This is a genomic window from Flavobacterium pectinovorum (assembly GCF_900142715.1).
Lineage (GTDB): Bacteria > Bacteroidota > Bacteroidia > Flavobacteriales > Flavobacteriaceae > Flavobacterium > Flavobacterium pectinovorum.
On record NZ_FRBX01000001.1, the window covers coordinates 1,268,774 to 1,384,116 of the forward strand.

Below are 115,343 nucleotides of genomic sequence, written 5' to 3' on the forward strand. Positions count from 1 at the left end.
AATACATTTTCTGACAACAGCCAAATTGGAACAGTATCTACTTTCTCTGATCTTGTACATACCGATTTCAAGGGAGAAATGAATGCGCTGTGCTGGTACAGAAATTTGGGTGGTGATTTTAAAGAGATTATTGCCCAGTTATCTTTAAAAGAAAATATAGCAGAAAATATAACCGAAGTTTATCCTGAAGATCTAATCGCACTCCAACTATCAGAAAAGGGTAATATAGCAAGAGAAATAATCTTAAATGATTTACAATTATTAACTGATTTTGGCGCTTCACCCGCTCTTAACTTACTGAAGTGTTACGAACGTGATGATGAATTTGATTTCATATCGACAGATGTATATTCGTTTCACGTTGATCGTTCGCCCATTGCAACAGATACTTTTTTATGCACCTATCACGGAGCGGCAAGTGATATTGTTTCGAATTCGCAGGCTGAACAAAAAATCCTGATTCCGGAAATTCGAACAAAGCTAAAAGAACTACACGACGGACCAACGGAAGAATTCGAAGACTTTTTGATGGAAAATTATTTTGATTTGCATTATCAGGTACATGCCAATGTAGAACCTATTAATTTAGGTTTAGGACATCTTTGGAGACTGGCTGTAGATCATCCAAAACAACAAGTGTTGCCTTGTATTCATAGAGCACCAATAGAAAAGGATGGGGAATATCGGTTGTTGTTGATTTGTTGAGGGGATTGTTGGACAGTTGCATTGCTGTGCGAAGTCTCTCGACTTCGTGCCCGTTCCAACATTCTATAATGTGATACTATTATTTTTATATATTTCTCTTTGTTGATTCTCTATGCGGGTGCAAAGTCAGGAGACTTCGCACAGCTTTTCATAAGAACTCTTCGGGGAGCGGGGAAATTGAAAACAATTGGAGATTTGGAAGATAAACGTGATTTCTTAGATTTTTACAATAACAAGGTATCTACAGTAGAAGCTACCAAATCTTACAGTTTATCATCGTTTTATAATAGTACGAGTAGAAGTTATTAAAGATAAAAATCCCGCTCAATAAGCGGGATTTTTTGTTCATTGACGTTCTTACTTTAGTTTCAAAATGATTTACATGCAACTAAAATAACGCTACTTTGATAAGGCTTTTTTAGCTTTGTTGTCTAAACTAAGTTTAATGAAATTGACAGGTGGCAACAATACTGGTTTCATACCCGCTTTTAAAGATGTTCCTGCAATATGCTCTCTAATAAAAGGATACATAATGGCAGGGCCATTTGCCTCAACAAATTTTTCAACAGGTAAAATATCCTCATTCCCAATTTCAAAGACTCCAAGGTATTTTGTTGTAAATCTAAATAATTTTTTCCTTTTATATTTTCCGATTAAATCAACTTGTAAAGTTATTATAACATCGTTTGCTATTAAAGTATGTTGAATATCGATATCTATTTCATTCTCTATCTCAATAGAAAAATCAATTTCTGCTTCTCTTCTAAAATTACTTTCAATTAAAGATAAACTTTTAAGTTTATAAGTTTTATTATTGTCACTCATATTAAGCTGCTAAGAGATAATCATTGTCAATTGAATCACAATCATAATCTAATTTTACTGTTTCCAATGTTGTATCAGCTATAGTATAAACTTCTGGGTTTTGAATTTTTTCAAAACTAGTATTTGGCCAATCAACAATATAATCTTTGAATAAAGCAGAAATAATATCTTCTAAATCGAATTTTTTATTTGTTTCCTTACTTCTAAATTTTGATTTAATTAGTATAGGACATTCTAAAACTATTCCATCATCTTCACTAATAAAAGTTAGAATGTCAAAAGGAAAAAGATTTATAAATTCTAATCTTATTTCTTTCTCTAATGCTATATATTTTTTGTTACTCTCAAATTCATTTATCGGTGATACTTCGACAAAATGAGAATCGCAAGATTGATCATATTCGTATCTAATTGTTAATTGAGGAATAGCATTGGCTAACTCATTAATCTTTGTTAGTACGTAAGTATTTGATTTCATAAGGCAAAATGTTTAATTAATTCATCATTAATTCTCTTTGATAAATCTAATGAGTTTGTTGCTGTTTTCATGTCAATTGCATTTTCTTTGTAATCAGCGGTATGTCTCTGATGTTTCAAGATCCCTATTTTAGAATCAAATAAGCGACCAAAAACCTCATTTGTAGTTGTTATATTTTCTTTTATAAATGATATCGTTAAATTATGAGAATCCTCTTTAGGATTCTTCTTATTATTTAATGACTCAGCATATTTTTTTTCCTGAAAAGAATTCCACTCACTGTTTAATTTATATTTTAGTATGTATAATATTAGTTGATAGGTACTATAATACACACAATGTATACTCGATGAATATTTTCCATTTTCAAATAAAAGTTCCGCCGATTCAAAATTATTTAAAGACTTCTTAATGTATTCACTCATAAATAATATATAGAAGAATGCAATAGTAATACATATTCTTGTAACTTATACTATAAAGTTAAGTTTTTATTTTTTATTATCAATATTAAATCAGAGATTATAATTATCTCTAAATCAATAGAATGAAAAATGGGTAATAGTTAGAAATTTATGTCACATATTTATATATGTCACATAAATTACCAAATTATTATTCTATTCGATTGACACAAAATTAGAAAATGTAATGCTTTCGCACTCATAAAATTTTAATAAAAGATTACATAATAACAACGCATCAACCTTACTAACAAAGATCAAAAGTTAATAACCATTATAATTACAATACAAATCTATGATCATTTTTTGATTTACCACTAGGTATAATTACCCGTTTATTCTAAATCTGATTTTTTGATTTGTCAATTTTACACCAATACTATGAAGTAAGAAATATTACTGATCTTTGATACAAAACCGTCCCTATTCAGACGGTTTTTCTTTTTCTACAGATTCCTCCACAGTAACAACTTCATCTTTGTTGTCATTTAGATTCTCTATAACTGTTTGTTGTTCTTCTTTGATTGGTGTGAAGCTTTCCAGAATGTGTTTTGAAAGTGTTTTCATGATATCATTTTTAGTATTGTATTGATATATGTATAATTAAACAATAATTGGCTGTTACAATTCACTATATTTGATAAACTAAAACGCTAAAAAAACATGAAAGGATTTATCAAAATAACAGACGTAAATCAATATGATTATTATTTAAACATCAACCACATACTTAGATTTGCGCCATTAAATGAAGATTATGATGGAAATACAATAATCTATTTAGCTGGAGGCGAAAAAGTGGTTTCAATACAAACTTTCGCTAAAGTTGAAGAAATAGTAGACATTATTGCGTTAGCTAATTAACAATACTCTCACAAAGTCTTAGATTAATTAGAAAGTTGAAATATTGTCAATTTTCATATCTTAAGTAAAGCTGTTTTATATGGAAGTTAAGATTGAATTATTAGAAAAGTTGCTCAAAATTCTTGCTCAAGTCCCTAACAAGTCATACAATTTAGAAGAATTAACAATGGATGTAACTCCGAATGACCTCTTAAATCACGATATTTCGTCTGAAAGAGAATATCAAGCTCAAGTTTTAAATGCACTTCTTAGTTTAGAAAATGATGGTATGATAGAATTAAATTCAGATACTGATGAAAGCTCTATTACGTTGAAAGGACTTCGAAGAGTAGGAATTGATAATTTTGTAAGTTAAAACTTTAAATTTGATTTATTTTTCATATCTTTGATATTGTGTTATTTGCATTAAGAAATAAGACAAGAATCATCCTAACATTATAAGCCTGTGCAAACTAATACAGAATAATCTTTAAAATTAAACAGTATATCGGGCTACGATTTTAGTTGATTTTAAAGAGAATACTAAAAGAGCAAATATTTCTATTTGCTCTTTTGTTTTGGTATGCATATTCTTTAATTAACGAAATATATCTTTTGTTAGAATTTTTAAATGGTACACAGGGTATATTATTATCATAATTATTTATCAAATAATCTCTCAAGCCTCAGCATCATTTCATCTTTCTCCTTCAACATACGCTCATACAAAGAAATTTTTTCTTCGTGAAGTTTTAGTACCTGCTCAACAGGATTGAAAATAGGATTGTCATTTTTTTGATACCCAATGCTATTATCGCCAAACGTATTAGAAATAATATTCACCGCCTGTTCCTCATCAAAATTCTGAAAAGCTTCAACAGGAATTTTTAAGGCATTTGAGATTTGATCCAAAATATCATTTTCAATTACATCTTTTTGCTCCAGCATAGAAATTTTCTTTTGGTTCCAGTCATTTCCCAGATCAAAAGCCAATGCTTCTTGTTTGATGCCAAGCATTTCTCTGAAGCGTTTTACGTTTCTTCCCTGATGTATTTTCTGTTCCATAATGAATATCAATTTTTCTAGAGGCTCAAAGATAAAGCCATTTGGATTAAAAATCCTGAATTTCAAAGATAAAAAAATATCTCAGAAAACATCACTTTTGTCAGATATTATATCCGCCTTTTCGAATAGATTATCCTTTGCAAAGAATGGACTTTCGCCGGAAAATTTTATACTTCCGTACTATGAAAAAGAATAAAGTATCCTTAGAAACTAACTTTTGGGCAGGGTTTGTGGCAGGAAATCCCTTTAAGGCAATTGATGCCTTTTTTGCCTTTGCGCGTCTTGATTATTATAAACAAAATTTAACCGAAATGGTAATTTACAGCTATAAAACAAAAGTTTACAAAGAGGACAATCCCTCTGATGTTTTTGTGTTTTATACGGCTATCTTTTCTTTTCTCAAAGTTTGTTACTGCCTGCAAGAGAAAAGCAAAAAATGGAAAGTAAAAAAGTCTTTGTGCTCTGAAACAGTTTTTTCTCTTACTTATTTAACAAAGGAAGAATACGATAATCCTTTTATTGTATTTCAAAAAGCATTTGAAGAAAAAACGCTTAAAGAATTTGAATTCTTTTTATGTCTAATCGTAGAGCTTTCATTGTCTCCCTATGCCGAAGATCCTGAAACTGACCTAACGACGCCTTATATTCATTTAATCAAAATGCTTGATGCCGTGGAACTAATGAGAGAAAGGGGAGTTGAGAAAATCAAGAAAAAGTATCAGATTCCTGTAACGGAATAAAATATTCTTATCCCAATTTTGAAATACACGGTTCTATAAGCAGATTAGGGGTAAACTCCCTTTTGGCTATTAGGTTTTTTTCTCAGTCATTTTGGTTTTCAATTCTTTTGTTACCTGTTTTACAAATTTGTCTTTGTCTTTTTTGGCTTCTTTGATTGTCGCTTTTAACTCGGCTGGCATTTCGTAATATTTGTCAGACCAAATGTAAATTTCCATAATTATGGGCAATAAATCAATTCCTTTTGGTGTGAGTTTGTACAAATTTTTTGCTTTACTGTCGGGGTGTGCTGATTTTTCAATTACGCCATTTTCTTCAAGTCCTTTGAGTCTTGATGCTAAAATATTGGTTGCAATGCCTTCTTCCGATTTTAAAAAATCGTTATAGGTACATTTATTTCCGAACATTAAATCCCTGATAATGAGTAATGACCACTTGTCGCCAAATACGTCAAGTGAGCAGCTCAATGGGCAGTCTGATCTTTTTTTTTCTGTTTTCATAAAATATTTTAAAAAACAACTTGCATTTTGAAAGTTGTTTATATATTTGCACTTGCAATTTGCAAGCAAATTTACAAATTAAATTTTAAATCAAGTAATCATGAATAAAACGATTTTAGTAACAGGGGCTTCATCAGGGTTTGGCCTGTTAATAGCAAACAAGCTTCACAAAAGCGGATATAATGTAATTGGTACCAGCCGCAACCCCGAAAAGTACGCATCAGAGTTGCCTTTTAAAATGATAGCATTAGACCTTGATTCAGAACAATCCATAAATACTTTTTCAGAAAGAATTTTCAAGGAAATAGGACAGTTAGATATTCTTATCAATAATGCAGGCTTTTTAGTTTCTGGTATTGCAGAAGAAACTCCTATTGAGCTGGGAAGACAGCAATTGGAAACTAACTTTTGGGGAACCATCAAGGTAACGAATGCCGTATTGCCTTATTTTAGAAAACAAAAATTCGGCAAAATAATAACGGTGGGTTCAATTGTAGGGCTTGTTTCGTTTCCCAATGCGGCATATTATGCAGCTTCCAAACACGCATTGGAAGGATATTTCAAAGCATTACGTTATGAATTGAATGAGTTTAACATTAGTGTTGCTATGATTGAACCTGCTGCTTTTAAAACAAGTATTTTAGATAACTCATCGTCAACTTTAAATAAAATTGAAGATTACAATATACTGAGAGGTAAGATTGAAAAATTCACAAACACTTTGGTAGAACAAGCCGAAGATCCTGCAATGGTTGCAGAAAAAGTGCTTAAAGTTGTACAGACGGCTAAACCTAAATTTAGAAATATTGTGGGTAAAGGCACTTCTGTTCTGATAAACCTTCAACATTTTGCTTATGGAATTTTGGAAAAAAATGTTCTTAAACAATTACATAAATCCTAAAATAAAATTCATATTTGTAAATGATAGATTACGGCAAAAAAACGGGGCAAAAGAAGATTTTTATCTTTTGTCCCAGTGACCTCGACTGGATTGCAATTTATTACTAATGGTAAGCATTATGTAATATATAATCGTATTAATCACGAAATCCCTTAATAATTCTATCTAATTTTTCTTTGCTTTCGTAATCTCCATTGATACTATCTATTTCTCTTTGCGATTTGAACCATTCGAGGTTGTTAGTTTTAGTGGTATGGTTCCATATCATTTCATAATCATTCATGTATTTATATCTAATATAAATCACTCCGTTTTTTACAATATATTCTTGATGTTCTCTTTCCAAAACCCACTTTATGTTTTTATAAAAATTTGGCGGAATTTCGTTTGGTTTTGCGATTTTAAATAATTGATTATGAAATGTTTCTGAAAAAAATATTGGTCTATGTAAAACCTCATTTACAAGTACAGGGCGAAGTTCTACATACCTGTTTTGCCAATGATAATAAACTGAGAATAAAATAATTAGAATTGCTAAACCTATGTATGTTTTTCCTTGTTTATTCCAAAAAGGATCTCCAAATAATCTTTTGTAATCTGAAGGATCTAAATTAGTTTTTGTTTTAAAAAAATCTTCATTCATAATTTTGCATTGCTAGGTAATTATTTAGTTATCTCTCAAATTTGAGATATGTAAATAATTATCAAAGCCAGAATAAGGTTTAAAAACATCGCTAAAAGTTTAAATAAATATTTATGTTTAAATTTTGGTCCGGCGCAGATTATTAACTAATCGAATTAGACTTTTTTTGATATTAATTACAATATTCTTTTTTAAGAAACCGATTGTTTTTTTAACTGCATTTTGCTTTTTTGACTTATTTCCATATAGGATAAATTGCAAATGTTATCTTTTTAACTTGTTTTAGTAGTTTTTAACTTATGTTTTAGATGTTTTTAATAAAATTTACTCTTTTTTTTAATATTTGTATTTTTTGTATTAAATAGGTCAGTTGGCTATTAAATTATTATTTTTTATTTTAAATTTATTTCAAGATTAAATTATTTGTATTTTTTTAGGTTAATAAATATTTTTAATGTTTTTATTTTGACTATTTTTTGTTTATTGTTTAAGTAAAATACAAAGCAACCGATTGTTTTATTAATTGTTTTTTTATATTTGTTACTAATATAATTACCTCATACTGATTCACATTGAGTCAATCTTTTTTTAAATCAAAATAATAACTGAATAAATAATACCACTATGAACTAATCAATTAGAATACAAAAACCATTAACTATTTAAACCAAATAAAAAAAAAACTATTAATATGAATTTAAAACTCAAAATTGCACTAATCGGACTGCTGATCGTGGGCAGTCATAGTATAATGGCACAATCAAAGACCATTAATGGAGTGATTACTGACCCTTCGGGATTTCCTTTACCGGGTGCCAGTATTAATGTAGAAGGAACGCAGAATAGCGCATCAACAGATTTTGATGGTAAATACTCTCTAAAAGGAGTTAATCCAACCGATAAAATAACTTATTCCTATGTTGGCTTAATCTCACAGACAATCACAGTGGGTGAAAGAAGTTCAATTAATGTTACTCTTGTTCAATCGACACAAAATTTAAATGAAGTAGTTATAGCTTATGGTACTCAAAAAAGAACCAAGATTACAGGAGCAATTTCGACTGTAAGTTCAAAAGATATTGCTGCGGTACCGATTACTAACGCTGAATCTGCACTACAAGGACGCGCTGCAGGGGTTACAGTTGTAAATGGTGCACCTGGTTCCAATCCCACCGTTAGTATTCGTGGTCTTGCTACTATGGGAAACAGTGCTCCCTTATATGTAATTGACGGGGTTTTAACGGGTAATCTTTCTGGATTAAGCCCGAATGACATTGAGAGTATATCTGTTTTAAAGGATGCTTCTACGACTGCTTTATATGGTTCTAAAGCCTTTAACGGTGTTATAGTGGTTACTACTAAAAAAGGAAAAAAAGGTCCGGGACAGCTAACCTTTAGCACTTACGTTGGCGGACAGGAAGTGACAAAGAGATATAATGTTTTAAATACCCAGCAGTATCTTCAATACGCTAAAGATTTAGGGAGTGATTTAACAGCAAGAGCGGCCGAATTTGGAAATATAAATACAAACTGGCAGGACCAGATTTTTCAAACGGGAATCATGCAGGATTACAATTTGAGTTTTTCAAATGGTACTGAGAATTCTACAAGCCGTTATTCTGCTGAATATTTAAAACAGGAAGGAGCTGTTATTAATACAGGTTTCGAACGTTATTCTTTTAGAGCAAATAATACACAGGATATTGGTAAATTAAGAATAGGAAGTAACATTGGCGTTTCTTTTAGTACTATTAACCCTGAGCGTTCTGCAGGGGGAAGAACGTTATTAGAGCATGCAATTAAAATGGCGCCTTATTTTCCAATTTACAATGAAAATAGTTTAGGCGGTTATCAAGGACCTAGCGCTATAGATGGTAATGACGCAGAAAATCCTGTTCGTGTGGCTAATTTAGGATATCAGAAAATAAATAACTTATCCATTATTGGAAATATTTTTGCTGAATTAGAAATTTACAAAGGATTGAAATTCAGATCACAAGTTTCTTTAGATTATTATACAGGTAAGGATCACACTTTCGTTCCGAGCTTTCAGGATGGTTCTTATCACAAACAGGCATTTTCTACAACAAACGAAACAAATTCTCAAGGCCAGACTATCGTTTTTGACAATAGTTTAACTTATAAAACAACTATCGCAAACAAACACAATCTTGAAGTGTTGGGAGTTATTACTAAAATTGATGGAAAATCACAAAGTGTAGCAGCCGGAAGCCGCTATTATATTTCAGATGAAATTGATCAGCTGCGCTACAATGAGGGAAGTTTAGGATCTGCCAATTACGAGGAAAAAAACATCGGTTATATTGCCCGTATCAATTATGACTATGATGAAAAATATATCCTGGCTGTTTCAGGACGTAGAGATGCATCTTCACGTTTTGGGGCCAATAATCGCTGGGGTAATTTCTATTCTGTTGCTGTAGGATGGAATATAGCTAAAGAAAGTTTTATGCAAAATTCTGTTTTTAGTACATTAAAACTTAGAGCCAGTACAGGAACGACAGGAAACGACAGGATAGACAATTATCAATATAGTGCTACTTTATTGGCAAATTATAATTATCCAATTGGAGGCGGGAATGCGCCGGGTGTTTCTTTGGGAGTTGCGGCTAATCCAAACTTAAAATGGGAGTCAAAACTAGACAGGAATATCGGTTTAGATTTTGGTTTTTTTGATGAAAAAATAACGGGTTCATTTGAATATTTCAATAATAAGAGTAGTGATATTCTTTTTGCAGTGCCTCTTGCAGCTTCTGTTGGATCTGCGGGCGGCGGAACTCAAATTCAAAATATTGCAGACGTAAAAGTAAGCGGTTATGAATTGTCAATTGGTTTTAATGACAGAAAAGGTGATTTTACATGGTCGGCTTTGGCTAATTTGGGAACAAGCAAAAATGAGGTAGCGAGTTTGGCGCCAGGAGTTACAAGTGTATTAGGAGGTCCTTCTGCCAGAGCAGGTTTAGAAAATTTCTCCAGATTAGAAGTCGGACAGCCATTATTTTATTTTTACGGATATCAAACCAATGGAATTTATCAAAATCAAGCAGAAGTTGATGCTGTTTTTGGACCTGGGCAGACTACTATTAAACCGGGTGATATTAAAATAATTGACAGAGACGGTAATAAAATCATAAATGCAGATGATAAAACAAACATAGGTAATCCTTATCCTGATTTTACTTACGGTTTGAACCTGAGCGCAGCCTATAAAAACTTTGATTTCAATTGTTTTATAACCGGGGTTGCAGGTAACGATATTTATAATGCAAACACTTTTGATCTAAAAGGAATGAACCGCTTGTTTAACTCCAGCACAGATGTTTTAGACAGGGCAAATGTTGTAAATGGCGTTGTTACAAATCCTTCGGCTACATTACCAAGAGCACAAGGAGCAGATATCAACTGGTCTTCAGCAAACCAGCGTTATATAGAAGATGGTTCTTATACCAGATTAAAAAACATCGCTATTGGATATACATTATCAGGAGATTCTTTTAAAAGCTATTTTTCAAAAGCAAGATTTTATGTAAGCGGACAAAACCTTATAACAATTACAGATTACTCAGGTTTAGATCCTGAAATTGCCCGTGCTGATGCAAATGCAAATTCAGCAGGTATTGATTTAGGAAGATACCCACAGCCGAAATCGGTGATTTTTGGAATTGATGTTACATTTTAATATTTAGAGACGATGAAAAAAATTAAATATATACTTATAGTGCTGTCCGGAGTTTTAAGCATAACTTCATGTGACACGAGCGAATTAGAATTAGCTAATCCTAATACTTTATCGCCTGAAACTTTCTTTAAAACCGAAACACAGGTGCAGTCTGCCGTAAATGCTTCCTATGCAAATCTTCAGACAAGAGGACTCTATGGCAGAAATCTTTTTTTCGCCATGGATCTTATGGGGCATGATGCTTTAGGAAACCCGCAGTTAGAGGGTAACAAGAAACCTTTTCAGGATTTTTCTTTTAACGGAGGAAATGATATCATTCAATATTACTGGGAATCTTGTTATACAGGAATCTCCAGAGCTAATTTTGTATTGGATAACGAGCCGAAAATCAATGCTCTTCCAGATAATGTTTTATCTCAGGAAAAAAAGAATAAATATTTAGCAGAAGCTCATTTTTTAAGAGCGTACTATTATTTTCTATTAGTAAGACGTTTTGGTGATTTACCAATTTATAAAACAGGCACTATAATCGGGAACGCCAGAAGCCCAAAAGCAGAGGTATATGCTTTGATTGAAGAAGATCTTGTATTTGCAACGCAAAATCTTTTGCCAAAAGCTTCAGAATCGGCAGGGAGAGCTAATAGAGAAGCGGCTTATGCGCATTTGGGCAAGGTGTTGTTATATCAAAAGAAATATAATGAAGCTTTAACAGCTTTTAATAATGTTACAGGTTACAGCCTTGAAGACAAAGGTAATTTTTACAACAACTTTATGGAAGAAACAGAACATGGTAAAGAATCTATTTTTGAAATTGAGTTTGACGAGAAAAACGGAACTGGTGATCAATGGGGGGCTGTTGGTGATAGCGGCGGAACGGGTTTTGAGGAGTCAACACTTAGAGGTCAGGAATACGGAAATCTTAGCTGGTACAATGTTTATCCGTCAGATGATATTTTAGATTCGTATGAAGCAGGGGATAACCGTTTTGGAGATACTTTTTATGTGCCAGGATCATCTTATTTAAAAGGAACCAAGGTAATGGTAGCAAGTAATTTTACTACCTCTGCAGGTATTAGAAGAGCGGGCTGGAAAAAATATCAAAACTATTACACAAGAGAAGATGAAGCAACGAGATCAAGCATCAACTTTAAAGTAATGCGCTATGCAGATGTATTGCTTATGAAAGCCGAATGCGAAAACCAAAGAGATGGCGGTTCGCAGACAGCAGCTATAGCATACATTAAAGAAGTCCGAGACAGAGCAAACCTGACAACTACTATTGCACCAACCAAAGACGCAGTTTTTGCTGCAATTGTTCACGAACGTCAGGTAGAGTTTGCCGGAGAACAGTCTCGTTTTGATGATCTTATAAGATGGGGTATCGCAAGTACTGTATTACAAGGAACAGGTTTTACTACTGGTAAAAGTGAATTATGGCCAATACCAAACAGGGAAACATCTTCTAATCCTAAAATAAAACCAACAGATAATAATCCTGGTTATTAAGATAATTTAAATTTTGGTTAGTTTAAGTTAAGTTGGATAAACAGCGCATTTCACTGCGCTGTTTATTTGTTTACAGAAATGCAATTGAAGAAAAACGAATTGCATTTTCAAATTATTTAATTAAGTCAAAAAATGAAAAATACAGATAAAAAAAATCAAAGCTTGAGTTTAATTAAAATTTCAGCTTTGGTAATGATTTTTATATTGACTGCTCCCGGTTTAATTATAGGACAGAATAATAAGAAAACGGATAAATCAGAATTCAAAAGACCCCAATACCGGAATCTTTTTAAAGAAGCAGGGTACAGCCAGATTGAAATAGATAAGAAATTAGCCAAAGCCTATTACGATGTTTTTGAAGGACCGGATAAAGTTTATTTTGAAGAAGGTGATTCATTAGGATACGTCTCGGATGTTAAAAATAAAGATGCCCGTACCGAAGGAATGTCATACGGAATGATGGTTGCCGTTCAGCTCAATAAAAAAGATGTTTTTGATCGTCTCTGGAGATGGTCTGTAAAATACATGCAGCATCAGGAAGGACCAAGAGAAGGGTATTTTGCGTGGAGTGTAAATCCTGAGACCAAAAAACAAAACTCTCCCGGTTCTGCTTCAGATGGGGAATTGTATTATATAACAAGCCTGCTTTTTGCTTCTAATAAATGGGGTAATGATACAGGAATAAACTACTACAAAGAGGCAAGAAGAATCCTAGATGCCATGTGGAAAAAAGACGGAACCGGCAACGTGCATAATATTATAAATACAGAACACAAACAGATTTCATTTGTGCCGGAAGGAGGTGGTTACAATTGGACAGACCCTTCTTATCATGTTCCTGCATTTTACGAAATATGGGCATTGTATGCCAAAGACGGTCATGAGAAGTTTTATAAAGAATGCGCCGATGTTTCGCGTAATTTTTTACATAAAGCCTGCCATCCTGTGACGGGGCTAAATTCAGATTATAGCGAGTTTAATGGTGAACCGCACCCAACACCCTGGATGCCTGCGGGATTTCGTTATGATTCCTGGCGTGTTCCTATGAACATCGCAATGGATTATACCTGGTACGGAAAAGATAAAGAATGGCAGGAAGACTATGCCAAACGATTTCAAAATTTCCTTAGATCAAAAGGATTAAATACATTTAAAGATCAGTTTAATCTGGATGGTTCTACTCCAGAGTTTATTCTTCAGGCTGGTCCGGTGAAAAAACTAAGACACTCGATTGGATTAGTAGGAACTGCAGCAACAGCATCATTAGTAAATAAAGATAAGGCAAGTATAGATTTTGTTCATGCTGTTTGGAATGCAAAACTTGAACCTTATGAAGATGGATACTTTGATCCTTATTATGATGGATTAATGTATCTCTTCAGTTTAATGCATCTTAGCGGAAACTACCAAATTATAGAACCAAAGGGTTAAGTGAAATTAATAACCATGTGCAGAATATACTTATAATCTACATTTTAAAACACAAAACCTTCTTTTTTGAAAATATTCATAAAAAGAAGGTTTTGTATTTTTTTGCACTTTCTATAATAAATACAATTACTCGTTATCTTTGTTTAAATCATTTTTCCTTTCATCATTAGTAATTGAATCATTTTTATTTATGATCTGTTCCTGATCTGTTTTTTCTGATTTGATTTTAAATTCGTCCTGATATTGATATGGATCTTCATCTCTGGCATAATTATCATTATCAACCAGCGTATTTTGGTCTATGTAATCAGGGTCACTCTCTCCAAATTCTGGTATATCTTCTTTTTGAATGACTTGGTGTAATTGATCTTCGTTTAGGATGTTATTACCATCAACCAAAGTATTTTGATCAATAAAATCGGGATCTGTCTGACCATATTCGGGGTTGTTTTGCTTTTCCATAACGTTATTTTTTATAATTACTTACTTTTAGTTTGCTGCCTTTAAAAATTTGCATTTTACAAATTTAACCATAGGCTACATTCAATTTCTTATAGAAAAATAAATTATAGTTGCATAATTATTAGCTTTGTACAGGTGAAAATTAATCTTTACCAACTCACTTTTGTTTTAACGCTATCTTCAGCATTATCTAAATAAAAAATGATTCTGGAATTATTGACAAAAAATAAAGTCTGCTCACACCACAGCGCGAGCAGACTTTATTTTTGCTGTTATTTTAAATAAAAAGAGCTACTTAGTGATTAACCATCTTCATTGCTTCTTCACTGTATCGCTCTCCAATTATAGGGTATCTATTAATTAATTCATTAATAACTGTAAGATCAGCGCTTGACAATTTAACTTCAATTGCACCAACATTCTCTTCCAGATAATTTCTTTTCTTGGTTCCCGGAATAGGAATTATATCTTCACCCTGCGCTAACACCCAAGCCAAAGCTAGTTGTGCGGGTGTACAACTTTTAGAGGCTGCAAATGCTGCGAAATTTTCTATAAGCTTATTGTTGTTGTCAATATTTTCACTTTGATAGCGCGGAAGCGTTCTTCTGAAATCATCAATGGCAAGTGTATCCACATTAAGTTTATTGGTAACCAGACCCCGCGCCAAAGGAGAATAAGGGACAAGAGAGATACCAAGCTCACGAGTAGTTTTTAATATTCCGTTTTCTACATCTCTTGTGAGAAGTGAGTACTCACTTTGAACAGCAGAGATTGGATGTACAGCATGTGCTTTTCTTAAAGAATTGGCAGAGACTTCACTAAGTCCGAGATAGCGAACTTTGCCTTCTTTTACTAAATCTGCCATTGCCCCAACAGTTTCCTCAATCGGGACATTTGGGTCAACCCGATGCGCATAATAAAGATCAATTGTGTCAATTTTCAAACGCTTTAGACTCTGTTCAACTGCAACTTTCATCCAGGCAGGAGAGCCGTCAAAGTAGGTTCCTGAAGCACTGCTTGGCCCCGCAATTCCATCTTTAAAACGAAATCCGAATTTTGTTGCAATAAATATCTTATCGCGGTTAGGGACAAGGACTTTAGAGATGAGTTCTTCATTGGCACCGTTGCCGTACATATCGGCTGTATCCCAAAAGTTAACCCCCAAATCAAGTGCTTTCTCCAGCGTAGCCAGACTTTCTTTATCGTCTGCCGGACCATAAGCAAAGCTCATGCCCATACAGCCTAAACCAAGTGCGGATAGTTCCTCACCGGTAGTTCCGAGTTTTCTGTATTCCATTTTTATCTAATTTTGTTTCTACAAATGTAAACCTGAAAACACAGTCGGGACTTATAGCGATCAAACAGTTAATTATAATATTCAAACAGTTATTCTCAGCTGAGTTGGTGCCAAACCGGTGTGCTTTTTAAAAAAGAGTGTAAAATAAGAAGGATATTCAAAACCAAGGCTGTAGCCAATATCGGCAATATTCCAATCTGTGTGCTGCAATAAGGTTTTAGCTTCTTTAATAATACGCTCTGCAATATGAGTTGATGTAGTTTTTCCTGTAATTTCCTTTACCGAACGATTAAGATGATTGATGTGTATGGATAAAGAATTGGCATAATCTGCCGGATTTTTTAATTTTAATGTGAGTGAAGGAGAGTCAATTGGAAATTGTCTTTCGAGCAATTCAAGAAACAAAGCTGATACCCGGGAAGAGGCATTTGTATAGGTATGAAAATTTGTGGCAGCATTATTTTTCATGGCCTCATGAATTATCAGATGCAGATAGCTGCGCAGAATATCGTACTTATGCGGATAAGTAGAGAGCATTTCGGCTTGCATCTTCATATATATGGACGAAAGTTCCTTTAATTGAGTATCATCGGGAAAAAATATCGGATTACATCCAATTTTGAATAAAGGAGAATCCAGTAAGCTATTCATGCGTTCGCTATGCTGTATAAAATCTTCGGTAAACAGGCAGTACCAACCGGACTGATCCTCAGATTCTGCTTCCCACGAATAAGGCACCACAGGATTAGAAAAGAGTAGGGCAGGTTTGTCAATCTGTATCCATTTGTCGGCATAATAAATCTTGCCCTTGCCGATGATTAGAGAAATCTTGTAAAAATCCCGTCGGCTGTAAGGACTTACTTCGGCACATGATTCTCTGGTAAAAACATTAATATGGCCGATCCCGGCATTATTAAGTGGCACATTTACAGGTGCATGGTTTGGCAGTCGTTTATAAAATTCGCTAACGGTTTCTGCTTGTTTCATTTCGTAAATTTATAAAAATAAAACAAACCTTAAAATAGGGAATTATAATTTAACAAAGCAGTTGCTTGTGATTTTTTATCAAGATGCGTATTTATTTTCATCTTCTGTTGCTGGCAGGTTACTTCCGGTGGAGCAACCAGTTCTCCATTAAAAAAATCAAAAAAACGTTTTACGTAAGCCTGTTCCAATAACGCATTGGTAACTTACGTAGGTTTATCGAACCTTACCATATAATTTGATTTTGTATAAAAAAACTGCTGAACTTATCGGGTTCAGCAGTTGCATGTTGTAATTGATTCTACAAAAACTATTGATTGTTTTTTAACCACTCCAAACGTCTTTGATCCGGAAGATGCGTAATTTTAAAATCTTCGAAAGTAGCCGTAAAGCCTTTTCCATCAGGACTTGCAGCCATCATGCCCACTTGTACCGTTTTAAATTCCGGAAAATAAACGGTATTAGTCATTGTATAATTAATCCCATCAATAGAATAAAAAATCTCCAGTGCATCTAGTCGGCGTACGGCCTTCATCCATACATTTTTAGGTTTTTCTTTTAAGCCAAGAACACTCCAGGAACTTTTATCGATAGTATGAACAGTACTAATATTATAAACTCCGTCTACATATTCGACACCAGTTTTTACGTAATTGTTTTCATCAATTCGAAGCATAAGGCAAACCTGATCGAATCTGGTCTTATAAACACCGCTCATTTTTACAACAACTTCAAACTCGCCACTTCTCTCCGTATAGAGAAAAGGTCCATCGTATACAGTAAAACCGTAGTGGCTTTTGTTCCAATAATCAGATTGTGGTGTAACCTGCATAGTAAGTTTATTGTCCTTTATTTCCCAGTCAGCCGGTTCATTGAGCCAGTTCATTGAAGTTAGTTTTTGAGCGTTTCCTTTTACAGCCATAATGCATATACATATTAAAACTAAGTGAATTCTCTTCATGATTTCTTAAATTTGGATTTTATTAATAATTTACAAAGAATGTAATTTGAGTTTTTTACAGCAATAGTTAAATATAACCATTTTTAAAATCACTCTAATCTCCTTTCTTATAACTTAGTACAGTAATAACGAATTATAGTTATGAATCCTATCTCGAACTTAGAAGACAAATTTTCTTTTGAATCAATAGACAGCCCTGAAAAGCGTAAAGAAGCATTAAATGAGGCTATAGTAATGATGGAGGCCTACGTGAAATTAGATAATTCAGTAGCTGTACTCTCAGATTTAGCGAGTAATAAGAGCTATATATTTGCGGGTAATTTTGGCCGTTTTTTTGATATTCATACATCCGGCTTTACAACAATTGATTCTATTTGGGAAGAGGACATTTATAACCGCATTCATCCTGATGATCTTTTTCAAAGGCATCTTTTGGAACTGGAGTTTTTTAATTTCTTAAAGACAATATCTTCTGAGGAAAGATTAAATTATGCTACAAAATGCAGAATTAGAACCTTAAATACTAAAAAGGAATACCAGTATATTTTGCATCGCAGTTTTTATATGAAAAACAGTTCAGAAGGCGGATTGTGGCTTGCTGTGTGTCTATATAATTATTTATTAGAAAAAACAGCTGGTGCAAATGGTATAGAGGGAAAAATTATCAATACTAAAACAGGAGAAATCTTTTATGTAGATACCTATGAAAATTGTGTTGATCTTTTGACTTTGCGTGAAAAAGAAATTTTAGTTTTAATTAGTAAAGGTATCATTAGTAAAGAAATTGCTGCGAAACTCAATATCAGTATTAATACTGTAAACAGGCACAGACAAAATATTTTGGAAAAACTAAATGTAAATAATTCTATTGAAGCAGTTCGAACAGCAGGAGCTTTAAATTTGTTGTAAATTATTGGATAACTGCGAAGCCGGCAGACTTCGCAGTGCAAAAGGTATTTTAAATTAATTTCCCATTCTGAAATCAGTAACACTATTTTGAACTAAGCTTAAATCTTCAAAGTAGCTTAATGAACCTTTGTCAACTGGACATTGGTTACTAATTCCTACCCAAATTTCAGATGGATAATTGTTTTTGTATAAGCGTACCATGTGCCAGTCTTTTTTATCATAAGAGTAGTAACTAGCAATTGTTTGTGTATCTGAAGAGATTTTCATGTAAATAGATGGAGTAGTTACGATATCATGATTATTATCGTCAGATGTACCTATGGTTCTAACACTTACTACACGGTGTTTTCCACGTTCATCTTGTTCAAAACATAGTTTTTGCCAAAAATTATCATTCACATAAATATACAATACACCGGCATTGTACAAACCTTCTTTTGTAAATTCAGGAGTTACTTTTGAAATTAAAGTGAAAGGTTTTTTATTGTCGATTTTAGATAACAAAATAGGAGCGGTGTTGTTAGATAATTTTTCGTTTGGATCACAAAAATAATCCTTTTTGGCTCCCGCTTTAAATGTTACTTTGCCATTAGCATCTGCTGTAGCAAGTGTATCTGCACCATTAACCGATTTCGTAAAATGGATTCCCGAAATGGTAATATCGCATGTTGTTCCATTTACACGCGCCGAATCTTGGTTTGTGATTTTAGTTTCGTTTACGGTTTCGGCTGTAGATTGACTCGATTTATTCTTGTTTTCGCAATTGGCAAAAAGAGCAATAAGCAACAACGAACTGATACTAGTGATTTTTGTTTTCATAAAAAATATTGTTTTTATAATTAAGGGGGAGGATTTTAATCCACTAAAAAATATTTAGCAATACAAATGTATTGGAACTTTAATCTTGTAACAATAGTCAAAATTAACCATTTATTACTACGATGAGTATTTTGAAAAATAATATTTACAGCACTGACAGTTGCTTTATTAGATCAAATATTATGTAAGTTGTACATCCAACGGTTTACAATTAATCTTTATATTTGAAAGATTAAAATTAATAAAATGAGCGAAAAAACGAAACCGTATGCCTTAATTACTGGCGCCAGCAAAGGCATTGGAAAATCTATTGCTTATGAATTGGCTAAACAGGGTTATCCACTATTGCTTGTTGCAAGAAGTGAAGAGGAGTTAAAAGCACTATCTGATAATCTTCAAGCTAAATACGGCATCAAGGTGGCTGTTTTATCAATTGATCTTTCTATAAATGATGCATCGCAAAAAGTAACCGATTGGATAAAAATGAATAACTATGCAGTTGGCATTTTAGTAAACAATGCGGGTTATGGTGTTTGGGGTGATTTTAGTCAATCTTCGCTAACTGATCAGCTTGGCATGATGCAACTTAACATGAATGTAGTTGTAGAACTTTCACATTTATTAGTACCTATACTTTCACAAGAAAAGCAAGCCTACATTTTAAATATATCGAGTACTGCTGCATACCAGGCTGTACCTACGCTGGCTGTTTATTCGGCTACAAAGGCTTTTGTTTTATCGTTTACCCGTGCCTTACGTTTTGAACTTGCCCAAACTTCAATTTCAGTAACCTGTTTTAGCCCGGGTCCGGTTGATACTGGTTTTGCTTCAAGAGCTGGTTTAGACGCTTTTAGCAAAATGGCTGAAAAGTTTAATATGCAGCCTGATGAAGTTGCAAAAATGGCTGTAAAAGCCATGTTCAACAAAAAATCAGAAGTTATTCCGGGTTTTACAAATATCATTTCGGTTTATGCCAACCGTATACTACCAAAGGCTTTTATCGAAAAAATGGCAGCCGGGATTTATAAAATTTAATTTTTTCAAAAAAAAATAAAAAAAAATTCTTTGCAAATGAGAAATTATATTACATTTGTATAAATGTCTACTAATTCTATAGAGTATATCTAATATGAGAAATGAGTTTAATTTTACTAAAGATCGAATGCACGCCAACACTATGCGAATGTGTTGCTGTTGTTGCTGTTGCTAATCCTTTAGATAAAATTTCAAACACTATTATTTCAATTATTAAATATATTTATCATGGTATCTTCTTATAAAACTTTTACGCTTACTGAGCAATTAACTGCTGAGCAAATCAACTTTTTTAACGAACATGGCTTCATCCATTTCAAAAAATTTATAAATCCGGAAACGGTTTCATCCATCATTGATGCGTCAAAACAAGTGGAGCAAAAATGGATTGACAATGACCTTCAAAAAGTAAATGGTGTTCCGATTAAGTATGGAAAAGATTTAGATGGTTCTCCAATTGTACAGCGTTTTGCTTTTATCAATCAACATCATCAAACCTTAAGCGGTCTTTTACTTGATCCAAGATTTAATAGTTTATTACCATTGGCAGGCGATGGCGCAAGATTAGGTACTGAAGAAAAAGACGGAATGGTTTTTAATCATTACATCAATGGGCCAGAAAGTAAGTTTACTAAAATGGGCTGGCATACAGATGGTTTGCGAGATATTTTTTATGGTGCAAAATTAAACCCGATGCTCAATGTGGGTATTCACTTAAGCACTTTACAACCCGAAAACGGCGGTCTTAAAATCATTCCGGGTACACACAAGCAAAGTATTTATCAAATGCTTTTTCGTAAAAAGTACTTTTTAGATAATAAACCCGATCCACAGGAAGTATCCATCACTCCGGAAGCTGGAGATTTAACCATTCACGATGGCCGTTTGTGGCACAGAGTGGCTGAATCTTCTATCCGTGGCGAAGACAGTAGAAGGAGAGTTATTTATATTCCAATTATAGCAGGAAAATATGCTCCTAAAAACGAGAACAGTCCAACGGTTTTCTATCAACGTTTTGCAGGTATTGTTAAATAATTATGCTGATTGTCCTCGCATTTAGTTATCTGGTTAGATCAGGTAAGCTAAAAAGAACCACCGATTTCTTTAAAAATACGCAAAGAAAAATAAAATTAAAAATTATAAAACTAGAATTGGTATAATACTATCTGGCTTATAAATATTGCGATATTAATGAGAAAAGAAACACAGGTTGAAGATCATAGTGCAATTGTACAAAGAACATTTTCAGACCGTAAGCGAACTAATATTTTAAAAAGGGCTGAACAGTCAACGATTGTATTTTTGCTGCCAAAGGTGCCTAAATTCATTTCGCCAAACCTACTCACTTTAATGGGGACACTGGGCTCTGGATTGGTTTTTTTAGCTTTTGTTTTAGGTATTTATGTAGCAAACTGGTATTTGCTTTTGGGTATTATCGGTTTGGCTATAAATTGGTTAGGCGATTCTTTAGATGGAAGATTGGCTTATTATAGAAATATTCCACGTCGTTGGTATGGTTTTGCACTCGATATTATTGCCGATTGGATTGGTATTGTACTTATAGGCTTTGGCTACTACATTTATGCTAAAAATGGCACACAAATAGTAGCCTTTGCTTTTGTCGCATTGTATGGCTGGTCTATCATCATCAGCCAGTTACGCTACAAAATCACAAATGAATACAGTATAGATTCTGGCGTTGTTGGTCCAACTGAACTTCGATTTATTATTGCCTTAATTTTAATTATAGAAGTTTTATTTAATGGATCAATTACATATCTGGCTGGCTTAATAACTATTATATTGCTTATAATTAATATCGTAGATAGCTTAAAACTTTTAAAGTTGGGCGATTTAAAAGATAAAAACCAAGACTGATATGTTCCCGAAAAAATCTATTTTCACTTTTCTACAAGCACAAGTTGCGGCATTTTTAGGAGGCATTACCGATTATGGCTTAATGATTTTATTAACAGAAGTATTTAAATTGCATTTTACCTTTTCAATTCTAATCTCCGGAACCGTTGGCGCCATTGTCAATTTCAGCATCAATAGATTTTGGGTATTTAAAAACAAATGTGGTTATCGCAGCCGTATCAATAGTCAGCTTTTTAAATTTGCGTTGGTGGTGTTGGGAAGCATTTCCTTAAAATCATTTGGTACGCTTATTTTGCAAAAAGTATTTCAAATCGATTATAGAATCGGAAGATTAATCACGGATAGTTTTGTTTCTTATGGATTTAATTATCCACTCATTAAATATTGGGTTTTTAGGATAAACGAAAAAGAGAATGCAATTGAATCAAATTAGAAAATCCGTTTTTATCAGCGTTTTCGCTTTTGCGAATCAGTAAAATCAGCGTCTAATTTTGACGCGGATAAAACAGATTTACTTCGTAAAAACGCGGATAAAAACGGATTTGATTTGCAATAATTTTATTTTCTAAAAGCTTAACTTAATAACATTGAACCTCGGGATAGATTTTATATATAAAAGAAGAAAACAAAAAAAACTTAGTTTCAACACATAATCCCGAAGCTTCGGGATTTGTTTTAAACAAGTGAAACGTCTTTTTTAAGCGTCCTGAATCTATGTTTCCAGCCTGCACTAAGCGGAGTAGAAGTGTGTTTAAAATATTTGCAACCAATGAAAATTTCGTTTATGAATAAATTACCATTTAAAAATTTTAGAAAATCACTAATTGTTATAACGATCTTAGTAAATATAATTTCTGGTAATCTATTGGCACAAACCAAAAATCCATCACCATTACATTTCCCAACGCCTAAAAATATAGATAATATGCTGTTTTACATTCAGCGTGATCCGAATATAAATACTGCTATTTATGCCATAAACTACCAGGAAAATGGAAAAATAAACAAAAGCAATCCTATAAAAGCGTATTGGATTCGATATGCTGAGAAAGGAGAAAAAAAAGATTTTAGTTATATACAACGTAAATTTGCATACGGAATAGAAAGTAAAGCCTCAAATAATGAGGAGTTTGAGCTTCAATTTGTATCGTATAAAAAATTACCCTTAACCTTGAAAAAGATAGATTCAGATCAAAAATATCATGTTTTTGTAAATTTAAATCAGAAAAGAATACAGGTAGAAAAAATATTTGTGCGCATTGAAGGAGGTTCTTTTTGGTTACCAAATGTTAAGTATGCCGAAGTTACCGGAATTGATGCTTCCTCAAATAAAACAATTACGGAAAGAATGTTATTAAAATAAGATGCCTATAATATTTAGAAAGAAAATTTTTAAAATAAGCTCTAGTTGAATAATTACTTTAGTTAGACTGTCTTATCCTTATGATACTGCAGGAGCCACTGTTCCATTCGTTGGAGGAGTCTTACTTCTTTTGGGTCACCCATTGGGTTTTCAAGTCCGTTTATGGTCCTGCTTATGTTAAATTTTTTATTTTCAAACTTACAGGTAAATTTCGGAAATTCATTATGGGTAATAGTCCAATGATCGTCGGCTGTTTTATTAATTGCAAATTTTTTCATTTCACGGCTGGGCAGTTTGTTGTATTTGAATTATAAACGGTAATGTGTTTTGATTATTATGGTTGAATCAGGTGGCCGTAAATATACGACTTAATTGAGACTGTATCTCTTAGAGTCTTAATTACAATTACTAATGTCGTGTGTACTTCATTTGCTTTAATATTTGAAGTTTTGAGGATGCACACGACAATAATCCTGTTATAGGATAAAAACTGATTTTTATAGGCAATAATAAGCAAGATCACAAAAGCCACTGTGCAATAACTCTCATTTGCGAAAACTAGAATTTATTTCTTTAAGTTTGCTGATGGGCCGCGATTTATCACAAAACATGCGAAATTAATAGGATCGCTTTAAACCTTTCCAGCCTGTTCGAATTAAAAATTGTTCCCAGGAAAGGCTTTGCGGATTAATTTTTTTGCTCCATTGTAAATCGCGATTTTCTGCAAAATAACCATATTCAACAGCATACTCGGCCATTCCAATTATCTCATCCACTAAAGTTTCATTGGAACTGAATTCTGGAAAATGTTTCAGAAAATCGTTTCGCGTATATGCCGAACTGTACACAGCTTTCATGCCTGTAACCTTTATAAAAGTATCAACTATTTCCTGAGGCGATAAAATATCACCAATCACAGGTAATGAGCTGCCTGCATATTTATCTGCGTTAGAGAAAATTTCTAAAACAGCTGGACCTGTAGCAGTAAGAGGGTCAACAAACGGTGCACGAAAGTCTTTTGGTAAGTAAATTGGAAAGACAAGAATATCGTCCTTGACAATCGGGGTATAAAATTCGAGGAAGTTCGTATAAAAAAAGGCCATATAAATGAATGAACTTTTAATTGGCAGTGTTCGTATATACGTCTCAATATTGGCTTTGTGGGTGAAATGTGGCGCAAACTTTTTTCCTGACGTAATTCTATCAACATTTTCCAGGCTGCTAAAAATTAGGTACTCAGCCTTTGCCTCAAGTGCTGCATCTGCAAGTTCCTTTCCCAACGCAAATTCATGCGTTTGCGGAGGTGCAATACCGGGCGTTATCAAAAAAATGCCGTATGAGCCACGGAAAGCCTCGACAAAATCTTTTTTATAACCCAAAGTAAGAGGTATACTAATTAGTTCAACTCCTTGTTCTATCAGACTTACAGCTTCCGGAGAATCGAGTCTTCTGGTAATACCACGTACTTGATATTGTCCGCTCTGTATTAGCGACTGTGCAACACTGTAGCCTTGTTTGCCTAAAACACCAACAATGGTAATGAGCGGTTTGCTACTTTTAATTGATTTGGATGCTTTAAAATCATTTTCCATAAGTTCTATTACTTTGATTAATTTTGGACTATAAAAATTATAGTTGCAAAACTATTCATAGTTAGATAAATTTGCAATAACTATCTATTTGGATAGTTGGTCTAAAAAAGAAGTTTATGAAAATTGAATGTCAAAGTGATTATATAAAACTGGATAGCAAATTGTACCCATGTACTGTTAGTATAGCTATGGATTTAATTGGTGGAAAGTGGAAAGCGGTTATTTTGTATCATTTAAAAGACACTGATAAACGGTATAGCGAACTTAGAAGAGATATTCCGGCTATTACAGAAATGACTTTGAGCCTCCAGTTAAAGCAGCTTGAAAATGACGGTCTTTTATCACGTACTGTTGAAGGGAAAAAACCTCCGATAAAAGTTGTTTACAGTTTAACAGATTTTGGAAAATCCTGCATACCATTACTAAATGCAATAACGGAATGGGGAAATAAGGCTGCCATACATAAAGGTGAATTTGTAAATCACAAAATGCTTTAAAACAATAGATTGTGAATTTTAACAATCGTATAAAAGGCTATAAAGGATATCGCTGGCTGTTAATTTGTAAACGCTTTTAAGATTATTGCCTGGTGGCAATTTTAGTAAGCATTTAAATAGTACTTTTGGAAATTGTAAAACCGTTTTGACATGATAAATTCTGAAAACCCAGTTGGAACTACTAAAGACTTAAAAGAAATCGAGCCAGTAAAAATTATATTGGCTGAGGATGACAAAGATGATCAGGAATTATTTAAGGAAGCTCTTGATGCAACAAAAGTTCCTACTGAAGTTATTACAGTAGACAACGGCGAAGAACTGGTTAATGCCTTAAAGGATGGGTCTGAACCAAAACCTGATATTGTTTTTATCGATATAAATATGCCGATTAAAGGGGGTAAGGAGGCGCTGGAAGAAATAAGGAGCGATCAGGAACTGAAGGAGATTCCTGCGGTTATGCTCTCGACTTCTAATAACCCTAAAGATATTGAAGATACTTTCAATAAGGGAGCAAACCTCTATATACAAAAACCAAATTCTTTTACCAGCTTTATTCTCATTCTGAAAAAAGTATTTATTCTGCACTGGACAAAAGCTTTAATGAATCCGGTTAAAAATATTTTTTTTGTTTCTGAAAAGAATATATCTCCGAAGGATTAAATAGGTTTTAATCGAACCCATTTCCCTTTCAGACTGAAAGTAAATTATAATTACAGCAATCTTTGTGTTTTTAATAAAGAATCGATCACCACTCAGATATTATTAATTGTTTATTGGCAGGTAGACGTTAAATATCGCTCCATTTTCATTGCTTTGTAGGGCATCAATCTCACCATTATGATTCTGGACAATTTTTTTGCACATAGCCAGTCCGATTCCTGTGCCTGCAAATTCACTTTTACCGTGCAGCTTTTGGAATATATTGAAAATTTTCTCAGTATCTTCAGGCTTCATGCCGATGCCATTATCAGTAAATTGAATTTTATAATAAGCCAGCCCTTCTTTTAGATTTACTGACTGGATCTCATCGGGAGAGGCAATACTGCAATGAATATGAATTTTGGGCTGCACACCAGGGCGTATAAATTTTAACGCGTTCCCTATCAGATTAAAAAACAGCTGGGACATCTGCAAGGGAATACCTTTGATAACCGGAAGCGCATTCCATGTGACTTTAGCTCCTGTGCGCGCCATTACTACATCATAATCTTCCAGCGCATTTTTGGCCGTATCCTCAAGGTTTACCGTAACGAAATTGGCATCGTCTTTCGGCAGGGCAGAATAGGCGAGCACATCTCGAATAAGTTTGCCCATACGGCTTGTGGCGTCTTTTATTTTATTTATGTATCCTAGTGATTTTTCGTCAAGATGTTCCGTGATTTTGCCCTCGAGCAACTGCATAAAAGTGCTGATTTTGCGAAGCGGTTCCTGCAGGTCATGCGAAGCTATGTAGGCAAACTGTTCCAATTCCTGATTAGAATGTATCAATTGCACGTTGGTCTGTTCCAATTCTTCATTTGTAGCCCTTAATTCCTCTATAACTGCGCCAATCTCTTCGGTACGCTGCTGTATTTGGTTTTCCAGTTCCATCTGGAGTTCCATCTGGATGGTAATATCCTGAGCAGTTCCGTTCATACGGACAGGTTTGCCCTCGGGATCAAAAACAGTTTTACCCTGCGCATGCAATATTCTTTTCTTTCCGGTAGTGGGATGTATTACCGTGTAGGTCTCATCATACAACCCTCCTGAAGCAGGATTCAGTCCCCATGCCACGGCATTTGCTACTCGTTCGCGATCTTCTTCAAGCAGAATCGGTATAACTTCATTATAGTCCTGGGCGGCAGGATCATATCCAAACCATTCAATAAGACGGTCTGAATAGGTTAAACCGTTTGACTCCACATCAATGCTCCATGTGCCAAGCTGGGCAAGCTCAACTGCGCCTCTCATGTTTTGTTCGGCTTCTTCCAGCTTATTGCGCGCAATTACCTCTTCGGTTACGTCAATAGCCGTACAGATGACACCATGGATTCTGCCTTTTGCATCGTACAATGGCTTGTAAGTGTAATCATAATAACCGTAATATGGCGAACCATTCTTAACAAACATGATGCGGGCGGCGGTTTCGGTATGAATTTTTCCCGTATTTAAAACATTACTATAGGCCTGAAACAGATGCGTCTCTTTGATTTCCGGTACTGTTTCAGTTATAGGCCTGCCGATAATCGAATCTCCTTTGCCAAATATTTCAAGCATTTTCTCATTGGCCTCGCGTAAAACCATTTCAGGTCCGGTGTATACCAATTTCGCTACAGGGGAATTATAAAAAACGGTACGCGCAAATTTTTCGCTTTCTTCCACTTTATGCCTTTGATTGACCTGTACTGTATTGTCCATTACCCAGACAGCCACTTTTTTTACATCTCCGGAAACATCTTTTAAAGGGGCATAAACAAAAGTCACGTAACGAGTCTCTTCCTTTCCGTGTCTGATCAGCACAAGTTCAGCCTCATTGACAGAGTACGGTTTGCCGTGAGAAATAACATCCGCCAATGCACTTTCATAGTAGGAGCGCACTTCAGCGAAAGTATCCCAGTAAAAATGACCAAGGATCTCTTCTCGCGGTTTTCCGGCCACTTCTATAAAGCTGTCGTTTACAATTTCGGCAACCAGCGTTTGGGCATCTAAAACGCAGATGCCGACCGGCGCATTCATAACTAGTAAATAGAGTTCCTGTTGGTTTTCGATATTCATATACTTTAGATTAAATAAGGGCGCAGAAGATTCGAAAGTTCTTTGATACTGCTGGGTTTGTCAGGAAACCGCTGGCTTTGAGCTTATAGCTGTTACAGAATCCGAAGATGTAGAAAGAATAATTACTGGTATATCCTGTAAACCTGCCGTCGCTTTTAACGTATCCTGAAATTCTTTGCAATGCTTCGGACGCATCAGTAAACGAAACCTAGCTAACAATATCTCATTATAGAAAGTTAATAATTATAATGAAAATAAAAAAAAATATTTTATTGAATCCTTAGATTAGACTATTATAATGATACGTCACTTTCCTTATCGATTATGTTTTCCACATTTCTAAATATTAGTTTACAATGTTTTTAATTATCATAATGGTAAAAGTACAAGTAAAAAAAAACTTTAATTTATAATATCGAAAAGGAGGTTTATATAATTATCATTGATTAGTCACAATTAGACCTATAAACTAAACAAAATCCAAACTGTTAGAATTAATTAAATGCAACAGTATTGTATAATTAAAAGTAAAAGCAACGATATATCGTTGGCAGTCAATTTTTAGATATTTTAAATTTAGATAAAGAATTATCAATACCTTCGTTAAGCTGATTAATTCCAAAAAAAATGCTCTTAAAGCACTACAGAATAATTCTGTTTCTCCTTGTATGGTTTACATTTGGAGAAGTAAACGCATTGGCTCTTTCGAAGAGCATAATGGAGATAGGAATTGTAGAAAAAGAACTGTCTAATCTGAGAAATGACCTGGCTCAAGAAGTAGTTTATAACGAACTGCAAGTAAAAAAAGCAGAAGAATTACTAAGTAAATTACCTGAAAGCACAGACAAAATCAAAATTTTATTAAAAGTAAGTGACTGGTATGAAGCTTCTTATAATAATCCTAAAACATTGCAAAAGGCATTTCAATATGCTGAGGAAGCTCTTAGGATAAGTCAGGCCATTCATTCTAATATTTATTCTGGTAAATGTTATCTTCAACTTTCGATGGTCCAGGAGTTGAGAAATAACAATTCGATGATAGAAGTCAACGCCAGAAAAGCAATAGAAGTATTAACCAAAACAAATCAAACAGATGATTTGGGAGAATCATGGGTAATGGTTTGGTCAGCTAAAATGCGTACTAATGCACCAATAGCAGAGAGATTAGATCCAATTTTTAAAGCAGCTTCTCTATTTGAAAAGTCCGGAAATAATAAAAGAAGCGGTGACTGCTACAGAGAAATCAGCGAATTGTATTTTTCAATCTCAGATTTTCACAACGCTCTAAATTCACTCAAAAAAGCTATATTTTTCTATAAAAAAGCCAATCTTAAAGAAAGCGATATTTATCCTATTTCCTCCAGACTCAATATTATCTATGAAACTGAAAAGAAAAGCATGGATATTATCAAACTTAAAAACAAAACACTGTTGCAGCAAAGCAAACTTAAAAACGAAGTGTTTTTACGTAATTCCATGGTCATTTTTGTTTTGCTTTTACTTATAATACTTGGATTACTTTATAAAAGTTTTATGTTTAAGAAGAAAACAAACAAGGTACTCGAAATACAAAAAAATGAAATCAACAAAAAAAATAATACACTGCAAAAGCTGGTCGTTGAAAAAGAATGGCTTTTGCGTGAAATTCATCACAGAGTAAAAAATAACCTGCACATGGTGGTCGGTTTGCTTGCAAGTCAGACTGAATTTTTAAAAAATGAAGAAGCTCTTCAGGCAATTAATAGTAGTCAGAACAGAATTCATGCCATGTCTTTAATCCATCAGAAATTATATCAATCAGAGAATTTATCGATAATTGATATGCCGTCTTATATATTTGAATTAACAGAATATCTAAAAGATTCATTCGAAATCAGAAAATCAATACGGTTTGTATTAGATGTTGACAGCTTTAATCTGCCTTTGTCCCATTCAATACCTATTGGACTGATTTTTAACGAAGCAGTTACAAATGCTATTAAATATGCTTTTCCAGATCATAAAAACGGAATAATTGATATTTCCCTTAAAACAGAAGATCATCAAAATTATATTTTAATAATTCAGGACAATGGTATTGGTCTTCCTGCGGATTTTGACCCTTATAACAATCCTTCATTGGGAATAAAATTGATGCATGGACTTTCTGCTGATATCGATGGAAAGTTTCTAATTACTAATGCAAATGGTACTAAAATAACGCTGAAATTCATTTTTAACGAAAATAGTTCTCATTTATAATTTCGATAAAATGGCAAAACAATTAAAAATACTTATAGTTGAAGATCAGTTTGTTGAGGCAAATCATTTACGACTGATGCTGAAAAAAGCCGGACACTCTGTTATCGGAATGGCAAGGTCAGTTCCTGATGCTAAATATTATATTGCAGAGCAGAGACCGGAATTGGTATTATTAGATATTTTCCTTTCAGGAAAAGAGACCGGTATTGATCTTGCCGAAATACTCAAAAACGAAAATATTCCTTTTATTTATCTCTCTGCCAACTCTAACGAAGAAGTTCTTAGCAAAGCTAAACTGACTCATCCCCAAGGCTTTTTGGTAAAACCTTTTAGAGAAAAAGATTTGTTGGTAACAATTGAAATTGCCGAATATCACCAGCAATATGGAATAGAATCATCAATTAGAAAAGAACTTTTGTTTCAAAAACAATTAAAAACTATAGTAACGAAAAGCGGTACCTGGGATGAAAGGGTTCTCAATATTATTACCGCCCTGCAGTCTCTTATTTCTTTTGATCTTGTAATGGCTGTTTTTTATATGGAAAATAAATTATCCAGCAGAGTTTTGGGCTACGCAAGAACAGGTTTACACGAATACCAACGAATAGGAATTGAGGAGTTGCAAAATATTACCGCCTTAAAAGAATCTGAGATTACTGAATTGCGAAACAAAAGCAAAGTCGAGACAGATGCGACATTCTATAATGGTCAGGATTTTATAAAAATATGCGATAAAACCCCTATCAAAAAATTGATTGCGACCTCAATGAATATGAAATCGAATCTCATGCTACCGGTTCCCTTGACATTGACAGAAAATGGCGGGCTATATCTGTCTTTTTTCAGCAGGCAGACAGACAATTACAATAAAAATCATTTAACGCTGTGTGAAAGACTTCAGGAGCCTTTGATTTTTGCAATTGAAAATTTGATCAGTCATGACAAAAAACGGGATAAAAAAAACACTTCTTCTGAAAATATTGTGTCAGTTAATAATATAAAAGATGCAGGTTTTGAATCGATCATTGGTAAAAGTCCGGCGTTGTTAAAAATATTTGACCATATTTTACAAGTTGCTCCCGCCGATACAACAGTTTTAATTACCGGGGAAAGCGGTACTGGCAAAGAGAGTATCGCCCATAGTATTAAGGAACTTTCAAATAGAAAAAATCAGCCGTTTGTAAAAATTAATTGTTCAGCACTTCCCCAAAGTCTGATAGAATCAGAATTATTCGGACATGAGAAAGGATCTTTTACCGGTGCAGCAGAAAGACGAATTGGTAAATTTGAACAGGCAGATAACGGCACTTTGTTTTTGGATGAAATAGGTGATATGCCCTTAGAAATGCAGGCAAAATTACTGCGGGCAATTCAGGAAAAAGAAATTGAACGTGTTGGAGGAAATGCCTCAATAAAAGTTAATGTGCGAATTATTGCAGCTACAAATTGTAATCTTGAAAAAGAAGTTGCTGACGGCCGTTTTAGACTTGATTTATATTACAGGTTAAATGTGTTTCCAATCCAGCTGCCCCCTTTAAGAGAGCGGAAAGAAGATATTGGACTTCTTGCCCGTCATTTTATTGCTGTCTATAGTTCTAAAACGGGAAAAAATGTGACCGAAATATCAGAAAGTGCTTTAAAAAGTCTTTTATTGTATCAATGGCCTGGGAATATTCGTGAACTCGAAAACCTTATTGAAAGAAGTATTCTTTTGGCAAAAACAAATACCATAGAGCACATTCCGCTTCCGGCTTTTGATGACGCTAAAATAAATACTAAGTCAAATGACTGGTACTTTAAAACGATTCAGGAAAACGAAAGGGAGCACATTATCAATGTGCTTGAAAAATGCAATGGAAGAATAAGAGGTATTGGAGGAGCATCAGAAATCTTAGGATTACCGCCTACAACATTAGCTTCGAGAATGCAAAAATTGGGTATAAAGAGAAGCCACTTTTAAATGATGAATTATGAATTATGAGTTATGAATGAAAAGTAACGCGTAGTTGAAACGTAAAATGTGCTTTTAATTTTTTTTAATATTATTATTTCTATTGTATATTTTTCAAATTGCTTTCTACTTTTACTTCTAACTTATAACTCAAAATTCATCACTCAAAAAACGATATTAAGTTGCTTTATTTTCGTTGTACGACGAAATATAGTCGTTCCAAATTTTAATTTAAATATTTAATTAATTGAAAATCAATTAAGTACAAAATAGGTTCGGTTTTAGTTTCTTCTTTGGCATAACATTAAAAACAATGTATTATGCTGACTGAAAACCCTACTACAATACTTTTTATTACAGGTGCATTTGTAAGCAATAAATGCTGGGATGACTGGAAAGTCTTTTTCGAAAGTAAAGGATTTACAACTCTGGCGCCAGCGTGGCCGTACAAAGACGCTCCGGCTGCTGTTTTACGAGATCGTCATCCAGATCCTCAAATTGCCGGTCTACGCTTGACCGCTTTGATAGATCATTTTGAAAATATCACAAAAAATCTTCCTCAAAAGCCCATAATAATCGGCCATTCTATTGGTGGGCTTATAGCTCAAATACTTTTACAGCGTAATTTAGCCTCGGCCGCAATTGCCATACATTCGGTTCCTCCTCAGGGAATTATGACCTTTAAATTTTCATTTTTAAAAGCCGGCTGGGGACCGCTTGGTTTTTTTACCTCTGCAAAGAAAACTTTCTTAATGACTTTTAGCCAATGGCAATATGCATTTACTAACGGAATGCCAGAAGAATGGCAGGAAAAAGCATATTATGATTCTGTTATTCCCGAATCTAAATTAATCGTGCGAGATACCATAACCTCGGCTGCAAAAGTAGATTTTAACGCTTCTCACAATCCATTATTGTTAATTGCAGGATCTGCAGATCATACTATTCCCAAGTCACTTAACTATTCTAATTACAAAAAATATACGGATAAAAATTCTATTACAGATTTTAAGGTTTTTCCCGAAAGAAATCACTTTGTTTTAAATCAGCCGGGCTGGCAGGAAATTGCAGTCTTTATACAAGATTGGATAGGAAAACTGCCAGCTTAAAAAAATATAATAACCAATTATTCTAATAACCAATTAAAATTTTAAATTATGAAAACGAATTTATTAAACACTACTTTTTTAAACTTTAAAAGTAAAACAGTCCACATTTTAACCTTTTTATTTTTACTAATGGTTTTAATATCCTGTAATAAAAAAACAGAAGAAACTACTGTAACAGAAACCACACCTGCGACATCATCCGAAACAGCTCAGGCAGCACCTGCAAATCCACCTGCAAATTTCAAACATGCCTATGAAGAAGTAAATGGAGTTAAAATTCATTACGTGATTGGCGGAAAAGGAGATCCGCTGGTATTGGTTCATGGTTTTGGACAAAACTGGTACATGTGGAACCGTTTACTTCCGGAACTTTCAAAACATTTTACCGTTATCGCTCCGGATTTAAGAGGTGTTGGGGAATCTGATAAGCCAGAAGGAGGTTATGACAAAAAAAATATGGCAAAAGATATTCATGAACTGGTAAAAAAATTAGGATACAATAATATCAATCTGGCAGGACATGATATCGGACTTATGGTGGCTTATGCTTATGCTGCACAATATGGAAGTGAAGTTAAAAAATTAGCTTTGATGGATGCACTTCTTCCTGGTATCGAACCGGTTTGGTCGCAAGTTTCGGCTTCTGCATGGTGGTTTGGATTTTTTGCCTGGCCAGCTTCGGGAGATATTGTAAAAGGAAAAGAAAAAGAGTTTTTAACCAATTTCTGGCCAATGGTAGGACATGTAAAAGATCCGTTTACAGCTGAGGAAACGGCTGAATTCGTGAGAGCTTACGCTGTTAAAGATGGTGCGAAATCAAGTTTTAAATGGTTTGGAGCATTTCCGCAGGACGGGAAAGACAATTTAATTTTGGCAAAAACAAAACTTAAAATGCCGTTGCTTGCTATGGGCGGGGAATATTTTGCCGCAGCTTTCTTAAAAGAGCACTCTAAATTGGTTGCAGAAAATGTAACCGAATCTAAAATTGCAGGTTCAGGACACTGGCTGGTTCAGGAAAATACAGCTCAGGTACAAAAAGATTTGCTGGCATTTTTCCTTGCGAAATAAAGCTCTAAAATAAACAGACCAATTAAATCTCATAAAATGAAACAAATATTTATCATACTATTATTTTTCTTTGGTCTGTTAATGCAGTCTCAGGAAAAAGCCGATCTGATTATTTACAATGGAAAAATTGCAACCATGCAAAAATCAGACGAATTTGTGCAGGCGTTGGCAATAAAAGACGGGATTATTCTGGAAACAGGAACTTCAAAAAGTATTCTGGAAAGTTATAAAACCTCATCTGCAAAAAGCATCGATGCAAAAGGAAAAACGGTTATTCCGGGTTTAAACGACAGTCATATTCATGTCATTCGCGAAGGCTTAAATTATAATGCAGAATTGCGTTGGGATGGCGTAAAAACCTTGAAAAGAGCTATGGAAATGCTCAAAGAACAGGCCGCCAGAACTCCGCCGGGAGTTTGGATCAAAGTAATTGGAGGCTGGAATGAATTTGGCTTTGAGGAAAAAAGACAGCCAACCATTGAAGAAATAAATGCCGCAGTTCCTGATAAACCTGTGTTTATAACCTATTTATACGGCAAAGCTTTTTTAAACAAAAAAGGAATCGAAGTTTTGGGTTATACCAAAGATACACATTACGAAGGAAGTGTTCTCGAACAAGACAAAAACGGAAACTTAACCGGATTAATGTTTGCAAAAGAAACTCCAAAAGCCATTTATACCACTTTGGGATTAACCACAAAATTAACTCCCGAAGAAAGAATCAACAGTTCACTTCAGTTTAATCGTGAACTCAACCGTTTTGGATTAACCTCTGTAATCGATGCGGCAGGAGGTTCTCAAAACTTTCCTTCGGATTATGCAACTTCGATGGAATTGGCCAAACAGGGAAAACTAAATCTTAGAATCTCGTATTATTTATTTGCACAGCAAAAAGGAAAAGAACTTCAGGACTACGAAAAGTGGGTTGCCGAAACAGTCATTAATAAAAATGATAATCTTTTGACAGCCAATGGTTATACCGAAGAAGGGGCGGGTGAAAACATAGTAGCATCTGCAGCAGATTTTGAAAATTTTCTGGAACCAAGAATTGTTCTTTCTGATGAAATGGAAAAAGATTTGGAACCTATAATTCGCCTGCTTGTTAAAAACAAATGGCCTTTTCGATTGCACGCCACTTACGGCGAATCGATTGACAGAATGCTGAATGTATTTGAAAAAGTAAATAAAGAAATTCCATTTAACGGATTACGTTGGTTTTTTGATCATGCGGAAACGATTACACCTCAGGAATTAGAAAGAGTAAAAGCATTAAATGGGGGAATTGCAGTTCAATTCAGAATGTATTTTCAAGGAGAATTGTACGAGAAAATGTATGGCGCCCCAAAAACACAATTGCCTCCGATTAAAAAAATGCTCGAAATGGGAATACCTGTCGGAATGGGAACTGATGCAACCCGTATTTCAACTTATAATCCCTGGATGGCGCTGCATTGGCTCATTACAGGAAAAACATTAGGAGGCATGCAGTTTTGGCCGAAAGATCAGGTTTTAGATAAGTTTACTGCACTTCAATTATATACTTCAGGCAGCGCTTGGTTTTCAGGTGAAGAAAAAGAGAAAGGAAAACTGGTAAAAGGAATGTATGCCGATTTTTCGATTTTATCAGAGGATTATTTTACAGTTCCAGCCGATAAAGTTCGAAATATAGAATCGGATCTGACTGTTGTTAACGGCAAAATTGTTTATGGAGCAAGAGATTTTAAATCACTCGACGCTGAAATTGCACCGGTAATTCCGGATTGGTCGCCGGTAAAATACTTTGGCGGATATACTAAAAAACTTTAATCATAAATAAAATTCGTTGGGTGTAATTAGTTTTAATATATAAAATGCAGACTTTAAAATAAATGCCACAGATTAAAGTATTAAATAGATTAAAAAAATCTGCTTAATCTGCCAAATCTGCGTGAAAAAACTAGCACATAGATTTATGTGTTTTTAAACCAATTATATCCAATGAATTTAATCAAACAAAATCTATAAAATTCAGATCATGAAAATTCAAAAAATAATTTCGGGATTGGCAATTATTATATTGTGTTTGTTAGCCAATACACAGGCTTACGCACAATTTCCAATGCCTAATCACGTACCCATTTGGGACGCTAACAAAGTGACTTTAAAACTACATAAAATTTCAGAAAATGTTTATGCTATATCTCCAAGTACAACCGAAACCGAAACCACAAAAGGAATTGCACAGGCAACTTCGGCAGGATTTATTGTAGGAGATAAAGGGGTTTTGCTTATTGAAACGATGTTAAGCAAAGGATTATACGATCAGCTTTATAAATTAATACGATCTGTAACGCCAAAACCTATTGTTTATGCTATAAATACAAGCGATCACGGCGATCATTGTTTCGGGAATTATTTACTTCCGAAGGAAACAATTGTCATTCAGAATGAATTCTGCAAAGACAATCTGGCGAAGAATTATGATAATATCAAACAGTTTATGATCATGCTTTTTGGAAAAGGAAGAGGGATTGAAGAGAGCATTTACCGTCCTGCCGACATTACAATAGCCATCAACCAAACCATGAAAATTGATATGGGAAAAGGCAATATCGTTGAGATCATAAATGTGGGAACCGCGCAATCTCCAGCAGATCTATTTGTGTATTTAAAAGCGCCTTCAGGAAATGTGTTGTGGGCAGGAAATCCTTTTATTGCTGAGAGTCCGACAATTCCGTGGTTATTTGACGGCTATTTTTTGGAACCGGTTCAAAACCTGAACAAAATTTACAATATGATTTCTGATAAAGATATTGTAGTTCCGGGACATGGTAGAATTACCAATAAAGCAGGAATTAAATATACAATAGATTATGTTACTGCTTTGCAGTCTAATGTTGAAAATGCCGTAAAAAAAGGTTTAACATTAGAAGAAACAAAAGCGGCTGTAACCATGAAGGAATTTGATAAAGGATATGAACTTTTTAACTGGCTTCATTTCAATTTTAATGTTCCAAATGCTTATAAAGATATTAAGCAAAACGGGGTTAAATAATTAAAAATATTCAGAATTCGCATAACTATGTTTGTTTAAATAAGTGAAACACCTTTTTAAGCTTACAAAATCTATGTTTCTATGTGTTTAAAAATTAAAAATTGAATTATGAAAAACAAAATCCTATTAGTGGTTTTATTGCTTTCATTTTCTGGTTTTGCACAGCGGTACCCTGATTTTAAATCACTTCGGTTTGATGAGAATTATAGTGTTTTGGAAGATGATACAGTAAGCAATGACTGGTATAAAACAGTAAAATTTCTGCCAATTTCTGCTTCTAAAAAAACGTATATCAGTTTTGGGGGCGATATACGTTTTCAGTACTTCTATGCTAAAAATGAAAATTGGGGCGATGGTCCGCAGGATAACGATGGTTATGTTTTAGGAAGATATTTGTTTCATGCCGATTTTCATGCAGGAAAATTTTTCAGAGCTTTTGTTCAGACACAAAGTAGTATGGCAGATGGCAGAATTGATCCGAATCCTGTGGAACAAAACCCACTGGAAGTACATCAGGCTTTTGCTGATTTCAATATTATAAATGAAGGCAGCAAAAGACTTATTTTAAGAGTAGGGAGGCAAGAACTCACATACGGATCGCAGCGTTTGGTTGCCGTTAGGGAAGGACCGAATAACAGGCAGTCGTTTGACGGAATTAAAGCAATTGTATCCAGACAAAATTTTACAACCGATTTGTTTTATACACATTACGTTGTCGCGCACGATGGTATTTTTGACGACGACTCGAATAAAGACCGACAATTATGGGGAAGTTATTTGGTGTTTAACAAAATACCAATTATCAAAAATATTGATGTTTATTATTTAGGTTACGAAAGAGCCAATGCAGCATTTTTTGACGCAACAGGTAAAGAGAAACGACAATCTGTTGGAATAAGAATTTGGGGAAAAACAGAAAACTGGCGTTATGACGCAGAAGCTGTTTACCAATTTGGTGATGTTGCTGACAAAAACATAAGTGCCTGGACAGCTTCAATAAATGCAGGATATCGTTTTAATACCGTCAAATTTCGTCCGGAAATTGGTTTTAAAACCGAAATTATAAGTGGAGACAAAACGGCGGGCGACTCTAATCTGCAAACTTTTAATCCGCTTTTTCCAAGAGGTGCTTATTTTGGATTAGCTTCTGTAATTGGGCCATCGAATTTAATTGATTTTCATCCTTCATTGAGTCTTGAAATTGTTAAAAACGTCGATTGGGTTATTGATTATGATATGTTTTGGAGATACAGCAGCAACGATGGTATTTACGCACCAAATACAGCATTGATTTATCCCGGAGACACAACGACAGAAAAGAAAATCGGAAACCAATTAGAAAGTGAAATCATCTGGGAGCCAAACCAATATTTGTATTTCAGGCTCGAAGCGACTTGGTTTCAGGCCAAAGATTATATAAAAGCATCAGGAACCGGTAAAAATATATTTTTTACGGGAATTACGATGCAGCTCCATTTTTAAGTTTTAAAATTGAATTGCATCAGAAACATTAAAAAATCTCATTATGAAAAAATCTGTTTTTAAATCAAAAATGGAAACAATAATATTAATAACAGCAATGCTATTGATTGGTTTCTCGGCACAGTCACAAGTATATTCTGAAGAAGAAATAAAAACAAAAGAAACCGTAGAGAAGTTTTTTGGTTATATAGGATCTAAAAATCCGGAAGGAATTGCTTCCATGGTTTCAGAAAAAGTAGATTGGTATATTTTCGAATCGAAGTATATGCCATGGACAGGACATCGCTCAAAGCGAGAAGAAATTTCAGTGCTGTTCAAAACACTCTTTAGTTATTTTGTTGACGGAAGTGAAAAGCTGGAGGCGAAATCTTTTTTATTGAGAGGAAATGAAGTGGCTGTCTTTGGCTTTGTTGAAAGAACAGTGAAAAAAAACGGAAAACATTTTAAGATGCCTTTAGCGATTCATATCACGGTTGAAAATAATCTGATCTCCAAATTTTCACTTTATGAAGAAACGCTGATTATTGAAAAAGTACTTAAATAAAATCAAGAGATATGAAAGATAGAAGAACATTTATAAAACAGGCAGGTCTTGCTGGTCTCGCGGGATTCGTTCCGATAAACCCATTGCTGGCAAGTGATTTCAAAGAAGATAAATCAGCTAATAATGAAGTTTCTGATGCCAAATGGCCGGACGGATCACGTTTGGTAGTATCAGTATCTATGCAATTTGAAGCAGGCGGACAGCCCGTAAATGCTGAAAGCCCATTTCCGCAAAACATGCAGAAAGGATTTATAGACCTTCCGGGCGAGTCCTGGTATCAGTATGGATATAAAGAAGGAATTCCCAGAATGCTCGACAATTGGGATAAATTTGGAATCAAAGTTACCTCGCACATGGTTGGTTCGGCAGTATTAAAAAATCCGGAACTTGCCAAAGAAATTGTACAAAGAGGACACGAAGCTGCAGCCCACGGTATGGACTGGGCGACGCAATATTCTATGCCGTATGAAACAGAAAAGAAGTTTATCAAAGACGGTGCAGATGCTATTAAAAAAGTTACTGGTTTTGAACCTGTCGGCTATAATGCAAATTGGTTAAGACGCGGAACAAATACATTGGAAATTCTACAGGAACTGGGCTTTAAATACCATATTGATGATTTAAGCCGTGACGAGCCTTTTTTATTAAAAGTAAAAGGAAATGATTTTGTAGTGGTTCCGTACACCATTCGCTGTAATGATATTGTGTTGGTAGAAGGCAAAAACTTTAGTGCAGATCAATTTGCGCGTCAGGTTATAATGGAATTTGACCAGCTTTATATAGAATCTGAAAAAAAGCGCCGACAAATGTCAATAAGTTTTCATGATCGAATAGGAGGGACACCGCAAATGGTTGCAGCCACGACACAAATTCTTAGTTATATTCAAAAACATAAAGGAGTTAGTTTTAGACGAAAAGACGAGATTGCTCAAATGGCTTATCAGGATAAAAATATCATTAGAGAATGATTCAAAAGCACTTAAAAGACAATTCAACCTTTTAAAATAAACAATTATGAAAAATGAAAGCAAAACGTGGTTTATAACAGGAACTTCTCAGGGAATTGGTCTTGTTTTAGTCAAACAACTATTGGCTCAAGGATTTAATGTTGTTGCTACTGCAAGGAATGTAGAATCGCTTAAAAAAGCGGTCGGCAATTCGTCTGATCAGTTTTTACCATTGCAGGTCAATTTGATCAGTGAAGAAAGCGTAAAGCAAGCTGTTAATTCAGCAATTGAGCAATTTGGCTCTATTGAATATTTGGTCAATAATGCCGGTTATGGTTTAATAGGCGGAATTGAAGAAAGCTCGGATGTTGAAGTTCGTGCCAATTTTGATGTAAATGTTTTTGGTTTGCTAAATGTTACAAGAGCAATTTTGCCTCATATGAGAGCCGCACAATTTGGACACATTATAAATCTTTCCTCTGTTTTTGGCTTAATTGCCGGGGCAGGCTGGGGAATTTATTGTGCTACTAAGTTTGCCGTAGAAGGACTTTCTGAAGCACTTGCGCAAGAGGTTAAGCCATTTGGAATTAATGTAACCATTATAGAACCCGGTTATGTACGTACGAACTTTTTAAATAGTTCATCATTAATTGCTTCGAAAAATCCTATTGAAGAATATACAGCTATACGTGAAGGTGTAAAGGCACATCAGAATGATATTCCGGGCAATCAACCGGGAGATCCTGAAAAAGTTGCCGAATTAATTATAAAAGTAACACAAAAAGCAGAACCGCCACTTCGTTTGCTGACAGGATCTGATGCATATGGATTTGCTACCTATAAAATTGATTCGTTGAAAAATGAAATTGAAGCAAATAAAGAACTTACTTTTTCTACAGATTACAAGTTATAATTCAAATACATAAATAACAATTATAATGTTTTCGTATTGATTCCGTAAAAGATGGTTAAATAGTATCAAGAAGACATAAAAAAATCCCATTTCGTAAGAAATGGGATTTTTTAGTTTGCGCCTATCGATGTCAAGTATAAATATCATTTCCTAATAGAGCGGCGCAGAGGAAAGCCTTGCCATAAATATCTTAGCGGAAGCGATTTATCCTTCGACTGTTCCATTGCGTCATTGACATAGACAAGGAGCATGTGAATTTAAAATTACTTTAAAAATAAAAAACTGGCTCAATTCTTTAAATTAAGCCAGTCTTGATCTTGCAAAAAATACTAATTACTAGTTACAGAATAACTGTTACATGTAAAATTTGCCCCATTTCCGTTTGTCCCATAACAGGATGAGATTTCAAATCCATATTGTATGTCTCCAACAGTGACATTACCAAACCATCCCTTATTTTTTATCCAATTATAGATTGCTTTTGCATCTATTGTGCCGCTGTTGGTTTTTGTCGTGCGTAAAAATGAATAAACATTATTAGATCCATTGTTTCCGCGGAATACGTTCCAGGTGTGACCACCTATGCTTTGGTTTGTGTATACCGGAACAGAAGCACCAGTTGATGAATAATTATAAGAAATTGGTTTTACATTTCCTGAACCGTCCGAATTTCCTGTGTAGTTTAACCACAGCATTATTTCATTGGCTTTATTGCTATCCCAAAGATCATAAGCAGAAACCCATGCTCCACCACTTGGAGTAGTTGCATTAAAGCTGGTACTAAGAGTGTTGATTGTATTTAATGCTTTACCTACATATTTGGTTGAATTTGGGTATGATTTAATACCTGCAGTATTTGGATGGTTTGCCCAAATACCCCAATTACTGTAATTATTTGCCCATATGGATTGGCTTCCTGCACCAGAACCCCATATATTATTATAAACGGTATAACCGCCATTTGACCAACTAGCATATTGATCAGATGATGACCATGCAGCTTTAACTTCTGAGTCATTCTTTACATCGCTTGTTTCGCACCCCATAAACATTAGGCTTAATACTACAAATAAAATTGTTTTTCTCATAAATTTTAATTTTTAAGGTTAAATAATTAGTTATACTAAGGTATTGATAATTAAATATTTATATTAATATTTATTAAAAATATGCGTATTTTTAAACTATAATCATAAATAATGGATCTTAACGCATTAAAATTTAAAAATATTTTTTAGTTATGGTAAAAATGACTATATATAAAATAAAAAACTGAGAATAATATAATTTGTAAATAATAAAACAGACTTATTCTCATTATCGTAAGAATAAGTCTATTTTTTTGTAGCGAAAATAAATTGTTTATCAATGTGTTGTTATGGTTAAATAACAACTTCTAGAAGAGAATTAGTTTACTTTCCTAAATTTGCAACCCATATGTTTCCTGATTTTCCAGCACCCATTTCTACATAAGTATTACTCATCATGGCTTTACAATGGTCTTCGCTGTTTTTCCAGCCTATTACAACTTCGGCAGAAGTACTGTAATTGCGAGCAATCACTTCACCTACATATTTTCCGGTATAACTAACAGCAGCGGCTCTTTGTATAGGACTTGTCCCTTCAGGCGATATATGCGCGAAATAATTACGTGCATTCATATCCTTAGCATAATTGATAGCTGTTTTTGTTAATAATGTATTGCTTACCAATGCAGGTACAGCAGGCATATCATCGGCTCCACATTTACATCCCGTTGCTCTAAGTTTGTTTATTTCAATCAAAACAGAATCAGTGACGTCTGTCTCATCAATGAGAGTATCATCATCATTACTACATGAGATAAATAATAAGGAGGTCAAAAGAATATAAATAACACGCTTTGGAAACATAATAATGGATTATTTATTTATTAAGGAGATATAAAGATATTTGTTTTATTGTTTTAAGATTTTCTAAAATTAAGGTTCTTTGCTTTTATTATTGAAATTTTTTCTCAAAAAGATAAATGACAGTTTAGTTCATCACTTGTAACTCTACGGGGAAACCAAACCTCTGGGTGTTTTATATATTCATACGTATTAAATGGAGGTAAAAGGGCATAAAAAAGCTCCAAATCAACAATTTGGAGCTTTTTATTTGTGACCTTGACTGAACAAATTTCTATAGATTTTATGGAAGATTTGAAGAGATTGGCTTATTTTTATTTAGATATACTTTTTTAATTATCGCAGAACGAACCAATTTGCTTTAAATGCCTTTCGGTCTGGTATTTATTAAAGTTGTCCCATTTCGGAGCAGTACTTGTTTTTTGTCCGTACATGGCATCCAGGCAAATGTTGTTGTCCTTGTATTTGTCATGTAAAACAGCCAAAATTTTAAAGAAAAATTCATCCAGCATGATGATGGCTTCAAATTCTGATTTTAGTGTACTGTAATTAGAATCTGAAGGATTTAATAGTTGCAGTAAATTTAAAAGCTCTTTCTTTTCTTCTTCATTGATTTCAGTGGCATAACCCGTTTTTAAGGTTTTAAAGACCAGATTATTCCAGGCTTTGCTGTCATGTCCCCATTGCACATCAGGCAGGTTTAGGGAATGTTCGCAAATTAGAATAATAGAAAAAAGAACATCATTTAAATACTCCGCCGGGAATTCATCAAAGCTTCTGAATTCGAAACCGCTCTGGTACATTTTTTCCTGATTAAAGTCAAGCCCCACTTCCGAAAGCATTTCATATTCCATGTCGGCTTCAATCTGATCGCGCCACCAGATATTTTCTTCTTTTGTAAATTTCAGTAGTTTTCTAAAATTGTCTACCTTATAGGTTAGGATTTTACCTTTTGGCATTGATTTGTTATAGGTTCCAACACCAATGTAACGGGACATGGCATTTCGCATTGAACCCAAAGTGAATTTTTTATCTAAGCTGTATTTATCACTTATCACGCCCATAATATCAGGGCTTCCGAGCGTGGATATGAAAAAAGGCTCAAACCACTGTAATAAGTAAATGGCGTTAGCATGTGTTTTTTCAAAATCATTATAATCCACAATTCTGCTATCTTCTGTTAATGACGGTAAGGTGATATGAAAATGGTAGGTTCCGTTATTGAACAAAACCAGGTTTTCCTGATTGGTCATAAACATATTAAGGCCGTTGTTGTAATCCGGAAAATTTAATTTTCCGTTTAACACAGACGATTCGTTGATTTTATCCAAAAACAGTTTTTTGGTCGCTTTCAATTCTTTGCAGGAATCAGTAATGGTTCTGTTTTCAAAATATTTGGTTACAAATTCAATAGAATCACCATCAAAATGCACCGATCCCATCGTTTTGTTTCTTTGGGTAATCATACTCTGAATGTTGTATGGCTGATCTTCAAGGAAAAGTTCCATGATCGATTTGCCCAGATATTCCGGATTTTCAATCGGTTCTGCGATTATCTCACCGGCTTCCGTATCGATTACTGTTTTTACTGGCGATAATGTCTTGTGCTGATAATTGATATCGAGCTTTTCCAGCGAATGACTGTTCATCATTCGACTTACTTTATAGTTTTCAGTCAGGTTAAAAGCTTTTTTCAGCATAGGAGCCAGGCTTTCGGGTTTATAGCATTTTCTGTAATCAATACTATATTTCTCAAAGCCAATTTTTTCTTGTATAAATTCACCAGAAACTATTAGGGGTTCTTCAAACTGCATGTAGGTTTCGTTTTCCAATCCTATTCCCCAATAATATTTTTTTGTCTGATTGTCTTTCATTTATACTTACTTTCTTTTTTAAGGTTATTTTAATTTATAAAGTCATTTTTATTCAGGAATACAAATTCAATCTGTTAAAACCAGAGACAAGAAACCTATAACGGATTAAGCATATTGTTGCCTCCATTATAAAAGTTTTCGTTTACTTTTAAAAATATAGGAATTTATATTTTAGATTTTTTGCAATTTTATCGACTGAAACATCAATTTAGAAGTAAAATTTTATAATAAGGTTATAAAATTACTTTCGTTATTAATCACTTTTGTATCAATAATTTAGGCAAGAGAATAGCTAAATCACAATTTTTGCTGTTCTTGTTTTTTCTAAGTTGCAAAAGTAGTTTTTTATTATCGTATTTCCAAGTAGTTAACTCGTTGGTAATCAATATTTTTTTTTGAATATTTAACGATATGGCAAATTGCGTTTTTATTCGTGATAATAAAACACATACGAGGAATACAAATCATCATTCCACCAGTCTTCCCTGATTTCCGCAAAGTAATTATAATTCAGTTTTCCGGCTTGCGATTGTAGCGGATATACTACTATACCATTTTCGCGGTACGCTTTATGCAGCTCAGTTTCGGGAACCACGGGAACAATGTGTCCGGAGAGACCTTTTTCTCTTCTCTTGGCGCAAATTATTCCAATTCCGCCATTGGCATTTACCTTATTCTGAATTTCATCAACAGTAGAAATTCTTTCCCATCCAAAATTTGGTCCCCATTCTAAAAACCAGTCGTGTATGGCACTGGAATAGATGCGGTCTACGGTTTGTTCAAAAACAGCTTCTACATCTTGTCCTTGTATAATTTTTTCAAGGGATTCGGGAGTCCACCAAACGGTTGGAAGATATACTTTAGCAAAATAGCAATAATCATAAGAGTATACATTGCAATAGGTGTCTTCTACAGTTCTTTGATATCTAAGACTGATTTCAACGTCCAGTTTATCAATTATTCGGGCAATACTTTCTTTTTTACTCGCTGTATCTGTCAGGTCCCTGTAAGGAATGGAAGAATCCATTATTGGTTTTTCTTTCATTTCCATAGAATCCAGCCTCGATTGCAGATCTGGTAACAAATTGGCTTTCTTAATTTGAATATTCGATAGTGTATGATCATCTAAAGGTAACGATGCTACTGTTACAGTATGTTTTTTCATCTTGACTGCTTAAAATTAATTGACCTGACGCTGCTAAATTGATTAATTATACAGCGAAATTTGATTAGCCAGCGGGTAAATGTAAGGATTTTAAGTTGCTAAAGAGTTTTAGAAAAAGACAAATTACAGAAAATTGTGTGATTATTTTAATTGTTTTGCCCTTTTAAACACAAAAAAGCATACCATTTAGTATGCCTTTTGCTTTTGAAACTATGATAGATTTCGTTAATCTTTGTCCTTAATCTTTGTCCTTTTTACTTCCTCTTGGTATTTTGGTTTGGATGTCCTGTTGGTGATTGATGTAAATTCGTATCTTAGGTTGTCAGAGAATTTATTAAAATGCCTGTGTAAAGCTAATAGTTATCCGCGTACCATTTTCCTTGACATAATTCATATTATTGGACTGCCATTGGGAGATAACCGTATAATAATCTCTATTAAATAAATTTTCGACACCAAGGCGAATTGTGCTTTTTTCTTTTAAAGTATAGCTTGAAGAAAGATTAAAAGCCGTGAAAGATTTTATTGGACCTGTTCCGTATGTGTAAGCGCCATTAACAGGCTCAAATCTGTCCCTGCCGTTTGTACTTGTCATTTGTAGAAATATTGACCAGTCTTCAAGTGGTCTAAATACAGTATAAGCTGCTATTTTTGGCGGATTTATACGATCTCCTCCTAAATATACTTTTTTATCGGTTAGTTCGCGTTTCCCTTCGGTAAAGGAATAATTTGCTCCAATATCAATTTTTGGATGAAGACGATACTTGGCTGAGAGTTCAAAGCCATAAATTTTTTCAGGTGAGCGGGAAATCTGTGGATTACCATCAACATAAACATAAGACGCGCCTAATTTTGATGTACTGTAATACATAGCGCCTTCATAAGAAAGTTTATTTAAAGCTCCTGAAAATCCAAATTCATAATTATTGGCCGTAACCGCTTTTATCGAAGTATTGCTAACCGTGTTTTCTTTAGCAGCGCGCAGTACCAAACCTAAATCGGCAACGCTGAAACTTTGAGAGAAACTAACAAAAGGTTTAAAAAGAGCCCATTTTGTATAACGCAGTCCGGCATTAAACATAAGCGCATCGAAATCCAATGCTCCGCCATTTACCGCAATCCCGCCGCCTACATAGGTTCCGTTTACATAATTACGAATACCAATAGTGGTGTAATCTGGTACATCGATATTTACATTCTCAAGCCTTAAACCCGTTTTTAATACCAAGTTCGGTCCAAACATGTTTTTAAGCTGAAAATAAGGTGCAAGATTCGTCATATTCATTTCAGGAATTACCAATCTTCCATCCGTAAGATGTGTATCTGTTATATCCGAAAGAATATCCAATCCATAAGTTAAATTACCTGATATAAGAGAACTGAATTCGTATGGTGTGTTTAAATTTAAGCGAAAACCCAGTTTCTTGCTTTGTGTTGCAGGCTGTCCGTTATTTTCAAAAAAGTCACTGTAGTTGATTAGTGTAAGATAGTCCTGAAAGTAAAGTGTTGCGTTAACATCCGTATTTCCAATTAAATTTTCACTAGTATAACTTAAACTTGCATTATGGTTATAAGGTGTTCCTTCAGGTTCCCCCGGGCGCTGTCCTCTAATTCCGGTAGTTGGCGAATCAAAATTACCGTAAACACCGGCTTTTGCTATATAATCGGTACGCTGTGTACTCTGAAAATAGTTATACATTAATTCCAGGCGGTTATTGGTATTGATATCATAACCAATTTTTGCAAAAGCATTCCAGTTTCTTAGATCATTCATTCCGTATTCCGGAGAAAGTACTCGTCCTTTCGAATCCCGATAAAGTCCCGTCTCTTCATAACGCCCACTGACTACGTAATCGAATTTCTTTATTTTTCCAGAAAAAAGCTGGGAAACAAAGAAACCGGCGGTTCCTTTAGGCTTTATAAGAGAAAAAGCTGTTCCTGCCTCTGTTGATCCGCTAATCGCTTTATCAGTATTGGCTTTTTTGGTAATATAATTAATCAAACCGCCGTCTGCGCCATTACCATAAATAGCAGTTGCTCCCTTAATTACTTCTACACGCTCTAAAACAGTAGGATCAAGAGATCGCATGTCTTTGGCGCCATCTCTTAAAGGTGTACTTTGAGGAATGCCGTCAATCATAACCAATACACGACGGCCTCTTAAAGTCTGTCCTAAATTCTGAGTTCTATTGGTAGTAAAACCAAGACCTGGTACGGATGCCCCCAGGATATCACTAAGATTAGAACTAATGCTTAATTGTTGCTGTATTTGTTTTTTGGATAATAAAGTAACCGAAGAAGGAACTTCATCTAAAATCTCTGCCTTCCTTGATGCGGAAACTACAATTTCCTGTAATTCATTATCAGCCGCTGGCTTATCGGTTAAAATACTATCCTGACTTTGTGGATCTGTTTTTTTATCTTTTTCTGTTTTAGTGTTTGGTTTAGAAACTTGCTGTGCAGAGACTGAACTTACAGTGAAGCACAACAGTAAAAGGAGCGTATAAATTTTCATTGGTATTATTTAGACTTAATTTAAATAGTTGCAAATATATAAAAATCAATAACAAAATCAATTGGATAATACATGCTTATTTAAAGAAAATGGAGGGCCTGATTAAATTTTTGTTAAAAAAAATACTAACACCGTAAATACAGAATTTCTTCAGATTTCATGTTGAACTTTGCCTTATTAATCTTTAACAGTAAGAACTTATTGTCTTAATTTAATCTGTTTTCTATGAGGAAAAACTACGTTTATTTTTTATTCAACAAGCGTAATTAGTAATTTCTAATCTTTTTTAAAATGTTAAAAACCTTCCTCTTTTTCCTTTTTGGTATGACTTCGATTTGTGCACAAAACACAATAAGTGATACAATTGCTGTACAAGATACTGTACCTAATTTAAAGTTCAATTACAAACAATTAATCATTCCCGGGGTTCTTTTGGGATATGGATTTATTGGTTTGGAAAGTGATCAGCTTAAGAGTTATAATTCAGAAATTAAGGAAGAAGTAAATGAGGATATTGATCATAAAGTTTCTATTGATGATTTTTCTCAGTGGGCACCTGCAGCTTCTGTTTATGCACTTAATGCTTTTGGCGTAAAAGGGAAAAATAACCTAAAAGACCGCTCTATTATTTTGGCCAGTTCTTATTTAATGATGAGCGCTTCGGTATTTGCCCTGAAAAACATTACTAAAGTTGAAAGACCAGATGGGTCTTCGAATAACTCATTTCCTTCTGGACATACTGCTACTGCTTTTGCGGGAGCCGAATTTATGTATCAGGAATATAAGGACCAATCAATTTGGTACGGAATTGCAGGATATGCAGTAGCAACAGGAACGGGACTTTTTAGAATGTATAATGACAGGCACTGGCTTACAGATGTAGTGGCGGGCGCAGGTATAGGAATATTAAGTACAAAAGCCGCTTATTGGATATATCCTTATCTGCAGAATAAGGTGTTTAAATCCTCAAAAGAAAATAAAACCACATCGATGATTATGCCTTTTTATAACGGAAAAGAATTGGGATGCAGTTTCGTAAGGCAATTTTAAAGCAGTATATAAATTAAGAATTACAAAAATTAATTTCCATAGACAGATTATGTAAGTCTCTCTATGGAATTTATGTTTTTTATAAATGAACAAGAACCTGCAAACCGTTGGGAAGTATGCTTACTTTTATTTCATTTGTTTTTAAATTATACTGTTCTCCGTCAATTTGGGCATCAATGAAGATTTTGGCCGGCATTTCGATTTGAATATCTTTTACTAAAAAGTGTTTTGCCTTTTCAAATTTTTCAATTGAATTTCGAAGCACATGATAACCCAGCATAATTTTTTCAAAAAAAGACAATTTCGGTATAATAATCATATCCAATAATCCGTCATGAAGACTTGCTTTTGGAGTCAGGCTCATGTTATAACCCATTTCGTTTGAGTTAGATATGAATAACATCAAAGGATCTGTTTCTATAATTTGATCGTTAAAATGTACAATGGTTTTTTGCGGTTTAAATTCTAAGCTGGAAGATAATGCAGCCTTGATATAAGCGGGAAGTGTTCTTTTTCCTGCTCTCTCATATTTTTTTATAATCATGGCATCAATGCCAATACCCATATTGCTGAAAAAGTATTTGTGATTTAGCTGTCCCACATCCATCGTTGTTGCATTTCCTTTTTTAATGATAGCAATTGCTTTGTCAAAATTTCTGGGAATATTCAAGTTAGAGGCCAGCCCGTTTCCTGAACCTACCGGAATAATTCCTAACTTAATTGAAGTTCCCACAAGGCAAGAAGCTACTTCGTTGATGGTTCCGTCTCCGCCACAAGCAATTATATAATCGGGATTGTGTACAATAGCCGCTTTTGTGAGTACTATGGCATGCTTTTTTTGATTGGTATAATCAATTTCAATTTTATATTTTTCTTTCGGAAATTGACTTAAAAGATAGGAAGCAGACAAATTGTGTTTTCCACTTCCGGATATAGGATTGATTATAAAATGAATGTAAATCATTATTTTAAAAGTTTATTGGTAAAAAGAAAATCGGCAGTCTGGTACCATGAAATAGTTTCTTCTAAAAATAATTGATCGATAGTAAGAGCTTTAAGACTATTATCTTTTTTGTTCCATGAGTAAAAGGCTTGTTTCTTCTGATCGGATAAAATCATTACCTTTTCCTTTTTCATCAAAACCAATTTGCGATACGTTCCCATTAATGCTCTTTGTTCAAAATTGGCATCCAAAACATTTTTCCCAAAAAAATCAGATTCATAGTTCCAGTGAAACAAAGAAAAAAGAGTAGGCCATAGGTCGATTTGCGAACACTGTTTGGTTATTTTTTGATTCTGATTCTCTGGTAAATTCACAATGAAGGCCGGAATATGGTAATTGGCAACATCTATTTCATCTTTTCCAGCGCTGCTGGCGCAATGGTCTGCAATGATTACAAATACTGTGTTTTTAAACCAGGGTTTTGTTTTGGCTTTTTTGAATAATTCTTTCAAGGCAAAATCGGTGTATTTTACCGCTCCTTCACGGCTTGTTCCCGATGGAATATCAATCTTTCCTGAAGGATAAGTAAAAGGCCTGTGATTGGAAGTTGTCATTACAAAATTAAAAAATGGCTTTCCGGCTTTGTATTGTAAATCTACCACTTTTAGCATTTTATTGAAAATGTCCTGATCACAAATTCCCCACGCATTTTCAAAAGTAACTTCGTTATCATTTATATTATGGCGTACGGTTTTGATTTCGTCGCTCAAAACGCTTCCTCGTCCACGATCATAAATCGTAAATCCGTTGCCTCCAAAATAGGCATTCATATTATCAAAGTAACCGTCTCCGCCATAGAAAAAATTACAATCGTATTTTCGGGTTTTAAAAACATTAGAAACCGTATATAGATTTTGGTTATTAGGTCTTTTTACAATGCTCTGGCCCGGCGTGGGAGGAATACATAAAGTAACGGCCTCCATGCCTCGAACCGTTCTGGTTCCCGTGGCATATAAATCCTCAAAAAAGATACTTTTTTGGGCGAGACTGTCCAGAAATGGAGTTATGTTTTCCTTATTTCCAAACTCCTTAAGAAAACTTCCGCTAAGGCTTTCGACCAAAATAAAAACGACATTTTTGTTTTTAAGAGAAGCAGTACTGTCTGTTATTTTTCTATGAATAGAATAATCACTTTTAAAATAAACAGCATTATCAGCTGCCAGTTTCTTTCTTATAACACCAAAAGCTTTGTCATTATGAATTGAAGTATAGAAGTCAACATATTTCATCTGGTTGTTTCTAAAAGCGGCAAAAAAGGAATAAATTCCTGATTTTGAAATTTCAGAATTATAGCGGTTTGTAGACCATTCCGCCTGATTATTTCTAATAAAGAAACCAAAAAAAAGAGCCACAATAATGGATGAGGATAAAACTGAAAGTCTGGTTTTTAAAGTTGATTTTGAAGTAAAAGTTGTTGTAAAAGCTTTTTGCTGATAAAAAAGAAACAGAAATGCTGCACTTAGCAGTAAAACCCCGCCAATTAGCAAAGGAAGCGGATAAGACTGTTTGATATTGGCTACTACTTCATGCGTATAGATAAGATAATCAACGGCTATAAAATTAAATCTGGTTTTAAATTCATCCCAAAATGTCAATTCGGCAAAAAAAGTAAATACAAGAATAAAGACCGTGAGTGATGTGAAAAAATAAATAAGGATTTTATCTAATATCGAGCCAATCCATTTATTGGGCATTAGACTATAATAAAATATACTGCAGAGTGAAATGAAAGTAACAGTACCAAAATCAAAAAACAAACCTGTAAAGAATGTTCTTAAAATGGAAATTAAACTCCAAGAAACTTCGTCATATTGCCATATAAAAAAAGCAATTCTCAGCAACAGTGAAAGGGTTAAAAACCAGATAATGAAATGAAACAACAGCGAATATCTGCCGTATTTTGAAGATAATTTATTCATATATTTTTAGTATTGAAAAGCAAATTTTATAATCCAATTCTGAATTTATTTTGAATTTTGGTTTTTATTGGGAAATCAGAATTTATAACTGTAGCCAAAGCGAACTACTTGTGTCTCATAGTAATCCTTACTAGTGTAGCGGAAACCTTCACCCTGAATTTCTTTTTTTATTACCAGTGTATCGAAGATATCGGTGGCATTTATGAATACTTCGCCTTTTCCTTTCTGCACACTCTTTTTTACACCAAGATCTGTAGAAAAGCGAGAGTCAATTTTTCCCTGTGGAATAATGTCCGGAGCCAGATAAACCATAGAAACCTGTCCGGAAAGTGTTTTGTTAAATTGAAAAGTATTATTCCATTTTACATTACTCGAAGTAATTTCCTGAAGACTTCCGCTATAAGTTGACGCAACTGGATATAAATTGGTAACCGTAAAAGCGTCTATTGTATTTTTATATAAATTTCCATTCAGATTAAAAGAATACCAAGGCGTAATTTCTTTTGCAAAGACAAGCTCAATCCCAAAAGAAGAACTTTCCATGGCATTCTGAAACACATTATAAATGTTAGGACTGCCGGGAACTGTTGTTGCAATTCGGGTAATAGTTCCATTTACAACTCTGTAATAGAGAGAACCTAAAAAATAGCCCTTCTTAAAATCGGTTTTATACCCCACTTCAAAGGCACTTGTGTACTGCGGACGAAGGGCAGGATTTCCTACTTTAATAATTTCAGCATCATCGTATTTAGGAAAAATACGAATATCGACTTCATTAGGCCTGTCAACACGGCGGTTGTAAAAAGCGGTAAATTTATTTTTATCATCTATTTTGTAAGCAAGCTTAACACTTGGAAAAGGTTCTGTATAATTATAACCGTTACTTTTATAAGTAGGATGATTGGGGTTTACCTCATACTTTAGCTGTACATATTCATAACGCAGTCCCAACTCAGCTTCAATTCTTTCTGTTTCATAAATATAGTTTCCATAAATAGCAGGAATGATTTCTTTATAAGTGGCCCAACCACCTGCATTGGCATCGATAGGGGAGTTTTCGCCCGGAAAAAACTGCATGTTGGTTGGAATTTCCCGATTTCTAAATTTAATTCCCGTTTCAAAACGACCGTATTTTAAAGGCTGAACATAATCTAAATTTAAGTCGATTACTTTTTCATCTGAAAGTAATTTAAAGGCATCTTGTCCTGTAGAAGCTGGCAGAATATTATCAAAGAAATATTTTTCATCTTCCTGATGGTACGTGTAATTAATTCCCGCATTTAATTTTCGCCCAGCTTGTCTAAATTTATGCTGGTAAGAAGCGCTTGCCATGACGGTTGTCTTAAGCTCATCTTCAAGAAATTGCCATAAACGCAAAGGCTGAGAGTAATCTTGGTTAAAAAAAGGCTCATCGCCGTGATCGATAATTTTTTCGCTTCCAAATAATCCGGAAAATGAAAAAGTATTCTGGTCGTTGTAATTCCAGTCGATTCCCGTTTTGATAGTGGTAAAATGCGTGTCGCGATTTCGCTTAGTTTGCTGGTTAATTATGGTTCCGTCATCATAGGTTCTGGTTACAAACTCATTTTTGTTTAGGGTTTCGGTATACAGATAATCAGCTTGTAAATAGGTGTTTACTTTGTTTTTTCTGTAATTTAAAGATAAACTCGGATTGATTTTAGGAGTCATGTGATATTGGTCCCTGATCGTGGGAAGATTTGCCTTGCGCTCCCACAACGCGCCATAACCAGAACTGATTCCAATTTTACCATTGAGGCCATCCTGCTTATTTTTTTTATAAATGATATTGATGATTCCTGCATTTCCGTTTGCATCATATTTTGAGGAAGGATTATTGATGATTTCAATTTTTTCGATAGCAGAAGCGGGAATATTATCCAGTCCCGACTGATTTCCAAATCCTGTTAGCGCAGTTTGCTTCCCGTCAATTAAGATGGTAACTTTATCATTTCCTCTTAACTGAACTTTACCATTCTGAACGGTAACGCCAGGTAGATTTTGCATCGACTGTAAAACTGAACCTCCGCTTTGCGTAATATTATCAGCGACTGCAAACACTTTTTTATCCATTGTAACAGGATTTTTTTGCATGTTTGAGCTTACCATTACTTCAGATAAAGTATTGATGTCTTCTTCAAGTTCGACAGTTCCAAGATCCAGATAATCAGAAAGACTGCCAACAAATACGGACTTTGATTTTGTTTTAAAACCAATTGAAGTTACTTCCAGCGTAAAATTTCCTGAATTTACTCCTGTTATGGTAAAGCGTCCATCTTCGCCGCTAACGGTTACGAAGAAAATTTTAGAATCTTTTGAAGATTTTAAAACAACATTGGCGTAAGGTATCGCAACTTTGGATTTACTATCGGTAATAATTCCCGAAAGAATTACAGTTTTTTTCTGGGCAGATAATTGCATTACGGCTATCAGCAGAAAAGAGAAGAGCAGTAGTGTTTTTGATTTCATTTGTACTATTTAAAAAAAAGAATAGTACAAAGCTCAAAAGTGATTCTGTAGGAAGTTTGAATTTTCTAAAAAATCACCTCAAAAGTATGTAGATTATCATTAAAAGAATAACGGATTTCCCACTGGTTAATTTCGCAGATTTTTTTGATAATTGCCAGTCCCAGCCCATTTCCCTGAGACGACGGATTTACTTTTGAAAAACGGTTAAAGATGCTCTGCGCTCCCAAAGGTGTTTCCTGACCGGTATTGACAAATTTGAGGGAATTGTTTTCTATGATAATATCTATTACACCATTTTTCACATTGTGGCGAATGGCATTCAGGAATAAATTATTAAGCAATACTTCTGTAAGGGCAGTATTTCCTTTTGTTCTTAGAATATTTTTAAAATGCGTATTGATTTTTACATTTTTGGCTTGTGCCTGTTCAATGAAGAAATCAAGATTTTTATCAATATATTCATTTAAAATAATGGTTTCCTGTTCCAGATAAATTTCATTATCAATTTTAGAAAGTAATAAAAGGTTTTTATTCAGTCTGTTTAATCTTGAAACATCCTTATTAAGAGATCCTACTAAGGCAGATTGTTCGCGGGTTAAGTCCAATTGCTGCAGCGTGTCAATTTTAGTCTGAAATAAAGCTAAAGGGGTCTGAAGTTCATGAGCTGCATTTTCCACAAATTCTCTTTGACTTTTATAAATAATAATGTTTTTTTCTATTAAGCGCTCCAGACTTTTATTAAGCCTGTCAAATTCATCAATATCTGTTGCAATAAATTGCGGCGAATTGTTTTTATCAATTTCAAACTCCTCAATCTGGCTCAGTGTATTATAGAAAGGTTTCCAGATTTGTGCAGCCGATTTTTTGGATATCCAGATAATCCCTGTCAGCAGGATAATGATGATAAAAAGGAACATGAACGCAACGCTAATGACCATTCCTTCCATTTCTACCAGATTACGCTTTTCTATATAAGTATACTTTTTTCCGTTTATTTCTACCGGGGCATAAAGTATGCGAAAAGGCTCTTTTTCATTGGCTATGGCTTCAAAAATCATCTCACCAACGATGGAATCTTTGGTTACGCCCATATCGGGCACAATAGTAACATTATGATTGTATTTGTTCCATGCCGCAATGTCAGCAGCTTTATAATTGCTATGGCTCTCATTTACAAAAGCCCCTTTATGGAAAAGCAGTACTTCATCTGTTTCATAAATGTAGAGCCATTGGCAGGTATAATAAAATACCGGCGCTGCTATTAAAAGTATAACAACAGCATAAATAAGAAAACTGTTGGTTGTTTTAAGAAGTAGTTTTTTATTGCTCATTTTCCCATTTGTATCCTAAGCCGTACACTGTTTTTATATAATCTCCGCTGCCGGCCTGAGTTAGTTTCTTTTTAAGATTTTTGATATGGGCATATATAAAATCATGATTGTCCAGCATATCTGCCATATCACCGGAAAGATGTTCTGCAATGGCAGATTTTGATAATACTTTATTTTCGTTGCCAATTAAAAACAAAAGTAAATCTAATTCTTTTTTGGTAAGATCCAGTTTTATATCATTTACAGCTACTGTTTTGGAGAAAATATCGACCGCAATTTCATTAAAGACAACACTATTGCTTCCTTTAAAATTTTTACGACGTATAAGCGCCTGCATGCGAACCAATAATTCAGCCAGATGAAAAGGTTTAGTCAAATAATCGTCAGCGCCCAGATTAAATCCCTCCAAACGCGTTTCAAGGTTTTCTTTTGCTGAGATAATAATTACCCCTTCGGTTTTATTTTTAGCTTTTAACTCTTTTAAAATATCAAAACCATCACCATCTGGCAGCATAAGATCCAATAAGATACAGTCGTAATCATAACTGTCTATTTTGGTGAGTGCCAAATTATAGTTTTCGGCGGTTTCGCATTGAATGCCGTTTGTTTTAAAGTAGTCTTTGATGCTTTGCGCAATTTCGCGCTCATCTTCAATAATAAGAATTTTCATGCTGCAATTTACAAATGAATTCTGAAGAAAAACTGAATAAAAGGGTTCTTAATTAAAATTTAATAATCCTAAAATGTTTTAAAATAGCAGATTGTAAAATTCTTACCATCGTATGAAGGGGCTATAAAAGATGTCGATTTATTTTGTTCACCATGAAATAATTTTCTTGAAATATAGGGATTCATCCAGTAGGCAATTTTGGTACTCAGAATTCCAATTCCTGCACCTGCAGCTACATCTGTAAGCCAGTGCCTGTTGTTGTACATTCGAAATATCCCAGTACCTGCAGCCACCGCATACCCTGCCACGCCGTACCATATGGATTTGTCTTTATATTCCTGATATAAAAATTCAGCGCCTGCAAAAGCGATAGCGGTATGACCAGAAGGAAATGAATTGTTGGAAGATCCATCCGGGCGTTCTACATTAGTAATCGACTTCAAAGCAAAAACAGTTCCCACGGTTATAATAGTTGAAGTCGCCAGAATTACAGATCGGTCCCGCATATTATTTTTTCCCTTGACCCCAAACGCATTAAGCGCATAAACAGAAACAGCAGGAACATATCTTGAAAAATCATCTATTGTAACCTTTTGATCAATGTCCTCTGTAAATTCGTCACGGATTTGAAAGTTGAAACTTTTTATCTGGCCGCTTTCAGCTCCCCAAAAACCATATCCTATTAAAACTCCCGGAATGATAAGCTGTTTGTAATTAAACCTGATATTTTTAACGGTATCATTTATTATAGAATCCGTTGGAGAGGCATTTTGCCCTAAAGTAGAGTAGGATAAAAACTGTAAAATAACAAGGATAATTATTTTTCTCATCAAATGATTGGTTTGTTGTTGCTAATATACATTGATCAGTCTTTATTAAAGGTATTATTATTTTTAAGTCAATACAAAATATAAGGTGGAAATTTAATTATAATATTACACGTAAGATTATTTCATTAAATAAGTATTGTTTACCCGAAAACATTAAAAAGAAAAGATCAGAATTAAAGTACTGCCAATAGTCTCTAACCGCAATCGCAGAGATTTTGGCAAATTGAAGTTTCATTTTTTACGAAGAAATTATGATTTTATTTTGGATGTCCCGTTGGGGATTGATAAAACTCATAAGATCGCTTCATGCTTCGAACTCAATTTGATAGTTATTTATTTATTTATTGTGTTTTCTGTTTTTAAAATCCCCTAGTGCCACGATTTTGCAATAAATATAACTGAGATATCTTTAAAAATCGCCTTTATGTTTTGTGGTAAAATTTGAGGCAACTCCAGTAATATGAGAAATTATTTAAATAACAATAGTTTAATATTCTCTAAAACTAGTTTAGGCTCGTCAAGTTGGATAAAATGTCCAGAATTTACTGTGGTAATATGTGTAAAATCAGTTACTCCAACCTTTAGAGATTGGTGGGCATCATACCATTGTTGTTTTGATGCGGCATCATTTTGGGCATCAATTTTCATACTTGTCAGTATAATGGTTGGAACATCAGGTAAATTAGGCAAAACTTCCATATATTTAAAATCTTCAATTAATTGCAGAGTTTCCAGTGCTATGCCTGAATTTGCGCCGTAAGTAATTTTATAATTATTATAAAATGTATTTAGTTCGTCTTGCGAAATATGATTTTTTTTTTCGTGAGAAGAATCAACGAATAATAATCCTGCAACTTTTGCAGGATTTTTTATTGCATAATCTCTAATAATCATTCCTCCTAGTGAATGACCTACAAGGACTACTTTTCTGCCTTTTGCAAATTGATCAATAACTGTTTCAAGCTCACTTCTTAATTTATTAATATCTCTGGGCTCAGTATTGAATTCTGATTTCCCATAACCGGCTCTATCGTATAGTAAAACGTCAGAATCTAAAAAATCAGCGATAGATAAAATCTCAGAAGATTTTCCGCTGCTGTACCAGGACGTGTGATCATTACCATGCCCGGATTCAAAAACAACCAGATATTTTGAGTTTTTAGCTACTGTATAGGCCATGAGTTTATGAGTTCCTAAATTCACTGTAGTTCCCGGATATTCGGCAGTACTATTTTTATCATCATCGGAACAAGAAGTAAAAATAAAAGCAGAAATAGTGAGTATAAAAGTACATAATAATGTAACGTTTGTGGTTTTGTTTGGATTTAATTTCCAGGATGCTTTTGTAAAAATCATGTGTGTATTTTTTAGTAAATAGAACACAAATATTGCTATAATTTAGCCATTATAGGTTCTGATTTATGAATCAGAACCTATTTAAAATAAGCTGCAAAGCCACTATCACAGAAAAATAATAATAATAGTGTAAAAGAGTTATATTAAAAGGTTAGATTTTTTAAATTCAGACGGGGTCTGATTGGTACTTTTCTTAAAAGTAGTATTAAAGACCGTTTTAGAATTGAATCCAACTTCAAAAGCAATTCCCATTAAACTTAAATACTGCATACCGGGATCCTGAATCATTTTTTTTGCTTCTTCGATTCTGTACCTATTGATAAATTGATAAAAATTTTCGTCACAGCCATTATTGATGACATAAGAAAGCAGATGAGATGAAATATCCAATTGAGAAGCTAATTTAAATAAACTCAATTCAGGATTCAAAAAAGGTTTTTCATTGTCCATTATGTAAATTAGAGCAGATTTTATTTCTTGTAAATCCTTATCAGAGATCAGTTTTTTGGGCTTGCCTTCTAAGTCAGAACTCTCAGAAATAATGGTGTCTATTTGCTCTTTTTCCTGTTTATTAAGTGGATAATATTTTTTTTGTTTTAAAGAAAAATAGGAAATATAAAAAATCCCGAAAAGATAGATAGCACTAGCGATAATGTCAAAAAAAGCATAGATTTTTGCTAGTTTAAAAACATTATCAATTAACCACACCCCAGTTATGATTAATACACAAACTACTACTTTTTGTAGCCATTTTAAATTGGTTTCCGATGTGTCTGAAGTGTACAGAAGTAAATTCTTTTGATAAACTGTGATTTCTCTATAAGCAGCAATACAATAAACGGCAACTTGACAAGAGAAGACTAAATTAAAAACAGTAATAATTATAGCGGCATTTTCTTTATCCTCTGCTCTAGGAGGATCTTTTATCTCTATTAGGAGCGAGATTGAAAGCAGTACTAAAATTATAAAAGCAAATGCAAAATGAAAATGATCTCTTATTTGCCATTTTCTATTAGGCGTAATAAAATAAATTACACTAAAATAGAAAACCGGAGCTACAATAAAATCTACTATACCCAAGAAATCATTTGTAATCCTTCTTATTTTTAGAAACTCCGTTTTTTCTAACAGATCATTAAACTGAATAAGGAAAATGCATAAAATAAAAAAAACAAACCATCGATTAACTTTACTGTTTGTCTGATTGATATTTGTAAAGATTAAAAATGCCAGCAGTAAAGTAGTTCCTGCAACAAAAAAGCTCATTAGTTGGTCCATATAAAGCATTTTTTAGCCTAGTATTAGGTTTCGATTGTTTTTCTAAAAAGGATAAAATTACTAAATAAATGCAGATTCTAAAATTATCATTTTTTAATTTTTCCTCACTATCTGGGAAGTAATTGGCTCTCCTCTCTCTGTAAAAACATCGTCGGCATAGTAGTTTTGAAATTGCATAGGGAGACCAACACCAGTTGTAAGAGATGAAGTTGTCTGCAGATGATAATGCAGATGCGGCCCTGTAGAATAACCGCTGTTTCCAGCCAGACCAACCTGCTGGCCTCTCTCTACCGTATCTCCGACCGCTACTATTATAGAATTCTTTTTTAAATGAAGCATAAAGGAAAACTCCCCATTCAAATGATCAATAATAATATAATTCCCTAACGATTGCTTACTGTTTTTAATTCCGGGAACATTATCCTCAATTGCGTTTTCCATCGCTATTATCTTTCCGTCTCCAGGCGCATTCAAACGTTTCCCAAAACAATAATAATCTTCATTTTTGGTTCCGTCTCCTGTATTCCCTCTTCTGTTTATTATATGAACAATGTCCAGTGCATATCTCTGGTGCCGGTTAGGCATAAAATGATGATTTAATTCTAGAGATTTCCCTCCTGCGACTATATACCAGTCATCTTCAAAAGGCAATTCTAATACTGTTTTTGTCTTGTAATTTAAATAGATGTCTTCATCATATTTTCCTTCATCACCCATAAGCATGTCTGCACAGGAGGTAAATAAAACCATAAAGATAATTGCAAAAAAGCATCCCAAAGATTTAATTTGTTTCATAATTAAAATTTATAGTTAATACCCAGATTTAATTGATGCTGCAGTTCTCTGTATGCACTTGGCACCTGAAGCCTCGCATAATTAAAATTATAGACTGCTTTTACATCAAAATGATTAGAAAGCTTATAACCATACTCCAATTCCCATAAAACACTTTGATAGTTGTCTATGGTATAAAACTTACCTTCTGCGTTAGTAACTCTAAGTAACACTACAGGAAGAGTTAATTTTGATGATAAATATTGTTTTTTACTAGATTGGTATCTAAATCTAACCGTTATTCCAAATTCCTGATGTAGCGTATAATAATCCTCATTATTAAAAGAAGAAGTGTTTGGATTTTTATAAATAGAAGTAGTGGTCTGTGATTGAAGTCCTCCATATATAACAAATCGATCTTTATCATAAATCTTTTTGAGATAAGAAAAACCCAACCCGACTTTCGCAAAATCATTATTGAGATTGGAAAGTTTATCGGTTTTTAGTTCAGATGAAAGATAATCCATCTTAATTTCAAATAGATTTTCTTTTTTACTAGTATGTGTGTAATTTAATTTAGACACCGAGCCTTCATACTCATACATTGACACTGGCGCAAACTCGAGGTTTTTCAAATAGCCAAAATTATAGCCTGTCGAAAATTCCAGCTGGTTCTTTTTTTCGGTAGTTTGTGCCTGGACCGAGACTGCAGACAAAATCGCAGTCGTAAAAATGAGTCGATTTAATTTCATATAAATTGCAATGATTAAGTTGATTATGATGGCAAACCTAAATGAAATAAAAACCGATAAAGTCCAAATATCTTAAGACTGGAGAAATCCGAACTTATTTATTGGTATTCCGAAAACTGTTTGGTGTCATACCTGTAGATTTTTTGAAGGCATTGTGAAATGTTGTCTTCGAAGTGAATCCAGATTCTAATCCTATTGCCAGTAAGCTGTAGTTTTCATAGTCTGAATCCAGAATCATTTCTTTCACGGCTTCGACCCGATAGTTATTTATATAATTGGCAAAGTTATCACCCGTAATCATATTAATGAGTTGCGAAACATATCCTGCACTTATTCCGAGCTGTTCTGCTACTTTTTCTCTGTTTAGATTGCTATCTTTATAAATTTGATGCTCTTCGCAAAGTATTTCCAGCCTCTTAAAATAAGGGTTTTCTTTTGTAAAGAGATCTAAACCATTTGTATCATTTCCTTTTTTAAGGATTACTTCTTCGACAGATATTTCATCTTCTGACAAAGTCTTTTTATTTAACAGTTCTTCTATTCCTACTTTATTGTCGGCCAGCCTGTATCTAAACACACCATAATAAGCTGTACAATGAATTAAAAATGTAGCAAACAATGCCAGAATCTGCATAACATACGAAAGATCATATTCAAAAAGCAAGCCTGTCAGAATAGCCACCATCCAGGAAAGCATTAATACATAAACCAAAAACCATAAAAAAGTGATCCATTTCTTTTCCTGTTTATCTTTTGAAAATTTAATAAATCCGAAGGTATAAACAGCCATAAAGGGCATAAATACCAGAACAAGATAAAAATCAAAACTTCCAATAGTTTCTAAAATGCTTTTAAGAAAATGCGGAATTGTAAAAATATGCGCTACAGCATCGCAGTCATAAAAAACATTTGTAATGGCTGAATATAGAAACGGTGCATACAACCATCGAATCTTTTTCGAATTTCTGATAGGATGATTCAACTGATGTACAACAAACATAAAAATTAAAACAGGAAAGAGAAATGCCCATTCGACATCATCAAGAAAATGCAGAAAAGGTATACTGCTGTAAAGATCAATTATTTCAAAGACGAGGTTAGCAATAAGAATGGAAAGCGTAAATATTGCATAGGCCAAATATTTATTGGCTTTGCTTTTGAACAATGGTGATTTTAAGATTATTGCTCCTAAAACTATTCCTTGAAAAATTGCTGTGTTAAAAAATATTGTAAAGATCAATCTATATAGCTGTTGTTTTAATATACTGATGCCATAATGCTTTCAGTACAAAATTATTTTTAGTCTATTGCCTACATTTTATTCCACGAAACTATACTTAATTCATTTCATTTTATGTTAAAGGAAATACAATTAAAACTAAATAAAAAAACAATTAATAAGATCCGGAATTACAAATTATGAAGTCGCGATTCTTTCATTATTTTAGTTATGGAAAAACCAATTTTTTGATTCAATCGAGCAACCGTTTATATTTGAAAAAATGAGAGCAGGAAATTCAAATAATTATGAAATATTAAATCATTTAAAAATGAGATTTCATTTTCTGAAATTGAACAGTAACTAGAAAAAAGTAGGATATTATAAAGTTATAGTTTCTCTTAATTCTTAGTGTTCGAATCCTGTTAAGTTATCGAACGATAAATCACTATTTGTGTTATTTTTCATATAAATATATACACTGATGCAGTTGACTCTTAGTATTATTTTAGAGAAAGAAATAAAGGCAAAAAATGATTCAAAGTTATCGTATTTAGTAGAAGGGGTAAAAAAAATGGAGCCAATTGTCAGCGATCAAAGTCTATAACAAGCGTTCGTTTTCAAAGATTAAAATTCGACGGTGTAAATATCTCAACAATATTGTAGAACAGGACCATCGATTTGAAAAATGGAGAATACAAAACGGGTTAGGCTTTAAAAGCTTTGAATCGGCCAGACAAACATTGAGTGGAATTGAAGTTATGCATATGCTTAGAAAGAATCAGATGGTCAAACCAGGGATATCTATGTTTAAATCAATCTACAAATTTTCGGGCTAAATTTTAGATTACTTAAATTCTTATATTTGATTCTGACAGATGCGACAGAACCCCAATAATATATCATACATCAAATTTTGTAAAACTATGCTTTAAAAATTAATTCTGTCATTTGATGTTAACAATAAATGGTCAATTCTACTGATTTTTATAAAAAAAAGATGGCGTCATTTTTCTTTGGTTGACGCCATCTTTTACTCATCGAGTATTATAATTGAATAAGAAATAAAGATCTTACTTAATGTTCAGAAGCAGATTGAATTTTATGTACAGCAGTATCATTTAGAAGGGCAAATATGAATCCAAAGATTAGTGGTACTGCTAATTCTAAAAGTGGCAAAAGTTCAATTTTAGGGTGAATACCAAAAAACACGATAAGTCCAAGAAACCAAGCAGGGATAGTACTTAAGCTTTTTATTTTTGAAATGTATGCCAATGAACCAATGAAAATAAATATGGATAAAGGCAGGCCAAATGCACCAAGATAGCCACCAAAAAACATTCCGGTTAATTGGATCATAGCGCCCATTACAATTCCTAAAATAATTTGAATAAAAGCAAAGATTGAGTTTTTGATATTTCTGCCAAAAATGTAATAACTCACCCAGGCAATAAACATAACCCAAGTTGGCCATTGTGCCGCGAACGATATGGAAACAGCAACTGCTCCAAAAAGGCCAAAAATGATGGCGGTCTGAAAAGTTTTCATGAGTATTTATATTTTTAATTGATTAAACTAATTAGTATGTCTGGGAGTTATGCCATTCCGCCATTAACTCCAATGTTTTGAGCTGTAATCCATTTAGCATCGTCGCTGGCTAAAAAAGCAACTGTCTGTGCAATATCTTCCGGTTCTCCAAGGCGATTAAAAGCAGAAAGTGAGGCCAATCTATCTATAACTTCCTGTGGTTTTCCGTTTGTAAAGAGCTCTGTATTTGTTGGACCGGGAGAGATAGAGTTAATGTTGATTCCTCTTGCGCCAACTTCTTTAGCCATTACTCGGGTTAATTGTTCTACAGCAGCTTTTGTAGCGACATAAGTGCTGTATGTAGGCAACATGATTCTATTTACAGAAGTAGAAAAATTGATAATACTTCCATTATCCGCCAATCTTGTGGCAGCTTCTCTAAGGGTGTTGAAAGTTCCTCTTACATTGATATCAAATTGTCTTGTAAAATCTTCGTCTGTTGTGTCTTTTACCAATTTTGTAATCATAATACCGGCATTGTTTACCAATACATCAATTTTACCGTAATGAGAAATGGCTAAGTCAAACATTGCTTTTACTTCGTTTGATTTACTAACGTCTGCCTGAACAGCAATAGCATCGCCTCCGGCATTTTTAATTGCATTCACAGTTTCTTCTGCAGCTTGCAGGCTACCGGAATAATTAACGATAATTTTTGCGCCTCTTTCGGCTAAATTTTTAGCTACTGCTGCACCAATTCCTCTGGAAGCTCCTGTTACCAGAATTACTTTGTCGTTTAAATTTTTCATAATTATCTTTTTTAATTTATTATTTGTTGTTTTAATCTGTTGATACAAAGATTGCTATTCTTTTATTTTTAAAAATGCAAATCCTAAAGGATTGCGTATACATTTTAAAGATTGCTTCTACGGTTTATTCTAAAAAAAAGAAAACCTTAATAATTTGCCTGTCCTATATCTAGTCTTGTAATTGTTCCCTCTTTATTGATTTGAAATTTGAAATAAGTTTTAAAATTACCCCACACATCACTATGAAATTTTCCGTAAATGTCAAGTGAATTATTCTCTGTTTTGTCGATCGAAGTAAATTGTTCATGTCCTAATGCTCTTCCAAAAAAACTTTTAAAATTCTTTTTATTCCCATCATCATACAGTTGAGCATCTTCAGTAAATAATGAAAACCATGTAATTTCATCGGCATTTTGCAAAGCCTCAATGGCTTTTTTTACCGTTTGATTTTTTATTTTATCTAAATTCACTTTCTCTAATTTATTTGAGGCATGCCCGCAGGTGAGGCAAGTAAAAAGCAGCCCCATTATTAATGTTTTCATAGACGGTTTGATTTTAGTTTGTAGCCCCACCATTTACCAATAAGTGTTGTCCGCTTACAAAAGAAGATAAATCACTTGCAAAAAATTCAGCCACATTTGCTACATCTTCCACTTCTGCCAATCGTCTCATCGGGCAGCTGTCTAACAGTTGTTTTCTTAGTTCCGGATAGCTGTCTGCTTCTGCAAATATTCCAGAGTGATCTACAGCAAATGGGATAATTGAATTCACGGTTACACCTCTGTGTCCTATTTCCTTAGATAAAATATCGACTAAATATCTTGGTGTAGTTTTACTTCCTCCGTAAACAGCCATTCCGGGAACAGGGAAAGAAGTAGTACTCGAAGCGATGTAAATAATTCTGCCGTTATCTTCAACATGTTTCGCAGCCTGCTGAAGCGTAAAATAAGTTCCTTTAGTATTAATAGAAAATACTTTATCAAATTGTTCTTCTGTAAATTCAGTAACAGGAACTTCTACCATTTCGATTCCTGCATTGGCCACTACAATATCAATTTTTCCAAATGCTGCTTTTGCCTCTGCAAACAATCTTTCCAAATCGGCCACTTTGCTCACATCAGCCTGAACAGCAATTGCTTTTACCCCCATTGCTTTAATAGTACTTAAAACCGCATCTGCCGAAGTTTTGTCTTTGGAATAATTAATTACGATGTCTGCACCCATTGCTGCATATCTTTCTGCAATTGCTTTTCCTAATCCTCTAACCGAACCTGTAATTACCGCTACTTTGTTGTTTAATTTTTTCATAATTTTAATTTTTTAAATGATTTTAAAATGTTGTTTTAATTTGACAGGACAAATGTATGGCGGTGGTAAGCGTTGAATATTGTAAGAAATAAAGCATTGTATGCAAATTTTAAATATTTAAAATTTGCAGCTGAAGTTTTTCCAGAAATGGCTTGGGTATTAATAAAAAAGCCTGCAAAATTTGAATTTGCAGGCGTGATAATTTTTAGCGAGTGGTTTGTTCCTTTCGATAGAGTACAGGAGAGGAATTGGTATGTTTTTTAAAATAATTGCTAAAATGTGCCGCTTCTGAAAAACCTAGCAAGAAAGCAATTTCTTTAATTGAGATTGTTGAATTTTGTAATAAAGATTTGGCTTCCGATATTGTTTTATCGGCAATCCAAGTGGCGATAGGTTTTCCTGTTTTGCTTTTTATTACCGTGCTCAAATAATTGGGATGCAGATTTTGGACGTTGGCATAATCCTGCACTCTAAAAACAGTCTGAGTTTTACCGCTGCTTAAATCGCGATAATGCTGTTCTAATGTGCGCTTAAAATCTTTTACAATCTGTGAGGATCGATTACCTTCATATATAGGATTATAATCTTCCCAAAAATATTCCTTTATCTTTATTAATAACACCACAAACAAGCTGCCTATTATTTTGTATTTGTATCTGGAATTGTTTAAATATTCCTTATGAATTTGAAGATAGAGTTGTTCAATTTGCTGATAAAACACTGCATTCAATATTTTAGGCTGTACCGTTTCGGTCAATAAAAACGAAAACTCATTAAAAACATTCTGATGTACATTTTCTTTCAGAAATGTTTCATCAAAACAAATTAGATAAATTTCATCAATTGTGTTCCATTCAAAGGTTCTGTAATTACTTGGGTTTGTAAAATAAATAGATCCGGGTTCTGTCAGGAAAGTTTGATTGTCAATGGTGTATTGTCCGGAACCTTTTTTTACAAATAGAAATGAAAAATAGTTGGGTCGAAATGGAGGCGATTTATAAGGGAGCTCAAAACCGACATCGTTTAAATTAACTACAGCGAAGCCGGCTTTAGGGTCAAGCATATCTACCGATACACCTAATTCGATGTACAAATCATATAATGATCTCGTGGCGGTATCTTTTTCACTCATTGTAGATTGGAATGGATTAATACAAATCTACTAAATTTGAGCTTTAAGAAATTATGTGATTCATTTTATTTCATTTAGAAAATTAAGTTAGAGAAAAAGTTTATTATTATTTTTTATACCAGTGTAATTTGTTCTTTAGAATTGGAGTAAATTTTCATCTCTTTCCAATTATAAATCTTAATTTTTTCTGTCTGATTTAAAGAAGCATTATTCATTGCTTTTGCAATTTCTTTTCCGTCGATTTCTTTGTAATCAGTCTGTCGGCCAATAAAAACAGGATGAATAAGTTTCCATATTTTCATTCCGATTTTTTCGAACGGACGTTTATCTTTTCGATTTCCAACAATCATTGTAGGTCTGAAAATATGGGTGAATTCGAAATCTAATGCAATAATGTCTCTTTCTGTTTCTCCTTTTGTTTTTACATACTTGAATTTTGAATTTGGATTTGCTCCGGCTGCTGTTACCAGAAAAACAGATTTTGCTCCATTTTTTTTCAATATTTTTGCTGCTATAACAGGATAATCATGATCAATTTGATAAAATTCAACTGAGTTTTGTTTGCTGTTTTGAATGGCACCAAGCGCAATAAAAACAATATCCGCACTAATTTTTTCAATTAGCCCAGGCATAGAATTAAAGTCTCCTAGTAAAATTCTCAACTTAGGGTGGGTAGTATTTAATGGTTTCCTTACAACAATAGTTACTTCTTCGTAAATTGGATTGTCTAATAATTCCAAAAGTAATTCAGAACCAACAAAGCCACTAGCTCCAAATAATATCGCTTTTTTCATTTTATTGTTTTCTAAAATTGACATTATTTTGTTGTAAAGTGAAGTTGAAGAATATTTTGTGCAATTAGTTTGTTTTCTTTTACTTCAAGAATTTTATCAGCGGGGATTTGACTAACAAGAAGTGCTCCCGATACTGTTAAAATTGGAAGATAGGTAATGTAAAATTCGTCTGCATGACCTTCTTTAAGAAAAGATTGATAGGTATAGGTACCCCCAGCAACAAATATTTTTGAATATCCTTTTGTTTTATAAAATTCCATAACCGCATCTATATTCTTTAAAACGGTTACCCCTTCGAGTTCTTCTTTGCAATTTGCCGAAAGTACTGCGATTTCTACTCCTTTAAAGGCTTCAAGAGCATTAGGGTTACTGGAAAAGAGGCGGTATGTATTTAATCCGATCACCATATTTCCTGTTTGGTGCGCTAAACCTATACAGTCCTGAAATAACTCGACTGGTATTTGATAATTGCCTTCGCTTGTCAGTAAAATTAGTCCGTTAGCTGAAACGGCTACATAAATAATTGTTTTCATTGGTTATATATTTTTAAGCAAAATTACTTCGCATTAAAAACATAAAATTGTACACAATGGACATTGAAAAATTAAATGGAACACAGCGGGCCAAAATATTTAGCTCTTAAACCGGATAGTTTTTTAAATTCTCTTGCAAAATGAGCCTGATCGTAATAACCAGATTGATAGCCAACATCTGTTAACGAAGGAGTGGTTTCTTTTATAATCAATTGCCTGGCTAATTCAAATCGGGCTAAACGCCTGTAGGTTTGAATGTTAACTCCTATTATCTGTTTAAACATTCGGGATAAATGACGATAGCTTATCTCTGTTCCTAATGCTATTTTATATTCAGGATCTGCTTGAATAGTTGCTGCAAGTTTTGCAAAACAAGAAATTTGTTCAGTAGTATTATTAAGTAAACCGGTAAAAAAAGTATCTAGTAAATTTTGTCCTTCTTTTGTGTCTTTTGTCAGCTGAAGCGCTGTGGCAAGTGAGTCAACAGACTCTCCAAATACATCTTTTGCATCAATAATACTATTAGTCAGAAAAGAAGTCTGTGTAGTATTTAAAATAGAGAAAACGGCAGGACAACAATGAACTATAATAGTATCAATATCATTTTCATCAGGTTGTATTGTATGAATACTATCATGTAATCCTACTATAGCAACAATAGGGCTTAATTTGTTATTTAATTTTGTTTTTTTGAAATTAAATATAAGTGAAGCATTAGCACTTGGCCATAAATTTTTTTGCAGTATTTTTTCACTTGAAGAAGAAAAATGAATGTATTGATGAATGTAGAGCAGCAGTACATCTCTTTCCGGGGTATTTATTTCATAGTGATATTGCATTGTACTTTCTGATTCTTTCACAAGATTTATGGACAACTGGTAATTTGATATTTAAGGTAAGGCTTTAGGAAGATAGAATTTCCAAAAAGAATAACAAATTTACGAATTTATCTTGCGATATAACCATAATTAATAAACAGAAGATTTATTGCGATGTAAAAAAATGGAATAAATAGAATTTGAATTTGATCGTAAGTAGTTTCCCATGAGTTTTAGGGATTGTGAATATTTTTGGTTTTAAAACTTTACTATTTTAAGAGTTTCATAAGATTACAGAAAGGTCAAATAGCAAGAAAAACGCATAAAAAAATCCCATTTCATAAGAAATGGGATTTTAATTTTGTGACCTCGACTGGACAAATTTCTATAAATTTTATGGATGATTTGAAGAAATTGGCTTACTACTGGTAGGGCATGACTTTCAGCGGCTTGAGCAATTTGGTTTGGATGTCCTGTTGGGGATTGATGTAAATATTGATTTGACTGCAAGAAAAAGTTATAATAATCTATTTTAAAGTAGAACAAACTTCCTTCACTTTATGTGGCAAATTTGAAGGCCACTCCATTTGCGATTTGCCACGATTTTTGCCACAAAAATAAAATCGTTTAGAATTTAAATCTTAACAAACTTAAATGCTTTTTTATAAATCAATATTTTTGACGTAGTTTTATACCGTGATTTGTCTAATCCTTTCGCATGCGAAAAAATAAAAATAAGATACCTGTTAATACTATGGATAATACCTTCAGGTTAGGTATTTCAATTGATAAAAACAGTATTAAAAAGTCTGATTTTAAAACTTCGAATCAGGAAGAAGAGGCAACTCAGGCGCATCGGGATGAAGGATACACATTTCATATCCTTGAACAAGGCGAGGTTACAATTGAAATCGATTTTCAAACCTATTGTATTTCGTCTCCGGCAGTAGTATACCTTCATCCAGATCAGGTACATAAAATGCTGGATATTGATGATATTATTGTGTGTACAATGTCTATTAGCAATGCAAACCTAAATGAAGGATACCTAAAGATATTAGAAGATCTTAGCCCGACCGCTCCATTATCCTTAAGCCGCGAAGATTCCTTAACCATATCGAGCATCTTTTTGCTTTGTCTTAAGTTTTACAGACAAAAGGAGAGTAAAATGTATTTTCCACTATTAAAAGACAGTTGTAATACATTGATTGGTTTTTTACTATCACAATTTTTAATTATAAAAAAGTTAGAAGATAATTTTTCAAGATTTGATAAAGTGGCCAAAACTTTCAGAAAATTGCTTGAAAAAAATTACTGTACTTTAAAACGTCCTGGTGAATATGCTGCTCTACTGCACATTTCTACATCTTATCTAAACGAGTGTGTAAAAGAAAGTACCGGCTATTCTGTTTCTTACCTTATTCAGGACAGAATCATTTTAGAAGCGAAACGTCTTCTTTATCATACTGATAAATCTGTAAAAGAAATTGCCTTCGAACTTGGATATTCTGATTATCCTTATTTCACGCGTTTATTTTCTAAAGTAACAGGAATTTCGGCAATAACATTCAGAAGAAAAAACCACGATTAGTCCAATCCTTACTTTGTTTAACCATTTTTTGTACGCAGTAAATCGATGAGCTTTGCAGTGTAAATATTAATTAACAAAGGAAATGGAACTAAATAAAAAAGTGCTGATATCAGGAGCAAGTTTTGCTGGGTTAACTACTGCTTACTGGATGAATAAATTTGGTTACAAGGTAACTATTGTAGAACTTGGTGATGCGCTTAAAAAAGGCGGAACACCTGTTGATATAAAGGATCAGACAGTGGAGATTGTAAAACGAATGGGACTTTTTGAAGAGATAAAGAAGCGCAGAATTGGTCCTGAAAAGTGGGAGTTTAAAAATGCCAATGATCAAACAGGCTACAGGTTGATATTAAGGCAGCCAGGAGAAGAATTGCCCGATGATGAATTTGAAATCGAAAGGGATTCATTACTAAGCATGATGTATGAGCAGATAAAAACAAATGTAGAAATCCTATTCAATAACAGTATTGATGCAATACATGAAACTCAGGATCATATCGAAGTATCTTTTAAAGATGGCTCTACAAATCAGTATATTTATGTCTTTGGATGTGATGGAATACATTCTGCCGTCAGGAAAATTTGGTTTGGACAAGAATCTGAATATGCTCACTATTTAGGGCAGTATTTTTCTATTGCCGTGGTCGATAAACTATTGGTTGAGAATGGCACGTATCAAATGTATGCGGAGCCAAATAAAGGTGCGGCGCTTTATGCCCACAATAACAAGACTGATGTGATTTTTACTTTTAGGTCTGAAAACGAGATTGCGTATGATTTTCGAAATCAGAAAGAGATCAAAGAAATTGTATCGAACCAAATGAAAGGTATGGGCTGGCGATCTGATGAACTTCAATCGGAATTATTGAATTCCAACGCATTTTACTTCGATAAATTCTGCCAGATAAAAATGCCGTCCTGGACAAAAGGCAGAGTTGCTTTGGTCGGTGATGCAGGATACTGTGCTTCCCCAGCTGCAGGAATGGGCGGCTCATTGGCAATAATAGGAGCAACTGCTTTGGCTGACGCATTTGCTCTATGCCAAAATGATTATCAACAGGCGTTTGATACATATAACAAAAATCTCAGATCATTTATAGAAGAGGTACAGGCAGATGCTGTGCAGACTTTAGATAAATTATTACCCCGCAGTGAAGAGGAAGTAATGACCATGTGGAAAGATGGGATTTCATTTTAAAAATCAATCTTAAGCAATCGAAAACAATCTCGGAGACTATAAACATAATTTCAGCTATATTCGTTGTGTTCGAATCTTGCTAAGTTATCACATAATAAATTTAAATTTATCTAATTTTTCATGTAAATATGTATTCTTTTGCAATTTGCTTCTTTATTTTTAGCACGATTCTAAAATAGAAAATAAAAGCAAAAATGATTCAAAGTTATTTTATTTAATAGTATGAATAAAAAAATGGCGTCAATTGTCTTCAATTGACGCCATTTGGCTGTGGTGACCTCTACGATACAAATTCCAAAACATTTTATGGAAGATTTGAAGAGATTGGCTTATTGGAAGTAGAGGCTGTCTTTACATGTCTTCAATATTTTGATTTAGATGTCCTGTTGGGGATTATTAATAAACTTTAGTTATCATTTCATCTATAGGTAAACGAACTTTTTTCATAGCTGCCATATAGTCTTTTTCCGAATCCCGATATCCTAAAGCGAGGATAACGGTAGAATGCAGCCCTTTTTCTTTTAAACCCAAAACGGCATCGATAGTCGCGGCATTAAATCCTTCGATAGGAGTGGCGTCCACTCTCAATTCTGCCGCAGCAATAAGTGCAGTTCCTAGTGCAATATAAGCCTGTTTGGCTGCCCAAAGAGCTTTTTGTTCTGCGTTAATAGCGCTGAAATAGGAATGCAGTCCATTTCTAAATCCTGATAAGGCACCAGCATCAAGACCTCTTTGTTTCTCTGTCATTGCCATGTAATCGTCAATGTAAGTCGAAGACATGTCAGTGAATGCCGCAAAAACCAGCAAATGAGAGCAAGAGCTAATCTGTCCATTATACGAATCAGCACCTAATTTCTTTTGGATTTCCGGGTTGCTTACAACAAAAACACGATAAGATTGCAGACCACAAGAAGATGCTGAAAGATTTATAGCCTCTAAGATCTGATCGATCTTCTCTTCTGTTACTTTAATGTTATTGTAAGCTTTTGTGGCGTAGCGCCATTTCAAATTTTCTATCAAATTCATTGCTATGTCTGTCTTAAATTTTGGCAAATATAAATTTATTTGTTTTGTTTTTCGAGGCTTGAATTGCTATGGGAAACTTCAAATCAGTCATATCCTAGTTCTCTAAAGAATAATTATCTGTTTTCCTTTGTTATTATATTTATAAAAAGATTAATAATCTTCAAAATAGTGTTAAAAAAGAATAATTATCTGATTTTTTTTGTTTTGTAAAATATTAAATCTTTTATTTTCAAATTTGCAGGGTAAAAAAACTAAACCTTGTCATCAAATGAAAGCGAACATACAAGAAGATTTAAGAATAAGCGAAAAGCAAGATATTGAAAACACCCAGAATAATTTTGCATTCACATTAGAGAGCACTTGTTTAGATGAAAACTATCACCCCTCAAGTCAAACGCGTTTGACAACCAATTTTGCAAACCTGGCTAGAGGAGCTAATCGCCAGCAAAACTTACGTAATGCCTTAAATATGATTAACAATCGATTCAATGCATTGGCTCATTTGGATAATCCAAAAGCTGATCGTTACCTTGTAGAACTTGAAATCATCACAGTAACGATGAGTATTGATGATAAGAATGGTATTAACAATCTGCCGTTGATTGAAGTTTTAAAAACGAATATTTTTGACCACAAGACTAGCCAGCGTATCGAAGGTATTGCCGGAAATAATTTTTCGTCTTACGTTCGTGATTATGATTTCAGTATTTTATTGATAGAGCACAATAAAAATAAAGCTAATTTTTGTATTCCTGAAAATTTTGGTGATTTGCACGGAAAACTTTATAAGTGTTTTGTCAATTCAGCCACTTATAAAGAGCACTTTAAGATGTCACCAATCATTTGTCTAAGTGTATCGAGCAACAAAACTTATACTCGCACTGCGTATCAGCATCCGGTTCTGGGTTTTGAGTATCTGCAGGATCAGTATTCTATCACTGATGAATATTTCTCTAAAATGGGCTTAAAAGTTCGTTTTTTCATGCCTCCAAATAGTGTGGCACCGATGGCTTTTTATCATTCCGGAGATCTTCTTGCTGATTATACGGATCTTGGATTAATCAGCTCAATCAGCACGATGGAGACTTTCCAGAAGATTTATCGCCCTGAAATTTACAATGCAAATTCAGTAGCTGGGAAAATCTATCAACCTACTCTTAAACACGAAGATTATTCACTGACTCGCGTGGTTTATGACCGCGAAGAGCGTAGCCGACTGGCTGTTGAACAGGGTAAATATGCAGAAGAGCATTTCATTAAGCCTTACAAAAGTCTCCTGGAACAATGGTCTGCTAATTTTACCCTTTAATTGATTACAACGCATTAAAATTATACTATTATGAAGAAATTATTATTACCTACCTCTATTGTTGGAAGTTTACCCAAACCTGCCTGGCTTGCACCGCCCGAAAAACTTTGGTCACCATGGAAATTAGAAGGTGATCAGCTACTTGAAGGAAAACAAGATGCTTTGCGTATTTCTCTGCAGGAACAGCAATTGGCAGATCTTGATATTATTTGTGACGGCGAGCAGACACGCCAGCATTTTGTAACGACTTTTATCGAGCATTTAAGCGGTGTAGATTTTGAAAATCGTAAAACAGTAAAAATCCGTAACCGTTATGACGCGAGTGTTCCAGTGGTTGTAGGTGAGGTTGCACGTCAAAAAGCAGTTTTTGTTGAAGATGCTAAATTTTTACGTAAACAGACTAATAAGCCTATAAAATGGGCATTGCCAGGCCCGCTGACAATGGTAGATACCTTGTACGACGACCATTATAAAAGCCGGGAAAAATTGGCGTGGGAATTTGCGAAAGCACTCAATGAAGAAGCAAGAGAACTTCAAGACGCAGGTGTAGATATTATCCAGTTTGATGAACCTGCATTTAATGTGTTCTTTGATGAAGTAAACGATTGGGGAATGGCAGCATTAGAAAGAGCCATTGAAGGCTTACATTGTCAAACTGCGGTCCATATTTGTTATGGTTATGGAATACAGGCAAATACTGATTGGAAAAAGACATTAGGTTCAGAGTGGCGACAATATGAAGAAATTTTTCCGAAAATTCAAAAATCTAAAATTGATGTGGTGTCTTTAGAATGTCACAACTCCAATGTGCCTTTAAATTTAATGGAACTTGTTCGCGGTAAAAAAGTAATGGTCGGTGCCATTGATGTGGCAACCAATACTATCGAAACACCAGAAGAAGTAGCTGATACCCTGCGTAAAGCTCTTGAGTTTGTAGATGCCGAAAATCTTTACCCTTCTACAAACTGCGGTATGGCCCCGCTATCTCGAAACATAGCCAGAGGCAAGTTAAGTGCTTTAAGCGCAGGAGCAGAAATTATACGTAAAGAACTTGGGATTTAGTCTCAATATATTAATAATGAATTCCGTGCCTCCACGGAGGAATAATATTTAAACACATTGAAGAAATTATTAGAAGTATTAAAAAAAGCAGGTTTCGACGGTTTCCTGTTAATGATAGCCACCATGATTTTGATGGCTTATTTTTTGCCAAAGCCAGGCATGGTCAAAGAACCTGTTTCGCTGGAGGAGATTGCCAATGCTGGGGTTTCCTTGATTTTCTTGTTTTATGGTATGCGACTGAGTGTTGAGAAACTAAAAGCCGGACTTTCCAACTGGAAAATGCACATTATCGTACAGTTGACAACCTTTTTATTTTTTCCGCTCATTGTTTTGGCATTTCGCCCGTTGTTTGTTAATAACGGCTTCGAGTTGCTTTGGCTGGGCGTATTTTTTTTGGCAGCATTACCGTCCACAGTTTCATCTTCGGTGGTCATGGTTTCCATTGCTAAGGGAAACATTCCTGCAGCCATTTTCAATGCAAGCATTTCCAGTTTGATTGGAGTAGTCGTTACGCCTCTCTGGGTTGGGATGTTTATTGCTTCTGCGACAGGCGATTTTGATGTCACTCAAATCGTCATAAAGTTGATTCTTCAAGTTTTGCTGCCTGTCATCATTGGCATAAGTCTCAATTCCCGTTTCGGCGCCATTGCCGAAAAATACAAGAAACAGCTCAAATATTTCGATCAGGCAGTTATTCTAACGATTATTTACACGTCGTTTTGCAAGTCATTTTCCGAACATCTTTTTGAAGGCTTCACTGCCCTTGAACTTGCCGGACTCGCTGCAGGGATGATGGCGTTGTTTTTTGCCGTATTCTTTTGTGTCGGACTACTGAGCCGCCTGTTTGGTTTTTCAGATGAAGACCGTATTACTGTCTTATTCTGCGGCTCTAAAAAGTCATTGGTACACGGCACCGTTATGTCAAAAGTACTTTTTCAGCACAGTACTATCACCGGCATCGTATTGCTGCCGCTCATGCTTTACCATGCCTTGCAATTGATTGCCGCTAGTATCATCGCTCAGGGTATGGCTCGACGAAAAAAAGTATAATTTTATTTAGGACGTGGCCCTTTATCTTTTTTTGATAAAGGGTACCAAGGATAACGCTCCCTGCTATAAAATAATGCCTTTTAGATTTTTATACTGTGAAGATAAACGCTGCAGTATGTTGTTTTTTTAACTTGTGCAAAATAAGATTTTTGTGTTGTTTTTGGTTATATTTGAAGAATTTTATTCTGTTTTGAAAAATAAATTAAACCTCTTTAAAGTAAATATTCTATGGAACAAATAGACGATATTGATCTTCAGTTATTAAATATACTTCACGATAATTCTAAATATACTGTAAAAGAGCTTGCTAAGATGGTAAATCTTTCGGCATCGCCTGTTTTTGAGCGAATTAAAAGATTGGAAAACAATGGTTATATAAAAAAATATATTGCCCTGCTTGATGCAGAAAAATTAAACAGGGGATTCATTGTTTTCTGTAATATCAAACTTAAACAACACGATCGTAATATTGGCAATCAGTTTGTTAGTGATATTATGAAAATAGAAGAAGTTGTAGAATGTTACAATATCTCTGGTGATTACGATTTTTTAATGAAGGTTTCTGCCAAAGACATGAAGCATTATCAGGATTTTGTGTTTAATAAATTGGGATCAGTTGAAAGTATAGGGAGTACCCAAAGTACCTTTGTTATGTCGGAGATAAAAAATCTCTACGGATAGTTCCGCGATGGTTTATTTATTTGAAATTCGCCTTAGCTTTTGTGACAGAAAATGTATTTTAAGTCCATTTTGGAATTATTTTATATTTAACATCAAAAAACTGTATAAACTAAAAGAGAAAAAATCCTATATCCTTAACTGGACCTCGAACCACCGTTCAGCTCTTTAAATCTCAGATAAAACCACTTTTAGATTGTTTATTTCAAACAAACTAGAAAAACTCGAACCATGAAATGTTAGGTTGTAAAGGCTTGAAAAATCTACATATTAGTGTGTAAAAAAAAAGAGACAACTATTATAGTTGTCTCTTTTTGTGACCTCGACGGAACAAATTTCTATAAATTTTATGGAAGATTTGAAGAGATTGGCTTACTACTGGTAGGGTATGACTTTCATTGGCTTAAAGAATTTGGTTTGGATGTCCTGTTGGGGATTGATTTAAATTTCTTTGGAAAAACGATATCCGCTTCACTTCTTTTATGATATTTACTTGTGTCACTATTTACATTTACAAAATTCAAATTAAATTCAGTTAGAAATTGGTTTCATATTATAAAATGAACCCATAATTTCATCCTTTTATTTAGCGGTCCTATTAATTTAATCTAATTTAGCTGCAGTGAAATTTGCAAGAATTTTCAGTGATTTTTTTATGTATAATATTTTAAATCGCGTATGTATGATTGAAATTTATTTAAAAGAGTTCAAAAATTTTGGAAAAATATCTTTTTCTGAATTTTTTCGTAAAGAAAAATTTTTCATTTTGTTATTTGTATTAAGTGGAATGTTCAATATACATGCCCAGGAAGTATTACCTTTTCCACCAGTTCCAAGTGCCAGTACTGCCAATGAAACGCTTGCAGAAAGCACGCATAAACGCAGGGCCCAGCCCGAGCATTTACCGAAAGATGCTCCAAATATTATTATTGTTTTAATGGATGATGTCGGTTTTGGTACTCCTGCTACTTTTGGCGGTGGTGTCAATACGCCAACCTTGTCAAAAGTCTATAGTGAGGGAATTGCTTACAATGAATTTCACACCACTTCTATATGTTCGCCAACACGTGCCGCCTTGCTTACAGGACGTAATCATACCAGAGTCAGCAGCGGAACTATTGCCGAAAGGGCCGTTGATTGGGACGGATATACAGGAATTATTCCAAAAGAAGCAGCGACCTTTGCAGAAGTTTTAAAGAATTATGGTTACAGTACTTCCGCTTTTGGAAAATGGCACAATACGCCTGCCAATCAAACTACTGTTGCCGGACCCTTTGATTATTGGCCGGTAAATTATGGATTTCAGCACTTTTATGGGTTTCTTGCCGGAGAAACTTCGCAATATGAACCGCGTTTGGTTAATGATTTTACACCGGTTGAGCCTCCAAAAACAGAAAATTACCATTTAACAACCGATTTGGCTGATCACGCTATTACCTGGATGAGTCAGCATAAAGCATATGCGGCTGATAAACCCTTTTTACTGTATTTCGCTCCGGGTGCTGGTCATGCACCGCATCATATTTTTAAGGAATGGGCTGATAAATACAAAGGAAAATTTGATGATGGTTGGGATGCATATCGTGAAAAGGTTTTCAAACGCCAAAAAGAATTAGGATGGATTCCGAAAAGTGCACAACTTACTGCACGTGATAAAACTATGGCTTCATGGGAAAGTATTCCACAATCCGAAAGAGCTTTCCAAATCAGAATGATGGAAGTTTTTGCCGGATATGTAGAACACGCCGATCATGAAGTAGGAAGAGTTTTAGATGCACTTGAAGCGAATGGACAAAAAGACAATACGATCGTGTTTTTTATCTGGGGAGATAATGGATCAAGTGCCGAAGGACAAAATGGCTCTATCAGCGAATTATTAGCTCAAAATGGCGTTTCAAATACTATTGAACAGCAATTGGCCGCCTTAGATAAATTAGGAGGTCTGGATGCTATTGGAGGGTCTCTGTTAGAAAATAATTATCATTCTTCCTGGGCTTGGGCTGGAAATACGCCTTTTAAGTTTACAAAACTGGTTGCTTCTCATTTTGGAGGAACTCAAAACGCCATGGTGATAAGATGGCCAAAAATGATTAAGCCAGATAAAACTCCTAGAAGTCAATTTCATCACATAAACGATATTGTGCCAACGATTTATGATATTTTAAGTATAAAAGCACCAAAAGTAGTCAATGGTTTTGACCAAATGCCATTGGACGGTGTGAGTATGAAATATACGTTTAATGATGCTAAAGCAAAAGAAGTATCCAAAATTCAGTTTTTTGATAATAACGGAAGCCGTGGTGTTTACAAAGATGGTTGGTACGCTTGTACTTTCGGACCTTTATATCCTTGGATTCCCGCTCAGAAAGGTTTGGCAGAATGGGATTCAAAAAAGGATGTTTGGGAACTTTACAACATCAAAGAAGATTTTACTCAGTTTAATGATTTAGCGACCAAAAATCCGGAGAAACTAAAAGAACTCAAAGAGATTTTCAATACACAGGCGAAAGACAATAAAGATTATCCAATTGGTGCCGGAATTTGGCTGCGTATTCATCCGGAAGATGTAATTAGATCGCCTTATAATTCATGGGTTTTTGATGAAAACACGAAAAGAATGCCAGAGTTTAGTGCGCCCGGTTTAGGAAAAAAAAGCAACAAAGTTTTAATTGATATGGAGATAAAAGAGAATACTTCAGGAGTATTATATGCATTGGGTGGCAATGGAGGAGGCGTTACTTTATTCATGGAAAACGGAAAATTAGTTTACGAATACAACATGCTAATTATTGAAAGATATACGGTTGAATCCGATAAAAAAATACCGGCAGGAAAACATACCATTGAGGTTTTGACTACAATAGCAAAACCCGGTGCTCCAGCTGAAGTTACCATTACAATTGATGGAAAAGAATATGCCAAAGGCGAAGTAAAACGAACAGTTCCTGCGGCTTTTACAGCGAGTGAAACTTTTGATGTTGGCGAAGATTTAGGAGGCTCCGTTTCGATGCGCTATTATAAAAAGGCTCCTTATAAGTTTGAAGGAAAGATCAATAGTGTAAAAGTAAATTTATTATAATTTAATAATAAAATATATGCGAAAAGTAAGTTTCAATTTTGGTTTAAGTTTAATTGTATTTTTAAGTGTTAGTTTATCAGCAATAGCACAAGGCGATGGACCAAGAAATTTATTATGGAGTCCAAAAAACACTTTTGCATTTCTTCCAAAATGGATGGGAATGAACCAAAATATCACTCCGGGGAATGTACTTATTAAAGATGCCGATTTGCATATTGATGCCTTTCCGCTAACATTGGTTTATAATTTTGGTTTGGCTAATAGATATGCTCAGGTAATGCTAAATGCGGTGCCGGGTTCTGTGTCCGGAACTTTACAAGCCAGCCAGCCCGGACTTCCTGCTCCGCATTTAAGTTCGTCTGGTTTTGCGGATGGTTTTATAGGTTTTAAAATCGGACTGGTAAATCAGCCTGCTTTGAATGTTATTGAATACAGTCACTATGAAAAAAAGACATTCTCGATGATGTTTTATGGCAGATTATGGTATTCTGGTTCCTACGACAGTACAAAACCGCTTAATTTAGGTTCTAACAGATTAACTTTTGAACTGGGTTTCCCTATAGATCTTTGGTTAAGTAAAGATCCTAAAAGACCAACCTGGCTTGAAATTTATCCTGCTATTCATATGTATACGCCTAATAATGATCCTTTATTCATTTCAATGGCTAATAAGTCACAACAACATGCTTTATACTCAGTAGAGAATCACTTATCACATAATTTTACTGATAACTTCTGGCTTAGTGCCGATTTAAGATATCAATATGGAGGTGATGTGAAATTAGATGGAGTTGATCAAAATGATAAACAGAATATTTTGGGCGGAGGAATTACTGCCGGATATCAGGTAATGAAAATGTTAGGTTTGAATGCCTCCTACGGAGGAATAATTGCAGGTGATAATGGTGCCCAATCCAATATGATCAGGATTACAGCTGTTATTTCTTATGCTAATTTGAAAAAGTTGCAGAAACCGGAGTAATTTTTTGGAGATGCTCAAGAGAGTAGAGAAAGGCAGGAAGGAAGAAGTAAGAGAATATACAATATAGATTTGTGAGAAAAATGGTTTAGCGTTTAATTAAAAAATGATTATAATGAAACACATCTTAATATTGATTTGTATCGGTGCTTTTAGTTTTAATACTCTACAAGCACAAAAGGTTATTCATCCTCACCATAATAACAACGTTAAAGCTGGAAGTTGGCGAGTTCTAGGAACGGTCCATGCCAAACATACGGCAGATCATGATGCACTTAATGTTCCCGGTCCACACGATTATTATAGAAAAATTAAGTTTAAAGTAACCGATTCCCCTGTCAATATTCAACGTTTAGTGGCTCGTTATGATGATGGTGCGCCAGAAAATATCAATACGAGAGTAGAAATACCTAAAGGAGGAGAAAGCAGGGTTATTGATTTAAAAGGTGGAAAAAGAAAATTAAAATCAATTGAGTTCTGGTATGATACCAAAGGCTTTTTAAATGGTAAAGCAGATGTTACGGTATTTGCAATGAAATAATTTGTCTATCAATTATTTATAAATAAAATCTCCTTCATTGAAGGAGATTTTATTTTTGTATTATTGACCCAATCCCACTTTTTTAGGAGGAAATTTTACAAAACTAGCGGCGTGATATTTTGCTTCAGCGGCCAGGGAAGCCGTCCAGGCATTAAGTGCGTGACCCATAACACGAGATTCTTTTGGATCAACATACAAGTTAAACAACCATGGAGCAAGTCCGGTTTTAGTAACGGTAGACTGATCGATCATTAAATGGGGATCATCAGATTCCGTTATATTGAAATACATTTTGTATTCATGAAGACGTACCGACATTAACTGCGTTTCAACCCATGTATAGACACGATCGCGGTTTGAGAGACCGTTATCTACTAATAAGAAAGAAATTTGGTTAATACCGTCAATAGGGCGATCTGTAGGGACTTTATCAATTGCACCACCAATAAAGGCTGAAGTATTGTATAAATCCATCAAATCAAATAACTGGGCGCTTTGTCTTCCCGGTGTAATCATGCCTTTCCAGTACGCAACACCCGGAACACGTGTTCCACCTTCCCAGGCAGATCCCTTTGTTCCTCTAAAAGGCGTATAGCCACCATCTGGCCATGAATCTCCTTGCGGACCATTGTCTGATGTGATGAAGATAAAAGTGTTTTCAAGCAAGCCATTTTTTTCTAATTCGGCTACCAATTCTCCAATAATGGCATCTACTTCAACAACCGCGTCTTTGTACGGATATTTACTGTCGCTTTTTCCTTCAAATCTTTTAGAAGCAAAATTATCGGTATGAACTTTCATAAAAGCATGCTCTAAAAAGAAAGGTTCTCCGGATTTGGCAAATTCCTGTATTTTTTTAATTGAAAAGGCTTCTAGTCTTTCATCCGCTTCAGCAATGTCGTCTGTGCTTTTTGTAGCGATTACCAATTCTTCTTTCCCGCCTTTTTTGCCGTGAACCAAATCTTTAGAAGCGCCCATTTTGTTGTAGGCTTCTAATTTGAAAGGATCCAAAACCAAATCAGGATAACGTCGTTTATCAAAAGATTGTGTGATTTCTTTTTCGGCAGCATAATACCCGTAATATTCATCAAAACCAACCTCAAACGGTCGCATGCCTTCTAATTCTCCTACATGCCATTTTCCGGTCAAGACGGTTTTATAACCTGACTGACTTAGTATTTTAGGTAAACTAATTTCATCTGCCCAGGGATTTGCTGTTAAAACATCGCCGGCTAAAATAGGTCTTGTCAACCCAGTTCTGGCTGGAATGCGTCCAGTTAGAATTGCCGAGCGGGTAGGAGTGCAGGTAGGTTGCGAATAGGTAGAAGTTAATAATAAACCTTCTCGTGCTAATCGATCCATGTTGGGTGTTGCTGCTCCAATAGAAGCGCCGCCGCCATTAAATCCCGGATCACCAAATCCCATATCATCAATTAAAAACCAAACAATATTGGGTTTTTTACCTGTTTTCTTTTTAAGTGCCGCCAGTTTATCAATTGCAATTTTTTCCTGCTCAGGATTAGGAACTGCAGGCTGCCAATTTTCTTTCCCGGGAATTGGTTTTGCTTTGCTTAAAGGCGTGGCTTGAGCGTTAATTTTCTGAATACAGAAAATTAAAAATAGAACAAATAATACTTTTCGCAGAAAATTTACTTTAGTCATATCCTTAAATTTATTTTCATTATTTCACTTTATCATAGTAAAAATATAGACTTCTAATAAGATAATTAAAAAGTAAAGGGTAATAAAGGTTCCAAATTATAAGATGCAACCAAAAACTAAAAGAAATTGAATCAGTATCATCCCAAATCCTAACATCAGGAAATATTGTTATTCACAGGCTAATAAAAAAAAAAGCAAAAAAAATCCCATTTCGTTAGAAATGGGATTTTAATTTTGTGACCTCGACTGGATTCAAACCAGTAACCTCTTGAGCCGTAATCAAGTGCGCTATTCAGTTGCGCCACGAGGCCTTTTGTTTTTCAATAAGGTATTTTTTATACCTTTGTTGATTGCTGTTAGCGGGTGCAAATATAGGCATAAATGTGACATATACAAACGAAAAATAACATAAAAATAAAAAAAAATGAAGATTGAAAATTATATACGTGATATTCAGGGGTTTCCTAAAGAAGGAATTTTATTTAAAGATATCACTCCGCTACTAAATGATCCTATTGCAAGAGAAGAATGCCTTAAAATATTGCTAAATTCTTTAAACGGACAGAAAATTGATGTGGTAATAGGAGCAGAGAGTCGCGGTTTTTTCTTCGGAATGTTATTGGCCGATCGTTTAAATGCAGGTTTTGTTCCTGTACGTAAACCTAAAAAGCTTCCTTTTACAACAATTTCTGCTTCTTATGAATTAGAATATGGAACTGATTCTTTAGAAATACATATTGATGCTATCAAAAAAGGCGATAAAGTTTTAATTCACGATGATGTTCTTGCAACCGGCGGAACAGCAAAAGCACTTGCCGACTTAGTAAATGGATTGGGAGGCGAAATTGTTCAGTTTAATTTTTTAATGGAACTTTCTTTTTTAAATGGAAGAGAAAAAATAAAGGATAATCCTATATTTGCTGCAATTACCTATTAATGACCCAAATCATTTAAAATAAACCTACTATGAAGCAATTGTATTGTGTGGCATTACTTGCCGTATTATTTTCCTGTAAAGACAATAAAGAAACTACTGCTGAAAATTTGAATAATAACATTCAGAAAGATACAACAGTTGTAAAGGATGTAACTGATAATTCTTCAGATTTAAACCTGAAAAGTAATTTAAGAACTGGCGAGAAGCTACAGCTGGAACAGGTTTATGAAGATACTGTTCAATTTGTTAATTTTGATGGAAATGGAGATTATGCTTTATTTACGGTTCAGAAAGACAAAAAACTGATTTCGTTTTATACAGATCTTGCAAATGCCAAAGCTTTTAAAAGAGGAGATTTACTTGATGTATCCTGGAAAATGGATACCATTTATGAAGCGGGCGAAGGAGAAAAACTGGAATTTGCTGAATGGCTTGTAAATGCAAAAAAAATAAAAGATGGAAATGTGAGTTTGTTTCGAAAAAAACATCCTAAACCAATAAAATACTATTCAGAGAAAAACGATTTTACAGCAGATTTTAAAGATCATATCTACGAACAAGTCGAATATTATCTGGCAAATTCTAAAAGCGAAGTGGTAAAAAGTACTATAAAAGATGCAAACGCCGATTTAAGCTATTCAATTGAAGAAAAAGACAGAGAAAACCATTCTTATATTGTTTTAGGAATATCGAATGATTTTGAGCATCATACTAATATAATTCAATGGTTATATCTTGATGATACAAACGGTAAATTATACGAATACGACTTACCAAACGACAGATTAATTCCGTTTGATTAAGTTCAAAAAAAAATTGTCTTAGTTGGTTAAACTAAGACAATTTTGTGTTTTATAGCATATAGCACTAAGCCTATTCGGGTTTTAATTTCTAGTTTATCAAATAAACACTCTCTGTAGCCATCAATTGTTTTTGGACTTAAACACATTTCCGAAGCGATTTCTTTGTATGTTTTCTCAGTGCAGGCATGTTTTATGAAAACAATTTCTTTTTCTTTTAAATTGACTTTTTTTGAATCGTCATTGGCTTTCTTCACCAGCATTCCCGAAACCAATTCGGTAAAATAAAAGCCTTTTTCAATAACAGATACAATACCATCCTTAAATATTTCGGGTGAAGTATCTTTTAGTAAATATCCTTTGGCACCGTTGGTAATCATTTTTATGATAACTTCTTCGTCGTCATTTACAGAAAGTGCAATAACTTTAAGTTCCGGCCTGTTTTCCTTAATCCATTTCATGGTGCTAATGCCATCTAAAACAGGCATATTTACATCTAGTAAAATTAAATCCACATTGGTATCTACATTTTCCTGTAAGTAGGTAATAAATACTTTACCATTTTCAAAGCGGTTTATTACTTCAAAATCTTTAAAACTATTGATCAAAAGTTCAAGCGATTGCGAAAACAGTAAATGATCATCTACAATAATAATTTTGTTTTTAGGTTTCATTGGTTTTAGTTAAAGGGTATTCTAAAGTTACGGTAGTTCCTGATGCGTCTGATTCCATAATTAAAGTAGCTCCAATTAATTTAGCTCTTAATTTCATATTGCCCAATCCCTGGCCTGAATTTGTATTGAGCGCGTCGTAACCAATTCCGAAATCCTTAATTTTCAGGCAAAAAACGTCGTCTGTTGTGGTAATATTTACTTCAAATTTATCACTGTGAGAATGTTTTAGGCTATTATGCAAAGCTTCCTGAAAAATTCGGTAAATAAACAAATCATGTTCTCCGCTAATCTCAGGTATTTCTCCGGAAAGAGTATATTTATACTGAATGCTTTTTAGTTTTTTTATGCGCTCTAAATCTTGTTTTATGGCTTCGATAAAATTGCTTTGCAGTAAATTATCTTTATTGATAATTCGGGACAGAATTCGAATTTCGTCCAGCGATTTGGCTAATATTTCTTTTAAATCACTTAATTCACTTTGCTGAATGGGTTTTTCGCTGTTGAGATACATATTAAGCTGCATAATACCAACTGAGACGATTTGCCCAATATTGTCATGAAGTTCTTTACTGATTTCAGAAAGCGTCTGATCTTTTATTTCAATTCTGGTTTTGATTAATTCTGATTGAAAATAAAGATTAGCTTCCATTTTTTCAACGAGATAATTATTTTTTTTCTTTAAGAAATAAAAGAATATGACAAGCAAAATGATTAGTAAAGTTAAGAAAACTATACCTAACAAAATAACTAATAATTGTACTTCTTTTCGCTCCATAAAAACCCGATGATAAAACAACTATGCGTTAAAAAATTCAGAATAAACAATACCAGACTAAAAATGGATTCATCCTGTTTCACCAAGAACCATTTTATGGCAAGCATGAAAGGTAAAAAAGGTACATGAAAAACCAGAATTCCTAAGATATACCAAAAGAAAACTGATTTTTTAAAGTTTAATATTTTGTCTGAATTAAAAATTTCTACCAAATATAAGCAAGATAATATCATAACTACCAAAACGCCTACGGCAAAACTATAAATAAAAGAGTTGTTCATGTCTTTTTCAAAAAATAAAAGGTTGAGAAAAAAAGAAAACACAAACAAGATTAAAAACAGCATGGCTGATATTTTGTTATTTCGTTTTGGCAAAAGACTCCTGATAATCAATATGTAGGCAGAAATACTGATAAGCATGTAAAAATTATATACATAATAATTTAATAAACCTGTCCAGTACGTAAAATAGTAGCCAACAATTTCTATAAGTATCGAAAACCAAATTAAAATAACTAAAGATTTTGCTTTAGTATCAGGAAGTTTGTGTAATGAAATCAAACCAATAATTCCTGATAATAAAGCAAAATAGATAACATAAGATCTTAAAAATTCAAACATAAATTTTTTTTAATATGTTAAACTTGGCGGTCTGCCAATATTTCCATAATTCATTGGTTCAAGGCTTTGTATATCGCTTGGTGCATCATCTTGTATGGCAACAAAGCTTTGAATTTTTGCAGTATTGGCAGTCTCTATTTTTTTACCAGTCGGGACTAAAAATAAAGTTGTTTGTCCTGCTTTTTCTTCGTGTTTTTCATCTTCAGGATAAACGCCAAAATAAAAACGAATGCCATCAACATTGTAGCCATCTTGTGCGCCCTGAGTTTTTACATAATGAATGTAACTTTCTAAAGCTTCTATCGAATACCAAATGGCATTTGCTTCTTCTTTTTCTTCTTTTTTAGCAGACTTACCGATTTTTAAATCGGCTTTCTTTTTGTTGTAATTTACGTTTAATACCTGAGCAAATTCTCTGGTAATTAACTGACTTGGTTTAGCGGGAGGGTTTTTCATTTTTTTTAATGTAATTGGTTAAAGGTTTAGTTAACAATATTTTTATTAAATATTTCTGCCAAAAGTATTTTAATCGTTGCAGAAACACAAGGGTGAATTTACCCTTTTTTCATTAGTTTGAATTATTTTAAAAACAGGTTAAAGTACTGTTTTATAGTTGTTTAATAAGGATTACTTTTGTATTGTTTATTTCATGCAAAAAAAAAAGCAGATAAAATAAATAAAAACCACCACCAAAAATAATTATAAATAAAAAGTATGAAAACTATAAAATTTGGACTCAAGTCAAGCGAAGTTTATTATCTAAATGAACTTCTGGAAAAACTAAAATACAGCGTTATTGTTTCTGATTACTTTGGGACTCAAACGAACAAAGCTGTTAAAGATTTTCAGCTAAAAAATAATTTGGTTGTAGATGGAATTGTAGGGCTTAAAACGTGGTCTGCACTTATCGAGAAAAGCAAAGAAGAGTTTTCTTCGAATAATAAATTGCTTTCAGAACAAAATCTGATTGATTTTTCAAAGGCTCACAATCTCGAATTGGCTGTTGTTAAGGCCGTTAATGAAGTTGAAAGCGGAGGGAAGGGCTTTTTAGTAGACGGACGTCCGAAGATTTTATTTGAAGGACATATTTTTTGGAAAGAACTCGAAAAACGAAATATAGATCCCGCTAATTATGCTAACGCCAACAATCAGGATGTTTTATATAAAAATTATACAAAAAAGTATTATTTGGGAGGTGCGGCAGAATATACGAGATTGGAAAAAGCAATACGTTTAAATCCTGACAAGAAATTTAGTGATGCAGCAAAATGTTCGGCATCGTGGGGTTTGTACCAAATAATGGGTTTTAACGCAGTTTCTATTGGTTATGCATCTATAGATGAATATGTGAAAAAGATGTACTTAAACGAAGGCGAACAATTAAAGGCATTCGGCATGTTTTTGGCAACGAATAATTTGATTGGTCTTTTGAGAAACAAAAAATGGGCAGATTTTGCTTTGAAATATAATGGCCCGGCTTATAAAACAAATAAATACGATGAAAAATTGATGAAAGCGTATGCTAAATTTTCTGCTTAAGTAGGTTTTGTTTCAAGTTTCAAGTTTGCTTTTCTTTGAACATAATTTTTGCCGCAGAGTTCGCTAAGATTTACACAGAGTTTCGCAAAGAGATTAAAATAAGTTTTAAATTTAAAGTTCGCAAAGCTTTGTGAACTTTGCGTAAATCTTAGCGAACTCTGCGGTTAATTACACGTTCCAACAACCTGAAACCTGAAACTTGAAACAAAAAAACAAAAACAAACCCGACAAGTTTTAAAACCTGTCGGGTCTGAATTATGTATAAATAAAATTTTTATCTCAAACTAGCTCCCAATTCTGTTTCGAAAGTTTGCTGTAATTTCGACATGATTTTATCAATTTGAGAATCTGTAAGCGTTTTTGTATTATCCTGAATAGTAAAACTTAACGCATAAGATTTTTTGCCTTCCGGAAGTTTATTACCTTCATAAACATCAAATAAATTAATGTCTTTCAAAAGTACTTTTTCCGTTTGTTTGGCCAGATTATAAATGCTTTCATAAGTTGTATTTTGATCAATTAACAAAGCTAAATCTCTACGAACTTCTGGATATTTAGGAATTTCAGAATATTTAATTTTTCCTGTAATGATTTTTAAAACCAAATCCCAATTAAAATCAGCATAATAAACATCTTGTTTAATTCCGAAATGTTTCAATATTGATTTTTTTACAACACCCATTTCTACCAATGTATCATTGTTGTAGCAAATAGAAGTCCCTTCAGAGAAAACATCCGATTGCACCGGTGCATTTGAGATTTTATCAATTCCCAAACGTGATAAAATTGCACTCACATATCCTTTTAATAAAAAGAAATCAGTCGGTTTTTGGGCATTTGTCCAGCTTTCTTTATTTCTGTTTCCCGAAATTGATAGCGACAAATGTTTGTGCTCTTCGTAACCATTTAGGTATTTATGATATGATTTTCCGAACTCAAATAATTTTAAATCCGAATTTCTTCTGTTGATGTTGTATGAAATTGCTTCAAGCCCTGAAAATAATAAAGACTGACGCATTGTAGACAAATCACTACTCAACGGATTAAGCATTGTAACATTATGTTCTTCTTTTAACACAGTAGATAATTTTGCATAAGCTGCTGTTGTTAAGGAATTTGCCATCATTTCATGAAAACCTTGAGAATTCAATTGTGATGCAATTACATTTTGTACTTTATAATCTTCAGTTCTTGGTGAATTAGAAACTGTTGCGTTGAATTTTTTAGAAAAATCAATGTTGTTGTAACCGTAAACTCTTAGTATTTCTTCAATAACATCAATTTCACGTTGAACGTCAACACGATAAGCCGGAATTGTTAATCCTAAACCAGAATCAGAAACACTGTTTACTTTAATATCTAAAGAAACTAATATTTTTTTGATGGTATCTTTAGGAATTTCCTGTCCGATGATTTTGTAAACGTGACTGAAATTTAGTAAAACCGAAAAATCTTCTACTTTTTTAGGATACACTTCTACAACGTCAGATGTGATTTTTCCACCCGCTACTTCCTGAATTAAAAGGGCAGCACGTTTTAAAGCATATTCTGTAATCGTTGGGTCAATTCCTCTTTCAAATCTAAAAGAAGCATCTGTGTTTAATTGATGTCTTTTTGCTGTTTTACGAACGCTAACGGCATCAAAATAGGCACTTTCTAAAAATATAGTTGTAGTTCCGTCGGTAACACCAGATTTTTTTCCTCCAAAAACTCCCGCAATACAAAGCGGTCCTTTTTCATCACAAATCATTAAATCTTCTGCATGCAATGTTCTTTCGACATCATCAAGAGTTGTAAATTTAGTTCCTTCCGGAAGTGTTTTTACAATTACTTTTCCGTTGATTTTTGCTGCATCAAAAGCATGTAAAGGTTGTCCTAATTCGTGTAAAACATAATTAGTAACATCAACAATATTATTTTTTGGAGTTAATCCAATTGCTTTTAAACGATCTTGTAACCACGCTGGTGATGGTCCAACAGAAATTCCTGAAATTGTTACACCACAATATCTTGGCGCCAAATGAGAATCTTCGACACTTACATCAATTTTTAAAGTACGCATGTCAACTCTAAAATTGCTTACAGAAGGCGTAATCAATTCTACGTTTACACCACGCTGCAGCATTCCTGCTCTTAAATCACGTGCGGTTCCAAAATGGCTCATGGCATCAGCACGATTTGGTGTTAAGCCAATTTCGAAAACTTCATCATTTACAATTTGAAATACTTCAGCTACAGGAGTTCCAGGCGTTAGTGCTTCATCCAAAACCATAATTCCGTCATGGCTTGAACCCAATCCCAGTTCATCTTCGGCACAAATCATTCCGTGACTTTCCTGACCGCGAATTTTTCCTTTTTTTATAGTAAATTCTACACCGTCTTTATCGTATAAAACTGTTCCAATAGTAGCAACAGGTACTTTTTGTCCCGCAGCTACATTGGCAGCACCACATACAATTTGTATAGGCGCTTCAAGACCAATATTTACGGTTGTAACTTTTAATCTGTCGGCATCAGGGTGTTTTTCGCATGTTAACACGTGTCCTACAACAACTCCTGCTAAACCACCTTTTACAGATTCATATTTTTCGACAACTTCAACTTCCAGACCCAAATCTGTCAATAATTCCGAAGTTTGCTCAGACGTCCAGTCTGTTTTAATGAATTGTTTTAACCAGTTGTAAGATATTTTCATTTTAGTGATATTATTCTTGAATAAGGGTGTAAATATAAGGATTGATCGTGGGAGTTGGAAATATTTTTTTGTTTTTTGATTAGGATTTTTTTTTCAAAAATAAATAATTAAAGTTTGGATTTAAAAAGAAAGAGAGAACCTAAGCTCTCTCTTTTATAAATTAAAATTATTTGGTAGTACAGACTCCAGCGTGAACAATTAACCAAAAAGTGCCATCACCACTATAAGTTAAATTGTAATTATCTAGCATTGTATTGTTTAATGTATGTTGATTTCCAAATTGACCCGGCGCCGCAGTTGTAGGAGGACTATCAGATAAGTAAACATGCGTTTCTGTAAATACAGTTCCCGGATTTGTTGCGTTGATTTCGATACCTATATTAGCACCCTGAATAGTAACCGTAACTGTTCCGGCCAAATATCCTTTAGTAATATCATTTTGTCCTGCTCCGGCATATAAATTATAAGTATAAATGCCATTTTGAGCATTGTCATAATAATTTGCCCAGCCCCATTTTTCTGAGATTTGTAAGGCATTAAAAGTATAGTTTCCGTACATATACGCTGTGTCGCAAGTTGTTACATCAGGAGGAGGCGTTGTGCAGGTTCTCAGGCAATAATTAAAATAAGTTGCCCAGTTTTTTCCGGGAAATTTAATATCTCCGGCCCAGCCAGTTTCAGTTTTTACAATAGTTCCGTTTATAACATTTTTCATGCTGGAATGTGCTGCAATGTAAAAACATTTGTTTGCATCCAGCGTTATACTGGAAATGGGGATTGTAAAAGTGTAGTTCTGAACTAAAGGGTTAAAAGTCTTTTTATACGGAAATTGTCCGGGAACAGGGTTTCCATTTTGGGTTGGAATACTGGCATACGGACCAACAAATAAATGCAGTTCACTAAAATACCAGTTGCTAAGTGCAGTATAGGTTACATAAAGATTGGTAGCATCATTTTCAACTAAAATTTTTCCCGAGTTTGTAAATTGCCCGGCCATAATGTCAATTGAAACAGGATCACATTCTGAATAAGTTCCTTTGGAGGTTAAACTGGAACTATTCGATTCTTTAGCTTCTGTTGGAGTCTCGTTACTTACAGGATCGTTAGCACAATTGACAGAAACAAAAGCTAAAACCAGCATTAAAATAATTTTTTTCATTTTAATAAGGAATTAAATTAGTAAAGAACAATTCAATACCATCTGCGCAGATTTTAACAGGCATATAAATTATCGATCACAAATTTTATCGCTTATTATTAACATTTCAAAATATAATCGTTTAATGTATTATTTAGGCGATTAAAGGTTTGTTTATTAGTGTATTAGATTGCCAATATATGATTTAAAGTGTTTTGAATTGAGTATTTTTCATTTTTATTATTAATATTTTATTAAATAGATATTAAAAGCTGGTTATAAAAATGAATATGTAATTTTTGTGCTATTAAATGAATGAAAAGTGCTATTCTATTTCGATTCATGAAGGTAAATTTGAAATGAATCAAAAAAAATAATAATATGAGCAATACCACAGAAAGACCTGAATTTAAGGCAAAATACAATAATTATATAAATGGAAAATTTACAGCTCCTCTTAAAGGAAAATATTTGGATGTCATTTCGGTAATTGACGGAAAAGTATTTACACAAGCCGCGCATTCGGGAAAAGAAGATTTAGAACTGGCCGTCGAAGCTGCTTATGAGGCACTTAGACCGTGGCAAAAAATGTCTGTCGCAGAAAGAAGTATATTATTAAATAAGATCGCTAAAAAAATAGAAGATAATATAGAATATATTAAAACCGTACAAACTCTTGACAACAGTAAATTGATTCATAAAAAAGCCGCGTCTGATATTGCTCTGGCAATTGATCATTTCAGGTATTTTGCAGGTTTAATTCGCACAGAAGAAATTTTAATTGCCCAGCTTGATTCCAAAATTGTTTCTATTGTATTATGTGAGCCATTAAGTGTTGTTACCAGAGTAATTCCGTGGAATTTCCCGATTTTACTGGCTGTCTGGAAAATTGCTCCCGCATTGGCAGCAGGAAATACAATTGTTTTAAAAACCACCAAAAGACTACCTATTTCAATATTAGTTATAATTAAGTTAATCGGAGCCGTCCTTCCTCCGGGAGTTCTAAATATTGTAAACGGTCTGGATATCGAACTTACAGATTCATTAAAAGCAAATAAAACTGCATTTGGGAATTCATCTGCTGAAGAAAAAATTCCAGATATTTACTACCCGTCTGTGGCGGATCATGATGATGATTTTTTTGATAAAGCTATTGAAGGCGCTGTCTTATTTGCATTAAATCATATATTAATCAATCAGGATATTAATTAGAAGGGAGCAAAGGTGCAAAGGTTTTCTGTAGTTAGATCTGAAAAACCTTTGCAACTTTGAACCTCTGTCCCTTAAATCAGTAGCCCTAAACCTTAAAAAAGATTAATTGACATGCAACATCTGATATTGTTTTGGAGTAATTCCTTCATACTTTTTAAACAATCTTGTAAAATAATTAGCATCTTCAAAGCCAACTAAATAACAAACTTCATTAATTTGTAATTCAGGATTTCGGAGTAATTTTTTAGCATGTTTTATTTTTTCATTCAAAATATATTCAATCGGACTCATTCCCAGTTCTCGTTTGAAAAACCTGTAAAATGATACGTTACTCATACAGGCTTTTTCACTCAGACTTTTAAGATTAATATTTTCTTTTAAATTGAGTTTGATAAATTCAGTAATTTCAAAAATCAGGTTATTAGACTGGATAATCATTCCTTTGTCTAAAGCATGTAAGTTTTGAGTTTGTATAATCCGAATCAGTAATTCCTGCAAAGTCAGGTCGGCCAGGGCATCTTTTGTAATCGAGGGGCTCATACATTCCTTAAGAAGTTTATTCATCGTTGTCGCCAGATCAGCATTATTATAAAAGTAATAATTTTGATAATCTAAGTTCCAATATTCATTATGAAATTCTTTTGGATAATGTTCATTTAAAAAATTTAATGTATCAGTTATTTTCGATTTATCAATTGCTAATGCCAGACATTGTGTTGGTTTTTTTTCTGATGCTTCGGGAAAATCGATTTTCATTTCTACGTTTGAAGGAATTATAACGGTTTCTCCGGGCAGATAATCAAACGCGGGATCGTCAAAAAGATGCATTGTCTTTTTTCCTTTTAACATACTTGTTATAACAAAATCATTAAATTTTAGCGGCACCAAACTAGAAGATTGGTAAGTTTCAAAAATATTTAACTCACATTGATTTAGTGTGTAAACTGTTCTGTTTTCAACAAGTGTTTTTAATGATTTTTCATTCGACAAATTTGGAGGATTGATGAGAAAAGGTTGCTTGCTCATTTAATTAAATTTTTAAGTGTATTTTTTAAATTTAATCAAATAAAACAAAATTGTAGGATTTAACTTTCTTCTAAATCAATTCTTCAACGTGTTTTTTAATGTTTTCAGAAATCTTTCTGGTTGGCAAATCATTTTCATCATCACCAAACGGATCTTCAATTTCTTCGGCAATAAGTTCTAAACTCGCCAAAACATAAAAAATAAAAACGACCACCGGTGCAACATAATATCCCAGACTAATTGAATATCCAAATGGCAAAGTCATCGTGTAAAAAAAGATGAATTTTTTGATAAAAGCGCTGTAAGAGTAGGGAATAGGTGTGTTTTTAATACGCTCGCAGGCTCCACAAATATCGGTGAAAGATTGTAATTCTTCGTTTAAAATAATCAATTGATCGCCGGTAATTTTTTTGTCATCATACAAATCATTGATTTTATGAAACATCATTCTTTTCAACTGATTCGGTTTGTGTTTATGATGATCAATTTCCAAATCTACATCTTCAAAAAGCTGTTTGCTCGTATCTACATCTTTAAGATGTTTGTGCAAAATATCGGCATACATTGGAATGAATTTCCTGAAAAATTTCCTGTCATTCTCGTCTTTTAGCATTGCCGAAAGTTTAATCGCAAGATTACGGCTGCTGTTTACCAGACCGCCCCATAATTTACGTCCTTCCCACCAGCGATCATAAGCCGTATTGGTACGAAATACAAGCAATAATGAAATGACAAAACCAAGCATTCCGTGCATAATAGGAATGTTGTGTATATAGTCGTTTTTACCAAATTTAAAATATTCAACTTCCAGATAACCAACCGTTGCCGCATATATTCCGATAGCAAGCATAATAGGCAATAACTTTCTAACAGTATCAGATTTATGAAAATGGAATATAAAAGTAAACCAGTCCTTGGTATTGTATGAGATCATTAAAGTTTGTTTTGAAACAAATTTACTTAAAAATTAATAGTTCCCGCCAATTCTTTTAATGCAATTTCGGATAATTTTGCTTCGTATTGCGCATTGCTGTAACGTACTTTTGCGTTTACATAATTAAGCTGTGCCGTTCTGAAATCAATCGTTGTTATTGTTCCAATTTTGAATTTATCCAAAGTAATATCCAAATTTTGTTTGGCAATCGCTTCGTTATCTTCTTCAAGATCAATTAATTCTAAATTCGTTAAATAGGTTTGAAAAGCCGTGCTTAATTGTGTGTTCAAAATCATATTTTGCTGCTCAATTGCGATTTGAGAATTCTCGATTTGCAATTTTGCTACTTTTTCATTTCGATGCTGATTAAAGCCATCAAATATGTTAAGCGTTGCATTAAAACCATAATTTAAACCTTTTGAAGATGCTGAACTTGTAAAACCCAAACTCGACTGGCTTTCAGAAAAATTGTAGCCCGAGGTCAGGTTTACAACAGGATAACGGTCTGCTTTTACTTGTTTAAGCTGCAATTCGGCAATACGTTTGTTGATTATTTGAGCTTCGAGAGCCGGATTTTGTTTTTGTGCCAAATCCATTAAATTAGCTAAAACCAGAGTACTGTCAACTGTAACCAGATCAGTAACTTTAAAGTCAATTTTTGGATCACGCGCCAAATATTGGTTCAATAAAATCTTGGCATTCGCATAAGATTCTTTTTGTCTCAACAAAGCAACCTGATCTGAATTTAAATCAACCTGAGCATTTAAAACCTCTAATTTTGAAGCTTTTCCAATACTGAAACGGTTTTGTGCCAATGTCAGTCTTTGTTTTGAAATTACAATAGTTGTGTCCAAAGCCGATAATTGCTGCTGCTGTAGAACCAAATCGTAGTAAGAAGAATTGACCTGACCAATTTTTACCAAAATGGTTTGTTTAAGCTGAGAATCACCAAGCTTTTGAAGCTCTTTTAACTGATCTAATCTGGCGAACATTTTCATACCGTCAAAAACCGTCCAGCCCAGTGTTACACCATAATTTAAACTGTTGTTTTTTGCATTATCCAAAGAGGTTGAAGTTCCATCCTGGCGTGTTTGCGATGAGTTGGTAATGCTGTTATTATCAACAATTGAGGCAGTCGCAACGGGTAGCATTCCTGCATTTCCAATGGTTACATTTGTCTCGCTTATCTGGGTATTATTTTTTGCAATCTTAATTTCAAAGTTATTCTCCAAAGCTATTTTCATAGCATCTTCAATAGTCAGCGTTACTTGTGCATTTATTTTTATAATGCATAAGAAGAATAATAAACTGCTAAATAAAATTTTAATATTCATATTGGTTTTCTTTTGCTGTAAATTCAGAAACTAAATCAGGAATTTACAGCCAATAAATTATTTGTTACTTTCTCTTTCGTATTCGTCAATATGGTCAAATTCCGGATAATGTTTTCTGGCTTTAGACCACATTAAATAGATTGCAGGAATAACAAAAAGCGTCAATGCTAATGAAAAAATTGTTCCTCCAACAATTACAACTCCCATTCCAATTCTACTTGTAGAAGCCGCTCCAAGTGACATTGCAATTGGCAAAGCTCCTAATGCGATAGCTAAACTGGTCATCAAAATTGGACGTAAACGCGCTTCCGAAGCTTCTAAAATAGCCTCAAGTTTTGGCTTGCCCTGTTCTCGCAACTGGTTGGCAAACTCTACGATCAAAATACCGTTTTTGGTTACCAAACCAATAAGCATTACGGTACCAATCTGGCTAAAAATATTCCATGTCTGGTTGAATAGCCATAGAGAAAATAATGCGCCGGCAACAGCCATTGGAACAGTTAAAATAATAATTAACGGATCTATAAAACTCTCAAATTGAGCAGCCAGAATCAAAAATATTAATAATAAAGCCAACCCGAAGGCGAAAGAAGTATTAGAGCTGCTTTCGACAAAATCTCGCGATTCTCCACTTAAATCGGTTGTAAAACTCTGATCTAGAACTTTAGCTTTAATTCGATCCATTTCCTCAATACCATCGCTGATACTTTTTCCCGGTGCCAAACCTGCGGCAACAGTTGCAGACATATAACGGTTATTGTGGTATAATTGCGGTGGATTACTTTGCTCTTGTATTTTTACAACATTATCCATCTGAATCAATTGCCCGGATTTGTTTCTCACAAACATCGAGGTTAAATCCAAAGGTTTCGAACGGTCTTTTTGATCAAACTGACCAATTACCTGATATTGTTTTCCGTTTTTAATGAAATACCCAAAACGCTGTCCACTTAAAGAAAGCTGTAAAGTCTGCGCAATATCCATAATTGATATACCTAAACTTTCGGCTTTTGCACGATCGATACTTACGTTTATTTCAGGCTTGTTGAATTTTAGATTTACATCGGTCGTAGAAAAAACATCACTTTTACCGACTTCTTCCATAAAAGCAGGAATTTTTTCTCTAAGTTTATCAAAAGTTGGCGCCTGAATAATATACTGAATCGGAAGCCCGCCACGTCTGTTTACGGAAATTGTAGGCTGTTGAATTACAGATGTTTTAGCGTCTGGATATTTTTTAGTCCATTTGGTTAATTTATCAGCGATATCTTTTTGAGATCTGGCTCTTTCGTCTGGTTCTTTTAGTGAAAGTCTAATAAAACCTGAATTTGTTGCAGAACCTCCGGAACCTCCCGCGGTAATAACTAAACTAACTTTTTTCTCCGGAATAGAATCATCAACTAATTTTGACATTTCCTGCATAAAACGGTTGGTATATTCATAAGAAGAGCCTTCTGGAGTGGTCATACGCATTGTTACAGAACTACGGTCATCATATGGAGCTGTTTCTTTTGGTAGAATGGTAAAGAACAAATAAATCAATCCAAAACAAACAATCAAAATAGGGAAACTGATCCACTTTTTATCCATAAAACGGCCAAGAGAATCTGCGTAACCGCTGTTTAATTTTTCAAAAAACGGTTCTGTTTTAATATAGAATTTCGATTTTTTCTGTTCGCCGCCTTTCATCAAATAGGCGTTTAGCATTGGTGTTAAAGTCAGGGATACAAAGGCAGAAATTAATACCGCGGCACCAATTACGACACCAAATTCCCTAAAGAGTCGGCCAACGAAACCTTCTAAGAAAATTACAGGTAAAAATACCGCAGCAAGTGTAACCGAAATCGAAATTACAGCATAAAAAATCTCGTTTGATCCTTTTATTGCCGCTTCAATTGGCGACATTCCTTCTTCGACTTTCTTGAAGATATTTTCGGTTACCACAATTCCGTCATCCACCACCAAACCTGTAGCCAAAACAATTGCCAATAAAGTTAATACGTTGATAGAGAATCCGAAAAGCCACATGATAAAAAACGTAGCGATTAACGAAACAGGAATATCAATTAAAGGTCTGAAAGCAATTGCCCAGTCTCTAAAGAATAAATAAATGATGATAATTACCAGAATGATTGAAATTCCCAATGTTTCGGCAACTTCAAGTACTGATTTCTTTACGAACAGTGTATTATCAAGTGCGATATTAAGTTTAATATCTTTTGGGAGATCCTTTTTTAAAGCTTCGTATTTTTTATAAAATTCAGATGAAATATCTAAATAATTAGCTCCCGGCATCGGCACGATGGCTAAACCAATCATTGGAAGTCCGGACGATGTTAAAGAAGTTTCAATATTTTCAGGGCCTAATTCGGCACCTCCAACATCGCTTAAGCGAACAATTTTATCACCATCGGTACGAATGATAATATTGTTGAATTCTTCCGGTTTAGAAAGATTTCCAATTGTTTTTACGGTAAGTTCTGTATTGTTTCCTGTTAGTTTTCCTGATGGCAGTTCTACGTTTTGTGCGTTTAAAGCATCGCGAACATCAGAAACAGTACAATTATAAGCATTTAATTTTATCGGATCGATCCACAAACGCATCGCATAACGTTTTTGTCCCCAGATTTGAACACCACTTACTCCTGGAATAGTTTCTAAACGCTGCGAAATAACATTTTCGGCATAATCACTTAATTCTAAAGGGCTTCGGCTGTCACTTTGAACTGTCATCGAAATAATAGATTCACTATCAGCATCAGCTTTAGAAACTACCGGAGGCGCATCAATATCCTGGGGTAAACTTCTAACGGCTTGCGAAACTTTGTCTCGAACATCGTTTGCAGCTTCTTCTAAATTTTTATCTAAATTAAATTCTATGGTAATATTACTGCTTCCCTGATTGCTTGACGAAGTAATATTTCTGATTCCATCAATAGCATTTATTGCTTTTTCAAGGGGTTCTGTAATTTGTGATTCAATAATGTCAGAATTGGCTCCGGTGTAGTTGGTTCTAACAGAAACCTGCGCCGGATCAATAGAAGGGAATTCCCGAACACCCAGAAAGGTATAACCAATGAAACCGAATAAAATAATCAAAAGATTCAGTACAATGGTTAAAACGGGCCTTCTTATACTTGTGGTTGATAAACTCATGTTTATATTTTAGATTTTAGATTTTGAATAAGGAAAATAGAGTATAGAGAATAGATTTAAGATTTAAACTTCATCATTATTAACTTATAACTCTTAACTCATAATTCAAAACTACTTTTTTACGTTAACTTTTATAGGAGCTTCATTTTTTAATGACATTACACCACTTGTAATCAAAGTGTCGCCTGCTTTTAATCCTGATAAGATTAAGATTGAAGCATCAGTTCTTGTTGTAGCGTCTACCATCACTTCTTTGGCCTTGCCCATATTTGCGATATAGACTTTTTTACCATCCTGTATTGGTATGATAGCCTCAGAAGGAACTACAATAGCATCTTTAATAATGCTTAAAGGCAGTTTTACATCGGCAAATGTTCCGGGAAAAAGTTTTCCTTCAACATTATCGGCAATCGAGCGTATTTTTAAAGTACGGGTTGCGACTTCAACTTCCGGCTCAATGGCGTAAATTTTTGCAGTATATATTTTATCAGATCCCGAAACAGTAAAATCAATTATAGAACCTGATTTTACTTGCGAAGCATATTTTTCGGGAATAGAAAATGTGATTTTTAATTTTCCGGTATTAACCAATTTTGCAACCAAAATAGTTGGTGTAATATAAGTTCCCGGTGAAATAGAGCGCAAACCAATTTTTCCTGAAAAAGGAGCTTTCACAGAAGTTTTGGCAATTTGTGCTTTAATTAATTGTGTTTGAGCTTTCATTGATGCGTAATCTGCATTGGCAACATCAAACTCTTCCTGGCTTATAGCTTCTTTTTGCAAAAGTAATTTTGCTCTTCTTTCGTTTTCAGCGGCTAAACCTTCTTTTGTCTGTGCCTGCTTTAACTGAGCTCTTAATTCAATATCGTTTACTTTAAAAAGAACCTGACCTTTATTTACATATGTACCTTCAGTAAAATAAATCCCCTCAACAATTCCCGAAACTTCACTATGAATTTCTACTTGTTCATTGGCTTCAATAGATCCTGATAATGATAAATTATTATCAAAAGTTGAAGTTTGAACAACAATTCCGGTTACAGTTGTAGGTTTGTCTTTATCGCCGAATTTTTTAGATTCATCATTTTTACTTTTGTTAGACATCACTCTATAAGTGATAAACCCTCCGAGTACTATAATAATAAGGGCGTAAATTAGGTTTTTCAGTTTCATAAACTTGAGGTAAAGATATTTTTTTGGTGTTTTTAGTAGCTCGCAAATTTAACTTTTTGTATTGAAATCAAAAGGCGTTAGCTTTTATTTAACAATAAATTTAAACAGCTGTTTAATAGATTATTCGGGCAAACTTTTGCCTTTAGACTGGTTTCTTGATAAAAGGTTTAAACTGAATTTGATTTTTTTTTCTGTTAAAGTTAACAATTTCCGGATGATAATGTTTAAAATATTTATAATCAATTAATTAGACTTTATAAATGCTTTATAATAATTCTAAACAAACATTTTTTTTGCATTTTGTATGATTTATTTTGCAGTTTATCGTTTTTATTTGTAACATTGATAAGCTTAAACAAAATGGTAGTTTTTTGCGAGAATATTAATGTTTTCGGCGGTTAAGTGTTAAAGTATGTAAGTTTTTTATTTAATTTTAAGTTAAAAAACTACTTTTTTAAAACTATTTAATTAACAAGTGTTTATTAATTGTTTGCTTTTTAGAGAAAAAAACTACCCATTTATGAGAAGAAAAATACTCGTTGGTTTATGGATTTCGTTATTGTTTTGTGCTATTTCATTTTTGTTTTGGCAGAATGAAATAAAGTATACTTTGCCCACACCAATTCCTCAAAATTTCCACCAGATAGCAATAGGAAATAAAGTCGACCTAAAATGCTGTATCACTGATAACAGACCTGTTTTTATTCATTTTTTTAATCCAGATTGTCCATGTTCCCGATTTAATATTCCGCATGTAAGTGGATTGATTAAAAAGTACGGAGACCGGATTAATTTTAAAATTGTTGTACTGAATAAAAAAAAGAATTTTACCATAGAAGAAATTCAGAAGAAGTTTGATGCCAAAATTCCCGTTTATTTTGACGAAAGTATTGCTAAAAATTGTGGTGTTTTCTCAACTCCGCAAGCCGTTATCGTTGATCCGTCGCATAATTTGTATTATCGAGGAAACTACAATAAAACAAGATATTGTACTAATGCCGACAGTAATTATGCACAAATGGCATTAGAATCATTATTAAAGCAAACCAAAACTCCATCATTTGATGCTTTAGCTCTAAGAGCTTACGGATGTTCATTACCAAAATGTTCTAAATAAATCTAACCTTAACCAAAATTACCAAAATTATGAAAACAAAAGCCAGTTTAAACGAACAGGATTATTTGCACAGTTTTATGTCAACAATGACGCAAAAGTCTGATACTATTATCAATTATGTTCTTGCAGCCTATTTCTTTCTGGGAATTGGCCTTTCCTTTAAATACGACACCTTTGAAATTGGAGTAGGAGTTGGTACATTAAATCTCCTAATGTATTATTCTGCAAAACTTTTACTTAAAAAATCAAATTTTTACCAGTATGTTTTATCCGTTGTGCTGGCTATTTTTATGGCACAATACATTTACCAGATGCACGGTTTGTTTGAAATGCATTTTACAGTATTTATTGCCAGTACGATTCTTATTATTTATCAAAACTGGAAATTACAAATTCCGCTTACGCTTTTGGTAGTAATACATCACGCAGGTTTGGCTTATATGCAGAATTTTGTTTACCAGGATCCAAATGGTTTACAAATTTATTTTTCGCAGGTAAATTTTGATGTGGAAACGTTAATTATTCACGTGATATTGGCGGCCGTAGTGTTTTTTATGAATGGTTATTGGGCTTATTATTTTAAAGAACACAGTCAGAATCATATTTCTAAAATATCTGACGAATACGAATTGGAAAACATCAAATTGGCTTCGGCAAAATACAGTTCACTTTCTGCAACTAAAGAATACAATGACTTTGTTCATAGAACTACCTTGGATTTAAAACTTCCTGTAAGCTCTGTATTAAAATTGATTGATGTTTCTAAAGGACATACTGACAATGACCAATTGCTGAGCTACTTGGAAATGATGAGAGACAGTGCCAAAAAAATTGATGATTTGGTGAATGATATTCACGTAAAATCAACCAATAGCAGAGGTTAAAATTGAGTAGTTTCAATACTTCGACGATTTCCAAATCAATTTTAACTTAATCTTATTTTATGTCCAAACACGATTTTGAATCGGCAAATACTATGCTGACAGACTTAAAAAACTCTTTTGATGTTTTCTTAAAAAATGATGTTTCGTCAAAAACAGAATTTAAAACTGATTTTGGTAAAGAAGTTACTAAAATTTTTGACGAGAACCAGGATAATCCAAATGCAAAAAAATTAGATTTTCAGTATAAAAAAATCATTCAGATAGCAAACGATATTCAGCATTTAAAATCTGTAAATGATGATACTTTGCCAGACTGGCTGGAAGATGAACTGGAATCTGTTTTTAAAAAAATCAAAGACTTATTAAAGATTTTAGAAGAAGAACTTAATTAAAATAAAACGTAAGAAATATCATTTTATACGTAAAAACGTAAGTACATATTAATTTTAAACACAAGATTTATGGATACCAGAATTACTCGCCCGACTCCATCTGATAGAGAAGTTGATTGGAATAAAACTAAAGTGTTACTAAGTAAAACAGATACAAAAGGAACCATTTTATACGCCAATGAAGCTTTTATCGATGTTTCTGGTTATGATGAATTTGAGCTGATCGGACAGCCGCACAACGTTATACGTCACCCGGATATGCCAAAAGTTATTTTTAAATTTTTATGGGATAGTATTAAATCAGGCAAAAATATTCATGCGATCATCAAAAACATGTCTAAAACAGGCAGATACTATTGGGTAATTACCGATTTTAAAATCATAGCCGATGAAGATGGAGAAATTGTTGGATATTTTGGAACCAGAAAATCGGTGCCCGAGACTATTATCATTAAATTTATAGAACCTTTGTACAAAAAACTAATACATATTGAAGAAGTTAGCGGAATAGGGGCTTCTGAAGATTATTTGACAGGTTTTCTTGAAGAACGTAAAAAAACATACATGGAATATGTTGATCATCTTGTTGCAACAGGCAAAGACGACAAAAATAAAGTAAGTAAAGGCTTTTTTAATGGTTTTTTTGAAAAGAAAAATACAAAAAAATAACAGTAAATTATTTTGAAGATTAAAACATGACGGTGTACTTCATTGTATCGGTAAAATTATTCAACTTCAAATTTGCTCCCCAACAAATTTAAATCAGTCACCATGCGGTAAATGAATGTTTGATACAGTGAAGTATTTTTTTCTTTAGGCTCAAAGTGGCAAAGGTACAAAGGCACAAAGATATTGAGAACCTACGCTTTTAATTTTAGTTTGAAATTAAACCTTTGTTCCTTTGTACCTTTGCGCCTTTGTACCTTAACTAATATAATTCCAAATGTTTTTCTTCTTAGTTAATTCTATAAAAACAGCTTTCAGGGTTGCATGCTCAGGTTTTTGGAGTGGTGCGTCATTTTTTAAAACCATCATGGCATAATTTCTTGCTAGTGCCAAAATATCACGATCACGAACAATATCAGCAATTTGCAGATTTAAAACACCGCTTTGCTGAGTTCCCATCAAATCTCCCGGACCGCGAAGTTTAAGATCGACTTCGGCAATTTCAAAACCATCATTTGTTTGCACCATTGTTTCCATTCTCGTTTTACTATCGGCACTTAATTTATGGCTTGTCATCAAAATACAATAACTCTGTTCGGCGCCACGACCCACGCGGCCACGCAATTGGTGAAGCTGAGACAAACCAAAACGTTCGGCACTTTCGATAATCATAACACTGGCGTTGGGTACATTTACACCAACTTCAATCACAGTCGTTGCGACCATAATATTGGTTTTCCCTTCAGAAAAACGTTTCATTTCGGCATCCTTATCCGCAGGTTTCATTTTTCCGTGCAAGATTGAAATTGAATATTGAGGAAGCGGAAAATCACGTGAAATACTTTCGTAGCCATCCATCAAATCCTTAAAATCCATTTTTTCTGATTCCTGAATTAGCGGATAAACAATGTAAATTTGTCTTCCTTTTGCAATTTCATCTTTTAGAAATTTCCAGACTTTCAATCGATTACTGTCAAATCGATGAACAGTCTGAATTGGTTTTCTGCCGGGAGGCAATTCATCAATAACAGAAATGTCCAGATCGCCATATAAACTCATCGCCAGAGTTCTGGGAATAGGCGTGGCAGTCATCACCAAAACATGTGGTGGAATATCATTTTTCTTCCACAGTTTAGAACGCTGTTCAACTCCAAAACGATGTTGTTCATCAATTACGGCCAAACCTAAATTTTTGAATTTTACTTTATCTTCCAGCAAAGCATGCGTTCCAATCAAAATATGTAAACTGCCGTTTTCAAGTTCTTCATGAATTATTCTTCTGGCTGCTGTTTTGGTTGAACCCGTTAATATTTTTATGTTTAGGTTTAAAGTTGCAGCCAATTCTGATAAACCAATAAAATGCTGATTGGCAAGTATTTCTGTTGGTGCCATCAAACAAGCCTGAAACCCGTTATCGATTGCCAAAAGCATGCTTAAAAATGCCACAATTGTTTTTCCGGAACCTACATCACCCTGTAATAATCGGTTCATTTGGGCGTTACTTCCCATATCAGAACGGATTTCTTTAACCACACGTTTTTGTGCATTTGTAAGTTCAAAAGGCAAATGATTCTGGTAGAATTCATTAAAAAATTCACCCACTTTAGTAAACGGATGTCCCTTTATTTTATGTTTTCTAATGAGGTTTTTTGTGATTAATTGCAATTGAATAAAAAACAATTCTTCAAATTTCAATCTAAATTGGGCTTTCGCCAAAGCCTCAGTACTTTTTGGAAAATGAATATTGAATAAAGCGGCTTTTTTTGAAATCAGTTTTAATTCTTCGATTAAATAAGCCGGAAATGTTTCAGAAAATAATGCCTGAGTTTCAATAAACAATTGCTGCATCAATTTATTGATCGTTCGGTTCGAAATTCCGCGATTTGTTAGTGTTTCTGTTGAAGGATAAACAGGCTGCATCGCAGAACGAAGGCTTTTTTCGTGCTCGCTGAGTAATTCAATTTCCGGATGCGCCATACTAAACTGACTTCCGTAAAGGGAACATTTTCCAAAAATCACACAAACTTCATTTAGTTTTAGACTCTCACGAACCCATTTATGTCCCTGAAACCAATTCAGGTCAATTTGTCCTGTATCATCAACGAAAGTGGCAACTAAACGTTTTTTATTTTTTGCAAATTCAACCGTTTTAATATTGATGATTTTTCCAATAATCTGAACTTCAGAGCCTGTGTTTTGTAGTTCATTTATTTTATAATAACGCGTTCTGTCAATATATCTATTTGGAAAAAAATTAATCAAATCGCCATATTTATGAATGCCCAATTCCTTACGAAGCAACTGACCACGGCTTGGGCCAACACCTTTTAAGTATTCGATTGGGGTTTCGAGGAGATTATTAGACATTTTTTAGACTTCTTAGATTTTAGTCCCGAAACTTCGGGATAGACTTTAGAAAATAGAAATTAAGAATATAGACAAAAGTCTTTACTCTATATTCTTTGTTCTATATTCTTTTCTCTTTAGGATAGCGAAGATAGATTTTAATTAGGAATTTTAAAAATGAATAACAATAGAAAAAAATGTAAGAAAAATATTGTATTTTATTTTTTTATTGTATTATTGTAAGATTAATTTTATACTAAACTATTAAACCAGCATCAAAATGAATAATAAAATTCTTTATTTACTAATTGTTTCATTCTTTTTGTTATCCAATTCAAATTTATCAGCTCAAAGTCAAAACATTACCATTTTATCAATAGAAAATTCAGACAGAAGTGTTGATTTATTATATGAAAAGAAAAATCCGGGAAGTTATACACTAACCCTTGAATTTTCAAATTTAAGTAATTGTAATGTTAGTACTTACGAAAAAGTAGTAAGCGAAGATTCAGGATTTATTATGAAACTTGAGCCATTAAATAAAGATCAGGATATTACTTATTCGATGCGATATTCTGCTACTTTAGGAGCTGTAAATCCAAAAATCGATAATTTATTTCGTTACATACTTCCTTTCAAAAATGGCAAAAAAATAAAAATATTTGAATCAGAATCTGCAGGTGAAAAATATTTTGGTTTGAAAAAATCTGTAGATTGGAAATCGTATGCAGTAGCTTCAAATAAGCCGGATACAGTATATAGCATGAGAAAAGGTATTGTGGTTTTGATAGATAATCAATACAACGACAACTCTCTTTTAGACGCTCAATTTACTTCCAGAAGAAATCAAGTAGTGATAGAACATGAAGATGGAACTTTTGCAATGTATAAAGGTTTCCAAAAAGATGAAATCTTTGTAGAACTTGGACAGACAGTTAATCAACAGACTGAATTAGGAATAATTGAAAAATATAATTTGAAGAGCTATAGATTAGATTTTGATGTTTTTTATCTGTCTCAAGATGTTGTAAACTCACAAAACAACCAATCTTCACCTGATGCTAAAAATACATATCAATATTTTCCACCTGTTTTTTACACTCAGGATGGAAGAAAGCGCCTGGAATCTGGTAAAGAATATACTGTCTTTGTAAATGAAAATATTTAATAAAGAATTTAAAAACCGGGAAGAAAGAATTTATAAGAAAAAAATATTCTTTAAAGTGAAACTGTTTCTTTAATTGTTGCCAAAGTTTAAAAACTATATCTTTGAGTTTTTAAATTTTGAAAAATGACAACACATTTAGCACTTCTGCGCGGAATCAACGTTTCGGGACACAACATGATGAAAATGGAAGCTTTGAAAACAATGTTAGAGAATATTGGTTTTCAAAACGTGAGAACGTATCTGCAATCCGGAAATGTTTTTGTAGAAAGCGAAGAAGAAGCTTCAAAAGTAGGTTTTATAATCAAACAGGAAATTTTTAAAGTTTTTGGACACGAAGTTCCTACGATTGTGATTACGAAAAAAGATTTGGAATTGTGTTTTGCTAACAATCCGTTTTTTAAAGAAAAAGATATAGATACCAAAAAACTCTATGTTGCTTTTGTTTCAACTGTTTTGAAAAAAGAAAACATAAATGACCTAAAAATCAGTCAGTTTAAACCTGATGAAGCAAGTATAGACGGAAACAGAATTTTTATTAAATATGAAATTGGAGCCGGAAAAACCAGATTAGAAGGTAAATATATTGAGAAAAAACTAAATGTTATAGTAACAATGCGAAATTGGAATACGGTTACGAATTTGCTTAAAATGTATGATGAAAATTAGAAAATGTGTCAATTAGAAAATGAGACAATTACAAAGCGTTCTAAAATTATCAAATTGACACATTTTCTAATTGTCTAATTTAGTTTTTAGGTATCAAATCGCAATACCAAAATCCAAAATTAAAAGGATCGTCTGTATTTGTATCACAGGCTGTATTTGAAGTATCTTCATTTCCGGATTTTTCATATTTTCTATAAACAATTTCTCCAATTTCAAAATTTATGGGTTCTGAAAAAATAGGTCCGTCAAAAGTAAAAGTATGGAATTCACCGTTTTCGCCACATACGTCTACATTATCAGGTAAATCATTAATGAAATCCTGATCGATAATTCGTCCCACAAAACTTTTATCTAAATAACGTTCGTTTACGCAAACTACAATAGTTTTAAATCCCAAAGTAATAAATTCCTGTATCAAATTTTGCGTTGGAATTTTCCAGATAGGAAAAACACCTTCAAAGCCAATTCTAGCCAATTGATCTTCACGATATTTTCGTAAATCTTCGAGAAAAATATCTCCAAAAACAGAATGTGTAATTCCTTCGTTCTTTAATTCCGTTAAAGTTTCTGTCATTACATTTTCGTAAACTTCCATGGATGGCATTTCCGGAATCTGTAAAATTTTTAATGGAATTCCGATGCTTTTCGATTGTGATTCTAACAATTCGACCCGAACACCATGCATTGAAATTCTCTGAAATTGCTGATTTACGCTTGTTAAAAGATATTCGATCTTATATTCAGGATTTTGCAGTATTTTATATAATGTAAGTGCAGAATCTTTACCGCTGCTCCAATTGAATATGGCTTTTTTTTGTTTTGACACGATGTTGTAATTTTCTATCGTAAACATACAAATTTCATTCGATTTGTTGATTAAACCTTTGTAACTTTGGGATTTTGCCACAAATTTATTTTCAATGAAATACATCCTACTATTATTTACCACTTTCATATTTGCACAACAAACCCAATTTGTCGATTTTAAATCGGTAAACGGACAATTGAAATTAGATGCCAAAGAAAAATCTGTTTCAGGATCTGTAGATTATGAATTTGAGGTTCTAAAACCTTTGGATACCATAAAATTAGATGCCAAAAATATGGAATTTTCTAAGGTTGCAATCAACCAAAAAGAGGCGATTTTTGTTAATACAGGAAAACAATTGCAAATTATTTACAATTTTGAAAAAGGGCAAAATCATCTGACTTTTGATTATGTTGTAAAACCAAAACAGGCTTTGTATTTTGTAGCTATCGAAAATGCTGAAGTTCAAATCTGGACACAAGGGCAGGGAAGATACACCAGCAATTGGTTTCCGAGCTTTGATGATGTGAATGAAAAATTGATTTTTAATCTGGGGATTACTTATAATAAAGAGTATCAGGTTGTTTCAAACGGAGTTTTGAAAGATAAATCGTCAAGCGGAGATTTAGTTCATTGGCAATACCAGATGAAAAATCCAATGAGTTCTTATTTATTGATGCTTGCCATTGGAAAATATGACAAGAAAGAATTGATTGCGAAATCTAAAATTCCGTTAGAATATTATCTGGAAAATAAGGATGTAAACCGTTTTGAACCTACATACAGATATTCGAAACGTATTTTTGATTTTTTAGAAAAAGAAATAGGGGTCAGTTATCCATGGGAAATTTACAGAGAAATTCCGGTTCGCGATTTTCTATATGCGGGAATGGAAAACACAACTGCAACACTCTTTGCAACCCGTTATGTGGTTGATTCAATTGGTTTTGAAGACCGAAATTATACTAATGTTGACGCGCATGAATTGGCACATCATTGGTTCGGAGATTTAATAACAGCCGAAAGCAGCACACATCATTGGCTTCAGGAAGGTTTTGCAACTTATTATGCTGCTTTGGCCGAAAGAGAAATTTATGGTGATGACTATTTTTACTCGAAATTATACGACACAGCCCAACAAATAAAATTTGCTTCGAGAACTGACACAATTCCAGTTTTGAATGCCAAAGCGAGCTCGCTTACTTTTTATGAAAAAGGCGCCTGGGCTTTATTTGTTTTACATGAATCTATTGGCGATAAAGCATTTAAGAAGGCCGTAAAAAGTTATTTAAAAAAATATGCATATCAAAATGTGAATACTCAAAACTTCTTTGATGAAATTAAAAAGGTTTCGAATTTTGACCTCGTTCAGTTTCAAAAAACCTGGTTAGAATCTACTGTTTTTGATACTCCTGCAGCAAATGCTTTGTTGAGTAAAAATAAAGCAATCCAAATTCGCTTAGAAGTTGATAAATTGAAAAAGACACCAATAGCAGAAAAGTTGGATTTTTTAAGAAACACTTTGAAATCAGATGTTTATTATGCGGTTAAAGAAGCAATTGTTGATCAATTAGAAAATGAAAAATTTGAAACAAAAAAAGAACTTTTACTTTTGGCTTTACAAACCAATAATATACAAATTCGACAGGCTGTTGCGACTACTTTAACCAAAATCCCGGAAGAATTTAGATCAGATTATGAAACCTTATTAAATGATAAATCATATCAAACACAGGAAATTGCTTTGTATTGGCTATGGAAAAATTTTCCGGATCATCGCACGGCTTACTTAGATAAATCAAAAAAATGGATAGGTTTTAATGATTATAATCTTCGTACTATGTGGCTTTCACTGGCGTTGTCAACTCCGGATTATGCTCCTAATTCAGAAGATTTAATTGCTGAACTAATTTCGTTTTCTTCTAATAAATATGAAGCTACGACACGACAAAATGCTCTTGAAAAATTAATCGCATTTAAAATAATTAACGATCAGGTTCTCAGTAATTTGGTTAGTTCTACAACGCATCATATGTGGCAATTTTCGAAATTTGGAAGAGACACGATTCGATTTTTATTAAAAAAACCTGAAATGCGTGCTTCATTTGATAGAATTTTACCTAATTTGACCCCCGATGAACAGTTTCAATTGAATCGTTTGTTGAAGGAGTAGAAGAAAGAGAATGGAAAATAGAACAAAGAAAATAGAGCAAAGAAAATAGATTTTTGCGTGTAGCTTTTAGTCTTTTTTCTATATTCTTTACTCTATTCTCTAAAAAAAAGCCCAAAAACAAAATAAATACCTACATTAAATTTATGAGAGCATTGGTTATTTCAGGTGGTGGCAGCAAAGGCGCATTTGCCGGCGGAGTTGCACAATATTTAATAGAAGAAAAAAATCACGAATATGATTTGTTTCTGGGAACTTCAACAGGAAGTTTGCTGATTCCGCATTTAGCCTTGGGGCATATTAAAAAAATTCACTCTGTTTATACCAATGTTACCATGTCAAGTATTTTTAATATTTGTCCGTTTGTGGTTAAAAACAAAGATGGAGTTGATATTGTAACAATAAACCACTTTAATGTTTTGCGTCAGTTTTTTAAAGGGAAAAGAACATTTGGCGAAAGCAAAGGTTTAAGAAAATACATTAAGAATAATTTTAGCCTTACTGATTTTAATAAGCTGAAGAAACTGAATAATGATGTTATTATTACCGTAACCAATTTTACTAAAAACGAATCAGAATATAAATCTATAAAAGATTGTAGTTATGAAGAGTTTTGTGACTGGTCGTGGATTTCGAGTAATTATGTTCCGTTTATGAGTTTGGTTGAAAAGGACAATTGCGAATATGGTGATGGAGGATTTTCCAGTTTGGTTCCTATTCGTGAAGCCATTAACCGTGGAGCCACAGAAATTGATGTAATTATTTTGGAAACTGAAGTGAATATGGATAAAATGGTTATTGGAAAAAACCCGTTTTCGTTAATGATTGATTTGTTCCGAATTGCCCTGGATCAGGTGGAGAAACATGATATTGCTATAGGGAAACTTATGGCAAACAATAAAAATGTGAAACTTAACTTATATTATACTCCGACAAAACTTACAGATAATGCGCTTATTTTTAATAAAGAAGTGATGAAGGAATGGTGGGAGCAAGGTTATGAATATGCTCAGAATAAGTCTGAGGTTATGAGTGATAATAGGTAATTTTAGATTGTTGATTTTAGATTTTAGATTGCTAGGGTAATCTAAAATCTAAAATCTGAACTCTAAAATATTTTAATCCTACCAAAGTTCCGAAACCTCATTCTTAATATAACCCAAAGCAGCATTACTAGGAGATTGTTTCTCTAATAAATCATTCAAAATTACTTCACGTAATTTATCTGCGCTGTCAACACGGTCGCTCATGGCAGCTTTACGAATAATTTGAATCGTTGAGTTTTTAGCTGTTGTGATAATTGTCCAACATTCATCAGACATGTAAATTTGCTGTGTTAAATTATGCTCGAATTCTTGTTCGATTTGGTCGATTACGAAGTTTTCATAATCGTGTTTTTCGTTTGAAATTGGCGCAACTCTAATCAATAATTTTGTTAGGTTGATACGCTCTAAATATAAAGTCATACGTTCGTAAGCCTGTAAACGTATTGGTAATGATTGTTTCTGATATTCTCTATTCAATAAAAAAGCACGTTTTTTATCGTTGTTTTTAATATGCAATTCAAAAAAACTGTAAGCTACAAATCCGGTAACAATGGCTGGTAAAGTATAACTGGCTAATTCTATAATTCTTGTAAAATCCATTTGAATAATTTTTCAACAAAAATATACTTTTTGAGGAGAAAACAACATTATTTTTTATTGTAATAAATGAAATGGAAACTTACTTTTGTGCACAATTCTTTAAACTGACTGAAACCCAATATAAATGGAATCATACATCATAATTTTGCTTTGTTTGGCGGCTTTTGCTGCAGGATTTATTGATGCCATTGTTGGCGGCGGCGGATTGATTCAAACACCAATGGGCTTGATTTTATTGCCAAATTTGCCTGTTTCTACCGTTATTGGAACTTTAAAATTACCTGCTTTTACCGGAACTGCTTTTGCAGCTTTCCAATATTTGAAAAAAGTAGTGATTCAATGGAAATTACTTTTGATAATGATGTGTTTGGCGGTTCCATCTGCGTTTTTAGGTTCTACGATTTTGACAATGGTAAGCAATGATTTTATGAAACCACTGCTGCTTGTAGTTTTGTCGTTATTGTTTGTTTACACTTACGCAAAGAAAAATTTTGGTCAGCATGTTGAAAAAGACCATTCGGCAACAACTCAGATAATTTATGCAGTTGTAATTAGTGTAATTGTTGGTTTTTATGATGGTTTTATAGGTCCTGGAACGGGCAGTTTTTTTGTAGTTGCCT

General features: G+C 33.8%; 103 protein-coding genes, 1 tRNA gene and 1 pseudogene (2 of these 105 running past the window's edge). 50 read left to right on the forward strand and 55 right to left on the reverse strand.

The features are described 5' to 3' along the window. Positions 1 to 705 carry the 3' portion of a DUF1826 domain-containing protein gene (locus BUE22_RS05445; RefSeq protein WP_073394063.1) on the forward strand. Its footprint begins 6 nt before the window's first position, so 705 of the gene's 711 nt are visible here — the last part of the coding sequence; its start codon lies off the left edge, out of view; the stop codon is at positions 703 to 705. Positions 706 to 1,104: 399 nt separating this feature from the next. On the opposite strand, the gene BUE22_RS05450 is transcribed toward BUE22_RS05445, so the two are convergent. The 4 genes from BUE22_RS05450 to BUE22_RS23690 all read right to left on the reverse strand — a co-directional run bounded on the left by BUE22_RS05450 (position 1,105) and on the right by BUE22_RS23690 (position 3,039). Further along, the gene (locus tag BUE22_RS05450) at positions 1,105 to 1,530 is read right to left on the reverse strand and encodes a protein-export chaperone SecB (protein ID WP_073394064.1); all 426 of its coding nucleotides are present in this window, start codon (positions 1,528 to 1,530) and stop codon (positions 1,105 to 1,107) included. A gap of 1 nt (position 1,531) precedes the next feature. Further along, positions 1,532 to 2,008 carry a hypothetical protein gene (locus tag BUE22_RS05455; protein ID WP_073394065.1) on the reverse strand — a complete coding sequence of 159 codons (477 nt, stop codon included), beginning with the start codon at positions 2,006 to 2,008 and terminating at the stop codon, positions 1,532 to 1,534. Continuing rightward, entirely contained in the window at positions 2,005 to 2,433 is a 429-nt protein-coding gene (locus BUE22_RS05460; RefSeq protein ID WP_073394066.1) for a HEPN domain-containing protein, read from the reverse strand. Before BUE22_RS05460 ends, BUE22_RS05455 begins: the two co-directional genes overlap by 4 nt. 462 nt (positions 2,434 to 2,895) lie before the next feature. Further along, entirely contained in the window at positions 2,896 to 3,039 is a 144-nt protein-coding gene (locus BUE22_RS23690) for a hypothetical protein (RefSeq protein ID WP_159438463.1), read from the reverse strand. Positions 3,040 to 3,135: 96 nt separating this feature from the next. Between BUE22_RS23690 and BUE22_RS05465 the strand changes: the two genes are divergently transcribed. Beyond that, positions 3,136 to 3,336, forward strand: coding sequence for a hypothetical protein (locus BUE22_RS05465; protein WP_073394067.1), 201 nt, complete (start codon positions 3,136 to 3,138; stop codon positions 3,334 to 3,336). 166 nt (positions 3,337 to 3,502) lie between these two features. Beyond that, entirely contained in the window at positions 3,503 to 3,691 is a 189-nt protein-coding gene (locus tag BUE22_RS05470) for a hypothetical protein (protein WP_124020514.1), read from the forward strand. Between the two features lie 284 nt (positions 3,692 to 3,975). Here BUE22_RS05470 and BUE22_RS05475 read toward each other — a convergent pair whose 3' ends face one another. After that, on the reverse strand, positions 3,976 to 4,380 hold the full coding sequence (locus BUE22_RS05475; protein WP_073394069.1) for a helix-turn-helix domain-containing protein: 405 nt from the start codon (positions 4,378 to 4,380) through the stop codon (positions 3,976 to 3,978). 182 nt (positions 4,381 to 4,562) lie between these two features. Between BUE22_RS05475 and BUE22_RS05485 the strand changes: the two genes are divergently transcribed. Then, complete coding sequence (locus tag BUE22_RS05485) at positions 4,563 to 5,120, forward strand: hypothetical protein (RefSeq protein WP_073394071.1); 558 nt, start codon at positions 4,563 to 4,565, stop codon at positions 5,118 to 5,120. A gap of 69 nt (positions 5,121 to 5,189) precedes the next feature. Here BUE22_RS05485 and BUE22_RS05490 read toward each other — a convergent pair whose 3' ends face one another. Continuing rightward, on the reverse strand, positions 5,190 to 5,618 hold the full coding sequence (locus BUE22_RS05490; RefSeq protein ID WP_042567132.1) for a winged helix-turn-helix transcriptional regulator: 429 nt from the start codon (positions 5,616 to 5,618) through the stop codon (positions 5,190 to 5,192). A 100-nt stretch (positions 5,619 to 5,718) separates the two neighbouring features. On the opposite strand from BUE22_RS05490, the gene BUE22_RS05495 reads away from it, so the two are divergent. Continuing rightward, on the forward strand, positions 5,719 to 6,519 hold the full coding sequence (locus tag BUE22_RS05495; protein WP_073394072.1) for an SDR family oxidoreductase: 801 nt from the start codon (positions 5,719 to 5,721) through the stop codon (positions 6,517 to 6,519). Between the two features lie 136 nt (positions 6,520 to 6,655). Here BUE22_RS05495 and BUE22_RS05500 read toward each other — a convergent pair whose 3' ends face one another. Next, a complete protein-coding gene (locus BUE22_RS05500) occupies positions 6,656 to 7,162 on the reverse strand; it encodes a hypothetical protein (RefSeq protein WP_073394073.1) in 507 nt (168 codons plus the stop codon). Between the two features lie 691 nt (positions 7,163 to 7,853). Here BUE22_RS05500 and BUE22_RS05505 point away from each other — a divergent pair. The 3 genes from BUE22_RS05505 to BUE22_RS05515 all read left to right on the forward strand — a co-directional run bounded on the left by BUE22_RS05505 (position 7,854) and on the right by BUE22_RS05515 (position 13,799). Further along, positions 7,854 to 10,862 carry a SusC/RagA family TonB-linked outer membrane protein gene (locus BUE22_RS05505; RefSeq protein ID WP_073394074.1) on the forward strand — a complete coding sequence of 1,003 codons (3,009 nt, stop codon included), beginning with the start codon at positions 7,854 to 7,856 and terminating at the stop codon, positions 10,860 to 10,862. A gap of 12 nt (positions 10,863 to 10,874) precedes the next feature. Beyond that, a complete protein-coding gene (locus BUE22_RS05510; protein WP_042567127.1) occupies positions 10,875 to 12,368 on the forward strand; it encodes a RagB/SusD family nutrient uptake outer membrane protein in 1,494 nt (497 codons plus the stop codon). A gap of 132 nt (positions 12,369 to 12,500) precedes the next feature. Continuing rightward, complete coding sequence (locus BUE22_RS05515) at positions 12,501 to 13,799, forward strand: family 8 glycosyl hydrolase (RefSeq protein WP_073394075.1); 1,299 nt, start codon at positions 12,501 to 12,503, stop codon at positions 13,797 to 13,799. Positions 13,800 to 13,925: 126 nt separating this feature from the next. On the opposite strand, the gene BUE22_RS05520 is transcribed toward BUE22_RS05515, so the two are convergent. From BUE22_RS05520 to BUE22_RS05535, 4 genes are all read right to left on the reverse strand, one after another. Then, the gene (locus tag BUE22_RS05520; RefSeq protein ID WP_073394076.1) at positions 13,926 to 14,261 is read right to left on the reverse strand and encodes a hypothetical protein; all 336 of its coding nucleotides are present in this window, start codon (positions 14,259 to 14,261) and stop codon (positions 13,926 to 13,928) included. 295 nt (positions 14,262 to 14,556) lie between these two features. After that, the gene (locus BUE22_RS05525; protein ID WP_073394077.1) at positions 14,557 to 15,558 is read right to left on the reverse strand and encodes an aldo/keto reductase; all 1,002 of its coding nucleotides are present in this window, start codon (positions 15,556 to 15,558) and stop codon (positions 14,557 to 14,559) included. An 81-nt stretch (positions 15,559 to 15,639) separates the two neighbouring features. Then, positions 15,640 to 16,482, reverse strand: coding sequence for a helix-turn-helix domain-containing protein (locus BUE22_RS05530; RefSeq protein WP_317043525.1), 843 nt, complete (start codon positions 16,480 to 16,482; stop codon positions 15,640 to 15,642). A 370-nt stretch (positions 16,483 to 16,852) separates the two neighbouring features. Further along, positions 16,853 to 17,503 carry a DUF1349 domain-containing protein gene (locus tag BUE22_RS05535; RefSeq protein ID WP_073394079.1) on the reverse strand — a complete coding sequence of 217 codons (651 nt, stop codon included), beginning with the start codon at positions 17,501 to 17,503 and terminating at the stop codon, positions 16,853 to 16,855. Between the two features lie 141 nt (positions 17,504 to 17,644). Between BUE22_RS05535 and BUE22_RS05540 the strand changes: the two genes are divergently transcribed. Continuing rightward, the gene (locus tag BUE22_RS05540) at positions 17,645 to 18,412 is read left to right on the forward strand and encodes a response regulator transcription factor (protein ID WP_073394080.1); all 768 of its coding nucleotides are present in this window, start codon (positions 17,645 to 17,647) and stop codon (positions 18,410 to 18,412) included. Positions 18,413 to 18,466: 54 nt separating this feature from the next. Here BUE22_RS05540 and BUE22_RS05545 read toward each other — a convergent pair whose 3' ends face one another. Continuing rightward, positions 18,467 to 19,231 carry a DUF1349 domain-containing protein gene (locus BUE22_RS05545; protein ID WP_073394081.1) on the reverse strand — a complete coding sequence of 255 codons (765 nt, stop codon included), beginning with the start codon at positions 19,229 to 19,231 and terminating at the stop codon, positions 18,467 to 18,469. A gap of 246 nt (positions 19,232 to 19,477) precedes the next feature. Here BUE22_RS05545 and BUE22_RS05550 point away from each other — a divergent pair, with 246 nt between their 5' ends. The 5 genes from BUE22_RS05550 to BUE22_RS05570 all read left to right on the forward strand — a co-directional run bounded on the left by BUE22_RS05550 (position 19,478) and on the right by BUE22_RS05570 (position 23,507). Next, complete coding sequence (locus BUE22_RS05550; protein WP_073394082.1) at positions 19,478 to 20,266, forward strand: SDR family NAD(P)-dependent oxidoreductase; 789 nt, start codon at positions 19,478 to 19,480, stop codon at positions 20,264 to 20,266. 228 nt (positions 20,267 to 20,494) lie between these two features. Continuing rightward, positions 20,495 to 21,301 (forward strand): phytanoyl-CoA dioxygenase family protein, encoded by an 807-nt coding sequence (locus BUE22_RS05555; RefSeq protein WP_073394083.1) that lies wholly within the window; start codon positions 20,495 to 20,497, stop codon positions 21,299 to 21,301. A gap of 156 nt (positions 21,302 to 21,457) precedes the next feature. Further along, the gene (locus BUE22_RS05560; RefSeq protein ID WP_073394084.1) at positions 21,458 to 22,144 is read left to right on the forward strand and encodes a CDP-alcohol phosphatidyltransferase family protein; all 687 of its coding nucleotides are present in this window, start codon (positions 21,458 to 21,460) and stop codon (positions 22,142 to 22,144) included. 1 nt (position 22,145) lies between these two features. Next, complete coding sequence (locus BUE22_RS05565; RefSeq protein ID WP_073394085.1) at positions 22,146 to 22,577, forward strand: GtrA family protein; 432 nt, start codon at positions 22,146 to 22,148, stop codon at positions 22,575 to 22,577. A 351-nt stretch (positions 22,578 to 22,928) separates the two neighbouring features. After that, on the forward strand, positions 22,929 to 23,507 hold the full coding sequence (locus BUE22_RS05570) for a DUF4833 domain-containing protein (RefSeq protein WP_073394086.1): 579 nt from the start codon (positions 22,929 to 22,931) through the stop codon (positions 23,505 to 23,507). A 617-nt stretch (positions 23,508 to 24,124) separates the two neighbouring features. Here the strand turns inward: BUE22_RS05570 and BUE22_RS05580 are convergent. Beyond that, entirely contained in the window at positions 24,125 to 25,099 is a 975-nt protein-coding gene (locus tag BUE22_RS05580) for an NmrA/HSCARG family protein (RefSeq protein ID WP_073394087.1), read from the reverse strand. A 116-nt stretch (positions 25,100 to 25,215) separates the two neighbouring features. Here BUE22_RS05580 and BUE22_RS05585 point away from each other — a divergent pair, with 116 nt between their 5' ends. Beyond that, positions 25,216 to 25,596, forward strand: coding sequence for a winged helix-turn-helix transcriptional regulator (locus BUE22_RS05585; RefSeq protein ID WP_073394088.1), 381 nt, complete (start codon positions 25,216 to 25,218; stop codon positions 25,594 to 25,596). 150 nt (positions 25,597 to 25,746) lie between these two features. Further along, entirely contained in the window at positions 25,747 to 26,256 is a 510-nt protein-coding gene (locus tag BUE22_RS05590) for a response regulator (protein WP_084540210.1), read from the forward strand. Positions 26,257 to 26,358: 102 nt separating this feature from the next. On the opposite strand, the gene BUE22_RS05595 is transcribed toward BUE22_RS05590, so the two are convergent. Further along, positions 26,359 to 28,350 (reverse strand): PAS domain-containing sensor histidine kinase, encoded by a 1,992-nt coding sequence (locus BUE22_RS05595; RefSeq protein WP_073394089.1) that lies wholly within the window; start codon positions 28,348 to 28,350, stop codon positions 26,359 to 26,361. Positions 28,351 to 28,977: 627 nt separating this feature from the next. Here BUE22_RS05595 and BUE22_RS05600 point away from each other — a divergent pair. The 10 genes from BUE22_RS05600 to BUE22_RS05645 all read left to right on the forward strand — a co-directional run bounded on the left by BUE22_RS05600 (position 28,978) and on the right by BUE22_RS05645 (position 41,639). After that, a complete protein-coding gene (locus BUE22_RS05600; RefSeq protein ID WP_084540211.1) occupies positions 28,978 to 30,591 on the forward strand; it encodes a sensor histidine kinase in 1,614 nt (537 codons plus the stop codon). Positions 30,592 to 30,601: 10 nt separating this feature from the next. Beyond that, positions 30,602 to 32,551 (forward strand): sigma 54-interacting response regulator, encoded by a 1,950-nt coding sequence (locus BUE22_RS05605; RefSeq protein ID WP_073394091.1) that lies wholly within the window; start codon positions 30,602 to 30,604, stop codon positions 32,549 to 32,551. 311 nt (positions 32,552 to 32,862) lie between these two features. Continuing rightward, positions 32,863 to 33,651, forward strand: a complete 789-nt coding sequence (locus BUE22_RS05610) for an alpha/beta hydrolase (RefSeq protein WP_073394092.1) — start codon at positions 32,863 to 32,865, stop codon at positions 33,649 to 33,651. A gap of 48 nt (positions 33,652 to 33,699) precedes the next feature. After that, positions 33,700 to 34,719: an alpha/beta fold hydrolase gene (locus BUE22_RS05615; RefSeq protein WP_073394093.1), complete on the forward strand. Its 1,020-nt coding sequence runs from the start codon at positions 33,700 to 33,702 to the stop codon at positions 34,717 to 34,719. Between the two features lie 36 nt (positions 34,720 to 34,755). Next, positions 34,756 to 36,525 carry an amidohydrolase gene (locus tag BUE22_RS05620; protein WP_073394094.1) on the forward strand — a complete coding sequence of 590 codons (1,770 nt, stop codon included), beginning with the start codon at positions 34,756 to 34,758 and terminating at the stop codon, positions 36,523 to 36,525. A gap of 208 nt (positions 36,526 to 36,733) precedes the next feature. Continuing rightward, positions 36,734 to 37,753: an MBL fold metallo-hydrolase gene (locus tag BUE22_RS05625; RefSeq protein ID WP_084540212.1), complete on the forward strand. Its 1,020-nt coding sequence runs from the start codon at positions 36,734 to 36,736 to the stop codon at positions 37,751 to 37,753. 108 nt (positions 37,754 to 37,861) lie between these two features. Further along, the gene (locus tag BUE22_RS05630; RefSeq protein ID WP_073394095.1) at positions 37,862 to 39,235 is read left to right on the forward strand and encodes an alginate export family protein; all 1,374 of its coding nucleotides are present in this window, start codon (positions 37,862 to 37,864) and stop codon (positions 39,233 to 39,235) included. A 43-nt stretch (positions 39,236 to 39,278) separates the two neighbouring features. Beyond that, the gene (locus tag BUE22_RS05635) at positions 39,279 to 39,779 is read left to right on the forward strand and encodes a nuclear transport factor 2 family protein (protein WP_073394096.1); all 501 of its coding nucleotides are present in this window, start codon (positions 39,279 to 39,281) and stop codon (positions 39,777 to 39,779) included. Positions 39,780 to 39,790: 11 nt separating this feature from the next. Continuing rightward, the gene (locus BUE22_RS05640; protein ID WP_073394097.1) at positions 39,791 to 40,747 is read left to right on the forward strand and encodes a polysaccharide deacetylase family protein; all 957 of its coding nucleotides are present in this window, start codon (positions 39,791 to 39,793) and stop codon (positions 40,745 to 40,747) included. Positions 40,748 to 40,793: 46 nt separating this feature from the next. Next, the gene (locus tag BUE22_RS05645; RefSeq protein ID WP_073394098.1) at positions 40,794 to 41,639 is read left to right on the forward strand and encodes an oxidoreductase; all 846 of its coding nucleotides are present in this window, start codon (positions 40,794 to 40,796) and stop codon (positions 41,637 to 41,639) included. Between the two features lie 329 nt (positions 41,640 to 41,968). On the opposite strand, the gene BUE22_RS05650 is transcribed toward BUE22_RS05645, so the two are convergent. The 5 genes from BUE22_RS05650 to BUE22_RS05670 form a co-directional block, all read right to left on the reverse strand. Continuing rightward, a complete protein-coding gene (locus tag BUE22_RS05650) occupies positions 41,969 to 42,727 on the reverse strand; it encodes a GH12 family glycosyl hydrolase domain-containing protein (protein WP_073394099.1) in 759 nt (252 codons plus the stop codon). 324 nt (positions 42,728 to 43,051) lie between these two features. Further along, entirely contained in the window at positions 43,052 to 43,501 is a 450-nt protein-coding gene (locus BUE22_RS05655) for a CAP domain-containing protein (RefSeq protein ID WP_159438464.1), read from the reverse strand. A gap of 359 nt (positions 43,502 to 43,860) precedes the next feature. Further along, positions 43,861 to 45,402, reverse strand: coding sequence for a hypothetical protein (locus BUE22_RS05660; protein WP_073394100.1), 1,542 nt, complete (start codon positions 45,400 to 45,402; stop codon positions 43,861 to 43,863). Between the two features lie 427 nt (positions 45,403 to 45,829). Continuing rightward, complete coding sequence (locus tag BUE22_RS05665; protein WP_073394101.1) at positions 45,830 to 46,567, reverse strand: hypothetical protein; 738 nt, start codon at positions 46,565 to 46,567, stop codon at positions 45,830 to 45,832. Positions 46,568 to 46,901: 334 nt separating this feature from the next. Next, on the reverse strand, positions 46,902 to 49,082 hold the full coding sequence (locus BUE22_RS05670; protein WP_073394102.1) for a TonB-dependent receptor: 2,181 nt from the start codon (positions 49,080 to 49,082) through the stop codon (positions 46,902 to 46,904). A 291-nt stretch (positions 49,083 to 49,373) separates the two neighbouring features. Here BUE22_RS05670 and BUE22_RS05675 point away from each other — a divergent pair, with 291 nt between their 5' ends. Next, on the forward strand, positions 49,374 to 50,132 hold the full coding sequence (locus BUE22_RS05675) for a phosphatase PAP2 family protein (RefSeq protein WP_084540214.1): 759 nt from the start codon (positions 49,374 to 49,376) through the stop codon (positions 50,130 to 50,132). Positions 50,133 to 50,211: 79 nt separating this feature from the next. Here the strand turns inward: BUE22_RS05675 and BUE22_RS05680 are convergent, their stop codons facing one another. The 11 genes from BUE22_RS05680 to BUE22_RS05730 all read right to left on the reverse strand — a co-directional run bounded on the left by BUE22_RS05680 (position 50,212) and on the right by BUE22_RS05730 (position 63,697). Then, positions 50,212 to 51,096 carry a diacylglycerol/lipid kinase family protein gene (locus BUE22_RS05680; protein WP_073394104.1) on the reverse strand — a complete coding sequence of 295 codons (885 nt, stop codon included), beginning with the start codon at positions 51,094 to 51,096 and terminating at the stop codon, positions 50,212 to 50,214. Beyond that, positions 51,096 to 53,054 carry an LTA synthase family protein gene (locus BUE22_RS05685; protein ID WP_073394105.1) on the reverse strand — a complete coding sequence of 653 codons (1,959 nt, stop codon included), beginning with the start codon at positions 53,052 to 53,054 and terminating at the stop codon, positions 51,096 to 51,098. The genes BUE22_RS05680 and BUE22_RS05685 overlap by 1 nt, the downstream gene beginning before the upstream one ends. Positions 53,055 to 53,129: 75 nt before the next feature. Continuing rightward, positions 53,130 to 55,541: a TonB-dependent receptor gene (locus tag BUE22_RS05690; protein WP_073394106.1), complete on the reverse strand. Its 2,412-nt coding sequence runs from the start codon at positions 55,539 to 55,541 to the stop codon at positions 53,130 to 53,132. Positions 55,542 to 55,606: 65 nt separating this feature from the next. Next, positions 55,607 to 56,872, reverse strand: coding sequence for a sensor histidine kinase (locus BUE22_RS05695; RefSeq protein WP_073394107.1), 1,266 nt, complete (start codon positions 56,870 to 56,872; stop codon positions 55,607 to 55,609). Continuing rightward, positions 56,862 to 57,542 carry a response regulator transcription factor gene (locus tag BUE22_RS05700; RefSeq protein WP_042567096.1) on the reverse strand — a complete coding sequence of 227 codons (681 nt, stop codon included), beginning with the start codon at positions 57,540 to 57,542 and terminating at the stop codon, positions 56,862 to 56,864. Before BUE22_RS05700 ends, BUE22_RS05695 begins: the two co-directional genes overlap by 11 nt. 68 nt (positions 57,543 to 57,610) lie before the next feature. Further along, positions 57,611 to 58,372: a phosphatase PAP2 family protein gene (locus BUE22_RS05705; protein ID WP_073394108.1), complete on the reverse strand. Its 762-nt coding sequence runs from the start codon at positions 58,370 to 58,372 to the stop codon at positions 57,611 to 57,613. 468 nt (positions 58,373 to 58,840) lie between these two features. Further along, on the reverse strand, positions 58,841 to 59,728 hold the full coding sequence (locus BUE22_RS05710) for an alpha/beta fold hydrolase (protein WP_084540215.1): 888 nt from the start codon (positions 59,726 to 59,728) through the stop codon (positions 58,841 to 58,843). 138 nt (positions 59,729 to 59,866) lie between these two features. Continuing rightward, positions 59,867 to 61,006 (reverse strand): helix-turn-helix domain-containing protein, encoded by a 1,140-nt coding sequence (locus tag BUE22_RS05715; protein WP_159438465.1) that lies wholly within the window; start codon positions 61,004 to 61,006, stop codon positions 59,867 to 59,869. A 93-nt stretch (positions 61,007 to 61,099) separates the two neighbouring features. After that, positions 61,100 to 61,756, reverse strand: coding sequence for a M23 family metallopeptidase (locus BUE22_RS05720; protein WP_159438466.1), 657 nt, complete (start codon positions 61,754 to 61,756; stop codon positions 61,100 to 61,102). Positions 61,757 to 61,803: 47 nt separating this feature from the next. Continuing rightward, entirely contained in the window at positions 61,804 to 62,496 is a 693-nt protein-coding gene (locus tag BUE22_RS05725; RefSeq protein WP_124020515.1) for a hypothetical protein, read from the reverse strand. 130 nt (positions 62,497 to 62,626) lie between these two features. Next, on the reverse strand, positions 62,627 to 63,697 hold the full coding sequence (locus BUE22_RS05730) for a helix-turn-helix domain-containing protein (protein ID WP_243396811.1): 1,071 nt from the start codon (positions 63,695 to 63,697) through the stop codon (positions 62,627 to 62,629). A 638-nt stretch (positions 63,698 to 64,335) separates the two neighbouring features. Here BUE22_RS05730 and BUE22_RS05735 point away from each other — a divergent pair. Continuing rightward, positions 64,336 to 64,539: pseudogene (locus BUE22_RS05735) on the forward strand (DDE-type integrase/transposase/recombinase); the annotation flags it as partial. 289 nt (positions 64,540 to 64,828) lie between these two features. Here the strand turns inward: BUE22_RS05735 and BUE22_RS05740 are convergent. The 8 genes from BUE22_RS05740 to BUE22_RS05775 all read right to left on the reverse strand — a co-directional run bounded on the left by BUE22_RS05740 (position 64,829) and on the right by BUE22_RS05775 (position 70,714). Then, positions 64,829 to 65,299, reverse strand: coding sequence for a DUF1097 domain-containing protein (locus BUE22_RS05740; protein WP_073394113.1), 471 nt, complete (start codon positions 65,297 to 65,299; stop codon positions 64,829 to 64,831). A 47-nt stretch (positions 65,300 to 65,346) separates the two neighbouring features. Further along, complete coding sequence (locus BUE22_RS05745; protein WP_073394285.1) at positions 65,347 to 66,087, reverse strand: SDR family oxidoreductase; 741 nt, start codon at positions 66,085 to 66,087, stop codon at positions 65,347 to 65,349. A 146-nt stretch (positions 66,088 to 66,233) separates the two neighbouring features. Next, positions 66,234 to 66,629 (reverse strand): hypothetical protein, encoded by a 396-nt coding sequence (locus BUE22_RS05750; protein ID WP_243396812.1) that lies wholly within the window; start codon positions 66,627 to 66,629, stop codon positions 66,234 to 66,236. 13 nt (positions 66,630 to 66,642) lie between these two features. Continuing rightward, positions 66,643 to 67,395: an SDR family oxidoreductase gene (locus BUE22_RS05755; RefSeq protein WP_073394115.1), complete on the reverse strand. Its 753-nt coding sequence runs from the start codon at positions 67,393 to 67,395 to the stop codon at positions 66,643 to 66,645. 205 nt (positions 67,396 to 67,600) lie between these two features. Further along, positions 67,601 to 68,527, reverse strand: coding sequence for an AraC family transcriptional regulator (locus BUE22_RS05760; RefSeq protein WP_073394116.1), 927 nt, complete (start codon positions 68,525 to 68,527; stop codon positions 67,601 to 67,603). A gap of 113 nt (positions 68,528 to 68,640) precedes the next feature. Continuing rightward, positions 68,641 to 69,321 (reverse strand): NAD(P)H-binding protein, encoded by a 681-nt coding sequence (locus tag BUE22_RS05765; RefSeq protein WP_073394286.1) that lies wholly within the window; start codon positions 69,319 to 69,321, stop codon positions 68,641 to 68,643. Positions 69,322 to 69,344: 23 nt separating this feature from the next. Continuing rightward, positions 69,345 to 69,854 (reverse strand): dihydrofolate reductase family protein, encoded by a 510-nt coding sequence (locus BUE22_RS05770; RefSeq protein WP_073394117.1) that lies wholly within the window; start codon positions 69,852 to 69,854, stop codon positions 69,345 to 69,347. A 71-nt stretch (positions 69,855 to 69,925) separates the two neighbouring features. Continuing rightward, positions 69,926 to 70,714, reverse strand: a complete 789-nt coding sequence (locus tag BUE22_RS05775; RefSeq protein ID WP_124020516.1) for a helix-turn-helix domain-containing protein — start codon at positions 70,712 to 70,714, stop codon at positions 69,926 to 69,928. A gap of 676 nt (positions 70,715 to 71,390) precedes the next feature. On the opposite strand from BUE22_RS05775, the gene BUE22_RS05780 reads away from it, so the two are divergent. Both BUE22_RS05780 and BUE22_RS05785 read left to right on the forward strand, forming a co-directional pair. Then, entirely contained in the window at positions 71,391 to 72,263 is an 873-nt protein-coding gene (locus tag BUE22_RS05780; RefSeq protein ID WP_073394119.1) for a helix-turn-helix domain-containing protein, read from the forward strand. An 82-nt stretch (positions 72,264 to 72,345) separates the two neighbouring features. Beyond that, on the forward strand, positions 72,346 to 73,461 hold the full coding sequence (locus BUE22_RS05785; protein ID WP_073394120.1) for an FAD-dependent monooxygenase: 1,116 nt from the start codon (positions 72,346 to 72,348) through the stop codon (positions 73,459 to 73,461). A 396-nt stretch (positions 73,462 to 73,857) separates the two neighbouring features. On the opposite strand, the gene BUE22_RS05790 is transcribed toward BUE22_RS05785, so the two are convergent. After that, positions 73,858 to 74,487: a nitroreductase family protein gene (locus BUE22_RS05790; RefSeq protein ID WP_073394121.1), complete on the reverse strand. Its 630-nt coding sequence runs from the start codon at positions 74,485 to 74,487 to the stop codon at positions 73,858 to 73,860. Positions 74,488 to 74,755: 268 nt separating this feature from the next. On the opposite strand from BUE22_RS05790, the gene BUE22_RS05795 reads away from it, so the two are divergent. The 7 genes from BUE22_RS05795 (at position 74,756) to BUE22_RS05825 (ending at position 83,185) form a co-directional block, all read left to right on the forward strand. Continuing rightward, positions 74,756 to 75,796 carry a DUF1852 domain-containing protein gene (locus BUE22_RS05795; RefSeq protein ID WP_089075962.1) on the forward strand — a complete coding sequence of 347 codons (1,041 nt, stop codon included), beginning with the start codon at positions 74,756 to 74,758 and terminating at the stop codon, positions 75,794 to 75,796. A 30-nt stretch (positions 75,797 to 75,826) separates the two neighbouring features. Further along, positions 75,827 to 76,858, forward strand: a complete 1,032-nt coding sequence (locus BUE22_RS05800) for a methionine synthase (protein ID WP_073394122.1) — start codon at positions 75,827 to 75,829, stop codon at positions 76,856 to 76,858. 57 nt (positions 76,859 to 76,915) lie between these two features. Then, the gene (locus BUE22_RS05805) at positions 76,916 to 77,908 is read left to right on the forward strand and encodes a bile acid:sodium symporter family protein (RefSeq protein ID WP_073394123.1); all 993 of its coding nucleotides are present in this window, start codon (positions 76,916 to 76,918) and stop codon (positions 77,906 to 77,908) included. A gap of 228 nt (positions 77,909 to 78,136) precedes the next feature. Next, the gene (locus tag BUE22_RS05810) at positions 78,137 to 78,589 is read left to right on the forward strand and encodes an Lrp/AsnC family transcriptional regulator (protein WP_035644147.1); all 453 of its coding nucleotides are present in this window, start codon (positions 78,137 to 78,139) and stop codon (positions 78,587 to 78,589) included. 679 nt (positions 78,590 to 79,268) lie between these two features. Continuing rightward, positions 79,269 to 81,665, forward strand: coding sequence for an arylsulfatase (locus BUE22_RS05815; protein WP_207761272.1), 2,397 nt, complete (start codon positions 79,269 to 79,271; stop codon positions 81,663 to 81,665). A gap of 16 nt (positions 81,666 to 81,681) precedes the next feature. Next, positions 81,682 to 82,647 (forward strand): transporter, encoded by a 966-nt coding sequence (locus BUE22_RS05820; protein ID WP_073394124.1) that lies wholly within the window; start codon positions 81,682 to 81,684, stop codon positions 82,645 to 82,647. A 112-nt stretch (positions 82,648 to 82,759) separates the two neighbouring features. Next, a complete protein-coding gene (locus BUE22_RS05825) occupies positions 82,760 to 83,185 on the forward strand; it encodes a hypothetical protein (RefSeq protein WP_124020517.1) in 426 nt (141 codons plus the stop codon). A 60-nt stretch (positions 83,186 to 83,245) separates the two neighbouring features. Here the strand turns inward: BUE22_RS05825 and BUE22_RS05830 are convergent, their stop codons facing one another. Next, complete coding sequence (locus tag BUE22_RS05830; RefSeq protein WP_084540219.1) at positions 83,246 to 84,847, reverse strand: arylsulfatase; 1,602 nt, start codon at positions 84,845 to 84,847, stop codon at positions 83,246 to 83,248. A gap of 237 nt (positions 84,848 to 85,084) precedes the next feature. Beyond that, positions 85,085 to 85,158: transfer RNA gene (locus tag BUE22_RS05835), tRNA-Arg, on the reverse strand. 113 nt (positions 85,159 to 85,271) lie between these two features. Here BUE22_RS05835 and BUE22_RS05840 point away from each other — a divergent pair. Then, positions 85,272 to 85,784: an adenine phosphoribosyltransferase gene (locus tag BUE22_RS05840; protein ID WP_073394126.1), complete on the forward strand. Its 513-nt coding sequence runs from the start codon at positions 85,272 to 85,274 to the stop codon at positions 85,782 to 85,784. A gap of 29 nt (positions 85,785 to 85,813) precedes the next feature. Further along, positions 85,814 to 86,587 (forward strand): hypothetical protein, encoded by a 774-nt coding sequence (locus BUE22_RS05845; RefSeq protein ID WP_073394127.1) that lies wholly within the window; start codon positions 85,814 to 85,816, stop codon positions 86,585 to 86,587. Positions 86,588 to 86,613: 26 nt separating this feature from the next. Here BUE22_RS05845 and BUE22_RS05850 read toward each other — a convergent pair whose 3' ends face one another. The 4 genes from BUE22_RS05850 to BUE22_RS05865 all read right to left on the reverse strand — a co-directional run bounded on the left by BUE22_RS05850 (position 86,614) and on the right by BUE22_RS05865 (position 89,109). Continuing rightward, on the reverse strand, positions 86,614 to 87,258 hold the full coding sequence (locus BUE22_RS05850; protein ID WP_042567084.1) for a response regulator transcription factor: 645 nt from the start codon (positions 87,256 to 87,258) through the stop codon (positions 86,614 to 86,616). Beyond that, positions 87,248 to 87,907, reverse strand: coding sequence for a sensor histidine kinase (locus BUE22_RS05855; protein ID WP_242607246.1), 660 nt, complete (start codon positions 87,905 to 87,907; stop codon positions 87,248 to 87,250). Before BUE22_RS05855 ends, BUE22_RS05850 begins: the two co-directional genes overlap by 11 nt. Before the next feature lie 98 nt (positions 87,908 to 88,005). Beyond that, positions 88,006 to 88,653, reverse strand: a complete 648-nt coding sequence (locus BUE22_RS05860; RefSeq protein ID WP_073394128.1) for a hypothetical protein — start codon at positions 88,651 to 88,653, stop codon at positions 88,006 to 88,008. 9 nt (positions 88,654 to 88,662) lie between these two features. Next, positions 88,663 to 89,109, reverse strand: a complete 447-nt coding sequence (locus tag BUE22_RS05865; RefSeq protein ID WP_073394129.1) for a hypothetical protein — start codon at positions 89,107 to 89,109, stop codon at positions 88,663 to 88,665. Between the two features lie 258 nt (positions 89,110 to 89,367). On the opposite strand from BUE22_RS05865, the gene BUE22_RS05870 reads away from it, so the two are divergent. After that, positions 89,368 to 90,192 carry an N-acetylmuramidase domain-containing protein gene (locus tag BUE22_RS05870; protein WP_073394130.1) on the forward strand — a complete coding sequence of 275 codons (825 nt, stop codon included), beginning with the start codon at positions 89,368 to 89,370 and terminating at the stop codon, positions 90,190 to 90,192. Between the two features lie 274 nt (positions 90,193 to 90,466). Here the strand turns inward: BUE22_RS05870 and pheT are convergent, their stop codons facing one another. Continuing rightward, the gene (pheT, locus tag BUE22_RS05875; RefSeq protein ID WP_073394131.1) at positions 90,467 to 92,887 is read right to left on the reverse strand and encodes a phenylalanine--tRNA ligase subunit beta; all 2,421 of its coding nucleotides are present in this window, start codon (positions 92,885 to 92,887) and stop codon (positions 90,467 to 90,469) included. A 166-nt stretch (positions 92,888 to 93,053) separates the two neighbouring features. Continuing rightward, positions 93,054 to 94,046, reverse strand: a complete 993-nt coding sequence (locus BUE22_RS05880) for a hypothetical protein (protein WP_073394132.1) — start codon at positions 94,044 to 94,046, stop codon at positions 93,054 to 93,056. Between the two features lie 360 nt (positions 94,047 to 94,406). On the opposite strand from BUE22_RS05880, the gene BUE22_RS05885 reads away from it, so the two are divergent. Further along, positions 94,407 to 95,237 carry an aldehyde dehydrogenase family protein gene (locus BUE22_RS05885; protein ID WP_073394133.1) on the forward strand — a complete coding sequence of 277 codons (831 nt, stop codon included), beginning with the start codon at positions 94,407 to 94,409 and terminating at the stop codon, positions 95,235 to 95,237. A gap of 102 nt (positions 95,238 to 95,339) precedes the next feature. On the opposite strand, the gene BUE22_RS05890 is transcribed toward BUE22_RS05885, so the two are convergent. The 5 genes from BUE22_RS05890 to BUE22_RS05910 all read right to left on the reverse strand — a co-directional run bounded on the left by BUE22_RS05890 (position 95,340) and on the right by BUE22_RS05910 (position 102,860). Next, on the reverse strand, positions 95,340 to 96,263 hold the full coding sequence (locus tag BUE22_RS05890; RefSeq protein ID WP_073394134.1) for an AraC family transcriptional regulator: 924 nt from the start codon (positions 96,261 to 96,263) through the stop codon (positions 95,340 to 95,342). Positions 96,264 to 96,333: 70 nt separating this feature from the next. Continuing rightward, positions 96,334 to 97,197, reverse strand: coding sequence for a bestrophin family protein (locus tag BUE22_RS05895; protein ID WP_073394135.1), 864 nt, complete (start codon positions 97,195 to 97,197; stop codon positions 96,334 to 96,336). 26 nt (positions 97,198 to 97,223) lie between these two features. Next, entirely contained in the window at positions 97,224 to 98,531 is a 1,308-nt protein-coding gene (locus tag BUE22_RS05900) for a TolC family protein (protein ID WP_073394136.1), read from the reverse strand. A 57-nt stretch (positions 98,532 to 98,588) separates the two neighbouring features. Continuing rightward, positions 98,589 to 101,687, reverse strand: a complete 3,099-nt coding sequence (locus BUE22_RS05905) for an efflux RND transporter permease subunit (protein WP_073394137.1) — start codon at positions 101,685 to 101,687, stop codon at positions 98,589 to 98,591. Positions 101,688 to 101,798: 111 nt separating this feature from the next. Continuing rightward, positions 101,799 to 102,860 carry an efflux RND transporter periplasmic adaptor subunit gene (locus tag BUE22_RS05910; protein WP_073394138.1) on the reverse strand — a complete coding sequence of 354 codons (1,062 nt, stop codon included), beginning with the start codon at positions 102,858 to 102,860 and terminating at the stop codon, positions 101,799 to 101,801. A 520-nt stretch (positions 102,861 to 103,380) separates the two neighbouring features. Here BUE22_RS05910 and BUE22_RS05915 point away from each other — a divergent pair. The 4 genes from BUE22_RS05915 (at position 103,381) to BUE22_RS05930 (ending at position 105,922) form a co-directional block, all read left to right on the forward strand. Beyond that, the gene (locus tag BUE22_RS05915) at positions 103,381 to 103,977 is read left to right on the forward strand and encodes a TlpA family protein disulfide reductase (protein WP_073394139.1); all 597 of its coding nucleotides are present in this window, start codon (positions 103,381 to 103,383) and stop codon (positions 103,975 to 103,977) included. Positions 103,978 to 104,006: 29 nt separating this feature from the next. After that, on the forward strand, positions 104,007 to 104,861 hold the full coding sequence (locus tag BUE22_RS05920; RefSeq protein ID WP_042567070.1) for a hypothetical protein: 855 nt from the start codon (positions 104,007 to 104,009) through the stop codon (positions 104,859 to 104,861). A 59-nt stretch (positions 104,862 to 104,920) separates the two neighbouring features. After that, positions 104,921 to 105,253, forward strand: coding sequence for a hypothetical protein (locus tag BUE22_RS05925; RefSeq protein WP_042567069.1), 333 nt, complete (start codon positions 104,921 to 104,923; stop codon positions 105,251 to 105,253). Between the two features lie 69 nt (positions 105,254 to 105,322). After that, positions 105,323 to 105,922 (forward strand): PAS domain-containing protein, encoded by a 600-nt coding sequence (locus tag BUE22_RS05930; RefSeq protein WP_042567068.1) that lies wholly within the window; start codon positions 105,323 to 105,325, stop codon positions 105,920 to 105,922. 255 nt (positions 105,923 to 106,177) lie between these two features. Here BUE22_RS05930 and recG read toward each other — a convergent pair whose 3' ends face one another. Beyond that, on the reverse strand, positions 106,178 to 108,286 hold the full coding sequence (gene recG / locus BUE22_RS05935) for an ATP-dependent DNA helicase RecG (protein ID WP_073394140.1): 2,109 nt from the start codon (positions 108,284 to 108,286) through the stop codon (positions 106,178 to 106,180). A 259-nt stretch (positions 108,287 to 108,545) separates the two neighbouring features. On the opposite strand from recG, the gene BUE22_RS05940 reads away from it, so the two are divergent. Both BUE22_RS05940 and BUE22_RS05945 read left to right on the forward strand, forming a co-directional pair. Next, positions 108,546 to 109,433, forward strand: coding sequence for a peptidoglycan DD-metalloendopeptidase family protein (locus BUE22_RS05940; protein WP_084540220.1), 888 nt, complete (start codon positions 108,546 to 108,548; stop codon positions 109,431 to 109,433). 123 nt (positions 109,434 to 109,556) lie between these two features. After that, the gene (locus BUE22_RS05945) at positions 109,557 to 110,099 is read left to right on the forward strand and encodes a DUF1697 domain-containing protein (RefSeq protein ID WP_073394141.1); all 543 of its coding nucleotides are present in this window, start codon (positions 109,557 to 109,559) and stop codon (positions 110,097 to 110,099) included. A 79-nt stretch (positions 110,100 to 110,178) separates the two neighbouring features. Here BUE22_RS05945 and BUE22_RS05950 read toward each other — a convergent pair whose 3' ends face one another. Further along, positions 110,179 to 110,952: a Dph6-related ATP pyrophosphatase gene (locus BUE22_RS05950; protein ID WP_073394142.1), complete on the reverse strand. Its 774-nt coding sequence runs from the start codon at positions 110,950 to 110,952 to the stop codon at positions 110,179 to 110,181. 67 nt (positions 110,953 to 111,019) lie between these two features. On the opposite strand from BUE22_RS05950, the gene BUE22_RS05955 reads away from it, so the two are divergent. Together BUE22_RS05955 and BUE22_RS05960 are read left to right on the forward strand one after the other, a co-directional pair. Beyond that, the gene (locus tag BUE22_RS05955; protein ID WP_073394143.1) at positions 111,020 to 113,080 is read left to right on the forward strand and encodes a M1 family metallopeptidase; all 2,061 of its coding nucleotides are present in this window, start codon (positions 111,020 to 111,022) and stop codon (positions 113,078 to 113,080) included. A gap of 143 nt (positions 113,081 to 113,223) precedes the next feature. Next, the gene (locus BUE22_RS05960) at positions 113,224 to 114,123 is read left to right on the forward strand and encodes a patatin-like phospholipase family protein (protein WP_042567064.1); all 900 of its coding nucleotides are present in this window, start codon (positions 113,224 to 113,226) and stop codon (positions 114,121 to 114,123) included. Positions 114,124 to 114,201: 78 nt separating this feature from the next. On the opposite strand, the gene BUE22_RS05965 is transcribed toward BUE22_RS05960, so the two are convergent. After that, a complete protein-coding gene (locus BUE22_RS05965) occupies positions 114,202 to 114,723 on the reverse strand; it encodes a DUF7935 family protein (RefSeq protein ID WP_073394144.1) in 522 nt (173 codons plus the stop codon). 124 nt (positions 114,724 to 114,847) lie between these two features. Here BUE22_RS05965 and BUE22_RS05970 point away from each other — a divergent pair, with 124 nt between their 5' ends. After that, a protein-coding gene (locus BUE22_RS05970) for a sulfite exporter TauE/SafE family protein (RefSeq protein ID WP_073394145.1) crosses the window boundary here: on the forward strand, positions 114,848 to 115,343 show its 5' portion. It continues 272 nt past the right edge of the window; 496 of the gene's 768 nt are visible here — the first part of the coding sequence; the start codon lies at positions 114,848 to 114,850; its stop codon lies beyond the right edge, outside the window.

What these genes read in the sequence shown, in the direction of transcription:
- BUE22_RS05930 (WP_042567068.1), top strand. Translation starts at nt 105,323, where the DNA reads ATGGATACCAGAATTACTCGCCCGACTCCATCTGATAGAGAAGTTGAT.
- BUE22_RS05595 (WP_073394089.1), bottom strand. Translation starts at nt 28,350, where the DNA reads ATGAATATCGAAAACCAACAGGAACTCTATTTACTAGTTATGAATGCG.
- BUE22_RS05605 (WP_073394091.1), top strand. Translation starts at nt 30,602, where the DNA reads ATGGCAAAACAATTAAAAATACTTATAGTTGAAGATCAGTTTGTTGAG.
- BUE22_RS05645 (WP_073394098.1), top strand. Translation starts at nt 40,794, where the DNA reads ATGAAAAATGAAAGCAAAACGTGGTTTATAACAGGAACTTCTCAGGGA.
- BUE22_RS05830 (WP_084540219.1), bottom strand. Translation starts at nt 84,847, where the DNA reads ATGACTAAAGTAAATTTTCTGCGAAAAGTATTATTTGTTCTATTTTTA.
- BUE22_RS05905 (WP_073394137.1), bottom strand. Translation starts at nt 101,687, where the DNA reads ATGAGTTTATCAACCACAAGTATAAGAAGGCCCGTTTTAACCATTGTA.
- BUE22_RS05525 (WP_073394077.1), bottom strand. Translation starts at nt 15,558, where the DNA reads ATGGAATACAGAAAACTCGGAACTACCGGTGAGGAACTATCCGCACTT.
- BUE22_RS05865 (WP_073394129.1), bottom strand. Translation starts at nt 89,109, where the DNA reads ATGAAAAACCCTCCCGCTAAACCAAGTCAGTTAATTACCAGAGAATTT.
- BUE22_RS05670 (WP_073394102.1), bottom strand. Translation starts at nt 49,082, where the DNA reads ATGAAAATTTATACGCTCCTTTTACTGTTGTGCTTCACTGTAAGTTCA.
- BUE22_RS05925 (WP_042567069.1), top strand. Translation starts at nt 104,921, where the DNA reads ATGTCCAAACACGATTTTGAATCGGCAAATACTATGCTGACAGACTTA.
- BUE22_RS23690 (WP_159438463.1), bottom strand. Translation starts at nt 3,039, where the DNA reads ATGAAAACACTTTCAAAACACATTCTGGAAAGCTTCACACCAATCAAA.
- BUE22_RS05825 (WP_124020517.1), top strand. Translation starts at nt 82,760, where the DNA reads ATGAAACACATCTTAATATTGATTTGTATCGGTGCTTTTAGTTTTAAT.
- BUE22_RS05790 (WP_073394121.1), bottom strand. Translation starts at nt 74,487, where the DNA reads ATGAATTTGATAGAAAATTTGAAATGGCGCTACGCCACAAAAGCTTAC.
- BUE22_RS05680 (WP_073394104.1), bottom strand. Translation starts at nt 51,096, where the DNA reads ATGATTTACATTCATTTTATAATCAATCCTATATCCGGAAGTGGAAAA.
- BUE22_RS05625 (WP_084540212.1), top strand. Translation starts at nt 36,734, where the DNA reads ATGAAAATTCAAAAAATAATTTCGGGATTGGCAATTATTATATTGTGT.
- BUE22_RS05685 (WP_073394105.1), bottom strand. Translation starts at nt 53,054, where the DNA reads ATGAATAAATTATCTTCAAAATACGGCAGATATTCGCTGTTGTTTCAT.
- BUE22_RS05550 (WP_073394082.1), top strand. Translation starts at nt 19,478, where the DNA reads ATGAGCGAAAAAACGAAACCGTATGCCTTAATTACTGGCGCCAGCAAA.
- BUE22_RS05520 (WP_073394076.1), bottom strand. Translation starts at nt 14,261, where the DNA reads ATGGAAAAGCAAAACAACCCCGAATATGGTCAGACAGATCCCGATTTT.
- BUE22_RS05800 (WP_073394122.1), top strand. Translation starts at nt 75,827, where the DNA reads ATGAAGAAATTATTATTACCTACCTCTATTGTTGGAAGTTTACCCAAA.
- recG (WP_073394140.1), bottom strand. Translation starts at nt 108,286, where the DNA reads ATGTCTAATAATCTCCTCGAAACCCCAATCGAATACTTAAAAGGTGTT.
- BUE22_RS05810 (WP_035644147.1), top strand. Translation starts at nt 78,137, where the DNA reads ATGGAACAAATAGACGATATTGATCTTCAGTTATTAAATATACTTCAC.
- BUE22_RS05705 (WP_073394108.1), bottom strand. Translation starts at nt 58,372, where the DNA reads ATGAGAAAAATAATTATCCTTGTTATTTTACAGTTTTTATCCTACTCT.
- BUE22_RS05490 (WP_042567132.1), bottom strand. Translation starts at nt 5,618, where the DNA reads ATGAAAACAGAAAAAAAAAGATCAGACTGCCCATTGAGCTGCTCACTT.
- BUE22_RS05885 (WP_073394133.1), top strand. Translation starts at nt 94,407, where the DNA reads ATGAGCAATACCACAGAAAGACCTGAATTTAAGGCAAAATACAATAAT.
- BUE22_RS05565 (WP_073394085.1), top strand. Translation starts at nt 22,146, where the DNA reads ATGTTCCCGAAAAAATCTATTTTCACTTTTCTACAAGCACAAGTTGCG.
- BUE22_RS05665 (WP_073394101.1), bottom strand. Translation starts at nt 46,567, where the DNA reads ATGAAAAAACATACTGTAACAGTAGCATCGTTACCTTTAGATGATCAT.
- BUE22_RS05780 (WP_073394119.1), top strand. Translation starts at nt 71,391, where the DNA reads ATGCGAAAAAATAAAAATAAGATACCTGTTAATACTATGGATAATACC.
- BUE22_RS05710 (WP_084540215.1), bottom strand. Translation starts at nt 59,728, where the DNA reads ATGATTTTTACAAAAGCATCCTGGAAATTAAATCCAAACAAAACCACA.
- BUE22_RS05755 (WP_073394115.1), bottom strand. Translation starts at nt 67,395, where the DNA reads ATGAAAAAATTAAACAACAAAGTAGCGGTAATTACAGGTTCGGTTAGA.
- BUE22_RS05795 (WP_089075962.1), top strand. Translation starts at nt 74,756, where the DNA reads ATGAAAGCGAACATACAAGAAGATTTAAGAATAAGCGAAAAGCAAGAT.
- BUE22_RS05740 (WP_073394113.1), bottom strand. Translation starts at nt 65,299, where the DNA reads ATGAAAACTTTTCAGACCGCCATCATTTTTGGCCTTTTTGGAGCAGTT.
- BUE22_RS05510 (WP_042567127.1), top strand. Translation starts at nt 10,875, where the DNA reads ATGAAAAAAATTAAATATATACTTATAGTGCTGTCCGGAGTTTTAAGC.
- BUE22_RS05940 (WP_084540220.1), top strand. Translation starts at nt 108,546, where the DNA reads ATGAATAATAAAATTCTTTATTTACTAATTGTTTCATTCTTTTTGTTA.
- BUE22_RS05590 (WP_084540210.1), top strand. Translation starts at nt 25,747, where the DNA reads ATGATAAATTCTGAAAACCCAGTTGGAACTACTAAAGACTTAAAAGAA.
- BUE22_RS05860 (WP_073394128.1), bottom strand. Translation starts at nt 88,653, where the DNA reads ATGTTTGAATTTTTAAGATCTTATGTTATCTATTTTGCTTTATTATCA.
- BUE22_RS05620 (WP_073394094.1), top strand. Translation starts at nt 34,756, where the DNA reads ATGAAACAAATATTTATCATACTATTATTTTTCTTTGGTCTGTTAATG.
- BUE22_RS05500 (WP_073394073.1), bottom strand. Translation starts at nt 7,162, where the DNA reads ATGAATGAAGATTTTTTTAAAACAAAAACTAATTTAGATCCTTCAGAT.
- BUE22_RS05450 (WP_073394064.1), bottom strand. Translation starts at nt 1,530, where the DNA reads ATGAGTGACAATAATAAAACTTATAAACTTAAAAGTTTATCTTTAATT.
- BUE22_RS05745 (WP_073394285.1), bottom strand. Translation starts at nt 66,087, where the DNA reads ATGAAAAATTTAAACGACAAAGTAATTCTGGTAACAGGAGCTTCCAGA.
- BUE22_RS05770 (WP_073394117.1), bottom strand. Translation starts at nt 69,854, where the DNA reads ATGAAAACAATTATTTATGTAGCCGTTTCAGCTAACGGACTAATTTTA.
- BUE22_RS05890 (WP_073394134.1), bottom strand. Translation starts at nt 96,263, where the DNA reads ATGAGCAAGCAACCTTTTCTCATCAATCCTCCAAATTTGTCGAATGAA.
- BUE22_RS05850 (WP_042567084.1), bottom strand. Translation starts at nt 87,258, where the DNA reads ATGAAACCTAAAAACAAAATTATTATTGTAGATGATCATTTACTGTTT.
- BUE22_RS05840 (WP_073394126.1), top strand. Translation starts at nt 85,272, where the DNA reads ATGAAGATTGAAAATTATATACGTGATATTCAGGGGTTTCCTAAAGAA.
- BUE22_RS05585 (WP_073394088.1), top strand. Translation starts at nt 25,216, where the DNA reads ATGAAAATTGAATGTCAAAGTGATTATATAAAACTGGATAGCAAATTG.
- BUE22_RS05515 (WP_073394075.1), top strand. Translation starts at nt 12,501, where the DNA reads ATGAAAAATACAGATAAAAAAAATCAAAGCTTGAGTTTAATTAAAATT.
- BUE22_RS05675 (WP_084540214.1), top strand. Translation starts at nt 49,374, where the DNA reads ATGTTAAAAACCTTCCTCTTTTTCCTTTTTGGTATGACTTCGATTTGT.
- BUE22_RS05475 (WP_073394069.1), bottom strand. Translation starts at nt 4,380, where the DNA reads ATGGAACAGAAAATACATCAGGGAAGAAACGTAAAACGCTTCAGAGAA.
- BUE22_RS05955 (WP_073394143.1), top strand. Translation starts at nt 111,020, where the DNA reads ATGAAATACATCCTACTATTATTTACCACTTTCATATTTGCACAACAA.
- BUE22_RS05945 (WP_073394141.1), top strand. Translation starts at nt 109,557, where the DNA reads ATGACAACACATTTAGCACTTCTGCGCGGAATCAACGTTTCGGGACAC.
- BUE22_RS05750 (WP_243396812.1), bottom strand. Translation starts at nt 66,629, where the DNA reads ATGAAAACATTAATAATGGGGCTGCTTTTTACTTGCCTCACCTGCGGG.
- pheT (WP_073394131.1), bottom strand. Translation starts at nt 92,887, where the DNA reads ATGAAAATATCTTACAACTGGTTAAAACAATTCATTAAAACAGACTGG.
- BUE22_RS05950 (WP_073394142.1), bottom strand. Translation starts at nt 110,952, where the DNA reads ATGTTTACGATAGAAAATTACAACATCGTGTCAAAACAAAAAAAAGCC.
- BUE22_RS05895 (WP_073394135.1), bottom strand. Translation starts at nt 97,197, where the DNA reads ATGATCTCATACAATACCAAGGACTGGTTTACTTTTATATTCCATTTT.
- BUE22_RS05505 (WP_073394074.1), top strand. Translation starts at nt 7,854, where the DNA reads ATGAATTTAAAACTCAAAATTGCACTAATCGGACTGCTGATCGTGGGC.
- BUE22_RS05535 (WP_073394079.1), bottom strand. Translation starts at nt 17,503, where the DNA reads ATGAAGAGAATTCACTTAGTTTTAATATGTATATGCATTATGGCTGTA.
- BUE22_RS05820 (WP_073394124.1), top strand. Translation starts at nt 81,682, where the DNA reads ATGCGAAAAGTAAGTTTCAATTTTGGTTTAAGTTTAATTGTATTTTTA.
- BUE22_RS05660 (WP_073394100.1), bottom strand. Translation starts at nt 45,402, where the DNA reads ATGAAAGACAATCAGACAAAAAAATATTATTGGGGAATAGGATTGGAA.
- BUE22_RS05485 (WP_073394071.1), top strand. Translation starts at nt 4,563, where the DNA reads ATGAAAAAGAATAAAGTATCCTTAGAAACTAACTTTTGGGCAGGGTTT.
- BUE22_RS05960 (WP_042567064.1), top strand. Translation starts at nt 113,224, where the DNA reads ATGAGAGCATTGGTTATTTCAGGTGGTGGCAGCAAAGGCGCATTTGCC.
- BUE22_RS05465 (WP_073394067.1), top strand. Translation starts at nt 3,136, where the DNA reads ATGAAAGGATTTATCAAAATAACAGACGTAAATCAATATGATTATTAT.
- BUE22_RS05760 (WP_073394116.1), bottom strand. Translation starts at nt 68,527, where the DNA reads ATGAGTGAAAAAGATACCGCCACGAGATCATTATATGATTTGTACATC.
- BUE22_RS05470 (WP_124020514.1), top strand. Translation starts at nt 3,503, where the DNA reads ATGGATGTAACTCCGAATGACCTCTTAAATCACGATATTTCGTCTGAA.
- BUE22_RS05715 (WP_159438465.1), bottom strand. Translation starts at nt 61,006, where the DNA reads ATGGACCAACTAATGAGCTTTTTTGTTGCAGGAACTACTTTACTGCTG.
- BUE22_RS05920 (WP_042567070.1), top strand. Translation starts at nt 104,007, where the DNA reads ATGAAAACAAAAGCCAGTTTAAACGAACAGGATTATTTGCACAGTTTT.
- BUE22_RS05785 (WP_073394120.1), top strand. Translation starts at nt 72,346, where the DNA reads ATGGAACTAAATAAAAAAGTGCTGATATCAGGAGCAAGTTTTGCTGGG.
- BUE22_RS05815 (WP_207761272.1), top strand. Translation starts at nt 79,269, where the DNA reads ATGATTGAAATTTATTTAAAAGAGTTCAAAAATTTTGGAAAAATATCT.
- BUE22_RS05460 (WP_073394066.1), bottom strand. Translation starts at nt 2,433, where the DNA reads ATGAGTGAATACATTAAGAAGTCTTTAAATAATTTTGAATCGGCGGAA.
- BUE22_RS05630 (WP_073394095.1), top strand. Translation starts at nt 37,862, where the DNA reads ATGAAAAACAAAATCCTATTAGTGGTTTTATTGCTTTCATTTTCTGGT.
- BUE22_RS05545 (WP_073394081.1), bottom strand. Translation starts at nt 19,231, where the DNA reads ATGAAAACAAAAATCACTAGTATCAGTTCGTTGTTGCTTATTGCTCTT.
- BUE22_RS05720 (WP_159438466.1), bottom strand. Translation starts at nt 61,756, where the DNA reads ATGGTTTTATTTACCTCCTGTGCAGACATGCTTATGGGTGATGAAGGA.
- BUE22_RS05695 (WP_073394107.1), bottom strand. Translation starts at nt 56,872, where the DNA reads ATGAGCAATAAAAAACTACTTCTTAAAACAACCAACAGTTTTCTTATT.
- BUE22_RS05610 (WP_073394092.1), top strand. Translation starts at nt 32,863, where the DNA reads ATGCTGACTGAAAACCCTACTACAATACTTTTTATTACAGGTGCATTT.
- BUE22_RS05560 (WP_073394084.1), top strand. Translation starts at nt 21,458, where the DNA reads ATGAGAAAAGAAACACAGGTTGAAGATCATAGTGCAATTGTACAAAGA.
- BUE22_RS05540 (WP_073394080.1), top strand. Translation starts at nt 17,645, where the DNA reads ATGAATCCTATCTCGAACTTAGAAGACAAATTTTCTTTTGAATCAATA.
- BUE22_RS05570 (WP_073394086.1), top strand. Translation starts at nt 22,929, where the DNA reads ATGAATAAATTACCATTTAAAAATTTTAGAAAATCACTAATTGTTATA.
- BUE22_RS05495 (WP_073394072.1), top strand. Translation starts at nt 5,719, where the DNA reads ATGAATAAAACGATTTTAGTAACAGGGGCTTCATCAGGGTTTGGCCTG.
- BUE22_RS05765 (WP_073394286.1), bottom strand. Translation starts at nt 69,321, where the DNA reads ATGAAAAAAGCGATATTATTTGGAGCTAGTGGCTTTGTTGGTTCTGAA.
- BUE22_RS05915 (WP_073394139.1), top strand. Translation starts at nt 103,381, where the DNA reads ATGAGAAGAAAAATACTCGTTGGTTTATGGATTTCGTTATTGTTTTGT.
- BUE22_RS05650 (WP_073394099.1), bottom strand. Translation starts at nt 42,727, where the DNA reads ATGAGAAAAACAATTTTATTTGTAGTATTAAGCCTAATGTTTATGGGG.
- BUE22_RS05910 (WP_073394138.1), bottom strand. Translation starts at nt 102,860, where the DNA reads ATGAAACTGAAAAACCTAATTTACGCCCTTATTATTATAGTACTCGGA.
- BUE22_RS05870 (WP_073394130.1), top strand. Translation starts at nt 89,368, where the DNA reads ATGAAAACTATAAAATTTGGACTCAAGTCAAGCGAAGTTTATTATCTA.
- BUE22_RS05555 (WP_073394083.1), top strand. Translation starts at nt 20,495, where the DNA reads ATGGTATCTTCTTATAAAACTTTTACGCTTACTGAGCAATTAACTGCT.
- BUE22_RS05965 (WP_073394144.1), bottom strand. Translation starts at nt 114,723, where the DNA reads ATGGATTTTACAAGAATTATAGAATTAGCCAGTTATACTTTACCAGCC.
- BUE22_RS05845 (WP_073394127.1), top strand. Translation starts at nt 85,814, where the DNA reads ATGAAGCAATTGTATTGTGTGGCATTACTTGCCGTATTATTTTCCTGT.
- BUE22_RS05880 (WP_073394132.1), bottom strand. Translation starts at nt 94,046, where the DNA reads ATGAAAAAAATTATTTTAATGCTGGTTTTAGCTTTTGTTTCTGTCAAT.
- BUE22_RS05635 (WP_073394096.1), top strand. Translation starts at nt 39,279, where the DNA reads ATGAAAAAATCTGTTTTTAAATCAAAAATGGAAACAATAATATTAATA.
- BUE22_RS05600 (WP_084540211.1), top strand. Translation starts at nt 28,978, where the DNA reads ATGCTCTTAAAGCACTACAGAATAATTCTGTTTCTCCTTGTATGGTTT.
- BUE22_RS05455 (WP_073394065.1), bottom strand. Translation starts at nt 2,008, where the DNA reads ATGAAATCAAATACTTACGTACTAACAAAGATTAATGAGTTAGCCAAT.
- BUE22_RS05855 (WP_242607246.1), bottom strand. Translation starts at nt 87,907, where the DNA reads ATGGAAGCTAATCTTTATTTTCAATCAGAATTAATCAAAACCAGAATT.
- BUE22_RS05580 (WP_073394087.1), bottom strand. Translation starts at nt 25,099, where the DNA reads ATGGAAAATGATTTTAAAGCATCCAAATCAATTAAAAGTAGCAAACCG.
- BUE22_RS05640 (WP_073394097.1), top strand. Translation starts at nt 39,791, where the DNA reads ATGAAAGATAGAAGAACATTTATAAAACAGGCAGGTCTTGCTGGTCTC.
- BUE22_RS05690 (WP_073394106.1), bottom strand. Translation starts at nt 55,541, where the DNA reads ATGAAATCAAAAACACTACTGCTCTTCTCTTTTCTGCTGATAGCCGTA.
- BUE22_RS05700 (WP_042567096.1), bottom strand. Translation starts at nt 57,542, where the DNA reads ATGAAAATTCTTATTATTGAAGATGAGCGCGAAATTGCGCAAAGCATC.
- BUE22_RS05615 (WP_073394093.1), top strand. Translation starts at nt 33,700, where the DNA reads ATGAAAACGAATTTATTAAACACTACTTTTTTAAACTTTAAAAGTAAA.
- BUE22_RS05900 (WP_073394136.1), bottom strand. Translation starts at nt 98,531, where the DNA reads ATGAATATTAAAATTTTATTTAGCAGTTTATTATTCTTCTTATGCATT.